General features: G+C 66.5%; 107 protein-coding genes, 4 tRNA genes, 2 pseudogenes and 1 riboswitch (1 of these 114 running past the window's edge). Of the genes and pseudogenes, 56 read left to right on the forward strand and 57 right to left on the reverse strand.

Annotated elements, in window-relative coordinates; translation table 11 throughout:
• The 12 genes from ACYVJ8_RS10690 to ACYVJ8_RS10745 form a co-directional block, all read right to left on the reverse strand.
• Nucleotides 1-303: GTP-binding protein (locus ACYVJ8_RS10690; protein ID WP_460712159.1), on the reverse strand; the 303-nt coding region annotated here is incomplete at its 3' end.
• 98 nt (nt 304-401) lie between these two features.
• A tRNA-Thr gene (locus ACYVJ8_RS10695) sits at nt 402-477 on the reverse strand.
• A 38-nt stretch (nt 478-515) separates the two neighbouring features.
• Nucleotides 516-589 (reverse strand) — tRNA-Gly (locus ACYVJ8_RS10700).
• A 118-nt stretch (nt 590-707) separates the two neighbouring features.
• Nucleotides 708-793 (reverse strand) — tRNA-Tyr (locus ACYVJ8_RS10705).
• 108 nt (nt 794-901) lie between these two features.
• Entirely contained in the window at nt 902-1,993 is a 1,092-nt protein-coding gene (ychF, locus tag ACYVJ8_RS10710; protein ID WP_460712178.1) for a redox-regulated ATPase YchF, read from the reverse strand.
• An 82-nt stretch (nt 1,994-2,075) separates the two neighbouring features.
• Nucleotides 2,076-2,657 (reverse strand): aminoacyl-tRNA hydrolase, encoded by a 582-nt coding sequence (gene pth, locus ACYVJ8_RS10715; protein WP_460712180.1) that lies wholly within the window; start codon nt 2,655-2,657, stop codon nt 2,076-2,078.
• A 60-nt stretch (nt 2,658-2,717) separates the two neighbouring features.
• On the reverse strand, nt 2,718-3,371 hold the full coding sequence (locus ACYVJ8_RS10720; protein WP_460712182.1) for a 50S ribosomal protein L25/general stress protein Ctc: 654 nt from the start codon (nt 3,369-3,371) through the stop codon (nt 2,718-2,720).
• 94 nt (nt 3,372-3,465) lie between these two features.
• The gene (locus ACYVJ8_RS10725) at nt 3,466-4,425 is read right to left on the reverse strand and encodes a ribose-phosphate diphosphokinase (protein WP_460712184.1); all 960 of its coding nucleotides are present in this window, start codon (nt 4,423-4,425) and stop codon (nt 3,466-3,468) included.
• A gap of 80 nt (nt 4,426-4,505) precedes the next feature.
• Nucleotides 4,506-4,581, reverse strand: a tRNA-Gln gene (locus ACYVJ8_RS10730).
• 17 nt (nt 4,582-4,598) lie between these two features.
• Complete coding sequence (ispE, locus tag ACYVJ8_RS10735) at nt 4,599-5,489, reverse strand: 4-(cytidine 5'-diphospho)-2-C-methyl-D-erythritol kinase (protein WP_460712186.1); 891 nt, start codon at nt 5,487-5,489, stop codon at nt 4,599-4,601.
• A complete protein-coding gene (gene lolB, locus ACYVJ8_RS10740) occupies nt 5,486-6,145 on the reverse strand; it encodes a lipoprotein insertase outer membrane protein LolB (protein ID WP_460712188.1) in 660 nt (219 codons plus the stop codon). Before lolB ends, ispE begins: the two co-directional genes overlap by 4 nt.
• Nucleotides 6,142-7,791, reverse strand: a complete 1,650-nt coding sequence (locus tag ACYVJ8_RS10745) for a tetratricopeptide repeat protein (RefSeq protein ID WP_460712190.1) — start codon at nt 7,789-7,791, stop codon at nt 6,142-6,144. The genes lolB and ACYVJ8_RS10745 overlap by 4 nt, the downstream gene beginning before the upstream one ends.
• 131 nt (nt 7,792-7,922) lie before the next feature.
• Between ACYVJ8_RS10745 and hemA the strand changes: the two genes are divergently transcribed.
• The 10 genes from hemA to ACYVJ8_RS10795 all read left to right on the forward strand — a co-directional run bounded on the left by hemA (nt 7,923) and on the right by ACYVJ8_RS10795 (nt 17,397).
• A complete protein-coding gene (gene hemA / locus ACYVJ8_RS10750) occupies nt 7,923-9,203 on the forward strand; it encodes a glutamyl-tRNA reductase (RefSeq protein WP_460712192.1) in 1,281 nt (426 codons plus the stop codon).
• Between the two features lie 51 nt (nt 9,204-9,254).
• Nucleotides 9,255-10,340, forward strand: coding sequence for a peptide chain release factor 1 (prfA, locus tag ACYVJ8_RS10755; RefSeq protein WP_460712194.1), 1,086 nt, complete (start codon nt 9,255-9,257; stop codon nt 10,338-10,340).
• A gap of 96 nt (nt 10,341-10,436) precedes the next feature.
• Entirely contained in the window at nt 10,437-10,904 is a 468-nt protein-coding gene (locus ACYVJ8_RS10760) for a GNAT family N-acetyltransferase (RefSeq protein ID WP_460712196.1), read from the forward strand.
• Entirely contained in the window at nt 10,859-12,586 is a 1,728-nt protein-coding gene (locus ACYVJ8_RS10765) for an O-linked N-acetylglucosamine transferase, SPINDLY family protein (RefSeq protein WP_460712198.1), read from the forward strand. Before ACYVJ8_RS10760 ends, ACYVJ8_RS10765 begins: the two co-directional genes overlap by 46 nt.
• Before the next feature lie 98 nt (nt 12,587-12,684).
• The gene (gene moaB, locus ACYVJ8_RS10770) at nt 12,685-13,203 is read left to right on the forward strand and encodes a molybdenum cofactor biosynthesis protein B (RefSeq protein WP_460712200.1); all 519 of its coding nucleotides are present in this window, start codon (nt 12,685-12,687) and stop codon (nt 13,201-13,203) included.
• 12 nt (nt 13,204-13,215) lie between these two features.
• Nucleotides 13,216-13,581: a helix-turn-helix domain-containing protein gene (locus tag ACYVJ8_RS10775; RefSeq protein ID WP_460712384.1), complete on the forward strand. Its 366-nt coding sequence runs from the start codon at nt 13,216-13,218 to the stop codon at nt 13,579-13,581.
• A gap of 89 nt (nt 13,582-13,670) precedes the next feature.
• Nucleotides 13,671-14,372, forward strand: coding sequence for a polyphosphate kinase 2 (ppk2, locus tag ACYVJ8_RS10780; RefSeq protein WP_460712386.1), 702 nt, complete (start codon nt 13,671-13,673; stop codon nt 14,370-14,372).
• Nucleotides 14,373-14,443: 71 nt separating this feature from the next.
• Nucleotides 14,444-15,184 (forward strand): endonuclease/exonuclease/phosphatase family protein, encoded by a 741-nt coding sequence (locus tag ACYVJ8_RS10785; RefSeq protein ID WP_460712202.1) that lies wholly within the window; start codon nt 14,444-14,446, stop codon nt 15,182-15,184.
• A 24-nt stretch (nt 15,185-15,208) separates the two neighbouring features.
• Nucleotides 15,209-16,447: a cardiolipin synthase ClsB gene (gene clsB / locus ACYVJ8_RS10790; protein WP_460712204.1), complete on the forward strand. Its 1,239-nt coding sequence runs from the start codon at nt 15,209-15,211 to the stop codon at nt 16,445-16,447.
• Entirely contained in the window at nt 16,444-17,397 is a 954-nt protein-coding gene (locus ACYVJ8_RS10795) for a lysylphosphatidylglycerol synthase transmembrane domain-containing protein (RefSeq protein ID WP_460712206.1), read from the forward strand. The genes clsB and ACYVJ8_RS10795 overlap by 4 nt, the downstream gene beginning before the upstream one ends.
• On the opposite strand, the gene ACYVJ8_RS10800 is transcribed toward ACYVJ8_RS10795, so the two are convergent.
• The 4 genes from ACYVJ8_RS10800 to ACYVJ8_RS10815 are packed head-to-tail and all read right to left on the reverse strand — an operon-like array spanning nt 17,394 to nt 19,967.
• Complete coding sequence (locus ACYVJ8_RS10800; RefSeq protein WP_460712208.1) at nt 17,394-17,780, reverse strand: DUF488 domain-containing protein; 387 nt, start codon at nt 17,778-17,780, stop codon at nt 17,394-17,396. The genes ACYVJ8_RS10795 and ACYVJ8_RS10800 overlap by 4 nt on opposite strands.
• 12 nt (nt 17,781-17,792) lie before the next feature.
• Entirely contained in the window at nt 17,793-18,071 is a 279-nt protein-coding gene (locus ACYVJ8_RS10805) for an acylphosphatase (RefSeq protein ID WP_460712210.1), read from the reverse strand.
• A 41-nt stretch (nt 18,072-18,112) separates the two neighbouring features.
• On the reverse strand, nt 18,113-18,694 hold the full coding sequence (locus tag ACYVJ8_RS10810; RefSeq protein WP_460712212.1) for a TlpA family protein disulfide reductase: 582 nt from the start codon (nt 18,692-18,694) through the stop codon (nt 18,113-18,115).
• A 4-nt stretch (nt 18,695-18,698) separates the two neighbouring features.
• Entirely contained in the window at nt 18,699-19,967 is a 1,269-nt protein-coding gene (locus ACYVJ8_RS10815; protein WP_460712214.1) for a YihY family inner membrane protein, read from the reverse strand.
• Between the two features lie 122 nt (nt 19,968-20,089).
• Between ACYVJ8_RS10815 and wrbA the strand changes: the two genes are divergently transcribed.
• The 3 genes from wrbA to ACYVJ8_RS10830 are packed head-to-tail and all read left to right on the forward strand — an operon-like array spanning nt 20,090 to nt 21,541.
• Complete coding sequence (wrbA, locus tag ACYVJ8_RS10820) at nt 20,090-20,680, forward strand: NAD(P)H:quinone oxidoreductase (RefSeq protein WP_460712216.1); 591 nt, start codon at nt 20,090-20,092, stop codon at nt 20,678-20,680.
• Nucleotides 20,677-21,030, forward strand: coding sequence for a DUF2069 domain-containing protein (locus ACYVJ8_RS10825; protein WP_460712218.1), 354 nt, complete (start codon nt 20,677-20,679; stop codon nt 21,028-21,030). The genes wrbA and ACYVJ8_RS10825 overlap by 4 nt, the downstream gene beginning before the upstream one ends.
• Nucleotides 21,031-21,055: 25 nt before the next feature.
• Complete coding sequence (locus tag ACYVJ8_RS10830) at nt 21,056-21,541, forward strand: asparaginase domain-containing protein (RefSeq protein WP_460712220.1); 486 nt, start codon at nt 21,056-21,058, stop codon at nt 21,539-21,541.
• Between the two features lie 610 nt (nt 21,542-22,151).
• Here ACYVJ8_RS10830 and ACYVJ8_RS10835 read toward each other — a convergent pair.
• From ACYVJ8_RS10835 to ACYVJ8_RS10850, 4 genes and pseudogenes are all read right to left on the reverse strand, one after another.
• On the reverse strand, nt 22,152-22,742 hold the full coding sequence (locus ACYVJ8_RS10835) for a proprotein convertase P-domain-containing protein (RefSeq protein ID WP_460712388.1): 591 nt from the start codon (nt 22,740-22,742) through the stop codon (nt 22,152-22,154).
• Between the two features lie 51 nt (nt 22,743-22,793).
• Nucleotides 22,794-24,437: pseudogene (locus ACYVJ8_RS10840) on the reverse strand (S8 family serine peptidase); the annotation flags it as partial.
• Between the two features lie 340 nt (nt 24,438-24,777).
• Nucleotides 24,778-25,068, reverse strand: coding sequence for a proprotein convertase P-domain-containing protein (locus ACYVJ8_RS10845; RefSeq protein WP_460712390.1), 291 nt, complete (start codon nt 25,066-25,068; stop codon nt 24,778-24,780).
• A 69-nt stretch (nt 25,069-25,137) separates the two neighbouring features.
• Nucleotides 25,138-26,865 (reverse strand): annotated as a pseudogene (locus ACYVJ8_RS10850) (S8 family peptidase); the annotation flags it as partial.
• Between the two features lie 924 nt (nt 26,866-27,789).
• Between ACYVJ8_RS10850 and ACYVJ8_RS10855 the strand changes: the two are divergent.
• Nucleotides 27,790-30,681, forward strand: a complete 2,892-nt coding sequence (locus ACYVJ8_RS10855; protein WP_460712222.1) for a winged helix-turn-helix domain-containing protein — start codon at nt 27,790-27,792, stop codon at nt 30,679-30,681.
• Between the two features lie 40 nt (nt 30,682-30,721).
• Here the strand turns inward: ACYVJ8_RS10855 and sufT are convergent, their stop codons facing one another.
• On the reverse strand, nt 30,722-31,279 hold the full coding sequence (sufT, locus tag ACYVJ8_RS10860; RefSeq protein WP_460712224.1) for a putative Fe-S cluster assembly protein SufT: 558 nt from the start codon (nt 31,277-31,279) through the stop codon (nt 30,722-30,724).
• 167 nt (nt 31,280-31,446) lie between these two features.
• Between sufT and ACYVJ8_RS10865 the strand changes: the two genes are divergently transcribed.
• The 5 genes from ACYVJ8_RS10865 (at nt 31,447) to ACYVJ8_RS10885 (ending at nt 34,570) form a co-directional block, all read left to right on the forward strand.
• On the forward strand, nt 31,447-31,887 hold the full coding sequence (locus ACYVJ8_RS10865) for a hypothetical protein (RefSeq protein ID WP_460712226.1): 441 nt from the start codon (nt 31,447-31,449) through the stop codon (nt 31,885-31,887).
• A gap of 129 nt (nt 31,888-32,016) precedes the next feature.
• Nucleotides 32,017-32,535 carry a hypothetical protein gene (locus tag ACYVJ8_RS10870; RefSeq protein WP_460712228.1) on the forward strand — a complete coding sequence of 173 codons (519 nt, stop codon included), beginning with the start codon at nt 32,017-32,019 and terminating at the stop codon, nt 32,533-32,535.
• On the forward strand, nt 32,532-33,017 hold the full coding sequence (locus tag ACYVJ8_RS10875) for a hypothetical protein (protein WP_460712230.1): 486 nt from the start codon (nt 32,532-32,534) through the stop codon (nt 33,015-33,017). The genes ACYVJ8_RS10870 and ACYVJ8_RS10875 overlap by 4 nt, the downstream gene beginning before the upstream one ends.
• Nucleotides 33,018-33,054: 37 nt before the next feature.
• Nucleotides 33,055-33,537, forward strand: coding sequence for a hypothetical protein (locus ACYVJ8_RS10880; RefSeq protein WP_460712232.1), 483 nt, complete (start codon nt 33,055-33,057; stop codon nt 33,535-33,537).
• A gap of 97 nt (nt 33,538-33,634) precedes the next feature.
• Nucleotides 33,635-34,570 carry a helix-turn-helix transcriptional regulator gene (locus tag ACYVJ8_RS10885; protein WP_460712234.1) on the forward strand — a complete coding sequence of 312 codons (936 nt, stop codon included), beginning with the start codon at nt 33,635-33,637 and terminating at the stop codon, nt 34,568-34,570.
• Here the strand turns inward: ACYVJ8_RS10885 and ACYVJ8_RS10890 are convergent.
• From ACYVJ8_RS10890 to ACYVJ8_RS10900, 3 genes are read right to left on the reverse strand one after another with little or no spacing between them, the layout of a single operon-like run.
• Nucleotides 34,497-34,892, reverse strand: a complete 396-nt coding sequence (locus ACYVJ8_RS10890) for a hypothetical protein (RefSeq protein WP_460712236.1) — start codon at nt 34,890-34,892, stop codon at nt 34,497-34,499. The genes ACYVJ8_RS10885 and ACYVJ8_RS10890 overlap by 74 nt on opposite strands.
• A 12-nt stretch (nt 34,893-34,904) precedes the next feature.
• The gene (locus ACYVJ8_RS10895; protein ID WP_460712238.1) at nt 34,905-36,305 is read right to left on the reverse strand and encodes an NAD(P)(+) transhydrogenase (Re/Si-specific) subunit beta; all 1,401 of its coding nucleotides are present in this window, start codon (nt 36,303-36,305) and stop codon (nt 34,905-34,907) included.
• Complete coding sequence (locus ACYVJ8_RS10900; RefSeq protein WP_460712240.1) at nt 36,302-36,610, reverse strand: NAD(P) transhydrogenase subunit alpha part 2; 309 nt, start codon at nt 36,608-36,610, stop codon at nt 36,302-36,304. The genes ACYVJ8_RS10895 and ACYVJ8_RS10900 overlap by 4 nt, the downstream gene beginning before the upstream one ends.
• A 140-nt stretch (nt 36,611-36,750) precedes the next feature.
• On the opposite strand from ACYVJ8_RS10900, the gene ACYVJ8_RS10905 reads away from it, so the two are divergent.
• The 4 genes from ACYVJ8_RS10905 to ACYVJ8_RS10920 are packed head-to-tail and all read left to right on the forward strand — an operon-like array spanning nt 36,751 to nt 38,540.
• Nucleotides 36,751-37,125, forward strand: a complete 375-nt coding sequence (locus ACYVJ8_RS10905; protein ID WP_460712242.1) for a hypothetical protein — start codon at nt 36,751-36,753, stop codon at nt 37,123-37,125.
• A gap of 21 nt (nt 37,126-37,146) precedes the next feature.
• Nucleotides 37,147-37,704, forward strand: coding sequence for an RNA polymerase sigma factor (locus ACYVJ8_RS10910; protein WP_460712244.1), 558 nt, complete (start codon nt 37,147-37,149; stop codon nt 37,702-37,704).
• A complete protein-coding gene (locus ACYVJ8_RS10915) occupies nt 37,701-38,090 on the forward strand; it encodes a hypothetical protein (RefSeq protein WP_460712246.1) in 390 nt (129 codons plus the stop codon). Before ACYVJ8_RS10910 ends, ACYVJ8_RS10915 begins: the two co-directional genes overlap by 4 nt.
• Nucleotides 38,091-38,096: 6 nt before the next feature.
• Nucleotides 38,097-38,540 (forward strand): DUF3106 domain-containing protein, encoded by a 444-nt coding sequence (locus tag ACYVJ8_RS10920; protein ID WP_460712248.1) that lies wholly within the window; start codon nt 38,097-38,099, stop codon nt 38,538-38,540.
• Between the two features lie 3 nt (nt 38,541-38,543).
• Here ACYVJ8_RS10920 and ACYVJ8_RS10925 read toward each other — a convergent pair whose 3' ends face one another.
• Together ACYVJ8_RS10925 and ACYVJ8_RS10930 are read right to left on the reverse strand one after the other, a co-directional pair.
• Nucleotides 38,544-39,659, reverse strand: a complete 1,116-nt coding sequence (locus ACYVJ8_RS10925) for an NAD(P) transhydrogenase subunit alpha (RefSeq protein WP_460712250.1) — start codon at nt 39,657-39,659, stop codon at nt 38,544-38,546.
• A gap of 224 nt (nt 39,660-39,883) precedes the next feature.
• Nucleotides 39,884-41,995, reverse strand: a complete 2,112-nt coding sequence (locus ACYVJ8_RS10930) for a DUF1631 family protein (RefSeq protein ID WP_460712252.1) — start codon at nt 41,993-41,995, stop codon at nt 39,884-39,886.
• A 217-nt stretch (nt 41,996-42,212) separates the two neighbouring features.
• Here ACYVJ8_RS10930 and ACYVJ8_RS10935 point away from each other — a divergent pair, with 217 nt between their 5' ends.
• The 4 genes from ACYVJ8_RS10935 to ACYVJ8_RS10950 all read left to right on the forward strand — a co-directional run bounded on the left by ACYVJ8_RS10935 (nt 42,213) and on the right by ACYVJ8_RS10950 (nt 45,296).
• A complete protein-coding gene (locus ACYVJ8_RS10935) occupies nt 42,213-42,782 on the forward strand; it encodes a nitroreductase family protein (protein WP_460712254.1) in 570 nt (189 codons plus the stop codon).
• A gap of 17 nt (nt 42,783-42,799) precedes the next feature.
• Complete coding sequence (locus tag ACYVJ8_RS10940; RefSeq protein ID WP_460712256.1) at nt 42,800-43,705, forward strand: 5'-3' exonuclease; 906 nt, start codon at nt 42,800-42,802, stop codon at nt 43,703-43,705.
• A gap of 61 nt (nt 43,706-43,766) precedes the next feature.
• Nucleotides 43,767-44,336 (forward strand): NUDIX hydrolase, encoded by a 570-nt coding sequence (locus tag ACYVJ8_RS10945; RefSeq protein ID WP_460712258.1) that lies wholly within the window; start codon nt 43,767-43,769, stop codon nt 44,334-44,336.
• Nucleotides 44,337-44,345: 9 nt separating this feature from the next.
• Nucleotides 44,346-45,296, forward strand: coding sequence for a methyltransferase domain-containing protein (locus ACYVJ8_RS10950; RefSeq protein WP_460712260.1), 951 nt, complete (start codon nt 44,346-44,348; stop codon nt 45,294-45,296).
• A 25-nt stretch (nt 45,297-45,321) separates the two neighbouring features.
• Here the strand turns inward: ACYVJ8_RS10950 and ACYVJ8_RS10955 are convergent, their stop codons facing one another.
• The 8 genes from ACYVJ8_RS10955 to prmC all read right to left on the reverse strand — a co-directional run bounded on the left by ACYVJ8_RS10955 (nt 45,322) and on the right by prmC (nt 55,654).
• A complete protein-coding gene (locus ACYVJ8_RS10955; RefSeq protein ID WP_460712262.1) occupies nt 45,322-46,320 on the reverse strand; it encodes a hypothetical protein in 999 nt (332 codons plus the stop codon).
• Entirely contained in the window at nt 46,317-47,114 is a 798-nt protein-coding gene (locus ACYVJ8_RS10960) for a glycosyltransferase family 2 protein (RefSeq protein WP_460712264.1), read from the reverse strand. The genes ACYVJ8_RS10955 and ACYVJ8_RS10960 overlap by 4 nt, the downstream gene beginning before the upstream one ends.
• Complete coding sequence (locus ACYVJ8_RS10965; RefSeq protein WP_460712266.1) at nt 47,104-49,227, reverse strand: glycoside hydrolase family 99-like domain-containing protein; 2,124 nt, start codon at nt 49,225-49,227, stop codon at nt 47,104-47,106. The genes ACYVJ8_RS10960 and ACYVJ8_RS10965 overlap by 11 nt, the downstream gene beginning before the upstream one ends.
• Before the next feature lie 102 nt (nt 49,228-49,329).
• Entirely contained in the window at nt 49,330-50,454 is a 1,125-nt protein-coding gene (locus ACYVJ8_RS10970; protein ID WP_460712268.1) for an ABC transporter ATP-binding protein, read from the reverse strand.
• Nucleotides 50,455-50,461: 7 nt separating this feature from the next.
• Nucleotides 50,462-51,250, reverse strand: coding sequence for an ABC transporter permease (locus ACYVJ8_RS10975; RefSeq protein ID WP_460712270.1), 789 nt, complete (start codon nt 51,248-51,250; stop codon nt 50,462-50,464).
• Nucleotides 51,251-51,270: 20 nt separating this feature from the next.
• The gene (locus ACYVJ8_RS10980; RefSeq protein WP_460712272.1) at nt 51,271-53,556 is read right to left on the reverse strand and encodes a glycosyltransferase family 2 protein; all 2,286 of its coding nucleotides are present in this window, start codon (nt 53,554-53,556) and stop codon (nt 51,271-51,273) included.
• Nucleotides 53,557-53,740: 184 nt separating this feature from the next.
• The gene (pip, locus tag ACYVJ8_RS10985) at nt 53,741-54,682 is read right to left on the reverse strand and encodes a prolyl aminopeptidase (RefSeq protein ID WP_460712274.1); all 942 of its coding nucleotides are present in this window, start codon (nt 54,680-54,682) and stop codon (nt 53,741-53,743) included.
• A gap of 126 nt (nt 54,683-54,808) precedes the next feature.
• Nucleotides 54,809-55,654: a peptide chain release factor N(5)-glutamine methyltransferase gene (gene prmC, locus ACYVJ8_RS10990; RefSeq protein ID WP_460712276.1), complete on the reverse strand. Its 846-nt coding sequence runs from the start codon at nt 55,652-55,654 to the stop codon at nt 54,809-54,811.
• A 158-nt stretch (nt 55,655-55,812) separates the two neighbouring features.
• Between prmC and ahpC the strand changes: the two genes are divergently transcribed.
• From ahpC to ACYVJ8_RS11010, 4 genes are all read left to right on the forward strand, one after another.
• Complete coding sequence (gene ahpC, locus ACYVJ8_RS10995; protein ID WP_460712278.1) at nt 55,813-56,376, forward strand: alkyl hydroperoxide reductase subunit C; 564 nt, start codon at nt 55,813-55,815, stop codon at nt 56,374-56,376.
• Nucleotides 56,377-56,607: 231 nt separating this feature from the next.
• Nucleotides 56,608-58,185 (forward strand): alkyl hydroperoxide reductase subunit F, encoded by a 1,578-nt coding sequence (ahpF, locus tag ACYVJ8_RS11000; protein WP_460712280.1) that lies wholly within the window; start codon nt 56,608-56,610, stop codon nt 58,183-58,185.
• Between the two features lie 132 nt (nt 58,186-58,317).
• A complete protein-coding gene (oxyR, locus tag ACYVJ8_RS11005) occupies nt 58,318-59,280 on the forward strand; it encodes a DNA-binding transcriptional regulator OxyR (RefSeq protein ID WP_460712282.1) in 963 nt (320 codons plus the stop codon).
• Nucleotides 59,277-59,960: a hypothetical protein gene (locus tag ACYVJ8_RS11010; protein ID WP_460712284.1), complete on the forward strand. Its 684-nt coding sequence runs from the start codon at nt 59,277-59,279 to the stop codon at nt 59,958-59,960. Before oxyR ends, ACYVJ8_RS11010 begins: the two co-directional genes overlap by 4 nt.
• Nucleotides 59,961-59,983: 23 nt before the next feature.
• Here the strand turns inward: ACYVJ8_RS11010 and ACYVJ8_RS11015 are convergent, their stop codons facing one another.
• Genes ACYVJ8_RS11015 through ACYVJ8_RS11030 form a run of 4 tightly spaced genes read right to left on the reverse strand, consistent with a single transcriptional unit; the run spans nt 59,984 to nt 62,473 of the window.
• Nucleotides 59,984-60,910, reverse strand: a complete 927-nt coding sequence (locus ACYVJ8_RS11015) for a DMT family transporter (protein ID WP_460712286.1) — start codon at nt 60,908-60,910, stop codon at nt 59,984-59,986.
• Nucleotides 60,910-61,593, reverse strand: coding sequence for a glutathione S-transferase family protein (locus tag ACYVJ8_RS11020; RefSeq protein ID WP_460712288.1), 684 nt, complete (start codon nt 61,591-61,593; stop codon nt 60,910-60,912). The genes ACYVJ8_RS11015 and ACYVJ8_RS11020 overlap by 1 nt, the downstream gene beginning before the upstream one ends.
• Nucleotides 61,594-61,650: 57 nt before the next feature.
• The gene (locus ACYVJ8_RS11025; protein ID WP_460712290.1) at nt 61,651-61,914 is read right to left on the reverse strand and encodes a putative signal transducing protein; all 264 of its coding nucleotides are present in this window, start codon (nt 61,912-61,914) and stop codon (nt 61,651-61,653) included.
• A gap of 37 nt (nt 61,915-61,951) precedes the next feature.
• Nucleotides 61,952-62,473, reverse strand: a complete 522-nt coding sequence (locus tag ACYVJ8_RS11030) for an adenine phosphoribosyltransferase (RefSeq protein ID WP_460712292.1) — start codon at nt 62,471-62,473, stop codon at nt 61,952-61,954.
• An 83-nt stretch (nt 62,474-62,556) separates the two neighbouring features.
• On the opposite strand from ACYVJ8_RS11030, the gene ACYVJ8_RS11035 reads away from it, so the two are divergent.
• The 5 genes from ACYVJ8_RS11035 to ACYVJ8_RS11055 all read left to right on the forward strand — a co-directional run bounded on the left by ACYVJ8_RS11035 (nt 62,557) and on the right by ACYVJ8_RS11055 (nt 67,261).
• Complete coding sequence (locus ACYVJ8_RS11035) at nt 62,557-64,323, forward strand: glutamine--tRNA ligase/YqeY domain fusion protein (protein ID WP_460712294.1); 1,767 nt, start codon at nt 62,557-62,559, stop codon at nt 64,321-64,323.
• Nucleotides 64,324-64,559: 236 nt separating this feature from the next.
• Complete coding sequence (locus ACYVJ8_RS11040; protein ID WP_460712392.1) at nt 64,560-64,841, forward strand: hypothetical protein; 282 nt, start codon at nt 64,560-64,562, stop codon at nt 64,839-64,841.
• Entirely contained in the window at nt 64,841-65,416 is a 576-nt protein-coding gene (locus ACYVJ8_RS11045; RefSeq protein ID WP_460712394.1) for a nucleoside deaminase, read from the forward strand. The genes ACYVJ8_RS11040 and ACYVJ8_RS11045 overlap by 1 nt, the downstream gene beginning before the upstream one ends.
• 19 nt (nt 65,417-65,435) lie before the next feature.
• On the forward strand, nt 65,436-66,506 hold the full coding sequence (rlmM, locus tag ACYVJ8_RS11050; protein ID WP_460712296.1) for a 23S rRNA (cytidine(2498)-2'-O)-methyltransferase RlmM: 1,071 nt from the start codon (nt 65,436-65,438) through the stop codon (nt 66,504-66,506).
• Nucleotides 66,507-66,640: 134 nt separating this feature from the next.
• Complete coding sequence (locus tag ACYVJ8_RS11055; RefSeq protein WP_460712298.1) at nt 66,641-67,261, forward strand: EF-hand domain-containing protein; 621 nt, start codon at nt 66,641-66,643, stop codon at nt 67,259-67,261.
• A 70-nt stretch (nt 67,262-67,331) separates the two neighbouring features.
• On the opposite strand, the gene ACYVJ8_RS11060 is transcribed toward ACYVJ8_RS11055, so the two are convergent.
• Both ACYVJ8_RS11060 and ubiH read right to left on the reverse strand, forming a co-directional pair.
• The gene (locus ACYVJ8_RS11060) at nt 67,332-68,534 is read right to left on the reverse strand and encodes an FAD-dependent oxidoreductase (protein WP_460712300.1); all 1,203 of its coding nucleotides are present in this window, start codon (nt 68,532-68,534) and stop codon (nt 67,332-67,334) included.
• Entirely contained in the window at nt 68,531-69,820 is a 1,290-nt protein-coding gene (ubiH, locus tag ACYVJ8_RS11065; protein ID WP_460712302.1) for a 2-octaprenyl-6-methoxyphenyl hydroxylase, read from the reverse strand. Before ubiH ends, ACYVJ8_RS11060 begins: the two co-directional genes overlap by 4 nt.
• Nucleotides 69,821-69,882: 62 nt before the next feature.
• Between ubiH and ACYVJ8_RS11070 the strand changes: the two genes are divergently transcribed.
• The 3 genes from ACYVJ8_RS11070 to ACYVJ8_RS11080 are packed head-to-tail and all read left to right on the forward strand — an operon-like array spanning nt 69,883 to nt 71,998.
• The gene (locus ACYVJ8_RS11070) at nt 69,883-70,452 is read left to right on the forward strand and encodes a DUF6580 family putative transport protein (protein WP_460712304.1); all 570 of its coding nucleotides are present in this window, start codon (nt 69,883-69,885) and stop codon (nt 70,450-70,452) included.
• Between the two features lie 40 nt (nt 70,453-70,492).
• Nucleotides 70,493-71,062, forward strand: a complete 570-nt coding sequence (locus tag ACYVJ8_RS11075) for a cob(I)yrinic acid a,c-diamide adenosyltransferase (protein WP_460712306.1) — start codon at nt 70,493-70,495, stop codon at nt 71,060-71,062.
• Between the two features lie 6 nt (nt 71,063-71,068).
• Nucleotides 71,069-71,998: a histone deacetylase family protein gene (locus ACYVJ8_RS11080; protein WP_460712308.1), complete on the forward strand. Its 930-nt coding sequence runs from the start codon at nt 71,069-71,071 to the stop codon at nt 71,996-71,998.
• Nucleotides 71,999-72,079: 81 nt separating this feature from the next.
• Here ACYVJ8_RS11080 and ACYVJ8_RS11085 read toward each other — a convergent pair whose 3' ends face one another.
• From ACYVJ8_RS11085 to ACYVJ8_RS11110, 6 genes are all read right to left on the reverse strand, one after another.
• Nucleotides 72,080-72,499, reverse strand: a complete 420-nt coding sequence (locus ACYVJ8_RS11085; protein WP_460712310.1) for a hypothetical protein — start codon at nt 72,497-72,499, stop codon at nt 72,080-72,082.
• A 421-nt stretch (nt 72,500-72,920) separates the two neighbouring features.
• Nucleotides 72,921-73,145, reverse strand: coding sequence for a hypothetical protein (locus ACYVJ8_RS11090; RefSeq protein ID WP_460712312.1), 225 nt, complete (start codon nt 73,143-73,145; stop codon nt 72,921-72,923).
• A 362-nt stretch (nt 73,146-73,507) separates the two neighbouring features.
• Entirely contained in the window at nt 73,508-73,903 is a 396-nt protein-coding gene (gcvH, locus tag ACYVJ8_RS11095; protein ID WP_460712314.1) for a glycine cleavage system protein GcvH, read from the reverse strand.
• A 161-nt stretch (nt 73,904-74,064) separates the two neighbouring features.
• Nucleotides 74,065-75,195: a glycine cleavage system aminomethyltransferase GcvT gene (gene gcvT, locus ACYVJ8_RS11100; RefSeq protein ID WP_460712316.1), complete on the reverse strand. Its 1,131-nt coding sequence runs from the start codon at nt 75,193-75,195 to the stop codon at nt 74,065-74,067.
• Nucleotides 75,196-75,788: 593 nt separating this feature from the next.
• A complete protein-coding gene (locus ACYVJ8_RS11105) occupies nt 75,789-76,226 on the reverse strand; it encodes an NfeD family protein (protein WP_460712318.1) in 438 nt (145 codons plus the stop codon).
• A 3-nt stretch (nt 76,227-76,229) separates the two neighbouring features.
• Nucleotides 76,230-77,174, reverse strand: a complete 945-nt coding sequence (locus ACYVJ8_RS11110; protein WP_460712320.1) for an SPFH domain-containing protein — start codon at nt 77,172-77,174, stop codon at nt 76,230-76,232.
• Between the two features lie 202 nt (nt 77,175-77,376).
• On the opposite strand from ACYVJ8_RS11110, the gene ACYVJ8_RS11115 reads away from it, so the two are divergent.
• Genes ACYVJ8_RS11115 through ACYVJ8_RS11125 form a run of 3 tightly spaced genes read left to right on the forward strand, consistent with a single transcriptional unit; the run spans nt 77,377 to nt 80,071 of the window.
• Nucleotides 77,377-78,027 carry an RNA polymerase sigma factor gene (locus ACYVJ8_RS11115; RefSeq protein WP_460712322.1) on the forward strand — a complete coding sequence of 217 codons (651 nt, stop codon included), beginning with the start codon at nt 77,377-77,379 and terminating at the stop codon, nt 78,025-78,027.
• Nucleotides 78,020-78,868 carry a hypothetical protein gene (locus ACYVJ8_RS11120; RefSeq protein ID WP_460712324.1) on the forward strand — a complete coding sequence of 283 codons (849 nt, stop codon included), beginning with the start codon at nt 78,020-78,022 and terminating at the stop codon, nt 78,866-78,868. Before ACYVJ8_RS11115 ends, ACYVJ8_RS11120 begins: the two co-directional genes overlap by 8 nt.
• A gap of 48 nt (nt 78,869-78,916) precedes the next feature.
• A complete protein-coding gene (locus ACYVJ8_RS11125) occupies nt 78,917-80,071 on the forward strand; it encodes a PDZ domain-containing protein (protein WP_460712326.1) in 1,155 nt (384 codons plus the stop codon).
• 135 nt (nt 80,072-80,206) lie between these two features.
• Here the strand turns inward: ACYVJ8_RS11125 and hemP are convergent, their stop codons facing one another.
• Together hemP and ACYVJ8_RS11135 are read right to left on the reverse strand one after the other, a co-directional pair.
• Nucleotides 80,207-80,398 carry a hemin uptake protein HemP gene (gene hemP / locus ACYVJ8_RS11130; protein ID WP_460712328.1) on the reverse strand — a complete coding sequence of 64 codons (192 nt, stop codon included), beginning with the start codon at nt 80,396-80,398 and terminating at the stop codon, nt 80,207-80,209.
• 86 nt (nt 80,399-80,484) lie between these two features.
• Entirely contained in the window at nt 80,485-81,456 is a 972-nt protein-coding gene (locus ACYVJ8_RS11135) for an aldo/keto reductase (protein WP_460712330.1), read from the reverse strand.
• Nucleotides 81,457-81,538: 82 nt separating this feature from the next.
• Here ACYVJ8_RS11135 and ACYVJ8_RS11140 point away from each other — a divergent pair, with 82 nt between their 5' ends.
• From ACYVJ8_RS11140 to ACYVJ8_RS11160, 5 genes are all read left to right on the forward strand, one after another.
• Complete coding sequence (locus tag ACYVJ8_RS11140) at nt 81,539-82,675, forward strand: GGDEF domain-containing protein (RefSeq protein WP_460712332.1); 1,137 nt, start codon at nt 81,539-81,541, stop codon at nt 82,673-82,675.
• A gap of 126 nt (nt 82,676-82,801) precedes the next feature.
• The gene (locus tag ACYVJ8_RS11145) at nt 82,802-84,100 is read left to right on the forward strand and encodes a NupC/NupG family nucleoside CNT transporter (RefSeq protein ID WP_460712334.1); all 1,299 of its coding nucleotides are present in this window, start codon (nt 82,802-82,804) and stop codon (nt 84,098-84,100) included.
• 311 nt (nt 84,101-84,411) lie between these two features.
• A complete protein-coding gene (locus tag ACYVJ8_RS11150) occupies nt 84,412-87,009 on the forward strand; it encodes an N-acetylmuramidase domain-containing protein (RefSeq protein ID WP_460712336.1) in 2,598 nt (865 codons plus the stop codon).
• Nucleotides 87,010-87,217: 208 nt separating this feature from the next.
• Nucleotides 87,218-88,216, forward strand: a complete 999-nt coding sequence (gene dusB, locus ACYVJ8_RS11155) for a tRNA dihydrouridine synthase DusB (RefSeq protein ID WP_460712338.1) — start codon at nt 87,218-87,220, stop codon at nt 88,214-88,216.
• 345 nt (nt 88,217-88,561) lie between these two features.
• Nucleotides 88,562-88,888 carry a hypothetical protein gene (locus ACYVJ8_RS11160; RefSeq protein ID WP_460712340.1) on the forward strand — a complete coding sequence of 109 codons (327 nt, stop codon included), beginning with the start codon at nt 88,562-88,564 and terminating at the stop codon, nt 88,886-88,888.
• A 6-nt stretch (nt 88,889-88,894) separates the two neighbouring features.
• On the opposite strand, the gene ACYVJ8_RS11165 is transcribed toward ACYVJ8_RS11160, so the two are convergent.
• Nucleotides 88,895-89,953 carry a metal-dependent hydrolase gene (locus tag ACYVJ8_RS11165; RefSeq protein ID WP_460712342.1) on the reverse strand — a complete coding sequence of 353 codons (1,059 nt, stop codon included), beginning with the start codon at nt 89,951-89,953 and terminating at the stop codon, nt 88,895-88,897.
• 198 nt (nt 89,954-90,151) lie between these two features.
• Between ACYVJ8_RS11165 and ACYVJ8_RS11170 the strand changes: the two genes are divergently transcribed.
• Together ACYVJ8_RS11170 and ACYVJ8_RS11175 are read left to right on the forward strand one after the other, a co-directional pair.
• Entirely contained in the window at nt 90,152-90,850 is a 699-nt protein-coding gene (locus ACYVJ8_RS11170) for an RNA polymerase sigma factor (RefSeq protein ID WP_460712344.1), read from the forward strand.
• Between the two features lie 75 nt (nt 90,851-90,925).
• Nucleotides 90,926-93,361, forward strand: coding sequence for a protein kinase domain-containing protein (locus ACYVJ8_RS11175; protein WP_460712346.1), 2,436 nt, complete (start codon nt 90,926-90,928; stop codon nt 93,359-93,361).
• 501 nt (nt 93,362-93,862) lie between these two features.
• On the opposite strand, the gene ACYVJ8_RS11180 is transcribed toward ACYVJ8_RS11175, so the two are convergent.
• Together ACYVJ8_RS11180 and olsF are read right to left on the reverse strand one after the other, a co-directional pair.
• Nucleotides 93,863-94,690, reverse strand: a complete 828-nt coding sequence (locus tag ACYVJ8_RS11180) for a UDP-2,3-diacylglucosamine diphosphatase (protein WP_460712348.1) — start codon at nt 94,688-94,690, stop codon at nt 93,863-93,865.
• Nucleotides 94,687-96,411: a bifunctional ornithine lipid synthase OlsF gene (gene olsF / locus ACYVJ8_RS11185; RefSeq protein ID WP_460712350.1), complete on the reverse strand. Its 1,725-nt coding sequence runs from the start codon at nt 96,409-96,411 to the stop codon at nt 94,687-94,689. The genes ACYVJ8_RS11180 and olsF overlap by 4 nt, the downstream gene beginning before the upstream one ends.
• Nucleotides 96,412-96,635: 224 nt before the next feature.
• Here olsF and metK point away from each other — a divergent pair, with 224 nt between their 5' ends.
• The gene (gene metK / locus ACYVJ8_RS11190; RefSeq protein WP_460712352.1) at nt 96,636-97,853 is read left to right on the forward strand and encodes a methionine adenosyltransferase; all 1,218 of its coding nucleotides are present in this window, start codon (nt 96,636-96,638) and stop codon (nt 97,851-97,853) included.
• A gap of 168 nt (nt 97,854-98,021) precedes the next feature.
• Nucleotides 98,022-98,106: riboswitch (S-adenosyl-L-homocysteine riboswitch) on the forward strand.
• 48 nt (nt 98,107-98,154) lie between these two features.
• Nucleotides 98,155-99,585, forward strand: a complete 1,431-nt coding sequence (gene ahcY / locus ACYVJ8_RS11195) for an adenosylhomocysteinase (protein ID WP_460712354.1) — start codon at nt 98,155-98,157, stop codon at nt 99,583-99,585.
• A gap of 600 nt (nt 99,586-100,185) precedes the next feature.
• Here ahcY and ACYVJ8_RS11200 read toward each other — a convergent pair.
• The 3 genes from ACYVJ8_RS11200 to ACYVJ8_RS11210 all read right to left on the reverse strand — a co-directional run bounded on the left by ACYVJ8_RS11200 (nt 100,186) and on the right by ACYVJ8_RS11210 (nt 102,994).
• Nucleotides 100,186-100,929, reverse strand: coding sequence for a LytR/AlgR family response regulator transcription factor (locus ACYVJ8_RS11200; RefSeq protein WP_460712356.1), 744 nt, complete (start codon nt 100,927-100,929; stop codon nt 100,186-100,188).
• Nucleotides 100,926-101,963, reverse strand: coding sequence for a sensor histidine kinase (locus ACYVJ8_RS11205; RefSeq protein ID WP_460712358.1), 1,038 nt, complete (start codon nt 101,961-101,963; stop codon nt 100,926-100,928). The genes ACYVJ8_RS11200 and ACYVJ8_RS11205 overlap by 4 nt, the downstream gene beginning before the upstream one ends.
• Before the next feature lie 92 nt (nt 101,964-102,055).
• On the reverse strand, nt 102,056-102,994 hold the full coding sequence (locus tag ACYVJ8_RS11210; protein WP_460712360.1) for an alpha/beta fold hydrolase: 939 nt from the start codon (nt 102,992-102,994) through the stop codon (nt 102,056-102,058).
• Nucleotides 102,995-103,207: 213 nt separating this feature from the next.
• Between ACYVJ8_RS11210 and metF the strand changes: the two genes are divergently transcribed.
• The 5 genes from metF to ACYVJ8_RS11235 all read left to right on the forward strand — a co-directional run bounded on the left by metF (nt 103,208) and on the right by ACYVJ8_RS11235 (nt 108,589).
• Nucleotides 103,208-104,038, forward strand: coding sequence for a methylenetetrahydrofolate reductase [NAD(P)H] (metF, locus tag ACYVJ8_RS11215; protein ID WP_460712362.1), 831 nt, complete (start codon nt 103,208-103,210; stop codon nt 104,036-104,038).
• Between the two features lie 179 nt (nt 104,039-104,217).
• Complete coding sequence (locus ACYVJ8_RS11220) at nt 104,218-104,886, forward strand: hypothetical protein (RefSeq protein ID WP_460712364.1); 669 nt, start codon at nt 104,218-104,220, stop codon at nt 104,884-104,886.
• Nucleotides 104,887-104,972: 86 nt separating this feature from the next.
• A complete protein-coding gene (locus ACYVJ8_RS11225) occupies nt 104,973-105,581 on the forward strand; it encodes a hypothetical protein (RefSeq protein WP_460712366.1) in 609 nt (202 codons plus the stop codon).
• A gap of 170 nt (nt 105,582-105,751) precedes the next feature.
• Nucleotides 105,752-107,023, forward strand: a complete 1,272-nt coding sequence (locus ACYVJ8_RS11230) for a M12 family metallo-peptidase (protein ID WP_460712368.1) — start codon at nt 105,752-105,754, stop codon at nt 107,021-107,023.
• 648 nt (nt 107,024-107,671) lie between these two features.
• A complete protein-coding gene (locus ACYVJ8_RS11235) occupies nt 107,672-108,589 on the forward strand; it encodes a branched-chain amino acid transaminase (RefSeq protein WP_460712370.1) in 918 nt (305 codons plus the stop codon).
• A gap of 52 nt (nt 108,590-108,641) precedes the next feature.
• Here the strand turns inward: ACYVJ8_RS11235 and ACYVJ8_RS11240 are convergent, their stop codons facing one another.
• The 3 genes from ACYVJ8_RS11240 to rimK all read right to left on the reverse strand — a co-directional run.
• Nucleotides 108,642-109,991 (reverse strand): sensor histidine kinase, encoded by a 1,350-nt coding sequence (locus ACYVJ8_RS11240; protein ID WP_460712372.1) that lies wholly within the window; start codon nt 109,989-109,991, stop codon nt 108,642-108,644.
• A 92-nt stretch (nt 109,992-110,083) separates the two neighbouring features.
• Nucleotides 110,084-110,764 carry a response regulator transcription factor gene (locus tag ACYVJ8_RS11245; protein ID WP_460712374.1) on the reverse strand — a complete coding sequence of 227 codons (681 nt, stop codon included), beginning with the start codon at nt 110,762-110,764 and terminating at the stop codon, nt 110,084-110,086.
• Nucleotides 110,765-111,170: 406 nt separating this feature from the next.
• Nucleotides 111,171-111,428, reverse strand: the end of a protein-coding gene (rimK, locus tag ACYVJ8_RS11250; protein ID WP_460712376.1) for a 30S ribosomal protein S6--L-glutamate ligase. The gene runs 687 nt beyond the window's last position; only the last 258 of its 945 coding nucleotides appear in the window; its start codon lies beyond the right edge, outside the window — the gene reads right to left on this strand; it ends in the stop codon at nt 111,171-111,173.

Raw genomic sequence — 111,428 nt, forward strand, 5'->3', positions numbered from 1 at the left:
GCCGTCCATCTGAGCGGCACCGGTGATCATGTTCTTCACGTAGTCGGCGTGGCCCGGGCAGTCCACGTGCGCGTAGTGACGGTTCGGGCTTTCGTATTCCACGTGCGCCGTCGAGATCGTGATGCCGCGCGCCTTTTCTTCCGGCGCCGCGTCGATCGCGTCATAGGCCTTGAACTCACCGCCGAAACGTTCCGCGCCCACCTTCGTCAGCGCTGCCGTCAGCGTGGTCTTGCCGTGGTCCACGTGGCCGATCGTGCCGACGTTTACGTGGGGCTTGGTGCGCTCGAACTTACCCTTTGCCATGGCTGTCGCTTCTCGTTGTACTGCGGGGAAATGGGGACGTGACAAAACCCCGCAGGGCGGGGTCCGGTACAGGCCCCGCCGAGGCGGAGCCAGAGAGATGGTGCTCACGAATGGAATCGAACCATCGACCTCCTCCTTACCAAGGAGGTGCTCTACCGACTGAGCTACGTGAGCAGGTTGTGCAGGCAGTACGTACTTGGAGCCGACTTCAATGGAGCGGGAGACGGGAATCGAACCCGCGCTAGTAGCTTGGAAGGCTACAGTTCTACCATTGAACTACTCCCGCGCCGGATCTAGCCATTTCAGCAAGCCGGGTTGGAACGTACTGCCTTTGAAGCGCCGGCTGCTGGTAAGGCATCCGGGTGTTGCATGTTACTTCCACCGCCTTCCGATGTGCTGGAAGTTGGTGGAGGGAGGTGGATTCGAACCACCGAAGGCGTAAGCCAGCAGATTTACAGTCTGCCCCCGTTGGCCGCTTGGGTATCCCTCCAAAGAGCCCGCTATTTTGGTGAGGCTCCTCTAGGAAGTCAACGCATTCACGCAACAAATTTTTCGCAAGCCCGCTGGCACGACGCAGGGGTCGCGCCCCGCGCCAGAACTAAACGTTGAAGCGGAAATGCAGCACGTCGCCTTCCTGGACGCGGTATTCCTTGCCTTCCAGACGCAGGCGGCCGGCGTCGCGGGCACCCGATTCGCCCTTGTACTTGATGAAGTCGTCGTAGCCGATCGTCTCGGCGCGGATGAAGCCCTTCTCGAAGTCGCTGTGGATGACGCCGGCGGCCTGCGGCGCGGTGGAACCTGCCTTGACCGTCCAGGCGCGCACTTCCTTCACGCCGGCGGTGAAATAGGTCTGCAGGCCGAGCAGCTTGTAGGCGGCGCGGATCACCCGGTTCAGGCCCGGCTCGTCCAGGCCCAGATCCTTGAGGAAGGCGTCGCGGTCGGCATCGTCGAGCTGGCTCAGCTCTTCTTCGATCGCGGCGGAGACCGGCACCACCTCGGCACCCTCGCCCACCGCGCGTGCGCGCACCGCGTCCAGATGCGCATTGCCCTCGAAACCGTCTTCCAGCACGTTCGCCACGTACATCACCGGCTTGAGCGTGAGCAGGAACAGATCGCGCACCATCGCCCGGTCGTCCTCGGACAGGCCCAGCGCGCGCGCCGGCTTGCCGGCATCGAGGCCGGCGCGGACGCGGCCAAGCACTTCCACGCGCGCCTTCGCGTCCTTGTCGCCGGTCTTGGCCGAACGCTCGGCGCGCTGCAGCGCCTTCTCGACCGATTCCAGATCGGCCAGCGCCAGCTCGGTATCGATGGTTTCGATGTCGGCGATCGGATCGACCTTGTTGGCGACGTGGATGACGTCTGAATGCTCGAAGCAACGCACGACGTGCGTGATCGCATCGACTTCGCGGATATGCGCGAGGAACTTGTTGCCCAGGCCTTCACCGCTCGCCGCACCGGCGACCAGGCCGGCGATGTCGACGAATTCCACCGCAGTGGGAATCACCTTCTGCGGCTTGACGATGTCGCTCAGCGCATTGAGGCGCAGGTCGGGCACCGGCACGACGCCGACGTTCGGCTCGATCGTGCAGAACGGAAAATTGGCCGCAGCGATGCCCGCCTTGGTGAGCGCGTTGAACAGGGTCGACTTGCCGACGTTGGGCAGGCCGACGATGCCGCATTTGATGCCCATGGGTTAAATCCGTGATTCGTGATTCGTGATTGCTGATTCGTCGAAGGCGCGCACCTGCCCATCGCGAATCAGCAATCACCAATCACGGCTTCTGGGTATTGAGCCGCTTCATTGCTTCGTTGAAATCGCCCGACACCGCGAGCGGCAACACATCCATGGCCTCGTCGATCGCGCGCAGGATCGCGGCTTCGTCGTCGCGGCCAGGCTTGCCCAGCACCCACGGCGTCACCCGGTCCTTGTGGCCGGGATGGCCGATGCCGATGCGCAGCCGCGCGAACTTGCCATGGCCCAGCAGACGCATGATGTCGCGAATGCCGTTCTGGCCGCCGGCGCCGCCGTCGAACTTGAGGCGCGGCGTGCCCGCGGGCAAATCGAGTTCGTCGTGCGCGACCAGCGCTTCTTCCGGCTCGATCTTCCAGTAGCGCAGGGCCGCGGTGACCGACTTGCCGGAGAGATTCATGAAGGTGGCCGGCTTGAGCAGCCACACGTTCTGGCCGGCGATCTCCACTTTCGCGGTTTCGCCGAACAGCTTGGATTCCAGGCCGAAACGCCCGCCGAATTTCTCTGCCAGGGCGTCAACAAACCAGAACCCGGCGTTGTGCCGGGTCCGGGAATGCTCGGGTCCGGGATTGCCCAGCCCGACGATGAGGCGCAAGCCTGCCATCGATGAAGCGAGTAATTCGCATCGCACCGGCGCGCCGCGAAGCGCGCCGGGCAGCCACGATTACTTCTCTTCCTTCTTCGCGACCTTGGCGGCCGGCACTTCGGCCGTTTCCGGAGCAGCCGCGTCGACCGCCTCTTCCTTGCCGTGCTTGGCGATCACGACGGCGACGTCGTGTTCCTTGCCCAGCTTGAGTTCCGGAATTTCCACGCCCTTGGGCAGCTTCAGTTCCGACAGGTGGACGATGCCACCGACGGCCAGGTTGCTCAGGTCGATTTCGACGAACTCCGGCAGATCCTTCGGCAGGCAGCTGACTTCGACTTCGTTGAGCTCGTGGGTGATCACGACGCCCGCGGTCTTGCCGGCCGGCGACTTTTCCTGGTTGAGGAAGTGCAGCGGCACCTTGGCGCGCAGGGCCTGGTTCTCGTCAACGCGCTGGAAGTCCAGGTGCATGATGATCTGCTTGTACGGATGGCGCTGGATGTCGCGCAGCAGAACCTTCTGCACCTTGCCGTCGAGATCGAGGCTCAGGATCGAGGAGTAGAACCACTCGTTCTGGCTGGCGAGCCAGGTCTTCTCGTGGTCGAGCTGGATGCTCTGCGGAGCGGCGTTGGCGCCGTACAGAACGGCCGGAATGCTGGCGGCGCGACGCAGGCGGCGGCTCGCACCCTTCCCTGCAGCTTCGCGGCCAGTGGCCGAGATCTTGTGTTCAGACATTGTCGTTACTCACTTTAGCTTGCAATGAAACCGCCTCGCGGCGGCGATGCCACTCACCCGCGACCAGGTGAGCGGTTTTGGGCCGAAGCCCGTGTCAGTCCACGTAGAGCGAACTGACGGATTCACCGAAGGCGATACGGCGGATCGTCTCCGCGAGCAGCTCGGCGACGCTGAGCTGGCGGATGCGGCCGCAGGCCTTGGCCGCAGCGCTGAGCGGGATGGTGTCGGTCACCACCAGCTCGTCGAGCTGCGACTTCGTAATGTTGTCGATCGCCGCGCCCGACAGCACCGGATGGGTGCAGTAGGCGACGACCTTGAGCGCACCTTGCGCCTTGAGGGCGGCAGCGGCGGCGCACAGGGTGCCGGCGGTATCGACGATGTCGTCGACCAGCACGCAGACCTTGCCCGACACGTCGCCGATGATGTTCATCACCGTGGCGACGTTGGCGCGCGGACGGCGCTTGTCGATGATCGCCAGGTCCGCATCGTCCAGTCGCTTGGCGATGGCGCGAGCACGCACCACGCCGCCGACGTCCGGCGAAACCACGATCAGGTTGTCCGTGCCGTGCGCGCGCCAGATGTCGGCGAGCAGCAGCGGCGAGGCGTACACGTTGTCGACCGGAAGATCGAAAAAGCCCTGGATCTGGTCGGCGTGCAGATCAACCGTCAGCACGCGGTCGGCACCGACCGAACTGAACATCTTCGCCACCACCTTCGCCGTGATCGGCACGCGCGCCGAACGCGGGCGGCGATCCTGGCGTGCATAACCGAAGTACGGCACCACCGCGGTCACGCTGGACACCGATGCGCGCTTGAGCGCGTCGATCAGGACCAGCAGCTCCACCAGGTTCTCGGCGCTGGGGGCGTTCGTCGGCTGGATGACGAACACTTCCTGCCGGCGCACGTTCTCCTCGATCTCGACCTGCACCTCGCCGTCGGAGAAACGGCTGACCAGGGCCTTGCCCATGCGGATGCCGAGTTCCTTGCACACCGATTCGGCGAGCGCGCGGTTGGCATTGCCGCTGAATACCAGCAAGTTGCGATCGTTCTGCACGTGAATCTCTCCGCTTCGCTCTGACCGTGGCGGTGGTGGGGGACTACGGGTGACTTACTTTCGATTTCAACCGCAGGAAATGGCAGGGGCGGAAGGATTCGAACCTACGAATGCCGGGATCAAAACCCGGTGCCTTAACCACTTGGCGACGCCCCTGCGCTGAAAACCTTCGGCTACGGTTCCCGTGAACCGGCAGCCATCGCGTCGAGCGCATCCAGCAGCGGCGACCTTGCCGCTCCCGCTGCCACCCAGGCCTTCACGCCCGGCGGCAACGCTGCCAGCGCCGCCTCGGCGGATTCGCGCGTGGCGAATTCGACGAAACAGCCGCTGCCCGACCCGGTCAATCGCGGCGTGCCGATCTGCGCCAGCACTGCGAACACCGCCTCCACGGCCGGTTCGCGCGCGCGCAGGACCGGCTCGAATGCGTTCCCGAGCCCAGTTCCCGAAACGAAGTCCGATATTCTCGCGGGCGCTGCATTCCGCGTCAAATCAGATGCTTGGAAAAGTGCCGCGGTCGGGGAATGAACCCCGGGATCGGCCAGCACATACCAGGCCGGCGGCAGATCGATCGGCTCCAGGCGCTCGCCCACGCCTTCGGCCCAGGCATTGTGGCCGCGGACGAACACCGGGACATCTGCGCCCAGTTTTAGACCCAGCTCGGCTAGACGCTCGGTGCCGAGCCGCAGGCCCCAGAGCGCGTCCAGCGCGATTAGGACCGTCGCCGCATCGGATGAGCCGCCGCCGAAGCCGCCACCGGCCGGGATGCGCTTTTCGATGAGGATATCTGCGCCTTTGGCGCAATTGGCGACAGATTGCAGCAATTTCGCCGCACGAACCGTGAGGTCATCGGCCTCGGCGACCCCGGCCACTGAGGTCCCATGGCGAACGACCAGACCGTCATCCCGAACCCGCAGCCGCAGCGTGTCGCCCCAATCCAGCAGCCGGAACACCGTCTGCAGCTCGTGGTATCCGTCGTGGCGCCGACCGGTGATGCGCAGGAACAGGTTGAGCTTGGCCGGCGCGGGCCAGAGGGTCCAGCCGGACGGTACTTCGAGCGCAGTCATCGCGCCGGAAGCTCCCACTCGTCGACGATCAGGCGAACGGTCGCCTGCCCGCTGCGCGCCAGGATGCGCCGGGGCAGTTCGGGTCGCGCGCCCTGTGCCGGCATCCACTCCTGGTACTCCACTTTCCAGCCAAGCTGCTCGATGCTGCGCAGGCGCCCATCCGCGCCATAGGCGGTCTGCGGCGGCGCGCCGGACAGCGGCATCGCGATGCCGCGCACCCAATCGGGCATCTGGTTCACCGGAATCCGCCAGCCCGTCGCCTCTTCCAACAGATCCTCGGCGAATTCGCCTTCGCGCGGCCCGCCTTCCAGTCCTTCCAGGCGCGCGGCTTCATGATGCGTGTCGCCGATCAGGCGCCAGCTCTGGCGCGTCACCGGTGCGCTGAGCGCGGCCTCGTAAGCGGCGCCGTCCTGATTCCAGTCGATGCGGCCGCTGCCGCCCTTGGACCCGACCGATACCGCGATCCGACCGCTGAACGACCACTGCGCGTATCCCGACAGCGTCTGCTCACGCGCACGTTGGCCCGCTTCGGCCTGCGTGCGCGCCGCGCCGGTGAGATCCGGCAAGGCCGGCGCCACTGGCCGCGTGGCGCAGCCCGCAAGCGCACACAGCGCAACGACCGACCACAGCGCGCGACGAAGCGTGTGCCCACTCATTCGCCGATCTTCTCCAGCGCCCGCTTCAGCGCCCGGTTTTCCGGATCCAGCTTGCGGGCCTCGTCGAAGTAGCGCCGCGCCTCGTCCTTGCGGCCGAGTACCCACAGCACTTCGCCCACGTGCGAGGCGATCTCGGGATCCTTCTGCAGCGAGAACGCACGCCGCAATTCGGTCAGCGCCTCGTCCTTGCGGCCCAGGCGATAAAGCACCCAGCCGTAGCTGTCGATGATCGCGGCGTTGTCCGGCTCGGCCGTGCGGGCGCGATCGATCAGTTCGAGCGCCTCCTGAAAGCGCGTGGTGCGGTCGGCGAGCGTGTAGCCCAATGCATTCAGCGCCGCGGTGCTGTCGGGATCGGCGACGAGGATCTTGCGGAAGTCGGCTTCGGCACGCGGGATGTCGTCGCGACGCTCCCAGCCCAGCGCACGCGCGTAGAGGATGTCGGGATCATCGGGAAACGCCGCCAGGCCGCGGGCAAAGGCATCGAGTTCGCCCTTGCCGTCCTTGTCCTTGTTGCGCAGGTCCGCTTCGAGAATGTACGCGTCGCGTCGCGCCTCCTCCGGCGCGGCCGCGTCCGCCTGCAGATCGTGCAGCGTCTGCTCGGCCTCCGGATTGCGCTTGAGTTCGTGCAGCACGTTGGCCGCGCGCAGCTTCGCCGGCCAACGCTGTTCGCCGCCGGGCACGCCGCGATACCAGTCGAGCGCTTCGGGGAAACGTTCGAGGAATTCGGCGATGCGGCCGAGCAGCAGCCGGCGCGAAGGGTCCGGCTTGGCCGCGTCGCGGCGCAATTCTTCATAGAGCGCGGTCAGCGCCGTCTTGTCTTCGGCGCGCGCGAGCAGCGAGGCGCGCAGGGCGTAGGTCTGGTCGTCCTGCGGGCCCTTGGCGAGCGTGGCGGATGCGGCATGGAAGTCGCCGAGTTCGTCGTATTCGGCCGCCACCGCCATGCGCAGCTCCGGCACCTGCAGCATCGCCGGGTCGAGCGCGGTCAGGACCTTGCGCGCCTCATCCGGCTTGCCGGCCTGGCGCAACTGGCTGGCGCGAAGCAGCGCCACGCGCGGTTCGCCCGGGAAGCGACACACGACCTCGTCGACGATGCGTGCGGCCAGCGCCGTCTGGTCGAGCTTCTGCGCCAGGCCGCCGAAGGCGAGCCAGGCCTGCAGCTTGTCGGGCATGTGCCCGTCCTCGAGCAATTGGCCGAGCAGGCGCGCCGACTGCTCCGGATCGCGCGCGCCGACGCTCAGCACGCCGACGACCTGCTGCCAGCCACCGTCCTGCGGCGAGGCCAGCAGCGCATTCAACTGGCGCCGCGCCGCGCGCTCGTCGCCGCGGCGCAGGGCCAGGGTCGCTTCGGCGGCGGTCTGCGACTGCTCGTCGCCGCCCAGCTTGCGCCACAGCGCCAGCGCGTCGGCGGCCCGCTGGTTGTCCTTCGCCAACAGCGCGATGCGGGTAGCGCGTTCGGCCAGAGTCGCGTCGTTGCCGGCGCGGGCGGCTTCCAGATAGGACTTGGCGGCCTCGTCCAGCTTGCCGGCCTGCAGCGCGAATTCCCCTGCCAGCGTCGGCTCCAGCGCGCGCACGGTATCGTCGGCGGCCGCCCGGTTGGGCTTTTTCGCCGCCCACGCGGGCGCCCCCGCCAGCAGCAGGGCGCACATGAGCACATGAATGGAACGCGATGAATTCGCCAAGGGAAAACCTGCGCAGGCTGCGGCCGGTAGAATGGCGGCCTTCTCGAGCCAGCTTAACGCAAGCCCCTGAACGGCCACGTGCCGCTTTAGCTCATGACATGAGCCTCCTCGTACTCGGCATCAACCATCAAACCGCGCCGGTCAGCCTGCGCGAGCGGGTGGCCTTCTCCGGCGACGCGATCCCCGCGGCGCTCGATGCGCTGCGCGCGTTGCCTTCGGTGCACGAAGTGGCGCTGCTGTCCACCTGCAACCGCACCGAGCTGTACGCGGTTGCCGAAGACAACGGCAACGCCCTGGCCGACTGGCTGGCCACGCACCCCGACGACGCCGGCGACCTGCACGCCTATCTGTACCGCCACGCGGATGCCGAAGCGGTGCGGCACCTATTCCGCGTCGCGACGGGGCTGGATTCGCTGGTGCTGGGCGAACCGCAGATCCTCGGCCAGGTGAAGGACGCCTGGGCCACCGCGCGTTCGGCGGGTGCGCTGGGCAATCAGCTCGACCGCCTGTTCCAACAGGCCTTCGCCACCGCCAAGCGTGCGCGCACCGACACCCGCATCGGGGCGAATCCGGTCTCGGTGGCTTCCACCGCCGTGCGCCTGGCGCAGGAATCGTTCGCGCGCCTGGACGATTCCACGGTGCTGCTGATCGGCGCCGGCGAAACCATTGAACTGGCCGCGCGTCATCTGGTCCAGGCCAAGACCAAGCGTCTGCTTATTGCCAATCGCACTCTCGCCCACGCACAAGACCTCGCCACGCGGCACGGCGGTTACGCCTTGGCGCTCACCGAGCTCGATCGCCACCTGGCCGAAGCGGACGTGGTGATTTCCGCGACCGCCGCACGCGATCCAATCCTGCACAAGGCGCAAGTGGCGACGGCCCTCGCCTCGCGCCGGCATCGGCCGATGCTGCTGCTCGACCTCGCGGTTCCGCGCGACATCGCCAGCGACGTGGCCGAGCTGAAAGACATCTTCCTCTACACCGTCGACGACCTCGAACGCGCCATCGAGGACAATCGCCGCAGCCGTCGCGAAGCCGCCAACGAAGCCGAAGCCATCGTCGAGCTGCAGGTCGCGCGTTACATCGAGACCCTCGGCGCCAGCACCCGCACCGAGCCGCTCAAGCGCCTGCGCGCACACGGCGAGGCGGCCAAGGCCGATGCGCTGGCCAGGGCGAAACAGCAACTCGCGTCCGGCGGCGATCCCGAAGCCGTGCTCGATTTCCTCGCGCACACGCTGACCAACAAGCTTCTGCACGCGCCCACCATCGCCTTGCGCGAAGCCGCGCTGAGCGGCAATGCGGATCTGGCACGTGCGGCGGACAAGCTGTTTCCCGTGATCGAAGAGCCAGTGAAGAGAAGTGAGGAACGAGAGGGTTAGCGCGCTTACGCGATCCTTTCGCCCTCCCTCCCTTCATTCGCCTCTTCTCAGATGACTCCCAGCCTGCGCCGCAAACTCGAAGCCCTGGCCGAACGCCGCGAGGAACTCGAACGCCTGCTCGCCGATCCCGGCGTAATAGGCGACACCCACCAGTTCCGCAAGCTCTCGCGTGAATTCGCCCAGCTCGAACCCGTGGCCAACGCCCTGCACGCCGAAGTCGAGGCCAAGCGCGACCTCGCCGCCGCCGAAGCGATGCGCGGCGACCCGGAATTGCGCGAACTCGCCGAAGAGGAAATCGCCAGCGCCCACCAGCGTCTGGAAGTGCTCGACGCCGAGCTGCTCGCGCATCTGATCCCGAAGGACCCGCGCGACGAGGGCGACATCTATCTGGAAGTGCGCGCCGGCACCGGCGGCGACGAGGCGGCGATCTTCGCCGGCGATCTGTTCCGCATGTATTCGCGCTACGCCGAACGCCAGGGCTGGAAGGTCGAAGTCGAATCCGCCAGTCCCGGCGAGCACGGCGGCTTCAAGGAAGTCATCGCCCGCGTCGAGGGACGCGGTGCGTATTCGCGTCTCAAGTTCGAGTCCGGCACGCACCGCGTGCAACGCGTGCCGGCGACCGAATCGCAAGGCCGCATCCACACCTCGGCGGCGACGGTGGCGATCATTCCGGTGGAAAGCGAAGGCGAGCCGATCGAAATCAATCCGGCCGACCTGAAGGTCGACACCTTCCGCTCCAGCGGCGCCGGCGGCCAGCACGTCAACAAGACCGAGTCGGCGATCCGCATCACCCACGTGCCCACCGGCATAGTCGTGGAGAGCCAGACCGAGCGCAGCCAGCACGCCAACCGCGACAAGGCGATGAAGCGCCTGTCCGCGATCATCGCCGAGGCGCAGGCCGCCAAGGCCGCCGCCGCGCAGGCGGAAACGCGCAAGCTGCAGGTCGGCAGCGGCGACCGCAGCCAGCGCATCCGCACCTACAACTTCCCGCAAGGCCGCATCACCGACCACCGCGTCGAAGGCCTGACGCTGTACGACCTCCCCAACGTGATCGAAGGCAATCTCGAAGCGCTGGTGGACCGCCTGCAGCAGGAAAATCAGGCCGACGAGCTGGCGCGGCTTACCCAAGGCGCGTGAGCGGCTGATCGCCTGAGCGAGCGGCCATGCGCAGCCAGCCGCGTCCCCGTTACGATGCAGGCTCTCGCGACCCAGCTTCCACGGACTGCAAGCACCATGGGCACAACTCTTCGCCGCGCCACGCTCGACGACCTGGATGCGATCGCTCCACTGTTCGATGCGTATCGCCGCTTCTACCAGCAACCCGGTGATCTGCAGCGGGCGCGCGACTTCCTGCATGAGCGTCTCTCGCGCGGCGAATCCACCGTCCTGATCGCCGAGCTGGAAGGCCGCGTCGCCGGCTTCACCCAGCTCTATCCGATGTTCTCTTCGGTGCGCACGGCGCGGCTGTGGGTTCTCAACGATCTCTACGTCGATGAAGGCGCGCGCCGGCACGGCGTCGCGCGAACACTGCTCGATGGCGCAGCGGCCTTCGTGCGGGCACAGGGCGCGGCCGGCCTGATGCTGGAAACCTCGCGCGACAACGCACCGGCACGCGCGCTGTACCGCGCCGCGGGTTGGCACGAAGAAGAAACGCAGTGGTACAGCCTGTCGTTCGCCAAGGCCGCGGCGACCACGCCTTGAACGACCCGGCGTACCAACGCGAGCACTTGCGCGCCCTGGTGCAGCGTGAGCCCGGCAACGCGATGGCGTGGATCGTTCTGAGCGAGGCCGAGCTGGACGCCGGTGACGCGCGAGCAGGCGAAGCCGCCGCGCGCCGCGCACTGGCCTTGCAACCCGGCCATCCCGAAGCGCTGGCCCGACTGGGCCGTGCCCAATGGATGCAGAACCTGCGCCGCGAAGCCGCCGACAGCCTGCGCGCCGCCGCCGCGAATGCGCCGCGGCATCCGGGCATCGCCGTGTGGCTCGGCCATGTACTCGAAGACACCGGCGAAGCGGAAGCCGCCGCCGAAGCCTACGCACGGGCGCATGCCCTCGCCCCCGACGAGCCGCAGATCGCCGCCTACCTGCTCGCCTGGCGCCGCAAGCTGTGCGATTGGCGCGATCTCGATGCGCTCGCGACGCAAGTGCGCAGCGCGGTCGCGCAAGGCCAGGCGATGGTCGAGCCGTTCGCGTTTCTCAGCGAGGATTCGAGCGCGGCCGAACAACTCCAATGTGCCCGACTGCGCGCATCGGCGATCGCATCATCGGTGCTTCCGCTGCCGCCGGCACCGCAGCGCGATCCGGCGGCGCGTCCGCGCGTGGGCTTTCTCTCCAACGGCTTCGGCGCGCACCCGACCGGGCTGCTGACGGTGGCGTTGTTCGAGGCGCTGCGCGCAAACGATGCGCTCGACATCCATCTGTTCGCGCTGAATTCCGACGACGGCAGCCTGGTACGCCAACGACTGCAGACTGCAGCGCAACTACACGATGTGGCGGGCCTGCCGCATCAGTCGGTGGCGCAGCGCATCCGCGCGACCGGGATCGACGTGCTCTTCGACCTGCGCGGCTGGGGCGGCGGTGGCGCGCCGGAAGTGCTGGCGATGCGGCCCGCACCGGTGCAGGTGAACTGGCTCGCCTACCCCGGCACCTCGGGCGCGCCTTGGATCGACTACGTGCTCGCGGACGGCTTTGTGCTCCCCGATGCGCTCGCGCCGCATTTCAGCGAACGCGTGGTGCGCCTGCCGCGTTGCTTCCAGCCCAGCGACACCGCGCGCGCGATCCCCGCTGCGCCATCGCGCGCGGATTGCGGGCTGCCCGACGACGGCGTGGTGTTCTGCTGCTTCAACAACAGCTACAAGCTCAATCCGCACAGCATGCGGCGGGCGCTGGCGGTGCTGCGCGAAGTGCCCGACAGCGTGCTGTGGCTGCTCTCGGGCCCGGGGCGCGCGGACGAGCGCCTGCGCGAATTCGCGCGTGCGCAAGACGTGGATCCGCAGCGGCTGGTGTTCATGGCGAAACAGCCGCACGCCGAATACATGGCGCGCCTGCAACATGCCGACCTGTTCCTCGACACCGCGCCGTACAACGCGCACACCACCGCCTCCGACGCGCTGTGGGCGGGCTGCCCGGTCCTGACGCGGCCGGGCGACACCTTCGCCGCGCGCGTGGCCGGCAGCCTCAACCATCACCTGGACCTGCCGGCGATGAATGTCGACAGCGACGAAGCCTTCCTCGCCAGTGCAGTCGCGCTGGGCCGTGACCCGCAGGCCTTGTCCTGGCTGCGTGCGGAGCTGGCACGACGGCGCGAGAACAGCAGTCTGTTCGACATGACGGGCTTCGCCAGCGATTTCACCGCGGCCGTCCGCACCATGGCCGGAGGCTGAGGGCAGCTGTTGCATTGAACGTCGGGGCTCCCGCGCGTTGCGACGCGTTGGAACGTTTCGCCCTCGAATGTTTCCGCGGCGCGCCCTACACTCCGCGCATGACCGCAGAACGCGACTTCATCCCGCTCCGCCTGTGTGTGCTCACCGTTTCGGACACCCGCACGCTGGCCGAAGACACCTCGGGCGATTACCTCGTTTCCGCCCTGACCGGCGCCGGCCACCAGCTCGCCGACCGTGCCCTGCTCCGCGACGATCGCTACCAGCTGCGCGCCAAAGTGTCGCAGTGGATCGCCGAAGCTAGCGTCGACGGCATCCTCGTGACCGGCGGCACCGGCTTCACCGGCCGCGACTCCACGCCCGAGGCGCTGCTGCCCTTGCTCGATAAAGAGATGCCGGGCTTCGGCGAACTGTTCCGTGCGCTGAGCTTCGACGAGATCGGGACCAGCACGCTGCAATCCCGCGCATTCGCCGGGCTGGCGAATGCGACTTTCCTGTTCGCGCTGCCGGGCTCCACCTCGGCCTGCCGCACGGCGTGGGAAAAGATCATCCAGGCGCAGCTCGATGCACGCACGCGTCCGTGTAACCTCGCTACGCTCAGACCACGCCTCAAGGAGTAGGGAGTGATCGACATGCCACTCGCGACCACGCTGCGCCTGCTCGCCAAAGCGCGCGGGCTGAGCGCCGCCGACATCGCCACCGCGATACCGCGCGCGGGCGTCGCCACCGTCAGCGCCTGGCTGCAGGGCGAGAAGCTGCCCGGCAAGGACCAGCTCGATGCGCTCGCGCGCACTTTCGGCGTCCCCGCGGGCGCCCTGCTCGCCGAGTTGGCCAGCACGCTCGATCCGTCGCGCACGAAGGGCGAGCACGATCTGCTCGCCGCGTATCGCTCGCTCAACACCAAGCAACAGGGCGCCCTGCTCGAGGTCGCGCGCAGCATGCAGCCGGCCGCGGCGAAGCCCTCAGTCCAGAAGCCCGCACGCCGCAGGAGCCGCTGATGGCCAAGCACAAGGACCAGGGCAAAAGCGACAAGAAGAACAGCGGCTACGACGAGCAGATCGAACGCCTGCAACTGGAACTGGTCGCGATGGCGCGCTGGCTGCAGGCGACCGGCAAGCGCGTGGTGGTGCTGTTCGAAGGCCGCGACACCGCCGGCAAGGGCGGCGTGATCAACGCCATCGCCGATCACATGAACCCGCGCCAGTGCCGCGTGGTCGCACTGCCCAAGCCGAACGAACGCGAAAGCTCGCAGTGGTACCTCCAGCGCTATGTCGAACACCTGCCCGCGGCTGGCGAAATGGTCCTGTTCGACCGCAGCTGGTACAACCGCGCCGGCGTGGAGAAGGTGATGGGCTTCGCCAGCGACGCGCAGGTGAAGGCCTTCCTGCGCCAGGCGCCTGCGTTCGAGAAGCTGCTGGTCGACGATGGCATCCTGCTGTTCAAGTACTGGCTGTGCTGCGACCAGGACAAGCAGGAGGAGCGCTTCGCCGAGCGACTGAAAGACCCGCTCAAGCGCTGGAAGCTGTCGCCCATCGATGTCGAGGCACGCAAGCACTACGAGGACTACACCCGCGCGCGCGAAGCCATGCTCAAGGCCACGCACACGCGCCACGCGCCGTGGACGCTGGTCGACTTCAACGACCAGAAGCGCGGCCGGCTGAGTCTGATCAAGGATCTGTTGAAGCGGCTGCCGGATACCAACGTGCCGCCGGCCAAGATCGCGTTCGGGCCATTGCCGGGAAGGCCCAAGAAAGAGCGTTATCGGGTTTTGAAGGCGATCGGCGGCTAAGCGCCCATACGGGCGCCGGAGCTACCTCCACCATTCACTCCCCCGTTCCGCTCCATCCGCACAATCCCCCCATGCCCGCGTTCAACGTCCTGACCCTGAACGCCCACATGGGTTTCAACCTGCTCCGTCGCCGCTTCGTCCTGCCGGAGCTGCGCGAGGCGATCCGCTCGGTGTCCGCGGACGTGGTTTTCCTGCAGGAAGTGCTGGGCGAACACGCGCACTACGCGCGCAAGCACTTCAACTGGCCGGAAGGTCCGCAGTACGAGTTCCTCGCCGACACGCTGTGGCCGCAGTTCGCCTACGGACAGAACGCGGTGTATCCGCACGGCCATCACGGCAATGCGTTGCTGTCGAAGTTCCCGATCGTGCGCCACGAGAATCGCGACATCTCGATCCACGGCAGCGAAGAGCGCGGCCTGCTGCATTGCGTCCTCGCCGTTCCCGACGCAGACGAAGTCCACACTATCTGCGTCCACCTGGGCCTGCTCGAATCGCATCGCCGGCAACAACTGAGCTTGTTGTGCGAAATCATCGAGCGCGAAGTGCCGCCGGACGCGCCGCTCATCGTCGCCGGCGACTTCAACGACTGGCGCCGCAAAGGCCATCCGCTGCTCGCCCGCTGCCACCTGCAGGAAGTTTTCCTCCAGCACGACGGCACGCTCCCCAAGACCTTTCCGGCCCGCTGGCCCCTCCTACCGGTGGACCGGATCTATGTGCGCAACGTTCGTGGCGTGCAGCCGCGCGTGTTGTCGTCGCGTCCCTGGTCGCACTTGTCCGACCACGCGCCGCTGTGCGTAAGGATCGAGTGGTGACGCCATGCTGACCGGGGCCAGACCATGAGGCACGCCAAGATCAGCGAGTTTCCCTGGCGTAGCGGCAACCGGGTGCGCCTGCTGGAGAACGGCGAGGAATTCTTCGCCGCCGCGTTCGCCGCGATCGATGCCGCGCAGCGCGAGATCCTCATCGAGACTTTCATCCTGTTCGAGGACAAGATCGGCCTGGAGCTGCACCGCCGCCTCGTCGCGGCCGCACGCCGCGGCGTACGCGTCGAACTCACCGTCGACGGCTTCGGCTCGCCGCATTTCTCCCCGGAATTCCTGGCCGAATTCGCGCAGGCGGGCGTGCGTATGCGCGTGTTCGACCCACATCCGCGTTGGCTGGGCATGCGCCTGCACGTGTTCCGCCGCATGCACCGCAAGCTGCTGGTCGCCGACGCGCGGGTCGCGATGGTAGGCGGCATTAACTTCTCGGCCGACCATGTGCTGGATTTCGGCCCGGAGGCGAAGCAGGACTACGCCGTGGAAATCGAAGGCCCCACGGTCGCCGACATCCACGGTTTCCTATGCGACGCCATCGCCTCCTCCTCCGGTACCGGCGAATCCTGGTGGCCTTCGCGCGATACGGCTACGGCCGAAGCGGCGGGCGCTGCCGACGCGATGTTCGTGCCGCGCGACAACCAGCGGCGCCGCGACAGTATCGAGCGCGAGTACCGGCGCGCGTTCCGCACGGCACGGCGCGAGATCCTTATCGCCAACGCTTACTTCTTTCCCGGCTATGGCTTCCTGCGCGATCTGCGCGACGCGGCCAAGCGTGGGGTCAAGGTGTCGCTGATCTTCCAGGGCGAGCCGGACATGCAGGTCGCGCTCGCCGCGGCGCGCACGCTGTACCGGCACCTGGTCGACGCCGGCGTGCGCGTCTACGAGTACTGCGAGCGCCCGTTCCACGGCAAGGTCGCGCTGGCGGACGATTGGGCGACCGTAGGTTCGAGCAACCTCGATCCGCTCAGCCTGTCGCTCAACCTGGAGGCGAACGTATTCGTTCGCGATCCGGCATTCGTCGCCGATCTGCGCGGGCGCCTGGAAGACCTGATGCGCAACCACTGCCAGGCGGTGGACGAGGCCTCGGTGCCCAAGGGCCATTTCTGGCAGGCGCTGACACGGCCGCTGCTGTTTCATTTTCTGCGCCGCTTCCCCGAGTGGGCCGGTTGGCTGCCGGCGCATGCGCCCCGGATGACGCTGGCGAAGCCGCCCGCCGATGCATCGAGCGGAACACCGCCATCGGGAGCGCCAGGATGAAGCCGCACCATCCCCTCGCGCGACGGCTGGGACGCATCGTCTGGTGGCTATTCCCGCTGGCGATACTGGCGTTGCTGGCACGTGCGGCGCGTGCGATCGACTGGCGCCACGTGTTCGGCGCGATGGCGGCCTACGACATCGCGATGCTGCTGATCGCGGCGGCGCTCACCGTCGCAAGCTATCTGGTCTACGCCGGTTACGAATTGGCCGCACGGTCCTATGCGCACCATGCGCTGTCGACGCGACGGGTGGTGCTGATCGCGGACGTCGCCTACGCGTTGGGCCTCAACATCGGCGCGTTGATCGGCGGCACCGGGTCGCGCTTCCGCCTGTATTCGCGCGCGGGCGTCGGCATTCCGGCCATCGCCCGCATCGTGTTCTTCACCGCGAGCGCCAACTGGCTGGGCTACTTGCTGCTCGCGGGAGTCGTCTTCGCCAGCGGCCGCATCGTGCTGCCGCTACGGTACGCCTCCACCGTGCATGTTCTGCCCTGGCTCGGCGTGGCGATGCTCGCCGCGGCGGCACTGTACGTCCTGGCCTGCCATTGGCTGCACGGACGCATGTTCCATCTGCGCGGTCATCACTTCCGCCTTCCCTCGGTGAAGATGGCGCTGGTGCAGTACGCGCTGGCGGTTACCAATTGGTCGCTGATGGCGGCGATCGTGTTCGTGCTGTTGCCCGCGCCCGCCGACTACCCGACCGTGCTCGGCGCGCTGCTGTTCTCCGCCGTGGCCTCGGCGCTGGTGCACGTGCCAGGCGGTGTGGGCGTGCTCGAAGCGATCTTCGTCGCCGCGTTCGCGGGGCGGATCCCGGCCGCATCGGTGCTCGCTGCACTGCTGGTGTACCGCGCCGTGTATTACCTGCTGCCGCTGGTCCTGGCTATCTGCGGCTATCTGTTGCTGGAGTCGCGCGGCCCGTCGCTCGCGCTTCCGACTGAACACTCTTCCTAGGCGATCTTCGCGCCCTGCGCCGCCAGCAACTCGCGCAGGATCGAACGGTGGCAGTGCGATTCGTCTTCGCAATAGCAGCCGACGGAAAAGTTGTTGTCCTGCGACAGCGCCGCCAGCAGCGCAATGCTGTGGCTGTTCTCCGGCGTCGCCATTTCGGCGCGGTATTTGCGCACGAAGGCGTTCCATTGCGTGGGCGTTTCCGCGGCCTGCGCCTGCTTCATGGTATCCAGGCTCGGCGCCAGATTGGGAAACCACACGTCGTACCAATTCTCTTCGGCGAACTTCGCCTTGGGTACGCCACGCGGCGGCCGCCGCACGGTGCCGATACGCAGGCCTTCGCCCTTCGCGCGCGCAGTGCCCAGACGAACGATGCGTACCGCCATGGCACTACTCCTTCAACGGATGTCGAAACCGTCCAGATCGTCCAGGCCGGGCTCTTCTCCGGCCTCGATGCGTTCGAGCTCGTCGACCTGCGCATGCGGCGGTCCGTAGTGCAGCCATTGCGCCAGCTCCTCGACGGCATCCTCGTCGCCGACCGCCAGCACCTCGACGCGCCCGTCCGCCAGATTGCGGACGAAGCCGCGCAATCGCAGCGCCACCGCGCGGTCGCGCGCGCTCGCTCGGAAAAACACACCCTGGACCTTGCCGCCTACGAGAAACCGCACCGCTTTCATGGCTGCCTCCTGACTTTGAAAGGCCCCGCCGTTGAAAAGTACTACCCGGCGCCGGGCTTGGGTCCGCCTGCCGCGGCGATGGCGCCTTCGATGTCGCCAGTCGTGATCGGGCCCATGAACTTCTTTACCAACTTCCCATCCGGTCCGATCAGATAGGACGTCGGCAATCCGCGCGGCGTCGCGAACGACTTGGGCGGATCGAAGGTATCGACGATCGCGATCGGGTAGACCACCGGATGGTCCTTGAGGAAGGCCTGGATGTCCTTGGGATCGGAGTCGTCGTACGCCAGTCCCAGCACTTCGATGTGTTCGCGCATCGCATCCAGCGCAGACAGGTCGGGCATCTCCTTGACGCAGGGCTTGCACCAGGTCGCCCAGAAATTGATCACGACCCACTTGCCGCGATGCGCGGACAGGTCGTACTGCGTTCCGTCGATGGTGGCCAGTTGCAGGGTCGGATACGCGGCATCGGCATTCGCCGGCTCCGCCGGCTTCTCCGGAGCTGCGGGCGGCGGCGGAGCGGGCGTCTCGGCGCGCTCCTGCGGTGCGGGCGCTTCGGTGCCGGGCTTGCACGCGGCAAGCAGCAAAGCGGCGATCAACAGTACGGGCAGACGCAAAGACATCGAATCAATACTCGTGGTCGGCGTGGATGGTGGAAACGCGGCGCTTGAGCAGATCGCGCAGCGGCAGGCGCAGCTCGTCGATCGCGGCGACCGCGGCGTGGCCGAGCGAATCCTCGCGGCACGGCAGGTGCGCTTCGGCGATGGGAATGCGCAACTGGCAGGCCTCGTAGAGTTCGGCCAGCGTCAGCTCGTCCAGATCGCGCGACAGCAGCCACTCGCCGTCCTCGGCGCGGCGCACGACGTTGATCTCGCACAGTTGCGCGAGCATCTGCTGCACCAGCGCGTCGGTCAGCATCGGCTCCATGCGCTGGATCTCGTCGCTGTGCAGGCCGCGGCCGCGCTTGCGCGCTTCGTTGAAACGGGCAAGCAGCCGGATCAGGCCATAGATCTCATAGCCCACGGGCAGACGCATGGCCGCGGGCTGGTAGCGGAAGGCCGAGATCGACGCGGCCAGCGAGGCGCCCAGCAGCACCGACACCCAGCTCATGTAGATCCACAACAGGAGAATGGGCGCGGCGGCCAGCGCGCCGTAGATCTTCGAGTAGGAGCCGAAGCTCGCCAGATAGATCCCCAACCCCCACTTCACTACCTCGAACGCCGCCGTCGCCAGCAGCGCGCCGGCGATGGCGTGCCGCCACTGGATCGTCCGGTGCGGCACGACCTTGTAGATCGCCGAGATCGCGACCAGCTCGATCGCCATCGGCGCCATGCGCAGCAGGAAGGCCTGCAGCATGCTGCCGGCCTCGGTCTGGAATACCGACATGGCGAAGAAGCGCGCCGAGATGGCGAGGCTGGCGGCGGCCATCAACGCGCCCAGGGTGAACACCGTCCAATACACCAGGAACCGCCCGACCTTGGGCCGCGGTGCCTTGACCCGCCAGATGCGGTTGAAGGCGCTTTCGATACCGTTGAGCGTGATCAGCAGGGACGCGATCAGGGCGATCACGCCGGTCGCGGTCAGCTCGCCCGCTTTCTCGGAGAATCCCTTGAGATAGCCTTCGACCGACTTGGCCGCGGACGGCACGAAGTTGGCGAAGATGTAATCGCTGAGCTGGTCGCTCCACACGCTGAAGACCGGAAACGCCGACAGCACGCCGAACACCACCATCGACAGCGGCACCAGGGCGAACACCGTGGTGTAGGACAGCGCGCCCGCCGTCTGGAACAGGCGATCGTCGAGGAAGCGCAGGGCCAGGAAGCGGAAGAAGGTCTTGGCCCGCGCGCGATCGCGCATGCGGTCCATCCAGCGATTGAGGGAATCGAGCGGCTCCATCGGCGGCAGGGTAACCGATGCGACGCCGAGGCCGCATGAGCCCCGTGGCCGCCATGGGCGAGCAATAGGCGAGCGCAGCGCGAGCGCGTACCCTTCCGCGTGTCTTCGCAGCGGAAGCCGCAATGCCCGAGATCCTGGTCCTCTATTACAGCCGCGGTGGTTCCGTGGCGCGATTGGCGCGGCTGGTCGCGCGCGGCGTCGAAGAAGTGGACGGCATGCGCGCGCGGCTGCGTTCGGTGCCGCCGGTGGCCGCGGTGACGCAACAGGCCGCGCCACCGGTACCGGAGGAAGGCGCGCCCTACGTCGACAGGCAGGACCTCGCCGAATGCGTCGGCCTGGCCATGGGCAGCCCCACCCGCTTCGGCAACATGGCCGCGCCGATGAAGCACTTCATCGATGGACTGGGCAGCGAATGGGCCAGCGGCACCCTGGTGGGCAAGGCGGCGGCGGTGTTCACCTCGACCTCGACCATGCACGGCGGCAATGAAGCGACGCTGCTGTCGATGCAGATTCCGTTGCTGCATCACGGCTGCGTTCTGGTCGGCATTCCCTACACCGAACCCGCCCTCAACACGACGCGCGGCGGCGGCACGCCCTATGGCGCCAGCCATGTCGCCGGCCTGCAGGACGATCCGCAGCCGAGCGAGGAAGAGGCCACGCTGGCGCGCGCGCTCGGCCGGCGCCTGGCAACGATCGCGGGGAGGTTGGCATGAGCGTTTTTCGAGGCCCCTGGTCGCGGCGTGTACTGATCGTCGCGCTGATCGTCCTGACCGGACTGTATCTGCTGTGGTTCGGCGCCCTGCCTTCGCCTTGGGCGGCGTTGATCGTCTTCGCGCTGCCGCCGGCCGCACTGGCTATGGCCGCACTGCGTGGCTGGCGCCAGGCTGGGTTCTGGGCCGCGGTTCTCTCGCTGGGCTGGTTCAGCCACGGGATCATGGTGGCGTGGACGCGCGCGCCGGAGCGGGTATTCGCGACGGCCGAAATCGTGCTGGCGTTGGTGGTGGTGTTGGCCGCGAGCATTCCGGGGATCCGGGCGCGGTTCGCTCGCCGCCCTCTACAATAAGCATCCCCATCGCACCACTAAGCCCATGGACCAGCTCTGCGTCGTCACCACCGGCGGCACGATCGACAAGATCTACTTCGACGACAAGTCCGACTACCAGATCGGCGAGCCGCAGATCGGCAGCATTCTGCGCGAGCTCGGGGTGGCGTTCGAATTCAGCGTGATCCCGATCATCCGCAAGGACTCGCTGCACATTACCGCCGAGGATCGCGAGCTGATCCGTGCGGCGATCGCGGCGCAGCCGGCGAAGCATGTGCTGGTGACCCACGGCACCGACACGATGGTGGAGACGGCCAAGGTGCTGGCATCGCTGAAGGACAAGACCATCGTGCTCACGGGCGCGCTGAGCCCGGCGCGGTTCCGTGGCTCGGATGCGGAGTTCAACGTCGGTTGCGCGGTCGGCGCGGTGCAGTCGCTGCCGCCGGGCGTGTACATCGCCATGAACGGTCGCGTGTGGGATCCGGCCAAGGTGCGCAAGAACGTGGCGGCGAATCGGTTCGAGGCTATTTGATCCAGCCGTCCTCCCTCGCCCCGCTTGCGGGGAGAGGGACAGCATCGCGCAGCGATGCAGGGTGAGGGGGCGTGGCTGTCGGCGGTTGCGCGATCCCGGCACGGGCAGTCGGCGCCGGTGGGCAGTCGCGACACGCCGTGAATCCATCCATGGAGGCTTGTCAGCGGCATCCATGCCGCTGACAGTTGCGCCTGCCCACCGGCACCGCCTGCCCTCCCATACATCTTGGGTGCGTTGGCAAAAAGCGAAAGCAACTCGCTGCGCTCGCTCCCCCTCATCTGCCCTTCGGGCATCTTCTCCCCGCACGCGGGGAGAAGAAGTGCGTGTGACCGAAGCGGCGAACTTCACGCTCGCGGTAAGCGCTGCCCGATGGGATGGGGGTGCGGAGAGCGGACCAGGATGGTCCGCGGCCCCGACTAAAGGCAGGGATGCCGTCCGGAGGGGCGGAGCACCCCCGTCCCGTCGGGTAGCGCGTCCCAACGAAGCCGACGCTTTACGCACCCCATCGGGTAGCGCGTCCTGCCGAAGCCAGCCTGACCAGCCGCTGGGATGACAAAAAAAAGACCCCGGCCGAAGCCGGGGCTTTTTGCTCACCGCTTCGACAACACCATCAGAACGTGATGCTCCAGCTATTGATATAGCCAGTATCCGCCGCCGCATTGTCGTTGACGCGCAACTTCCAGGTGCCGTTCAAGGCTTCGGTCGACAGGTTCACGTTGTAGGTCTGGTTGATGTTGTCGGCGCTGCCGCCGGTGTGGTTGTGCAGCGTGTACACCGAACCGTCCGGCGCCACCAGATCGACCTTCAGGTCGCCGATGTAGGTGTGGACGATGTTCACCGCCACCGGCGTGCTCGCCGGCGCGTTGCCCGTGCGTCCGGACACCGTGATCGGGCTTTCGACCGTCGCGTTGTCGCTGATCGTGTAGTCCGTGGTGTTGGTGTAGGTCTGCCCACCTCCGCCGGTGGTGTAGCTGCCGGTCAGCGTCACGCCCGAATACGCGGTGTAGCCGCGCAGCATCACGTGATACGTGCCGGCCTGTGCCGTGGCGATGTTGCAGGTCTCGTTGTTGCCGCTCAGATACGGACGGCAGTCGTACGTGGTCGTCGTCGGTGCGGAGCCGAAGCGCACGTACATGTCGGCATCGCCGGTGCCGCCGGCGATGGTGAACTTCAAGCCGCTCGCGCCGGCCGGAACGCTCATCGTCCAGAACTGCTGGCTACCCGAAGCGCCACTGATGCCCGATACCGGCACGCCGTTCTGCAACACGGTGCCGCCAGAGCTCACCGTGACCGACTGCGTGCGCGTATTCATCGCGCCGCCGTTGTCGGTGACGGTCAACGTCACGGTATAGGTGCCGGCCGCCGCATAGGTGTGGCTGGGGTTGGCCGCGGTCGAAGTGCCTCCGTCGCCGAAGTTCCAACTGCGCGAGGCGATGCTGCCGTCGCTGTCGGTGGAGGTGTCGGTGAAGTTGGCGGTCAGCCCGCTGGTGGTGAAGCTGAAGTTGGCCGTCGGCGGTACGTTACCGCCACCGCCGCCGGCCGCGTCGACGACGGCCTTGGCGTCGAGGATGCCGGGGCCGATCGGCTGACTGGGCGAAACCGGGAACGGACGGAAGTTCGCCTTGATCAGGCTCTCCACCTGCGCCGGCGTCTTCGGCGTCGCCGACACCGATTGCAGTAGCGCGATCACGCCCGCCACGTGCGGCGTCGCCATCGAGGTGCCGCTGTAGGTCGCGTAGCTTTCCGCGCCTGGCGTGGTGGTGCCGGCGTTCAAGGTCGACACGATCGAGGAGCCCGGTGCGGCGATGTCGATCAGCGAACCGTAGTTGGAGAACGACGAGCGCGCACCGGTACTCGTCACCGAAGCCACCGCGATCACATTGGCGCAGTTGGCCGGCGTGAAGCCGGACGTGTCGGCATTGCTGTTGCCGGCGGCGATCGCCAGCGTGGTGCCGCGACCGACTGCGCCGTTGATCGCCGACTGCATGGTCGCGCTGCACGAGCCGCTGCCGCCGAGACTGAGATTGATCACTTCGGCCGGCGTCGTATTGTTGGGAATGCCGGTAACCGTGCCGCCGGAGGCCCAGATGATCGCGTCGGCGATGTCGGAGATGCTGCCGCCGCACTTGCCGAGCACGCGCACCGGCTGCACCTTGGCGTTGAACGCGACACCGGCCACGCCGACGCCGTTGTTGGTCAATGCCGCAACGGTGCCCGCGACGTGAGTGCCGTGCCAACTGGAGTTGGCGCCGGTGAGCTGGCCGCATTCGCCCGCGGCGTACCAGTCGCCCTGGTCGGCGGGATTGGAATCGCGCCCGTTGCCGTCGCGCGCGGCGGTGGCGTCGCTGACGAAGTCGTAACCGGCGATGACGTTCGCATTGAGTTCGCTGTGGCTGGTGATGCCGGTATCGAGCACCGCGACGACCACGCCGGTACCCGTGGCCGAATCCCAGGCTTCGTTGGCGCGGATGCCGGCATCGGCGTCCTGGTAACCCCACTGCTGCGGATATTGCGGATCGTTGGGCGTCAGCACCGCCTGCAGCAGGCGGTCGACTTCGACGTATTCGACGTTTGGATCGGCAGCCAGTTGCCGCATCAGGTTCTCCGCTTCGACGCGATCCAGCTTCTTGCCGGCGCGCACCACATCGGCGCCGACGGCGAGTCGGCGCAAGTGCGACAGTCCGAGGCCCATGCTGCCGCCCAGGGCACGCGCGGTGTTGTCGAGCGAGCGCTGGACATTGGCGGCGTTCGTGCGCGGGCCGCTGCCATCTTTGTACTTCACGATGAATTGATCGAAGCGTTCGGCGGTCTGCAGACCACTGGCGTCGACGCGTCCTGCAGCGAATGCCGACGTGCTGGCGAGCGCCAACACGGTGGCGACAGCAAGCGCATGCATGCGTACTGAGTGCTTGTTCACGATTTACCCCCGAGCAGTGAGTGGTGGCCGCGTCGCGGCCGCAGGTCCATTGCATGTCCGACGGACGCGAGCGCCGCCGTCGCTGCGGCGGGATCGTGTGCGTGCGGGATCGCGGCGGGCCCAGCGTCGCGATGGCGCGAAACTAAGACGTGCGACCGTTGTGACGTGTGAAAGTCCGCTCGCTGGTCGCTGCGGCCACCGTGGGGCGGCGATACGGTCATCCGGCGGCGCCAACTGCTGCTGCGATGCAGCAGCGCACAAAAAGAAACCCCGGCCGAAGCCGGGGTTTCCAGGTAGCGCGTTCGGAAAGCTCAGGCGATCAGAACGTGATGCTCCAGCTGTTGATGTAGCCGGTGTCGCCCGCGGCGTTGTCGTTCACGCGCAGCTTCCACGTGCCGTTCAGCGCTTCGGTCGTCAGGTTGACCGTGTAGGTCTGGTTGATGTTGTCGGTGCTGGTGCCGGTGTGGTTGTGCAGCGTGTAGATCGAACCATCCGGAGCCACCAGGTCGACCTTCAGGTCGCCGATGTAGGTGTGCACGATGTTCACCGCGACCTGGGTGCTGCTCAGGCCGTTGCCGGTGCGACCGGACACCGTGATCGGGCTGTCCACGGTCGTGTTGTCGCTGATCGTGTAGTCGCTCGTGTTGGTGTAGGTCTGGGTACCGCCGCCGCCCGTGGTGTAGTCGCCGACCAGGCTGACGCCCGAGAAGGTCGAGTACGCCTTCAGGTTGACGTAGTAGGTACCGGCCGACGGCGCGGCGAAGGTGCAGGTCTCGGCATTGCCGGTCAGATACGGACGGCAGTCGTACACGGTGTCGGTCGGCTCGCTGCCGAACTTCACGTACATGTCCGCATCACCCGTGCCGCCGGAAGTGGTGAAGGTCAGGTTGGTCGCGCCGGCCGGCACCACCATCGTGTACTTCACATAGGCGCCGGCCGCAGCCGACAGGCCGGTCGCGGCGACGCCCTTGGTCAGCGTCCCGGCGCCACCACCGCCGCCACCGTTGGTCGCGTCGACGACGGCCTTGGCGTTGAGGATGCCAGCGCCGATCGGCTGCGACGGGGTCGACGGGAACGCGGTGACGTTGGCCTTGATCAGCGCTTCGACTTGAGCCGGGGTCTTCGGCGTGGTCGCCACGGCCTGGATCAGGGCGATGACGCCGGCGACGTGCGGGGTCGCCATCGAGGTGCCGCTGTAGTTGACGTAGGTCTCAGCGCCCGGCGTGGTCGTACCGGCGTTCATCGTCGACATGATGGTCGAGCCCGGTGCCGCGATGTCCACGCCGGCGCCGTAGTTGGAGAAGCTCGAACGCGCACCGGTGCTGGTGATCGAACCCACCGCGATCACATTGGCGCAGTTGGCCGGCGAGGCATTGGACACGTTGGTGTTGTCGTTGCCGGCGGCGATGGCCAGCGTGGTGCCACGCGACACCGCGCTGTTGATCGCGGCCTGCGTGGTGGAGCTGCACGCGCCGGTGCCGCCGAGGCTCAGGTTGATCACTTCGGCCGGGTTGGCATTGGCCGGAACGCCGGTGACGGTGCCGCCGGAGGCCCAGATCATCGCGTCGGCGATGTCGGAGTCGTAGCCGCCGCAGGTACCCAGCACGCGCGCCGGGACGATCTTGGCGCCGTAGGCGACGCCGGCAACGCCCTTGGCGTTGTTGGTCACCGCGGCGATCGTGCCGGCGACGTGGGTGCCGTGCCAGCTGGAGTTGGATGCCTGCGAACCGGTGCCGCACTGGCCGGCCGTGGTCCAGTCGCCCGGATCGCTCGGATCGCTGTCGCGGCCGTTGCCGTCGTTCGACACGGTGGTGTCGACGATGAAGTCATAGCCCGGGAGGATGTTGGCGTTGAGGTCGCTGTGGTTGGTGATGCCGGTGTCGAGCACCGCCACGACGCTGCCGGCGCCGTTGGTCACGTCCCAGGCCTGGTTGGCCTTGATGCCGTAGGTACCCGAATAGCCCCACTGCTGGCTGTAGTTGGTGTCGTTCGGGGTCAGGTAGGGCTTGTTGAGCTTGTCGAGTTCGACGTATTCGACGTTCGGGTCGGCGGCGATCTCGCGCATCAGGCTCTCGGCCTCGGCGCGATCGAGCTTGCGGTCGGCCTTGACCACGTCGGCACCGAGCGACATGCGGCGCAGATGGCCGAGAGCGAGACCCTTGCCGGCGACGCCAGCCTTGGTGGCGCGCACCAGCGCGGCCTTGGCCTGGGCGGTGTCGGCGCGTTCGGCGGTGCCTTCGCGGTATTTGACGATGAAGCGGTCGTACTGGGCGCCGGATTCGAGACCGGACAGGTTCAGGCGCTCGGCGGCGAAGGCCGGAGCGGCCAGGGCGGACATACCGGAAATGGCGACTGCCGTGGCGGCAGCCAGCGCATGCAGGCGCATGCGGCGGTGGGATACGGACATCAGGTAATTCCCTCTCTCTGTTGTGGATGCCCCCGCGAGCCGTGGCGGATCGCGACAGGGCACTGATGAAGCACGTGGTGCTGCGAACGGCACGACCGTCGCTCCGTGCGTGGTCGTGTGCTGCGAAGCTCACCCCGCCTTCCGTGGCAGGGAACCAACCACTACTGCACTCATTCACCCGTCTCGGCGTCCGCGGCTCCTCTGTGGCGGTTCGCGATCCCCATCGCTTACCCGCACCGCAGTAGCGCTGAAACGGTTCAGCTCACGGCCCGCACCAGGTGCGCGGAGCCGTCCCCCTTCGAAGCCCCTGGCTCGCGCCAGTGGCATGGCCTCGTCCTGAGGCGCGCGTCCCTGCCGGACATCCCGTCCTCGATCCGCCGAGCGGATTCCTCAATCGATAGATTTGCCGGCCCGCGCGGCGCAACACCATGAGGACGATTCCCTATGGCGCGCGCGATTGGCGCTCTTGGCGGACCAGCTGATTCGGTTACGACGCATCAACGAAGTACGGCAACGACCTCCTTCTGGATGGACTGCGGCCGCGGAGGCCCCTATCCATCCGCCGGTCTTCGGTCGCGGCGCGTGGGCGCCAGGGAGGCCAGGACTACCCCCCGGCCCCCGGACGGATGTCCGGGGGCGGGGGTTGCCGATCGGTGGGCCTCCGTTCGACCCCCCGATAAGAGGGGGTGGGCCCGCATTGAGACCTTGTAGTTCGGCTCAAAAAAATCTCAAATCGACCCTTTCCACCCTGCCGACGCGCACTTTTAACGATTTGGTAACAGTAGACGCTCTTGAACGTGGTCCGGCGGCCAAGCCGGCCACGAACTATTTGCCGTTGTTGGCGGCAATTGTGCTGCGACGCAACAAGCACGCGCGCACCACGACGGTAGGATTCGCCCTCCGGCGGGTTCGAGAATCGACGTCTTGACTGATCCCACACAGCATCCTTGGCCCGTAGGGACGCGGCGCCTCAAGGTGCATGACGTCCTGATCGACCTGCGCTACCGCCGGGTGATCCGTCCCGACCAGGAGGCCGAACTGCCGCAGCGCATGTTCGACCTGCTGCTCGTGTTCCTGGCCGAACCGCAGGTCCTGCACACGCGCGCGGAGCTGTTCTCGCGCGTCTGGCCGGGTGTGATCGTCGAAGACGCGAACCTGTCCCAGAGCGTATGGATGCTGCGCAAGGCGCTGGGTGAAGCGCGCAAGCACTGGATCCGTACCGTCGCCAAGAGCGGCTATGTCTTCGAACCGCCGGGGCCGGTGGAACCGGTGGACGATGCCCCGGCAGCCGCGGCGCCTGCCGCCCCGACTACGCCGACCGCGGTACCCGACGGCGACGCTATTAATAAGGAATCGCCTGCCGAGGCTGGGGCGAGCCCCCCTGCAGCCGCCCCAGCGGCCGAAGCGAAGGCGACGACCCGGCCGCGTTCGCGTCGCTGGCGCTGGATCGCCGCAGCGGCGCTCGCCTTCGTCCTGCTCGGCGCCGCGACCTGGTGGCTGCGCAGGCCCTCGAAGGGCGACGCACCGCCCGAAGCGCTCGCCATCGCCCTCATCGATGTCGAAGACAAGGCCGCTCCGGAAGATTCGCGCTGGCCGGTGACCCTGCTGCACGCCTGGCTCGGCTGGAAGCTCGACAACCTGCCTGAGGTGACCCTGCTGACCGAGGCGCATCTGGCCGCGGATTCGGAAGGCCGTTCACCGCGAATCGTGTTCCTGAGTTCCGGCACCGATCCGGTCGATCCCGGCCAAGTCTTCCTGCGTGCGCGCTACGACGCTGGCGGCCGCGAGCAGCGGCTGGAGAAGAAGGGCCCGCGCGCGCGACTTCCGGCGATGGCCGACGAGCTTTCGCGCGAATTGCTTGCGCAGCTGGTGCCGGAACGTGCGAGCGAGCGCTGGCCGGCACTGGCGATCGACACCGCCACCGCAAAACGCTACGCGGAAGGCGTGGATGCCCTGGAGCGGCGCGACTGGGCCGGCAGTAACCGCATCCTGCAGGAGGTCGTCGAGCGCGCACCTCGCTTCGGACTCGCCCGTTTTCAGTACGGCTATGTGCTGACTCGCCTGTCGCGCGCCGCGCCTGCCATCCAGGAAACGGAAGCGGCCATCACCCTGCTCAAGCCGGTGCCCGACGATGTCGCCGCGGTGCTCCATGCCGAGCTGCTTTCGCGCGATCCGCAGAAGGCAGCGGACGCCGCCAAGGCCTATGGCGAGCTGGCCGCACGCCATCCGGAAAAGAGCGTCTACGTGCTCGACCAGGCCAACATGCTGGTCAACGCCGCGCAACCCGAGCAGGCCGTGCCGTTGTTGAACCAGCCGCACTGGAGCCGCACCTCCGTCGGCACCCAGCTGCGCCAGCGCCTCAACCTGGCTTCGGCCTATCTGTCGCTCGGCGATGCGGTGCAGGCGCGCAAGCAGGCCCAGGTCGCACAGCACATCGCGCGCGAGGCCGGCAAAGGCTGGGAACAGGAAAGCGGCGAAGCCTTGCTGCTGATCGCCCAGGCCGACAACTACCAGTACGAGGAAAAGGCGGACCTGACGCCTTACGTCGAAGCCGCGAAGCAGTTCGAGATCGCCGGCGACGACATGGCCGCGCTGTATGCGCGCTTCCTCGCCGAGAGCAACAAGCCGGAGCACGCCAACGAAGCCGACCTGGACGCGCTGCTCGTGCAGGCGCGTGAGCGCGGCTACCGCAGGCTCGAAGTCGACATGCTGCGGCTGGATGCGTTCCGCCACTACAGCCTGGGCGATCTCACCACCTATCGCGCACGGCTGGAACAGGCACTGGCAACCGCGCTCACGGCCGGCGACACCTTCGAGCAACAGATCCTCGAGTTGTATCTGTTGAACGAAGACTTCATGCGCGGGCGCTACGAAGTCGCGGAACGTCGCCTCGCCAGCCTGCGCAAGGGCAGCCTGCAGGGCGACGGCGCGATCGTGGTCGCGCAGTTCGACGCGATCCTCACCGCCAATCGCGGCGATTACGCCGGGGCCGAAGCGATCCTCGGCGCTGCCGAAGCGCGCGACCGCAAGGTCAACCCGGCGCAGGAGCAGTCCACGGCTTCCTCGCGCCTGGCCTGCATGCGCGCCGATCTGGGCCTGGCGCGCGGCGACATGGATCGCGCCCGCGCACTGTGGAAAGCCTGCGACGCCCTGCAGCAGCCGTCGACGCGGCTGCAGGCGCTGATCGGCAATGCCGCCATCGACATCCTCGCCGGCGATCGCAGCAGCGGGACGAAGAGCCTGCAGGACGCGCGCAAGGAAGTGGAGAGCCAGGAGGACGGCCCCGATCGCTGGCTCAACGAACTATGGATCGCCGCGCAGCTGACGCGTGCGGGCGATCTCGACGACGCCGAACGCATGAATCAGCGCGTGCTGCCGATGTCGGTGCGCACCGGCTACGAATGGATCCGCGCGATGGCCGAAGCCGGGCTGGCGGAAAACGCCGCCATGCGCGGCGACTGGACGGCCGTCGACCAGCATCTGCGCATCGCGCGGCAGCTGCGCGGTTCGGCCCTGTGGACGGTGCGCTACCGGCTCGACGTGGTGAGCGCGGTCAGTGCGATGAAACAGGGCGACGGCAAGCGTGCACTCGAAATCGTGGCTGCGACGCATGCCGAGGCGCAGCGCCATGGCGACGTGGTCGCGCAGATGGAATTGCAGAGCCTGTTACCCGCGGGCGTGACCGTGGGCGAATGCGATGCGCGTTGCCGCGCCGGCATGGTCGCGCGTACCGGCCTGCGCGGCGCGACGCTGGATTGGCTGACGGTGCCGGCGAAGATCGATACGCAGGTGCTGGCGCAGCACGAGATCCGCTAGCTACCTCTTCTCCCCGCCTGCGGGGAGAAGATGTAAGGCCTTACAGCATCCCCGTTTCCAGCCGCGCCACTTCCGACATCATGTTGCGCGTCCACGGCGGGTCGAACACCAGTTCGACATCGGCCTCGGCGACGGTCGGAATCATTTCCAGCTTGTCTTGCACGTCCGCGACCAGGATGTCGCCCATGCCGCAGGCAGGCGCGGTCAGGGTCATGCGGATTTCGACCAGGCGCTCGCCGGGCTTTTCCGGGTGCGGCTTGACGCTCGCTTCGTAGACCAGGCCGAGGTCGACCACGTTGATCGGGATTTCCGGATCGAAGCAGGTGCGCAGCTGGCGCCACACCAGCTGCTCGACCGCTTCGTCGTCGGCATCCGCGGGCAGCTCCAGCGGTTCCGGCGGTTCCTTGCCGATCGCATCGGCGTCCACCCCGGCGATGCGGAAGAGATTGCCTTCGACGAACACGGTCCAACTGCCGCCCAACGCCTGGGTGATGTAGCCGACGCTGCCGGCGGGCAGCGTCACTTTCTCGCCCTGGGGGACGAGGACGGCGGCGCAATCGCGCTCGAAGCGGACGGGTTCGCTGCTGCGGGAATACATGGTCGAAAGATCGGGGCGCGCGGCCTGCGGTACAAGGCAGTCAATTTTACGGGCTGCGCGGGTCCAGCGCCTGTCTTCGCATGCGTGCCGCATGGATGCTGCGTTGCGCACAGCCAACGATCGGCCTACGCAGCCCACACCGCGCAGCGGCTATCCTTGCCGCCTTCATGCCTCCCGCCAGCCCCGACACCTCCCCTGCCGGCTCCGCCCATTGGCTGACGTGGTCCTACCGGCTATTGCTGCTGCTGGGTGCCTGCGTCGGCTTCGCCGTGATCTGGGTCGTGCTGGCCTGGTCGAACGATAGCCAATGCGGATGGATGGCCGTGCTCGGCGCCCTCGACATGGCCTGGATCCTCCGCCTCTCGGGCTGGCGTCCAGGGATAGCGCGTTCGCTCGTGGGCGTGGCCGGGACCGCACTGATCGTGGTTCTCGCCAACTGGGGCATCATCGCGGTGCACCTGGGCGAAGCGATGGGCTTCGATCCGCTCGACTCGGCCCTGCGCCTGGGCCCGCATCACGCCTGGCAGCTTGCGCAGCTGGCCAACGGCAGCACCGACCTGGCCATGATCGCGGCGGGACTGGTCCTCGCGGCCATCGCCTCGCGCTGACGCGTTCATCGCCGCAATTGGCTTCTTCGAGCAGCATGCCAATTGGTGTGCTCGCCAGCGCGGCCGTAACGCAGGATGCTTGAGCAAGCGACGGTGCGGCCGGCATGTGCCCGGCCAGGGAGAGACCTCATGCATGCAAGCGCATCGCTGTTCCGGACCGCCGGCGGCACGCACGCCGGTGCCATCGCGTGGTCCACGGTGCTGTACGGCGGCGTCGCCATCGCGGCGACGGATTTCCTCTACTGCCTGCTGTACTGGGTGCCGCAGGGCGTGTCGCCCCTGCGCCTGTGGCAGGGCATCGCCGCCGGAGCGCTGGGCCGCGCGGCGTTCCATGACGGCGTGGCCTCGGCCCTGCTCGGCGCCGGCTTTCAATGGCTGATCGGTTCCGCTTTCGTGTTCGCGTACGCGCTGGCCGCGCTGTGGCGGCCGCGACTGCAGCTATCCATCAACGCCCACGGCGTCGGCTACGGCCTGTTCCTTTATGCGGTGATGAACGGTGTCGTCGTGCCACTTTCGGCCGCGCCGCACCCGGCGCATCCGCAGGTCGCGTGGATGCTCATCAGCGTGCCGATGTTCGCCGTCTTCGGCGTGATCGCGGCGCGCTTCGCCGTACATGCACTGCAACCGGGGACGCGCAACGTCGAATGAGCACCGTCATCGCCCTGCCGCAGCGGCGGCCGATCTGGTTCTACGTAGTCGCCGGCGGCATCGCGCTGGCGACGCTGGATCTGATTTTCGCCTTCACCTTCTGGGGAGCGCTGCGCGGCGTATCACCTTTGCGCATCCTGCAATCGATCGCATCCGGGCTGCAGGGCAAGGCGGCGTTCGAAGGCGGCGGTGCGAGTGCGCTGCTGGGACTGGCCTGCCACTACTTCATTGCCCTGATGATGGTGCTGGCCTACACCCTGGTCAGCGCGCACGTCCGCATGCTGCGGCGGCGCCCGGTCGTCAATGGCCTGCTCTACGGCCTGTTGCTCTACGGGCTGATGAGCTACGTCGTGGTGCCGCTCTCCAACGCGCCGCAGCCAACAAACGCCTATCCTCCTTGGGTAGCCGCCAGCATCATCATGCACGCCGTTTTTGGCGTGATCTGCGCCTGGTCCGCGCACTTGGCGTACCGGGGCCGCTGAGACGTCGCGCGGCATTTCCTTCCACCCGGAGTGCCCGATGTCCACCTTCGAATCGCCGCGCGCGCGCTCGGCCGCAGTGCAAGTCCTGGCCGGCGGGATCACGCTCGCCACGCTCGACCTGATCTATGCCTGCTCGATCTGGGCCTGGCTGCGCCATGTATCGCCGATGCGCTTGCTGCAGTTCATCGCCTCCGGTGCGCTCGGCAAGGCGGCGTTCGAAGGCGGTATCGCCACCGCGCTGGCCGGTGCCGGCTTCCACTATGGAATCGCCATCGTCATGGTGCTGACCTACTACCTGGTCAGCACGCGCCTTCGCTTCCTGGTCGAACACCCGGTCCGCTACGGCCTGCCCTACGGCCTGCTGCTGTGGGGCGTGATGACCTACGTCGTCGTGCCGCTGTCGCGTGCGGAGCCCTCGGCGCACCCGTTGATGCTCGCCTTCGTCACCAACTTCCTGATGCACCTGCTGTTCGGCGTGATCTGCGCCTGGTTCGCGCGGCGCGCGCACGGTGTGCGCTGATTGGCAATTGGTCCGCTTCGAATCGAGGGCAACTGGTGCGCACCGGCCGCGATGCCGGTACTAGCCTGAACGCGTCGACCAAACACCGGAGGCGGCGTTGAGACTGGAGCCAATCCCGCTACGGCCGGGCGCGCACTTCGATGCGGCGATCGCGCGCGAATTTCCGCACGACGCCCTGCATCTGTTCCGCCTCGACAGCCGCGGCACCAGCGTCTGCCTGCCCGCGGGCTGGTGGTCGCTGTGGATCGTGCTGCATGGCGAGTTGCAGTTGGAATCGGCGTCGGGCGCGTGGCGGTTGCGCGCTGGACTGCTGATCGCGAACGAGGGGCGCCTGCGCGCCACCTGTGTCGCACCGACGCTCACGCTCGCATTGGCCGGACCGCCGGCGCTCTGGCGGGAGCTGCTGGCGCGACAGGGCGCGGCCAGCGAACTGCTGGTCCGGCAGGGCGCTTGCCCCAAGCCGCTGCGTCGAATGCTGGTACGCCTTGCCCGCGCCCTGCGCGACGGCGCGGAGATCGACGGCAATGACGGTCTTGTCGCCGCGCTCGGCCGCTGTCTGATCGAACAACAGCGCGACCTGCTGGAACTGGCTACGCGCTGCAGCGGCCGCACGCCGCAACGGCGCCTACAAACTTTGCAGCGATTGCTGCGCGTGCACCAACTGATCGAACGCGGCAACGATCCGCGCCTGGACCTGGCCCGCCTCGCGCGCGAGGCCAGCTACTCGCCCTGGCATCTGATCAGGATGTACCACGACGTCTTCGCCGAAACCCCCAGCGAACACGTTGCACGCCTGCGTTTGGCGCGCGCCTGGTCGCTGGTGCGCGAGAGCACGCTGCCGGTGTGCGAGATCACGCACACGCTCGGCTTCGAAAGCCAGAGCGCGTTCTGTCGTGCCTTCAAGAGTGCGTACGGACTCACCACGACGCAGGTACGGCATCTACCCGCCGGCGGTCAGCTCACCCCGCGTCCGGCGCATGCGCGGCCGCGGCAGCGCCGCGCGCCAAAGCGGCAGAGCGTTCTGCCGCGGTAGCGTTGCGCACCAGCCCGAACATCGCCAGCAGCCACAGCGGCAATACGAACCAGGGGCTATGGGTGAACGCCGCCAACGCCGCGTCCGAGCCCTTCCAGTAGAGCAGTGCGACCAGGGCGAGAAAGCCCGCCATCGCGAACAGCAGGAACCGCCCCGCGCGGGACCCTGCCCACGGCAGCCCCGGCGCCACCAGCAACGCGCAAATCAGCGGCAGCAGCGTTTCGCCCAGCCCGGGCGTCCTGGCCAGGTGCGAATACCCCCACACCGACACGAGCGTGGTCGCGACCACCAGCCTCAGGTTGCGCAGCACATCGGCTTTCATGCATCGGCTCGCTCAGTGCCCGCCGTCGAGAGCCTTCAGCTCGCTGATCAGCGCGGCGACCATGCCCGCGCCGTCGCCGAACAGCATGCGCGTATTGTCGGCGTAGAACAGCGCGTTCTCGATGCCCGCGAAGCCGGTGCCCTTGCCGCGCTTGATGACGATGGTGTTCTTCGAATTGACCACGTCGAGAATCGGCATGCCGTAGATCGGCGACGACGGATCGGTCTTCGCGACCGGATTGACCACGTCGTTGGCACCGATCACCAGCGATACGTCGGTGTTGGCGAATTCGGGGTTGATGTCGTCCATGTCGGCGATCAGGTCGTAAGGCACGCCGGCTTCGGCGAGCAGCACGTTCATGTGGCCGGGCATGCGTCCGGCGACCGGGTGGATCGCGAACTTCACCTTCACCCCGCGATCGATCAGCTTCTGCGTGAGCTCCCACACCTTGTGCTGCGCCTGTGCGACCGCCAGGCCATAGCCGGGCACGATCACCACGCGTTCGGCGAACGCCATCATCGCGGCGACGTCGCCGGCTTCGATCGGCTTCTGCGTGCCGGCGATTTCCTGGGCCGTGCCACCGCCGCCGAAGTTGGAGAACAGCACGTTGCGGATCGGGCGATTCATCGCCTTCGCCATCAACTGCGTCAGCAGCGTACCGGCGGCGCCGACCATGGTGCCGGCGATGATCAGCGCCTCGTTGCCGAGCACGTAGCCTTCGAATGCGACCGCCAGACCGGTCAGCGCGTTGTACAGCGAGATCACCACCGGCATGTCGGCGCCACCGATCGGCAGCGTCATCAGCACGCCCAGTGCGAGCGCGGCGACGAAGAAGGCGACGATCGCCGGCACGCCCAGCGAGTGGATCACGACACCGCCGAGCACCACCGCGCCGATCGCCACGGCCGCATTGAACATCTGCTGGCCGGGAAAGGTGTAGCGCTTGTCCATGCGGCCATCGAGCTTGGCCCAGGCGATGATCGAACCGGCCAGCGAAACCGCACCGATCAGCGCGCCGACCACGCCGAGCACCAGCGTCAGCATCGACGGCGGCCGTCCTTCGGAAGAGAAACGCAGCAATTCCACGGCGCCGATCGCCGCCGCCGAACCGCCGCCCATGCCGTTGTACAGCGCGACCATCTGCGGCATGTCGGTGATCGCCACCTTCTTGCCCGAGATCCACGCCGCCGCGGTGCCGATCACCAGCGCGACGAGGATCAGCGCGATGTTGTGCAGGTCGGGCAGCAGGAAGGTCGCGACCGTCGCGATCACCATGCCCAGGCCCGCCCAGTGGATGCCGCTGCGCGCGGTCACCGGCGAAGCCATGCGCTGCAGGCCGAGCAGGAACAGCGTCGCCGCGACGAAGTAACTGATCGCGGCGATCCACGACGCCGCGTTGGCGAAGGCGCTCATGCCTTGCCTCCGTCGGCAGTCTTCTTCTGCGACGGCTTGAACATCTCCAGCATGCGCTCGGTGACGACATAACCGCCGGCCGCGTTGCCCGCGCCCAGCAGCACGGCGAGGAAGCCGATCACCTTCTCCAGCGTGGTGTCCGCATGCCCCAGCACGACCATGGCGCCGATCAGCACGATGCCGTGGATGAAGTTGGATCCCGACATCAGCGGTGTGTGCAGGATCACCGGCACGCGCGAGATGATCACGTGGCCGGCGATGGCCGCCAGCATGAAGATGTACAGCGCTACGAGCCCATCGGTCATTGCGGCATGTCCCCTGTCGGTTCGAACCACCCTTCGGTCGGACCCATCATAACGATCCCTGAACGCAACGGCTGCCGTGTCAACCGGCGACCGCGTCACACGTTTCCCCTCGTGCAGGCCGTCACCCACCGGCGCATTCCGTGCCCCGCCTGCCCGAGGACATCCACATGAAGGCATTGCTTGCAATGGCGCTGGGCCTGGGCCTGCTCGCCACCAGCGCCGCCGCCGGCGCCCGCGACTTCGGCGACCGCGTCGACCATCGCCTGGACCGCAAGGGTGAGCGCATCGAACAGCGCCTGGACCGCAAGGGCGACCGCATCGAACACCGCTACGACCGCCGCGCGGAGCATGCCGCCGCCAACGGCCATTACCGCAAGGCCGAACGGCTGGACCGCAAGGGCGATCGCATCGACCGCCGTCTGGACCGCCGCGGTGAGCTCGCGGAGGCGCGTTGGGATCGCCGGGGTGACCGCTTCGATCGTCGCTGGGACCGCCATTCGGACCACGGACACTGAGGCAGGTGCATGCTGGAGCGCATGAACGCCAGCCTGGACATGACGCTCGCCGCTTCTCCCGCGATCCCGGGAGAGGCGGGGTCGCTGGACGACTTCCTGTCGGGCATCGCCACGCGAGCGTTCCGCTTCGCCGAGGGCGGGCTGCGCCATCGTGAAGACGCGCGCGACGCCGTGCAGGAAGCGATGACCCGCATGCTCGCCTATCGCGAGCGTCCGGCGCCGGAATGGACGCCGCTGTTCTGGAGCATCCTGCGCAGCCGCATCGTCGACATCCAGCGCCGCGGTCTGTTGCGGCTGCGCTGGCTGTCGCCGCAGCCGGACGACGACGCGACGGTCGACTGGGCCGATCCGGCCGGCGATCCGTCCCGCCGGCACGAAGACCGCGAGGCCTGGGGCCGCATCGTCGCAGGCCTGCGCAAGCTGCCGCGGCGCCAGCGCGAGGCCTTCAGCCTGCGCATCTTCGAAGAACTGGACGTCGCCACTACCGCGCGCGTCATGGGTTGCAGCGAGGGCGCGGTGAAGACGCATCTGTCGCGGGCGCGCGAAGCGCTGCAGAAGCATTTGGAGGACTTTCGATGAACACCGGGCCGAACGACACAGGCAACGCCGCGCACGACTTCGACGAACGTCTGCGCCAGGTGCATGCGCACGCTGTCGACAACGTATCGCCTCGCACGTACGTACAGCTGCGGCCTCAGCGTGCTTCGACACGGCTGGCGACTTCGCCGCGGCGGCATGCCTGGCCACTGGCCGCCACCTGCGCGATCGCGCTGGTTGCAGGCGGGATGTTCCTGCGCCATCCGGAGCGGATCGCTCCCATGCCTGCACAGGGCACGCCTGGACAGAACACGTCGGCCACCGCCGGCGACGACGCGGGAACCGACATCTACACCGCCCTCGACGAGTCGCCCGAGCTGTACCTGTGGCTGGCTTCGAACGACACCCAAAACCTGGTTACGGAGTAAACGAACATGAAGCTGTTGCGCATTTCCCTCGCCCTCGCCCTGCTATGCAGTGCGCCGGCCTTCGCCCAGACCGCGCCGGCCGCGAAGCCCGCACCGGCGGCGGCTACCCGCGCCTATCCCGCCTGGGAGCAATTGAGCGTGGCCGAGCGCGACATGCTGCTCGCGCCCGTGCGCGAGCGCTGGAACAGCAACCCCGACGAACGCGCGCGCATGATGGAACACGCGCAGCGCTGGCAGACGATGACGCCCGAGCAACGCCAGCGCATGCACCGCGGCATGGACCGCTGGGGCCACATGTCGCCGGAGCAGCGCGCGCAGGCGCGCGCTTTGTTCGGCCAGATGCGCAAGATGAGTCCGGAAGAGCGGCAGAAGCTGCGCGCGGAGTGGAAGTCGATGACGCCCGCCGAACGTGAGGCGTGGCTCAAGGCGCAGCCGGCGCAGCCGAGGTAAGCGTTAGGAGGGATCGCGGCGCCAAACCGTCTTCGCCAGCAACTCATCGTTCCAGTCGAACGCAAGCGCACCGTCCTTCACGAACAGGCTGACGAAGTTCAGCAGATTGCGCGCATACATCTCGCTCGCGTGCACGGCGCCCATGCTGGCCAGATTGAGCGGGCCGGAGACGACGACGCCGTTGTCGCTGGCGATGGTTTCGCCCGGCTGCGTGAGTTCGCAGTTGCCGCCGGTTTCCGCGGCGAGATCCACGATCACGCTGCCCGGCTTCATGCCGGCGACCATCGCCGCGGTCACGATCTTCGGCGCCGGACGGCCCGGAACGGCGGCGGTGCAGACGACCACGTCGATGGTCTTGAGGTGCTCGGCGAGGCGCTGCTGCTGCAGGGCGCGCTCCTCGTCGGTGAGCTGGCGCGCATAGCCGCCTTCACCCGCCGCGCTGACGCCAAGGTCGAGGAACTTGCCGCCGAGCGATTCGATCTGCTCGCGCGTTTCCGGCCTTACGTCGAAGCCTTCCACCTGCGCGCCCAGGCGCTTGGCGGTGGCGACCGCCTGCAGGCCGGCGACACCTGCGCCCACGATCAACACCTTCGACGGCCGGATCGTGCCGGCCGCGGTGGTCAGCATCGGGAAGAAGCGCGGCGCCAGCTGCGCGGCGATCAGCGTCGCCTTGTAGCCGGCCATGCCAGCCTGCGAGCTCAGGATGTCCATCGCCTGCGCACGCGTGGTGCGCGGCAGGCGCTCCAGCGGAAAGGCGACTAGCTGGCGCGCCGTGATCGCGTCGCCGCGCGCGGCGTCGGCATCGGGCGCCAGCATGCCGACCAGCACGGCGCCGGTCTTCAGCTGCCCCAGCCAGGCGGCCGACGGCGGTTGCACGCACAGCAGCACATCGGCATCGGCGAACATGGGCGCCGCCTCGTCGACGATCTGCGCCCCTACGCCGGCGTAGGCGTCGTCGGTGAAACCCGCGGTGAGTCCTGCGCCGCGCTGCACGCGCACGTTCGCGCCCAGCGCCGCGAGCTTCTTGCACGTTTCGGGCGTGGCCGCGACGCGGCGCTCGCCCGGTGCGGCTTCGCGCGCCACTGCAACGCAAATCCCCTGCCCCGCCACTGCCGCCATGCCCGCACTCCGCGTCGGATAGTCAGCGGCATCCTAACCAAAGGGCCGCAACGACGCGACGCCCACCGCCGCGGGTGCGCGCGCTGCGAAGAGCGAACCCTCCGGGCGCCGAAAAAAAAGGAGCGGACAAGCCGCTCCATAGTCGAGACCACCGGTTGGAGAGAATCACTGCTGCCGGATGTCGTCTGGACACGTCATCCGGCATGAATGTCACCCGGCCCACCTCACGCGGCGTGCCCCAGTCGATCGCGCAGGGTACGCATGGCTTCGTCCGTCGGCGCGCGCTCGGCGCCCACGTGCAGGCGGCCGGCCTGGGCCAGCGACGCCAGCTCCGCGGGCGATGCCACGAGCACGCGCAGGCCACGGCGGTTCACCAGCAGGAAGCGGCCGGTCATCGGGCTGATCCAGGCGACCTTGACCGCCACGGCCTGCCCGGCCGGATCCAGCAGACGCAGCCACTCACCCGGCAGCAGGCGACGCATGCGTGCGGCAATTTCCGGGTCGTGCGCGACGGTGTCGGTGCCACCGGCCAACCCCAGCCACAGCGACGCATCCTCGGTGGACACATCTTCGTCGACTACCGGCGTCGGCATCGGCGGCACTTCGCGCGGCATATCCGGCAGCGCCAGCGCGCGGATGAGGCTCGCGAGCTGCTGCATGGCCGCATCTTCGTCGAGCCCGGAACTGGCCAGGCACTGGGTGATCGCTTCCTGCAGGGCCAGCAGGCGATCGGCCAGGCGTCGGCCTTCGGCGCCGGTGCGCGCGATGCGATCGGCTTCGAGCAGCGAGTCGCCCAGCGCGAGCGTCTCGTTATGGCGCGGCGAACCGGCGCCGTCGCGCAGCAGCGTCTGCACCAGATGATGGCGCCACGGCTGGGCGAGGAAGTCGCCGACCGGCCCGGTCATGCGCTCGTTGAGCATGCCGTGCAGTACCTGGTCGGCCTGGGTGCGGGCTTCGTTGAGGCGCTCGCGGCCGAAGGTCGCCTTGGCGGCACGCGCTTCCTGCAGTTCGACGCGGCGGCGGTGTTGTTCGAGCAGCGCTTCCAGTTCGGAATGCGCTAGGTCGAACACCGCCAGGTCTTCGTTGTAATCGGCGACGATGCGCTGCGAGATCGCCGCGCAACGCTCGATGAGTTCGCGATCCTGCGGCGTCGCGGCGGCGTTGCCTTCGCAAGCTTCGGTGATGGCGTCGAGCAGGCGGCGCGCCGGATGTTCGCGCTGCACGAACAGGCCGCTGTCGTTCATCGCCACTTTCACGTACGGCATCACCAGCCGCCCGTACAGGCGACGCGCATGGTCGAGCAGCGCGTAGCTCTGGAACAGCGACTCAAACAGCATGCCGACCAGATCGATGGCATCGTCGTGATCGACGCTCACGCGGGTGTATTCGGGGCTGTGGCCGACGCGGCGCGCGCCTTCCACCAGATGCTCGCGGATGGTTTGCGCGAGCTGCCCCGGGTCGCCGTTGAGCGCACGCACGAAAACGTCCGGCGACTCGGTCTGCAGCATGGACACCACGCCGGTCACTTCTTCGGTCCGCAGTTCGCGGCGCGGCAGCGCATCCAGCGCGGCCTGCCGTGCCGAACGCGGCATCTGCTGGCGCCACGCATGCAGTTCCGCGCGCAACTGGGCGAACTGGGCGGCAATGGCCGGATCGGCGGCGCGCACGCGGCGCACTTCCTGCACCAGTTCGTGCTCCTGGTCGCGACGGGCGACCTGGATGTCCTTCGCCGGCAACGGACGCGGGCCCGGCGCAGGCGCGCCGTAGCCGGACGTGGCGAGCAACTGATTGACGCGGCTGTAGAGATCGCCGAGCACGCGGCCGAGTTCCTGCTCGTAGGCGCGGAACATCAGCGGCTGCAATTCGGGCGGCATCGCCGCATCGCGGAAGGTTTCGATGAAGGCGCCGGCGAGGCGTCCTGCACCGATCGGGTTGGAACCCGGCTGCATCTGCAGCGCTTCGGCCAGCTTGTCCAGGCGCGCGCCCATGGTTTCCAGCGCGGCGGCAAAACGGGTTTCGATCGCCTGGGCCAACTGCTGCCCGGCCAGATGGAAGGCGAGCTGGTTTTCCGCGACCAGCGACAATGGCAAGTCGCCACGGCTGCGGATGCGCAGCGAACGGAAGTCGTCGAAGCCCTGCGCAACCTGCTGGCGGAAGCGCATCACCAGCGCCGACGACTGCTGGCGCAACTTCATCACCGCCTGCAGCTCCGACGGACGCGCGATGCCGCGCACCGTAGAGTCATGCAGGGCGAACTCGACCGGCCCGAACAGTCCGTTCGGTACCGACCCCAGCAGCTCGACCGAGATCCGCTTGATCTCTTCGATCAGACGCATCGGATCGGCGCGCCCGGACGCAGCCGCGCCTTGTGCAGGCTTGGCGATGCCAGGAGGATAAGCACCAGGATGATCCGACACGTTCCACCTTCCCCTAAGTACACACCGCCGGGGCACGACACCGGCGACACTTTGCGACGTTCTACCGCAGGATAGTGTCGGAATTTGTCAGTTTCAGACCCCAACCTTCGTTTTGTGACCGATGTCCCATAACCTTTTGAATGACCGACTGGCGGCGCTCGACGACCGCCGCTCGACCCCCGCGAAGCAACTGGGCGAGCCCGCCCCCGACCAGGCCACGCTGTTGCGCCTGCTGGAATCCGCCGTGCGCGTACCGGACCATGGCAAGCGCACCCCCTGGCGGTTCATCGCCATCCGTGGGGAGGCGCGCGACGCATTGGGCGAACGCCTGGCCGCGCGCGGCCGCGAGCGCGACCCCACGGCCGGCGAAGCGGCGGTGGAGAAGGACCGCATGCGCTTCTCGCACGCGCCACTGATCATTACGGTCGTCGCGCAACTCGGCCCGGACGAGAAGATTCCCGAACAGGAACGCCTGCTCAGTGCCGGCTGCGTCTGCTTCGCCTTGCTGCAGGCGGCACAGGCCGCAGGCTTCGGCGCGCAATGGCTGACCGGATGGCCGGCGTACGATGCGGAAGTCGCGCGCTGGCTGGGCCTGCAGGAGCGCGAGCACGTGGTCGGCTTCATCCACGTCGGCACCCCGAAACTGGAAGCGCCCGAACGCGACCGACCCGACCCGCGCGCCTTGCTGAGCGAATTCGCGCCGTAACGCGCCTTGCCATGACGATGACCACACCGAACCCTCTCTACCTCGTCGACGCCAGCATGTACGTGTTCCGCGCCTGGCATTCGATGCCGGCGGACTTCACCGATACCGATGGCTGGCCCGCCAACGCGGTGCACGGCTTCGCGCGCTTCCTGCTGGAACTGCTCGACCGGACGCGTCCGCAACACATCGCCATCGCCTTCGACGAGGCGCTGGACTCGTGCTTCCGCAACACCCTGTATCCCGCGTACAAGGCCAATCGCGACGCCGCACCGGAAGAGCTCAAGCGCCAGTTCGCGCACTGCAAGGCGCTGTGTCTCGCCCTGGGCTTCGCCGTGCTCGCGCACAACGACTACGAAGCCGACGATCTGATTGGCTCGGCACTCGTGCGGCAGCGCGCGCAGGGGTTCCGCGGCGTGATCGTTTCGGCCGACAAGGACCTGTCGCAATTGCTGGGCGAACACGACGAACAATGGGATTACGCGCGCGACCAGCGCTGGCGCGCGGATGGCGTGAAGGCACGCCACGGCGTGCACGCGCACCAGATCGCGGACTACCTCGCCCTCACCGGCGACGCCGTCGACAATATTCCCGGCGTGCCCGGCGTTGGGCCGAAGACGGCGGCGGTGCTGCTCGCCCACTTCGGTTCGCTGGATGTGCTGCTCACGCGCATCGACGAAGTTCCGTTCCTGCGCCTGCGTGGCGCCGCCGGCGTGGCGACGCGTCTACGCGAACACCGCGAGCAGGCCCTGCTGTGGCGGCGCCTGGCCACGATCGCGCTGGACGCGCCGCTCGAGGCAGGCGACTTCGTCCGCGGCAACGCCGATGCGCAGATGCTGGGCCTGCTGTGCGAAGCCCTCCGCTTCGGCCCGATGACGCGGCGCAGGCTGCACGCGGCCGCGGGCCTAGAATTCGCCACCACCTGAGCCGAAGCGCCAGGCGCCATCGCGACGCGTGCACGACATCTGCGCGCGGTAGCATCGGCGCATGAGCCAGGAACTGCACGAAGCCCACGACCATCCGGTCGAAACCCTCTACGACGGCCAATGGCTGCGGCTGCGCCGCCGCGGACATTGGGAGTACGCCGAACGCACGCACGGCAACGGCATGGCCGTGATCATCATCGCGGCCACCCCGCAGGACGAGGTGCTGTTCGTCGAACAATTCCGCGTACCGCTGGGCAAGCGCACCATCGAAATGCCCGCCGGCCTGGTCGGCGACGACCACGCGCACGACACCCTGGAATCCGCCGCGCGGCGCGAACTGATCGAGGAAACCGGCTGGGAGCCGGCCAAGGTCGAAGTCCTGCTGATCGGCCCCACCTCCGCCGGCATGAGCAACGAGCGCATCGCCTTCGTCCGCGCCAGCCGGCTCACCCGCGTGGGCGCCGGCGGCGGCGTCGACGGCGAAGGCATCACCGTGCACGCCGTCCCGCGCACCCAGGCCCCCGCCTGGCTGATGCAGAAACAGGCCGAAGGCTACGAACTCGACCTCAAGCTGTGGGCGGGGCTATGGATGCTGGAGCGGGATCCGGACGGGACGGCGGTGATTCCCTAGAATTGATGCATGAAGACATTCACGTTGGTGGCGCCCGCTACTGCAGACACGTTTGAAGAAGAAGGCTATGTGGCCGCCAATCCCGACGTGGCCGCAGCCATCGCATCCGGGCAGCTGGAAAGCGGTCGGCAGCACTTCGAACTCTTCGGCCATGCTGAAACCCGCCTACAGCGCGTGGCCCTGCCAATCGACTGGAAGCATCGCAAGCTGGGACGAATCCGCCCGCTGCTACAGCCCGACGTCAACAACCGCGAGACCTTGTCGCACATCGACTGCCTGACCGATGCGCTGCGCGAGCAGTTCCACATCGTTTCCACCGACAACGTCAGCCAGCACGACTACGACCACGAAGCCCTACGCATCATCGCGGCGAATGCCGAGGGCCTGGTACTTGACTGCGGCGCAGGACAGCGCAGCGTCTACTACGACAACGTGGTGAACTACGAGATCGTCCCCTACGACAGCACCGACGTGCTCGGCGTGGCCGAGCGGCTGCCCTTCCGTGATGCCAGCTTCGACGCGGTGATCTGTCTCAACGTGCTGGAGCACGTGAAGGACCCATTCCAGGTCGCCCGGGAACTGATGCGCGTGCTGAAGCCCGGCGGCGAGCTTATGTGCGTGGCGCCCTTCCTGCAGCCGCTGCACGGCTACCCGCATCACTACTTCAACATGACCGGCGAAGGGCTTCTGACGCTGTTTGAGCCAATGGCCAGCAAACGCTTGGCGATCTATGGGGCAATGCAGCCGGTGTGGGCGTTGAATTGGTTTTTGCAAAGCTACGCAGCTGGGTTGCCGGACGCCGATCGCGAGGCGTTCCGATCTATGACAGTGGCGGACCTGACGGCGCCGCCCGAGACTTTTGAGAGTCACCCGATTGTCCTGCGCCTGTCCGACGAGGCTCGCACCAGCCTAGCCTCCGCACATGGGCTGTTCGCCCGACTGCCTGAAACCGCCCCGTGACATGGAGGCGATCAATGCCGGATCTCTATTGAGGGCCCAGGCAACGCGCCATAGCCAGCAGCGCCAGCACTAAGTCATCCGCTGGATACTTGTCGCGCCAGTGGTCTCCATTCTTGGACTCCAACAGGACCTCAGAGTACGTCGAATCGGCTGCGAATCTGCGGCGCAGATCTTCGTAATTCGACTCCAACGCCTCGCACAGATCCTCCGGCAAGCACCGATACCGACTTGCATCATCACGCGAAGCAAAGAAGCGGGAAATGTTCGCAACATACCGCGCGATCTCTCCGGAATCGCATCCTTTTAGCCTCATGAACCTGACGCACTCAATCGCAAAGGCCGGCACGCTTTCGTTTTGTCGCTGCAGCCCCTCAGATGGAACTATCGTGACGTCTGTATCTATCGCAGAAAAGAACGAGCCCAGGAGATTGTCCCTTACGGCCTCGCTGTCGTAATTGAAGACTGAGGCCTTTCCGTTCGCCGCGATGAGAGACCAATCCCTCACGAGCTCGAGGAAATCCAACCGGGTGCGTTGCTCGGCAGCATAGGCACGAATGCCTCCAGTAAAGTCCGAATAAAGCACTGCCGTTCTGTATCCGGACTCGACCAGATCCAGATGAGAGCGCAGAAAAATGATGGGGACAACATCCCAATCAGCGAAGACCTCTCCAAAACGCAGGATCTCTTCCCTGTTGAATATGTCGAACTCCTCACTGGAGACGACGGCGGCCCGAACACCTTCCGCTGCTATTTCGGACTTCACCTCTCGCCAGATTTCATTCCGCCGAGACTCGGTGAATGTCGCCACCGCTCCATTGAACGACGGAATCATTTCCGGCCGGGAAACGAACGACCATGCCAATTCATGGTGCGCCACTTCGCGCACGGAAAGCCGGCCCGACTCCGGATAGCAGACGCCCAGCTCTCTGAGCTGAGGACGCGATTTGGTAAGCGCCCACTGAATGCTTGTCGTGCCCGTTTTGTGCAGGCCGACATGAACATATAGAGGCCGCTTTTTTGTCACGAGATACGCCTACGCAGTCGACCCGAGGCAGCCGAGAAACGAGCCTGGACGATATGTGTTTCAAGCTCAGCGACGTGAGCCAATGCTGAAAACGAATTACTACCGTGGATGCGGTACAGATACAGATCCTCGGGAACGTACACGGGTTCCGACAATAGCGAAGCACGACGGATGAAGTCCCAGTCATGGACGTATGCCAGATCAGCAAAGGGCCCTACTTCCGCGTAGATGTCCCGACTAAAAATCAAATTGCCAGTGGAAATCGCCAGATTCTGCCCTGCAAGTGCATCGACAAGGCTTGGGGAATTAGCCTGCGCGTGGTCAGCCGCATAGAAGGCTCCCAGCAACTGCTTGGGCAACGCAGCGGGAGACACGAGTTTCCCCGCATCGTCTATGGGTACTACTCGGGAGAAGCCCAGGCCCGCACGCGAACTCTCAAGACGCTCCACCATGCGCTCGATACGCTGCGGATGAAATAGGTCGTCCGAGTTTAGGATAGCGATGTACTCACCCGAGCTGGCGCTACACCCCCGATTAATGCTGCCGTGGGCACCGAGGTTCGCCCCGTTTCGCTCAAGCCTGAAGCGATGGAAACGCTCCTCGGCGTCCACAGACGACGCCCAATTCCCCGCCGCTGCGAAAGTGCCATCCGGAGACGCATCATCGATCACCAGAAGCTCGATGTTCGAATAGGTTTGGTCGTACACCGACTGTAAGGCCGCAGCAACAAAGTTCTCGTGCCGATAACAAGGCACGACGACGCTGACCAAAGGCGCATGGGACTCAAGCGACACGGACAGCGCCCTCCACAAAGTTCAGAGATGTCGTCGAAGGCGACGTTTGCAGCAAACCCATTCGATACTCGCCTGGCGCCACCGACGACAAATCGACAAAAGCTCGCACACCACTGAACAGCGTCATTTCCTCCGATTGCGTCCGGAATGCCTGCGCTACGTCGGGCCGCTGACGTCGTCCGAACACAGGCGCGTAGTACCGCTGTTTGCTGGCGGTGCACTCAAGCACAAGGTGGGAGATGGTTTTGCTGTCGGTGGGCGCTTCCGGATGCATCGCCCACCCCTCCACGAAGAGGTACTGATCCTTGCGCAGCGCCGCATGCGATATCCCGGGCGGCAGGCCGTTGATGCGCTCGACGAAGAACTGGCCAAGCGGCGCCATGGGCAGGGCGTTTAGCACATAAGGCTGGGCAGGCGACATCATCGTCCCCGACTCACCAAGTGCGTGGTCGCGTGCCAGCAGCCTCTCGGCATGGCGCTGCCGCGCGGCTGCGCTCTCGATCGAGGCCTGCATATCCGCAATCCAGGACGCGAGCTGATCACCTTCAAGGCGACCAATCTTGCGCGCGTAGTCCAGCAGTACTGAGGGGCTGCTCTGGCCTGCGTGAGCGCGAAGCGTGGCTTCGAGATAGGCGCGTCCATGGCGCACGTCTGGCTCAAGGTGCGCCCCTTCAGCCCATTCATTCCAGGCATTGATGAATACAAGGCGCTCACCTGAAGGATGAGAGTCGCGGGCCCGCTCAACGGCATTGCGCAACCACACCTCATACAATTCCGGCGTGGACTTGGCGAACATATGGGACTTGTTCTTGCGGCGGGCAGTGTTATCCCAAGACACCATCACCCCATTGAACCGCTTGTGCTTTGCCGCTGGCGCAGACAGCTCGGACTCGACCACTTCCTCGAAGTCATAGATTTTGCCGGTGAATTCTTCCGGGACGCCATCCATTTCTTCACGAATGTCGCCCGCAACAATGCCATGCGGCGGGAACTGCACGGAAGAATCGAACCCTATCGAATAGGGTTCATTGAAACCAAACGACTCGACGATCGTAAGGTGAATATTGGGGATGCCATTCTCAGCGCAGATGCGGCGCCAAACATCGGCGGTGCTGCGAAGATCCGGGAATAGAGACGCCCGATACACCATCAGGACCGGTGCGCCATTGATGCGGATATATCGCGGGTCCTTAAGGATGGGAATGACGTCGTGAATGAATGCGATGTCACTCTCGGGCGTGTGCTCCTGCTTAAGCAGCACTTCATGCTCGGACCCGTCCCAACGGCGAGACCAAGTTTCATTCGCCCAGCAGATGCAGAACGGGAAATCCGGCTTTCCGGAATCGAGCATTTCCTGAAGCGGACGTTCGAGAATCCGGCGCCCGTTGAACCAGTAGTAGTAGTAGCAAAAACCATGGATCCCATACTGCCGCGCGAGATCGGCCTGCGCCTCACGCACCTCCGGCAATCTCAGATCATAGAAGCCAAGTTCCCCCGGGACATGCGGCTGATAATGGCCTGGGTATTGTGGTTGCGCCTGAGAGACGTTGGTCCATTCCGTGAAGCCCGGCCCCCACCATGCATCGTTCTCCGGCACCGGGTGAAATTGCGGCAGGTAGAACGCAATCAACTTTACGCCTGCTTCTTCGCTGTCCTTGGAAACGACTTCCTCGACAAATGGCTTCGAGGCAACCGCGATTTCTCCGAGCGACAGTGAACGTGCGCTCGGCGCCCCCACCACCTCGATGAGTTCTTCGACGGAAATCGGCCGCTCAAACAACGTCGGCACCTGGTGGCCCAGGGCCTTGATCCGGAACTCGATCTCGACTTGAGCCGCCGACGCCTTCCGCTTCAGCGCCGCGGGCAGCTTGATCGAGGATGCCGGAAGCACGAACCCTGCATTGTTCGAGCGCCCCGTAATGGCTGTGATGTCAAGTCGGGGATGCACGCAGTATGCCGTCGCAACCCGCTCACCATCGATAATCAGCTCGACCGCAAGCGCCTCAGCTTCGTGACCCGCTCGCACGACCCAGCCTCGAATTTCACTGCCCCATGATTCGATGCAACCAAAGTAGCCATCGGCCTCGGGCGTAATGTCGGCGTTGATGGCCATGTTGGGCGATCTGGAAAGTTGACTGGGATCCATAAAATTCATTTGCTTAATTCTCTGTACGTGTGCACGAAACTAATTGGTTGGAAGTGTTGGAAGCGCGGATCAGGCAGATTCCACGATGCTGCCAACCGCCAAACGCAGCGGCGGCCCCAAGCGATCAGCCGCTGGCCCGGCCGAGACCCTGATGCCGTTCGCCGTGCGCTGGGCACGCATTGGGGCCACGATTCGCACGCGGAACCCATAGCTTCCCCTGCGCTTTCCGAGATGCAGCCTGACGTCTTCGCGCTCGACTCGCTCGAATTCCTCAAAGACGTAATGCCTGCCATCGACCTCCACGCAGATCACGTCCACTTCGCCGCCGCGCTCATCCACTACCCATCCTTCCAAAGTGATGGACTTTGAATCGTGCTTCACGCGTTCGATTAACCCCACGGCTTCGCCGAAGAGCAGCGGATCGCTGTCGGCGGCCAAGCGGCGCTGTGCCGCTCCCGCCCTTGAAACGACATCGCGGTAGTCGGCAATCGCGTCCTCAACCGGGCCGAAGAAGCGCATGCGCCCATCGTTCAGCACGATCGCCTTGTTGCACAGCTCTCGCAGAAGCTCGGTGCTGTGACTGGCCAGCACTACGATGCGGCTGCCGTGAATGCGGTTAAGCATCCGCTCTTTGGCGCGCATGATGAAGTTCTCGTCGCCCGCCCCGATCCATTCGTCCATCAACAGGATGTCCGGCTGGACGGCAGTAGAGATGGCAAAGCCCAACCGCATGCGTTGGCCGGCCGAAAGCGTATGCAACCGATGGTTGGCGCGATCGGTAAGACCGGCGAACTCCAGGATGTTCTCCACGGCGGCATCCACCTGGCGGTAGCGCAGGCCCATTGCCGTGCCGCGAAGGATGATGTTCTCCACTAGCGTGGCGTATTCGTTGAAACCCAGCGTGGTACTCAACAACGACTGCAGGCTACCGTTCCGTTCAACGCTTCCCTGCGTAGGCTGCAGGGCACCATTGAGCACCCGCAGCAAAGTGGTCTTGCCTGCGCCATTGAGGCCCATGATGCCGATGCGATCGCCCTCCGAAGCATCGAAGTCGATGCCTTTAAGCACGGTGGTGAAGCGTCGCTTTGCGGACGCGAACGTCGCCAGCCAGCCGTGGGCCGCAGTGCCCGCGCCACCTTGCATCTCGTAGGGAAGTTCCAGCGACAGTCCGCGGACTTTGATAGATACCGTCATGACTGCCTCAGATCCAAACCGGGACGCGCCGGGCGAAGGCGCGATAGGAAACGACCGCCAGCACCAGGCCGACGAGAGTCACCACGCATACGTACGAATAGGTGACGGGCTCGATCGTCTCTTGCGTCAGCGGCGCGCGCACGATGGCCAACAAGTGGTGTATCGGATTTGCGCGCATGAGTTCGCCGTGCAGGGTGCCTGCGGGCGCGGCCGAGGGGTACCACACGATCGGGGTCACCAGGAACAGGAACAGGATGGCGCTGTTGACGACTTCACCGAAGTCGGGGAAGCGCGCGCCCAACAGCGCAAGCGGCACCGAATACAGCAATAGATTCAGAAGAACGATCGCCAGCCCGATGAACGAGCCCGCGATCCCTGCCAGGTCCGGCTGGCTGGCGGACAGGATCGCCACGGCCAGCACCGGCATGGCCAGGGCAAAGTAGATGGCCGCGCGCGCGATTACACCCAGCAGATAGTCCGTGAGTCGGACGTTTCCGTCTTGGATGTAGGGCTGGTACTGGGAAAAAATCCCTGTGGAATCGGTAATCACGCTGATGATCATGCGAAACGTGATGAAGCCGACACCCACGTGCGCCATGAACGGCCGCACCGAGACCGGGTTGAGCATGCCGACGAACCAGCCAATGCCCCAGATGTAGACGATTGGCGGTACAAACACCCAGAGCAGACCCAGCGCCGTCTTCCGGTACTTGGTGATCACACCCAACCAGGCGGCATACAGCCAATGATCCGGACGCCGGAAGCTTCCGGCGAGGTCACCAATAAACGAACTCATAACTGCACTCTCTTCGTGAATTACCGCGCGCCGACGCGCGCGAATTGCTTGTCTTCTGACGTTCTGGGCGGGAATGCCAGCCCAAAATCGGAGTCATCCAGCGTCAGGTTTGGGTTGTAGGCAGGATCCTGAAGCAGCAGCTGATCCCAGCGCTTCTTCATCGCACTCACCTCCCGTTCGAAGCGCTCGCGCTTCTCGGGCGTGTCTTCAAGACCGCGGCTCGCCGACTCGTGGTGATACAACTCCGCAAACGGGGTCCACACGTTGAAGTAGCCGGCGCCTGCGACACGGATGCAGAAGTCGATGTCGTTGAAAGCAACCGGCAGGTTTTCGTCCAGCCCGGAAACCTGCTCGAATACCTCGCGCCGCACAGCCATGCACGCGCCGGTGACGGCCGTGTAGTTCTGCGCGACGCCCGCGCGGCCGATATAGCCGCCGGTGCCCCTCGGCAGTCTCAGGTGCACATGCCCCGCGACCCCGCCGATACCCAGCACGACACCGGCATGCTGCACGGTGTCGTCGGGGTAATACAGCATGCATCCCACCACACCGACTTCCTTGCGGTTGGTGTGCCCGACCAATTCGTCCAGCCATTCCGGCGTGATGACTTCGATGTCGTTGTTGAGGATGCAGAAGACATCGCCATCGGCATGGCGTGCCGCATGGTTGATCAGGGCCGAGAAATTGAATGGCGCCGGATGACGAAGGACGCGGACCTGGGCGAGTGCATCGATCTCGGCCAGATAGGCCACCGCGTCGTCCTCGACCGAACCGTTGTCCACCACCAGCACTTGGTAGTTGGCGTACTTCGTCCGCTCCAGGATGGTGCTGACGCAGGTCTCCAGCAACGTCTTCTTATCACGTGAGGGAATGATGATCGTCACCCTGGGCGTCTTATTGCCCAAGGCATATTTCACCCGGTAATAGCCAGCCTCCGTGACCTCCACGGATCCCGCGATATGGGTTCGTGCCAGATGCGACTCGACGGCCCTGCGGCCGGCTTCCAGCGCATAGTTCTTTTGCGAGACGCCGGCGGCCGTCGAGCCGGGAAGCATGCGCCAGTGATAGAGCACTTTGGGGATGTGGACGATTTCCGGCGGCGTCAGGTCTTCCGTACAACGCAAAAGCAGGTCGTGATCCTGCGCGCCTTCGAAACCCGGCCGCAGCCCGCCGTGACGATCCACGAGCGCGGCACTGATGACGGTCAGATGGCAGATGTAGTTCTGCGACCTGAGCAGCTCCGGGTTCCAGGCCGGCTTGAAGTTCGGCTCGGACCGCTTGCCCGCTTCGTCGATCTTGTCCTCGTCCGAGTAGAACAACTTGGCCTGCGGATTGAGGTCCATGGCGATCGCCACTTCCAGCAGGGCATCCGGCGTCAATTCGTCGTCGTGGTCGAGGAAGGCCAGGAACTCGCCCTTCGCCAGCGCTATGGCGTCGTTGCTCGTCTCGCTGATGTGCCCATGGTTCTGGCGCAGGTGCACAACGATGCGCTGGTCGCGCTGGGCGTATTCGGCCAGAACCTTCCTGACGGCGGCGGAAGAGGCATCGTCGGCGATGCACAACTGCCAGTTCGGATAGGTCTGGGCGAGCACACTGTCGATGCACTTGCGCAGCAAATGCACCGGGGTGTTGCAGGTCGGCACGATCACCGAAATCAGTGGTCGCCTGGTCAACTGGGGAGCGCGGCCAGACCGTGTCGCACCGAACAGGGCCACCCATCGTGCATAACCGCGTGCGTCCGGGCGACGCGCCTGCGCGTAGTTGCGCACCAGCAGGTTGGCGCCTTGCGTCATCCGGCCGGCCAGAGCCAGGCGCAAAAAGCCGCAGAGCGTGGCGAAGGTGGTCTCGAAGAAGAGCTCCTTCTTCGCGCGCTGGATGCCAGCGAGCATCTTCAGAAATGCGCGCGGACGCGAAATGCGCCGAACCTCGACGTGCGGCACGCAGAAGCGTGCGGGCTGGATCGTGGGATCGAAGCGCAGGGCGTGTACCGGCCGCGGCAGGGCGACAATGGTTTCAGTCCAGCCGTTGTCGTCTGGCTCGGGGAGCGTGATCTTGTGCGCTTCGCTGAGGCCTTCGCCGTAGTCGGGATACAGACACGGGGAGGTGATGCTGCCTTCCGTACCGATGATCCGGAATCGGATCAGGTACCAACCCGACGGCATCCGCAGTGGGGCACCGCCCGGTCGCAGGTCGAATTGCGGGTCCAGTCCTTCGGACGCGTAAGAGACGCGTCCATCGGCCGTATGGGTTGCGATCTGATGGAGTGGGATCAGATCGACCCGGCCCGTTGTCACCTGCTGCTTCAAAACAAAACCCCAGACACGCCCCGGCCCGGCGTTCTCCAACGCCAGACCTATCGAGACGGATTCCCCTACAAAATGTGAAGACTCACTTCACATGGCCCGGGCTATTATCGCACGCCGTTTTTTGTTCATGTTTATGAACAGAAGGTGTGCATCATTAGGTTTTTCGGGGGGTTAGCGGGGGGTCTCAAGCGAAGCGTTCGGTGGCCGCGATGAGCGCATCGACGTTCTCGGCCTCGAATGCGGAGTGCCCCGACGCGGGGGTAATCACCAACTCGCCCTTCGGCCATCCCTTGTGCAACTCCCACGCGTTCTGCACCGGGCAGACCACGTCGTAGCGGCCGTGCACGATCACGCCGGGAATGTCGCGGATGCGATGCACGTCGCGCAGCAGCTGATCTTCGACTTCGAAGAAGCCGCCGTTGACGAAGTAGTGGTTCTCGATCCGCGCGAAGGCCAACGCGAACGCCGCATCCTCGTGCCCGGCGACGAAATCCTGGTCGACGTGCAGGAAGCTGGTGGCGCCTTCCCACACGCTCCACGCGCGCGCAGCGGCCAGGCGCGTGGCTTCGTCGTCCGCGGTGAGGCGACGGTGGAAGGCGGAGATCAGATCGTGGCGCTCCACCGGCGGAATAGCCTCGATGTAGTGCTCCCACGCGTCCGGGAACAGCCGCGACGCGCCCTCCTGATAAAACCATTCCAGCTCCCAGCGGCGCAGCATGAAGATGCCGCGCAGCACGAGCTGGGCAACGCGCTGCGGGTGCGTTTCGGCGTAGGCGAGCGCGAGCGTGGAGCCCCACGAGCCGCCGAAGACCTGCCAGCGATCGATGCCGAGCTTCGCGCGCAGTTTTTCGATGTCGGCGACGAGGTCCCAGGTGGTGTTGTCGACGAGGTCCGCATGCGGCTTGGAACGGCCGCTGCCGCGCTGGTCGAAGAGCACGATGCGGTATTTCGCCGGGTCGTGGAAACGCCGCATCTTGTCGCTGCAGCCCGCGCCGGGACCGCCGTGCAGCATCACCACCGGCTTGCCGTCCGGATTGCCGCACTGCTCGTAGTACAGCGTGTGGCGGTCGTCGACCTGCAGGGTGCCGGTCTCGTACGGCTGGATCTCGGGAAAAAGCGTGCGCATTGCGACGGTCCTGGACTGGAAATTCGCGAAAGGAAAATTCTACCTGCGGGGACGGTCGTGCTTAGCCGGCGTCCTTACCCATCGTCCTACGGAAGCCGTCCTGACTAGGTTGACGGCAAAAGGCGGCTATACCGGCGTGCGGCCGAGCGTGACCCGATCGCGCCCTTCCAGATCGCGCTCGGTGGTCACGTCCAGGAAACCCGCGTGGCTAAGCAAGTCGCGCACCGCGGCGCCCTGCTCCCATCCGTGCTCCAGCAGCAGCCAGCCGTCGGCTTCGAGGTGCATCGGGGCATCGGTGGCGATCCGGCGGATGGCATCAAGCCCATCGGCGCCCGAACTCAGTGCCGCCGCCGGTTCGAAACGCAGGTCACCCGCGACCAGGTGCGGATCGCCTAGCGCGATATAAGGCGGATTGCTGGCGATGAGATGAAAGCGCTCGCCCGCGAGCGGGACGAACCAATCGCCGGCGCGGAAGGCGACGTTCGCCAGGCCCAGTGCCTGCGCGTTCGCCTGCGCCACGGCCAATGCCTGCGTGCTGGCGTCGCAAGCGAGCACCTGCGCGCGCGGCCGCTCATAGGCCAGCGCCAGCGCGATCGCGCCGCTGCCGGTGCCCAGGTCGGCCACGCGCAGTTCGCGGCCGGCCGGCAGCCGCGCCAGCGCCAATTCCACCAGCAGCTCGGTCTCCGGACGGGGGATCAGCGTGTCCGGCGTGACGGCGAGATCGAACCGCCAGAAACCACGGTGCCCGGTGAGATAGGCGACCGGTTCGCCACGGGCGCGCCGCTGCACCAGTGCTTCGAACCCAGCAGCGACTTCCTCCGAAGTCTCGTCTTCGCGGTGTGCGAACAGCCAACTGCGCGGTTTGCGCAGCACATGCACCAGCAGGAACTCGGCATCGACCGGATCGATCCGCCCACGCGCGGCCCGCAGCAATGCATCGAGGCGGCGAACGGCGGGAGCATGTGCGGTCATGCGCACATGGTATCGATCTGCCGGCTCGACCCTGCGGTTACGGATCAATAGGCAGAACCTATTGTATTGATTGCATCTATCGAATTGCTCTATTCGATTGGTGTACCTAGCATGGCGGCTCCTTTTCCACCCACCCTTCAACTCAACAGGAATAACGCATGTCGTTGATCAACACCCAGGTCAAGCCGTTCAAGGCCACCGCCTTCCAGAGTGGCGAATTCATCGAAGTCAGCGACGCCAGCCTCAAGGGCAAGTGGTCGGTCCTGATCTTCATGCCGGCCGCCTTCACCTTCAATTGCCCGACCGAAGTCGAAGACGCCGCCAATCATTACGCTGAATTCCAGAAGCTCGGCGCCGAGGTCTACATCGTCACCACCGACACGCACTTCTCGCATAAGGTGTGGCACGAAACCTCGCCGGCCGTGGGCAAGGCGCAGTTCCCGCTGGTCGGCGACCCGACCCACCAGCTGACCCGCGCGTTCGACGTGCATATCGAAGAAGAAGGCCTGGCCCTGCGCGGCACCTTCATCATCAATCCGGAAGGCGTGATCAAGACTCTGGAAATCCACGACAACGCCATCGCCCGCGACGTCTCCGAGACGCTGCGCAAGCTGAAGGCCGCCCAGTTCGTCGCCGCCCACCCGGGCGAGGTCTGCCCGGCCAAGTGGAACGACGGCGCGAAGACCATCAAGCCGTCGCTGGATCTGGTCGGCAAGATCTGATCCGCAATACCCGATGAAACCCGTCCGCCTCGTGCGGACCGGCATCCGCGGGCCGAAAGGCCCGCGGGATGCTTACAGCAGCGGCTGCGCCGCGACGCATGCGCAATGCGGTTCGTTCGAACGCCGCAACGCGTCAGGGAAATGACGTCCCCTCTCCCCGGCATTTCCCTCGCGACCTGGCCGCTGCTGCAAGCGTCCACCTCATTTTTCTTCGACCTACGCGGAGTCCTTATGCTCGACGCCGAACTCAAGACCCAGTTGCAGGCCTACCTGACCCGTCTCCAGCAGCCGATCGAACTGGTTGCGTCGCTGGACAATGGTGAGACATCGCGAGAACTCGAAGCCTTGCTGCAGGACATCGCCACGATGTCCGACAAGATCGGCTACCGCCGCGCCGACGACGATGCGCGCAAGCCTTCGTTCGCGATCTCGCGCCTGGGCTCGGATGTCGAAGTGCGCTTCGCCGGCATTCCGTTGGGGCACGAATTCACCTCGCTGGTGCTGGCGTTGCTGCAGGTCGGCGGTCACCCGCCGAAGATCGAGGAAGCGCTGGCTCATCAAGTGCGCGAGCTTGAAGGTACGTTCCGCTTCGAGACCTTCATGTCGCTCTCCTGCCAGAGCTGCCCGGACACGGTGCAGGCGCTGAACCTGATGAGCGTGCTGAACCCGAACATCAGCCACGTCGCCATCGACGGCGCGCTGTTCCAGGACGAAGTGCAGGCGCGCGAGATCATGTCGGTGCCGACCATCTTCCTCAACGGCGAGCTGTTCGACGCCGGCCGCATGTCGGTCGAGCAGATCATCGCCAAGCTCGACACGGGTGCGGCTGCGCGTGCCACCGAGCAGATCGCGATGAAGGATGCCTTCGACGTGCTGGTCGTCGGCGGCGGTCCCGCGGGCGCCGCGGCCGCGATCTACACGGCGCGCAAGGGTATCCGCACCGGCGTCGCCGCCGAGCGCTTCGGCGGCCAGGTACTGGATACGTTGGCGATCGAGAACTTCGTCTCGGTCTCGTACACCGAAGGCCCGAAGCTCGCCGTCGCGCTGGAACAGCATGTGCGCGATTACGAGGTCGACGTGATGAACCTGCAGCGCGCGAGCCAGCTGATTCCGGCGAAGACACCGGGCGGCCTGATCGAAGTGCAGTTGGAGAGCGGCGCCTCGCTCAAGGCGAAGTCGGTGATTCTCTCCACCGGCGCGCGCTGGCGGCAGATGAACGTGCCCGGCGAGGACCAGTACCGCAACAAGGGCGTGGCCTACTGCCCGCATTGCGACGGTCCGCTGTTCAAGGGCAAGCGCGTCGCGGTGATCGGTGGCGGCAACTCGGGCGTGGAAGCCGCGATCGACCTGGCCGGCATCGTCGCGCACGTGACCCTGATCGAATTCGACCCGAAGCTGCGTGCCGACGAAGTCCTGCAACGCAAGCTGCGCAGCCTGCCCAACGTCGACGTGATCGTCGGCGGCCAGACCACGGAAGTACTGGGCGACGGCAACAAGGTCACCGGCCTGGTCTATACCGACCGCAGCAGTGGCCAGTCGCGCAGGGTCGCGCTGGAAGGCATCTTCGTGCAGATCGGCCTGCTGCCGAACACGGAATGGCTCAAAGACGCTGTGCAACTCACGCCGCGCGGCGAGATCGTGATCGACGATCGCGGCGCGACCTCGGTGCCGGGCGTATTCGCCGCGGGCGATGCCACCACGGTGCCGTACAAGCAGATCGTGATCGCAATGGGGGCGGGCTCCACCGCCGCATTGAGCGCGTTCGATCACTTGATCCGCACTTCGGCGCCGTTGGAAGAGGCGGCCTGACGGCAGAGGCAACGGCAACAGCAGCTCGCTGCGCTCGCCTCCCCTCACCCGCCCTGCGGGCACCCTCTCCCCGCGAGCGGGGAGAGGGATGTGGGAGAGGGAAGTTGGCTTCAATGCCGCTAACATCAGCCCATGAACCTGCGCGACCTCAAGTACCTCGTCGCCCTCGCCGACCACAAGCACTTCGGCCGTGCGGCCGCGGCCAGCTTCGTCAGCCAGCCGACGTTGTCGACGCAGATCCGCAAGCTCGAGGACGAGCTCGGCGTCGCCCTGGTCGAACGCGCGCCGCGCAAAGTCATGCTCACGCCGGTGGGCCGCGAGATCGCCGAACGCGCGCGCAAGGTCATCGCCGACGTCGACCAGATGACGCAGATCGCGCGGCGCAGCCAGGACCCGGAGGCGGGCACGGTGCGGCTCGGACTGTTCCCCACACTCGGCCCCTACCTGCTGCCGCACGTCGTGCCCGGCTTGCGCAGACGCTTCCCGCGCCTGGAACTGTTGCTGGTCGAAGAGAAGACCGACCAGATCCTCGCCCGCCTGCGCGATGGCCGTCTCGACGCCGGTCTGCTCGCGCTGCCCATCCACGACGATCAGTTGCACGTCGAACCCTTGTTCGACGAGCCCTTCCTGCTGGCCGTGCCGCAGCAGCATGCGTTCGCCAAGCAGGCCTCGCTCGACGTGGGCGATCTCGACAACCAGCATCTGCTCCTGCTCGAGGAAGGCCACTGCCTGCGCGACCAGGCGCTCGACGTGTGCCGCATGGCCGGTGCCGATGAACGCGACGGCTTCCGCGCGACCTCGCTGGAAACCCTGCGGCAGATGGTCGCCGCGGGCGTAGGCATCACCTTGTTGCCGGTACTCGCGGTGCAACCTCCCGTGCCGGCATCGCCTGACGTGCACCTGTTGCCGTTCCGCGGGCAGGCGCCGCATCGCGAAATCGCGATGGTGTGGCGCCGCAGTTCGGCCATGGGCGATTTCCTCGGACAATTGGCCGACGAGCTGCGCAATCTGCCCAAGTCCCTGCTCAAGCCGCCGGCGCCGAAAGCTCCGGTCCCGGCGGCCGGGCGCAGCAAGCGCGGCGAAACCAAACCGTGAGCGGCCGCGGCTGGATCGTGCTGCTGCTGATCGTCGCGGCGATCGGCTGGTGGTATTCGCCGGTCTCGCCGCGTCCGTCGCCGCGCGGCTACGAACGCATCGACGCACCCGCGGCAACCGCGTCCGCGGCGTCGGCGCTGCACACGAGCGTGACTTGTCCACTACCGCCGCGTGTATCGCCCTTCGGCGCGCCGCTGCAGAGCCGGGTGCCGGGCTCGGTAGCCGCCTTCCAGCTGCGTGCGGCGACGTTGACGCCACTGGCCGGCTTCAGCATCGACGCGCGCGTACTGTCGCGGCGCGACTACCGCTCCGACCGCGAAGCGGAACTCTCGCCCGTGGATCTGGCGCTGGGCTGGGGCCGTATGCGCAACGATGACGTACTGGCGCGCCTCGACATCTCGCAATCCGCGCGCTGGTACCACTATCACTACAGCGGCGAGCCGCCGATTCCGCAGAACGAAATCGATCGCTCCGCGGCGAACATGCACATGATCCCGGCCAGCGACGACATCGCCTCCACACTGCGCGAGGTCGAAGCGGGCGAGCGCGTGCGCATCGACGGCTGGCTGGTGGAGGCGCAGGCGCCCGACGGCTGGCGCTGGCGGAGCTCGACCTCGCGCGACGATACCGGCGGCGGTGCGTGCGAAGTCATCTACGTCTGCGCCGTCACCCGGCTGTAGAACTAGCGCCTCAAAGCCGGCGCTTACGCGGGCGCATCCGCCGTGGCTACCGGCTTGCGTGCGCCGCGCACCAGCCCCAGGAAGATGCCCGCGAGCGACAAGGCCAGGCCCAACATCTCCACTGCACCGAGCCGCGTGGAGAACAGCAGCGCATCCCACACGTACGAAAGCAGCGGCTGCAGCAACAGGCACAGGCCGAGCACCCCGGCCGGCAGCTTCGGCATCACCTTGCCGATGACCAGCCAGCCGAACACCTGCGCGATCAGCGCATAGGCCAGCAGCGCGCTCCAGTCGCGCAGGCCATGCGGCTGCAGCGTTTCGCCGCCGAGCAGGGTCATTGGCAGCAGCAGCGCCGCCGTGATCGCGCACAGCCACCACAGCATCGCTTCGCTGGCGACGTGTGCGCGCTGCGCCTGCGCGGCGCGGAAGGCGATCAGGAAGCCGGCGTAGGCGACCGCCGTCCCCAGCCCGAAGCCGACGCCGATGCGAAAGTGCGCATCGAAACTTTCCCATCCCGGTGCCAGCAGCAGCGCCAGTCCGATCAGCGCCATCAACAGACCGACCCACAGGCGCCAGCCGCCGCGTTCGCCCAGCACGAAACTGCCGTAGGCGGCGAGCGCGAACACCTGGAAGTTGCCCAGCAAGGTCGCCAGTCCGACGCCCACGTAGAGGATGCTCCGGTGCCACATCCACAGGTCGGCGGCGAAGAACAGCGCGCCGACGACCAGCAGGCCGAGCATGCGCGCATCCGGCTTCCAGCCTTCGCGCACCTCGCGCCGTGCCAGCCACGCCAGCAACAGCACCGCGGCAAGCGCCATGCGCCAGAACGCCGACGCGGTCGGCCCGATGCCCACCCACTTCACGAACACCGCCGAAGTGCTGATCAGCGCCGCGCCCAGCGCCATCGCGGCGAGGGCACCGCGTGAATAGTGGCTCGCGGCCGGCGACATCAGGCCTGCGCCAGCCGATCGGTCTCGACGATGCGCTCGGCTTCCGCCTCGGCCGCCGCGCGCCATTCGCGCATCGCCGGCAGCGCCAGCAGGGTGTCGACGTAGCGCGCCGCGTTGTCGTCCAGCTTCGCGCCATAGCCGATGAAGCGCATCACCACCGGCGCGAACATCGCATCGACGATGCCGAAGTCGCCGCAGAGGAACTCGCCCGCACCGGCGAACTGCGTACGCAATTCGCGCCACAGCGCCTGGACGCGATCGATGTCGGCCTGCGCATTCGCATCCCAGCGGTAGGCGTCGGGCTGGCGGCGACAGTTCATCGGCAACTGCGTGCGCAGCGCGCGGAAGCCCGAATGCATCTCCGCCGCCGCGGCGCGGGCCTGCGCACGCACACGCACGTCGGCGGGCCAGCCGTGGCCGTCAAGCCAGCGCTCGTTGACGTATTCGCAGATCGCCAGCGAATCGGCCACCACCAGGCCCTCGTCGTGCAGTACCGGCACGGTGCGGGTGGGCGACCAGCGGCCGATCTCGGCGAAGAATTCCGGCGTGTCCAGGTTCAAGCGCAATTCGTCGAAGGCGACGCCGAAATGCCGCAGCAGCAGCCAGGGACGCAGCGACCAGGAGGAGTAGTTCTTGTTGCCGATCACGAGCAGGGGCATGGCGATGTCCTTGGCGGAATGCATCGCGCATTGTCGCGTGCGGCGGGTGCCTTGGCGACGTCGGGATGGAACAGAGCGGCGTTACGCAGGCAACCAACCCAGATCGTCGTCGGATTCGTCGACTGCGCGAACCTCTTCACCCAACGCCAACGACTGCACGATCTCCCGCGCCTGCGGCCACACCACCTCGGGCACGCACACCGCGATCACGCCGAACAGCGGCAATTCGCCCATGCCGCCCAACAGCTGCTCGCCGCGCAGGTATACCGGAATCTCCACGGCCTCCAGCGCATGCCGGACCAGGTGGGCGTCGATCAGATTGGCGGCTTCGTAGACGACTTTCATTGCGGAACTCCGCGGCTGCGCGGAGTCAGCATACGCCTCAGCAGTGCAAGAGCGCGCGTAATGGGACGGCGGCATCCGGCCAGCGCATGCGTCCGTTCAGCGCATCGATCTCGATCACCACGCCGGCCCCGACCACCTGGGCTCCGATGGCTTCCAGCAGGCGCCGCGCGGCGTCGAGAGTGCCGCCCGTGGCCAGTACGTCGTCCACCACCAGCACGCGCGCGCCCGGCGGTAGCCCTTGCGCGCCGATCTCAAGCCGCGCGCTGCCGTACTCCAGGTCGTAGTCCACACCCACGGTCGGCGGCGGCAGCTTGCCGACTTTGCGCAGCGGCACGAAGCCGGTCTTCAGTTCCAGCGCCATCGCCGCGCCGAAGATGAAACCGCGCGATTCGATCCCGCAGACCGCGTCCACCGGCAGGTTCCGCCACGGGGCGGCCAGGGCGGTGATGCAGGCCGCGAAGCCGGTCGGATCGGCCAGCAACGGGCCGATGTCCTTGAAGACCACGCCCGGCTTGGGGAAGTCGGGGACGTCGCGGATGAGGAGGTTGAGGTTGGTCATGGGGGGAGCTTAGCGGGCATTGGGGGTGGGGGCGGCGCGCGGCGCGCTAAACTTCGCGTTCTCCCTCGCTTCCGCCGTCCCGCATGTCCGTCACGCCGAACACTACTGCCCCCGCCGCCTCGACTTCGGAGCACGCCGCCCCGGAAAAGCAGGACTTCATCCGGCAGATCGTTCGCGAGGACCTCGCCAGCGGCAAGCATCAGGCGATCAAGACCCGCTTCCCGCCCGAGCCCAACGGCTATCTTCACATCGGCCACGCCAAGGCGATCTGCCTGGACTTCGGCGTCGCCCGCGAGTTCGGCGGCGAGTGCAACCTGCGCCTGGACGACACCAATCCGGCCAAGGAAGACCCCGAGTACGTCCGCGCCATCCAGGACGACGTGCACTGGCTGGGCTTCGAATGGCACGACCTGCGCCATGCCTCCGACTATTTCGATGTGCTGTACCGCGCCGGCGAGAAGCTCATCCGTCAGGGCGACGCCTTCGTCTGCGACCTCAGCGCCGAACAGGTGCGCGAATACCGCGGCACCCTGACCGAGCCCGGCCGCAACTCGCCGTACCGCGACCGCAGCGTCGAGGAGAATCTCGATCTCTACCGCCGCATGCGCGCCGGCGAATTCCCCGACGGCGCGCGCACCCTGCGCGCCAAGATCGACATGGCCAGCGGCAACATCAACCTGCGCGATCCGGCGCTGTACCGGATCAAGCACGTCGAGCACCAGAACACCGGCAACGCGTGGCCGATCTATCCGATGTACGACTTCGCCCATTCGCTCAGCGATGCGGTCGAGGGCATCACCCATTCGCTGTGCACGCTGGAATTCGAAGACCACCGCCCGCTTTACGACTGGTGCGTGGACAAGGTCGACCTGGCGCATTCGCCGGAGCTGGTGCAGCCGCTCACCGAGAAAGGCCTGCCGTTCGAAGCCAGCAAGCCGCGCCAGATCGAGTTCTCGCGCCTGAACTTCAATTACCTGGTCATGAGCAAGCGCAAGCTGATGGCGCTGGTGACCGAAGGCCTGGTCGACGGCTGGGACGATCCGCGCATGCCGACGCTGCAGGGCATCCGCCGTCGCGGCTACACGCCGTCCGCGCTGCGCCTGATGGTCGATCGCGTCGGCATCAGCAAGCAGAACTCGCTGCTGGACATCTCGATCCTGGAAGGCGCGCTGCGCGACGACCTCGATGCGCACGCGCCGCGCCGCATGGCGGTGATCGATCCGCTCAAGCTGACGCTCAGCAATCTGCCGGAAGGCCACACGGAAGCGCTGACCTTCTCCAACCATCCCAAGGATGCGGCGCAGGGCGAGCGTCAGGTGCCGTTCTCGCGCGAGTTGTGGATCGAGCGGGAAGACTTCGAGGAAGTGCCGCCGCCGGGCTTCAAGCGCCTCACCGTGGGCGGCGACGTGCGCCTGCGTGGCGCTGGCATCATCCGTTGCGACGAGGTGGTGAAGGACGCGGACGGCAAGGTGATCGAATTGCGCTGCACGCTCGATCCGGCATCGCGCCCGGGCATGGAAGGCGCCAACCGCAAGGTCAAGGGCACGATCCACTGGGTCAGCGCGCAGCACGCCGTCGAAGCGGAAGTGCGCCTGTACGACCGCCTGTTCGTCGTACCCGATCCGGACAACGAAGAAGGCGGCAAGACCTACAAGGATTACATGAATCCGGACGCGCGCCGCGTCGTCACCGGCTATGTCGAGCCGGCCGCCGCGCAGGCCGCGCCGGAGCAGTCCTACCAGTTCGAACGCATCGGCTACTTCGTCGCCGACCGCTACGACCACACCCCCGCCCGGCCGGTGTTCAATCGCAGCGTCACGCTGCGCGACACCTGGTCGGGCAAGGCCTGAGGCGCGTCGCCATGAGGATGCCGAGCGGACTTCGTCGAACCCTGCGCGCTACGGCGTGGGCGCTGATGCTGTCCGCACTCGCCGCCTGTGCGGCACCGGCAACCAATGGCGAGACGCAGACCGACGCGAAGGCGGCCGCTGCGCAGGCACCGGCGGCGCAACCTGCACCGGTTGCGCACGCGGCCGATCCCGCGCAGAAGCAGGCGACGCCGCCGACGCCGAAAAAGCCTCCACGCATGAGTGGGCCGTTGCCGGCCGAGCCAGTCGAGCCGGGCAACAAGCCCGGCATCGTCGACATGAGCTGCAAAGTCGACGCCGACTGCAGCGTGAAGAACGTCGGCAACTGCTGCGGCTACTACCCCGCGTGCGTGAACCGCAACAGCCCCACCGACCCGAAGGGTGTCCAGGCCGAATGCGCGAAGAAAGGCATGGCGTCGGTGTGCGGGTTCCAGGAAATCTCGTCCTGCAGCTGCAAGCAGGGCCGTTGCGAATCCGTCTCCAGTCAGGTCGTGCAGTGATGCTCTACGCGCAGATCCATCTCACCCTCCCCGCCTGGGTCCACGACAGCGTCGACACCGACCGCGCCTACGCCAGCGACGAAGACAAAGTCGCGCTGGCGATCGAGCTGTCGCGCATCAACGTAGAAGAGAACAGCGGTGGCCCGTTCGGCGCCGCGGTCTTCGGCCCCGACGATCGCATCATCGCCATCGGCGTGAATCGCGTGGTGCCGCACGCGTGCTCGGTCGCGCACGCCGAAATGATGGCGTACATGCTCGCGCAACAGCGCACCCAGCGAGCACGCCTGAATCGCGATGCGGACGACCAGCCGATCGGCCCGATCACCCTGGCCACGTCCTCGCAGCCCTGCTGCCAGTGCTATGGCGCCACCGTGTGGGCCGGCGTGGACCGTTTGCTGATCGGTGCGCGCAGCGAGGACGTCGAGGAGCTCACCGAGTTCGACGAAGGCCCGCTGCCCGCCGACTGGATCGGCGAACTGGAGCACCGCGGCATCGCCGTCACCCGCGACCTGTGCCGCGACGAAGCGCGCGAGGTGTTGCGTCATTACGGCGCCGCCGGCGGCGAGCTTTACTGAGTCGGGCGCTGTCGAGGACATGACCGTCGATGCCCTGTTCTGCTGGTGCCGTGCCGGCTTCGAACCCGAACTGGCGGGTGAGCTGACCGAGCGCGCCGCACTGGCGAACGTACCCGGCTATGCCCGCACGCAGCGCAACAGCGGCTTCGTCGAATTCATCAGCGACGATGCGCAGGCGCTGTCGCGCGCCCTGCCCTTCGCCTCGCTGATCTTCGCCCGGCAGAAACTGCTGCGGCTGGCGGATTTGCGCGGCATCGACCCCAAGGACCGCATCGCACCGATCCTGGCCGCGCTGGAAGCAGCGGCGACGGCGGGCCAGCCGTTCGGCGATCTGTGGGTCGAGCATCCCGACTCCGACGAAGGCAAGCCGCTGGCCGGCCTGGCGCGCAGCTTCGGCAATGCGCTGCGCCCGGCGCTGCGCAAGGCCGGCTGGCTGACGCGCGAGGACGATGCCAAACGGCCGCGGCTACACGTGGCCTTCCTCGCCGGCGATCACATCGTGCTCGCCCGCAGCGAGCCGCGCGACAGCGCGCCCTGGCCGCTGGGAATTCCACGGCTGCGCATGCATCCGGATGCGCCGAGCCGCTCCGCGCTCAAGCTCGAAGAAGCCCTGATCACGCTGCTCGACGAAGACGAGCGCGCGCGCCTGCTGCGCGACGGCATGCGTGGCGCCGACCTGGGCGCCGCACCGGGCGGATGGACCTGGGTGCTGGTGCGCAACGGCCTGCACGTCACCTCGGTCGACAACGGCCCGCTGCGCCAGCACCTGCTCGACAGCGGTCGCGTCGACCATCTGCGTGCGGACGGCTTCCACTGGCAACCGAAGGCACCGCTGGACTGGATGGTGTGCGACATGGTCGAGCAGCCGCGTCGCGTCGCCGAGCGCATGGCCACCTGGCTGCGCGAAGGCTGGTGCCGGCACGCGATCTTCAATCTCAAATTGCCGATGAAGAAGCGCTGGGAGGAAACGCGGCTGTGCCTGGACCTGTTCCAACAGCAGGCGCAGAAGCCCATGATGATACGCGCGCGGCAGCTCTACCACGATCGCGAAGAAATTACCGTTTTTGCAACGGTGGCTTCACCGCGATAAAGCGAAGGCTTCACGCCGCGTGCACAAGTATTTACGCGGACGCGCGTTTGCCCGCATTTTCGCCCGCGGATTTACGTGAGATTGATAGGAAAGGGTCTAGGGTCGATGAGTCTTCCCCGCATCGGAGGTCACTCATGGACAAGACCCTGTTGAACAAAGCGCTGCTCGCCGCCATTGCGGTGGGTCTGACCGGTGTCGCATTCGCACAGGACGCGCCGCCCGCGACCGCAGCCACGCAGTCGGCACAGACGCAGGCGCAAACCCAGGCTGAAACCTACAAGCAGACCACGCCACCGACCACGGACACGTCGACGACGACCAGCAACGACGCCAGCACGACGACGGAACCGAAAAAGGAGCAGACGGACACCACCGGCGCCACGACCACCTCGAACGATGCGGCGGCCGCGGCGACGACCAGCAATGACGCGGACGCCATGACGTCCAACGACGCCTCGGCCGCGATGCAATCGACCGCCGGCACCGCCGCTGCGGCCAGCGCGACCACCGCCGTGGGCGCAAACGCGACCAGCGTGATGCTGCCGACGGCGAATGTCACCGTCACCTCGCATCCGGGCGATCCGATCGCGGCCGGCTACCGGCCGGAATTCCGCGCGCTGGATACCGATCAGGACGGCGCACTCTCGCGTCGCGAAGCGGCCAAGAACGCGGACGTGCAGAAGCAGTTCGGCAAACTCGACACCGACCATAACGGCCGCCTGTCGCGTACCGAAACGGACAATGTGATCAATTGATCGCGCGCTACCGCGAAAAGAAACGCCCCGCTCGATGCGGGGCGTTTTTTATTCCAGCGGCCAACACAGCCTAGAGGCCGGCGGCGTGGCGCCAGAACGCATGCCGCAACGGCGGCAGCTTGCCCACCAGGCCGAGCAGCGGGCCGCGTGCCAGCGTGGTCAGCAGATGATCGTTGGAGAACAACCGGTTGAGGCCGTCGAAGGAATAGGCGGCGATGGCATTTTCGCTGCGGCGTTCGCGTGCCCAGCGCGCCAGCGCCGCGGCGGCGGCCGGATCGCGGCCCGCCGCGTGCTGCCGTTGCAGCGTCGTCCGCAGCGCGGCCACGTCGCGCAGGCCGAGGTTGACGCCCTGCCCCGCCAGCGGATGCACGACGTGCGCGGCATCGCCGATCACCACGACGCGCCCGGCGACGTGCGCCTGCGCCAGTTGACGCCGCAAGGGGAAGGCCACGCGCTTGGAGACGGCGGTGAGGGCGCCCAGCGTGCCGGCGAAGGCGCGCTCCAGTTCCTGCAGGAAGGCGGCCTCGTCGACCTGCAGCAAGCGCAGGGCTTCGCTTTCGGGCAGCGTCCACACGATCGAGCTGCGGTGGCCATCCGCATCGGTGCCCTCTGCGCCAACAAATGGCAGAAATGCGAGCGGTCCCGTTGGCAGGAAGCGCTGCCAGCACGTAGCCTCGTGCGGCCGCTCGTGATCGACGAAGGCGACCAGTCCGTTCTGGCCGTAATCGTGGGTATAGGTCTCGATGCCGGCGAGCGAGCGCAGCCGCGAATCGCCGCCGTCGGCCGCGACGACGAGACGTGCGCGCAGGCGCGAGCCGTCCTCCAACTCGAGCGTGGCCGAATCGGCGTCCTGTTCCAACGCCGCTACCTGCGCGGGACACAGCACACGCACGCCGGCACCCGGCAGCGCGTTCCACAGCCGATCGACCAGCAGGTTGTTCTCGACGATCCAGCCCAGCTCGCGGCGCCCGAAGGCATCGGCATCGAAGCGCAATTCATCGCCGCCAGCCGCGTCCCACACGCGCATGCCGCGATAGGGCTGCACGCGCGCCGCGGCAATGGCGTTCCACACCCCCAGATCCGCCAGCAGCGCCGCGTTGTCGGGGGCGAAGGCGTACACGCGCAGGTCCGGCGATTCCGCACGCCAGCGCGGCGGCTCGCGCGCCTCGACCAGGGCGACGCGCCAGCCGTCGCGTGCGAGGGCCAGCGCCGTGGCGGCGCCGACCACACCCGCGCCGACGATGGCGATGTCGATGGCGTCGCGCCGGCTCATGCCGCACCCGCCTGGGCTTCGGCCCGGCACAACGCGGGTACGTCGCCGCGATAACCCATCGCCGCCCCGACGAGGAAGGCTTGTGCCGATGGCAGGCGGTCCGCGGCGAACAAACCGAGGCTGCGCAACGGCCGCAAGAAGCCCGCGTCGTTGGACGTGAGCCGCGCCAGACCATCCGAGAACGCCACGGTGCGCGCGCGATCTTCGCGGCGCCTTTCTGCATAGCGCTGCAGCAGCGCGGCATCGCCGCAGTCCAAGGCGGTACCGGAGCGCGCCGCCGCGTGTTGCGCGGCTTCGATCAGTTCCGCGAGCGTGAGGGCATCGCGCAGTCCCAGGTTGAAACCCTGCGCGCCGATGGGATGGATCGTCTGCGCGGCATTGCCCACCAGCACCGCGCGTGGCGCCGTCAATGCTTGGGCCATCACGCGCACGATCGGATAGGCGCTGCGAGGACCGCAGCCGAGGAAGCGGCCGGCGCGCCAGCCGAACACCTGCTGCGCGTGGGCCAGGAAAGCCGCTTCATCGAGCGCGGCGACGGCGTCGGCTTCTTCGCTCGGAACGGCATGCACCAGGCCGTAGCAGCGATCCCCGCGCGGCAGCAGCGCCGTGGGTCCGGCCGCATCGAAACGCTCATAGGCCGTGCCGTCCGGCGCGCGTTCGCTGCGCAGGCGGGTGACGAACAAGGTCTGCTCGTAGTCGTGTTCTTCCGTGCCGATCGCGAGGGCCTCGCGCACAACGCTGCGGGTGCCGTCGGCGGCGACCAACAGGCGTGCTTGCAATACTTGCTCGCCGGCTTCGCTGGCGACGCGCACGGCGCGTACCGGGCCATCGGTGTCGGCCAGGCCGAGGAATCGCGCCGGGCGATAGCGGCGCAGGCGCGTCAGTTCGCCCAGGCGTGCTTCGAGCGCCTCGCCGAAGTCGCGCGCGACCACCACCCGGCCGAACTCGCGCCGCCCGTACTTCGCGGCATCGAGCAGCGTGCGGCCGAAGTCGCCGCGGCGACTGACGTGAATGCGTTCGATCGCGCCGGTCGGCGCGCGCAGTTTCTGCATCACGCCCAGCGCGGTGAGGGCGTTGACCGTGGCTTCGGCGAAGCTGAGATTGCGCTCGTCGAAGACCGCCGGCAGCGCGCCCGGCGCCGCGGCCTCGACCAGGCCCACGTCCAGCCCGAGCCGGTCCAGGGCGATCGCGAGGCTGGCGCCGACGAGCCCGCCGCCAATGATCAGTACGTCATGCGTGGCGCGTTCGCCGGGGGCGGACAGCGGAGACAAGTCGGTCTGGGGCATTGCGTTATGCTAACGGACCTCAGGCCCACTGGCCTGCGTCCGGCCCCTACAAGTCTGCTGCCATGAATCGTCCGATTACTTCCTTTGCTCCCGGTCCGCTGGTCCTCGGCGCCATGATCCTCGTCGCCGCGCTCACGCGCGTGGCCCCGCATCCGTGGAACTTCTCGCCGGTGGAAGCCATCGCGCTGTTCGGCGGCGCGTACTTCGCCTCGCGCTGGCTGGCCGTGCTGGTCCCGCTCGCTGGCCTGCTGGTGTCGGACCTGGTACTCGCGCAGATCCATGGCGGCACCTACGCCACCTATTTCGGCAGCACCAGCTTCTGGCTGGTCTATGGCTGCATCGCCCTGTCGAGCGTGCTGGGCTTCGGCCTGCGCGGCAAGGTGAACGCGCTGCGCGTGCTTGGCTTCTCGTTGGCCGGCTCGGTGCTGTTCTTCCTGGTGACCAACTTCGCCGCGTGGATCGGCTCGTCGATGTATCCGCAGAATGCGGCCGGGCTGATGACGGCCTACATCGCCGGCATCCCGTTCTTCCAGGGCACCTTGCTGGGCACGCTGTTCTTCTCGGCGCTGCTGTTCGGCGGCTTCAGCCTGCTGCGTCAGCGTATGCCGGTGCTGCAGGCGCAGACGGTGTGATGCGGGAGCGGGAGCAAGCGCTCCCGCTTTTTCCTGACCCATGGGCAACCGCCTCTCCAAGATCTACACGCGTACCGGCGACGACGGCACCACCGGCCTGGGCGACGGCAGCCGCGTCGCCAAGGATTCGGCGCGCGTCGCTGCTTACGGCACGGTGGACGAAGCGAACTCCTGCATCGGCTTGATCCTGGCGACCGCGGCCGCGGACAGCACCTTCCCGGACGACGTGCGCAACCTGCTGGTATCGGTGCAGCACCAGTTGTTCGATCTGGGCGGTGAGCTGTGCATTCCCGGCCATGCAGCGATCTTCGCCGAGGACATCGAGCGCCTTGAGCAGCAGCTGGACGCGTTCAACGAGCCGTTGCCGCCACTGAAGGACTTCATCCTCCCCGGCGGTGGCGAAGCCGCGGCGCGCTGCCACATCGCCCGCACCGTGGTCCGCCGCGCCGAGCGCGAAACGGTCACGCTGTCGCGCCACGACGCCGTGCGCCCGGAAGCGGTGCGCTACCTCAACCGTCTCTCCGACCTGCTGTTCGTGCTGGCCCGCGTGCTGGCGCGCGCCAGCGGCCACGGCGAAGTGCTCTGGAACCACGAGCGGCGCAAGGGCTGATCGCCCGTGCACTTCTACTCGCATCCCGCCTGTCTGCTGCACGACACCGGCCCCGGCCATGCCGAGCGCCGCGCGCGCCTGGAAAGCGTGGTCGCGGCCTTGCGCGACGCATTTCCCGACATCGCCTGGCTAGAGGCGCCGCGCGCCACGCGTGGACAGCTATTGCGCGTGCACGACGACGGCTTGCTGCGGCTGGTGCTGGATACGCCGGTAGGCGCCAGTGCGATCGCGCTGGACCCCGATACGGTGCTATCGAAGGACTCCGCCGAAGCCGCCTTGCGCGCCGCCGGCGCGGGCGTGGCCGCCGTCGATGCGGTGATCGCCGCGCGAGCGGACGATCCCGCCTCGCGGCGTGTGTTCTGCGCGGTGCGCCCGCCGGGCCACCATGCGACCCCGTCGGTAGCGATGGGCTTCTGCCTGTTCAACAGCATCGCCGTCGCCGCTGCCCACGCCTTGGACACGCATGGGCTATTGCGCGTCGCCATAGTCGATTTCGACGTGCACCACGGCAACGGCACCCAGGCGATCTTCGCGGGCGATCCGCGCGTGCTCTACCTGAGCTCGCACCAGATGCCGCTGTATCCGGACACCGGCTATGCGAACGAGCGCGGCGTCGGCAACGTGGTCAATGCGCCCTTGCGGCCTGGCGCGGGCGGTGAAGCGTTCCGCGCGACCTGGGCGGAAACCCTGCTTCCGGTGATCGACGCATTCCGGCCGCAGCTGCTGCTGATCTCCGCCGGCTTCGATGCGCATCGCCTGGACCCGCTGGCTCAGCTGCAGCTGGAAGCCGACGACTACGCCTGGATCACGTCGAAACTGGCCGCCCTCGCCGAGAAGCACTCGGGCGGACGGGTGGTGTCGATGCTGGAAGGCGGCTACGACCTGACGGCGCTGCGCGAGTGCAGCGTGGCCCATGTCCGGGCTTTGATGAGCTGAAAAAAAAACTCTCCCCCCGCCTGGGCTGCGGGGAGAGAGCGGGTGTTACGGCAATCGGGACTTTCTGTTCTAGACGATGACTTAGATCATCGGCGCCGGGGTGGCCGGCATGGCAGCAGCAGCCGACTTCTTCGAAGCGCGCTTCTTGCCGGCCTTCTTCGCCGGACGCTTGGCAGCCTTCTTGGCAGCCTTCTTCGCGGTCTTCTTGGCAGCCTTCTTCGCCGGACGCTTGGCGGTCTTCTTGGCAGCCTTCTTCGCGGTCTTCTTGGCAGCCTTCTTCGCCGGACGCTTGGCGGTCTTCTTGGCAGCCTTCTTCGCGGTCTTCTTGGCGGTCTTCTTGGCGGCCTTCTTCGCCGGACGCTTGGCGACCTTCTTGGCAGCCTTCTTGGCGGCCTTCTTCACGGTCTTCTTGGCGGCCTTCTTGGCGCCAGCCTTCTTAGCGACCTTCTTCGCAGCCTTCTTGGCGGCGGGCTTCTTCTTAGCAGCTTTCTTCATGGCCATGGTATGGCTCCTCGTCAGTTGTAAAACATGCCCCTCGCGGGGCGTCGGTCTTTCAGGGTCAACAACAGCCCAGTACAAAACCTGCCGCGGGCGAACCCGCGACCAAACGCCGGTGCGCCAGGCGCACCAAAGCGAATGCGTTTCCCATCAGGACAGGCCGGCCCGACCGTGCCTGAAGGGGCGACCCGGGAATCTCTCCCCGAGCCTGGGTAACCGCGTCCCAAATAAAAACCCGATCCGCTTTGGGCGAACCGGGCTGGAGGCGGTCACTCATTTGCGTGCAGGTGAGCTTCGTTTTCGCAAAGGACAGGACGCCAACGTCCACCGTTTTGTTGTTGCTGGCGGAGGTCCGTTTCTTACTTTGCGTTGTCGCGATCGCTCGACTCACTCTGTTCCGCAGGTATCGTCTGCTGGGCGAAACCTAATCACGGTTTTTTGCGATGTCAACAATCCGACCTAATTTTTTTTCCGGCGCGGTTCCGGGCATTCGCTTGCCGGCCGCAGCGAGCGCCGACGCGGATGCGCGCCACGCGCGTACCGGCAACAACATCGCGATCCCGATCGATTTTCCAAACCACATAAAAAAAGGCATTTCGCAATCGACGAAGATGCAAGCGCGGCTCGCGTCGAGCAGACGACGCAGCATCGGCGATCGGCGCGCGCGGGCGCTCGACGACCATTTTGGCAGTCGTCATGTGCCGACGGCCGGTAGGCCGGTTTGGGCGTCGCACAAGCCCGTTTGCGCGAAAACTGCGCAAACTTTTTTGCCCCTGGAGGCGCGCGCGGGAGTCTGTGCGCGCATGTCGATGCGGACACGCGACACGCTTTCGGTCGTCTCGCGATGCGCTCCATCGGCGGACTCGCGACCGCATACGCGACGCGCCGCCGCTTCGCGTGCGACCTGCGGATGAAATCCGTGCTGCTTTGACGGCGTCCGGAAACGACGATGCCGGCACGAGGCCGGCATCGGAGGAACGCTGAAGGCGCGCACCGCGCGCCCGGAAGCGATCAGTGGTCTTCGTCTTCGAGCAGCTCGGCGTAGTCGTCGGGGGCGAGCAGTTCGTTGAGCTGTTCGGCGTCCTCGATCTCCAGGGTGAACAGCCAGCCCTCGCCGTAGGCGTCTTCGTTGATCGTCTCGGGCTTGTCCGTCAGCGCGCTGTTGACGGCGGTGACCTTGCCGCTCACCGGCGCATACACGTCGGAAGCCGCCTTCACCGATTCGACCACGGCACAGGCGTTGCCGGCTTCGACGCGGTCGCCGACGTTGGGCAGTTCGACGTAAACCAGGTCGCCCAGCAGACCTTGCGCGTGGTCGGAGATGCCGACGGTGACCTTGCCGTCGCCTTCGACGCGCGCCCACTCGTGGGACTTGAGGAACTTGAGGTCGCCGGGGATCTCGCTCATGGGGTGCTCCGTTGCTGTGCGTCGAACGTATGGGTTGTGAGGGCCGCGCCGCCGCTGCGGACGCGTTGGGGGCGTAGTGTAACTAAGGGTGGGCGTGTCGGATCAAGGCGCGCCGGTGTAGCCAAGTATGGCCGCACCGGGATCGGGTGCGGCCGGAGGCATCAGATACCTTCCTGTGCCTTGCCGTCGCGCACGAACGGAAACTTCACGACGCGCACCGGCACTTCCTTGCCGCGAATATCGACGCGGACGTTGCCCGCGGCGCCCAGCGGGATGTCGCCGGCCGGCACGCGCGCGAATGCGATCGCCTTGCCCAGCGTCGGCGAGAAGGTGCCCGACAGGATCTCGCCGTCGCCGTGTGCGGTCAGCACTTTCTGACCGTGGCGCAGCACGCCCTTCTCGTCCATGACCAGGCCGATCATCTGCCTCGGCACGCCATTTGCTTTCTGTGCCTCGAGCACGGTGCGGCCGATGAAGTCACGCGGCTTTCCATCAGCTTGGGCGTCGAGCGCGACCGTCCAGGCCAGCGCGGCCTCGTAAGGCGACACGGTTTCGTCCATGTCCTGGCCGTAGAGGTTCATGCCGGCTTCCAGGCGCAGCGTATCGCGCGCGCCCAGGCCGGCCGGCTTCACGCCTGCGGTGAGCAGCGCGTTCCAGAAGGCGACGGTCTGCGCTTCGGGCACGATGATCTCGAAGCCGTCCTCGCCGGTGTAGCCGGTGCGGGCGACGAACACATCGACGCCGTCGACGGTCTTCGCCTCTGCGGCGGCGAACTTGCCGAGCTTGGCGACCACAGTGCGATCCGCTTCGCGCAGGAGGCCCAGGACTTTCTCGCGGGCCGTCGGGCCCTGCACGGCGACCATGCCGAAGTCCGGACGCTCGGTGGCGCTCACGTCGAAGGCCTTCGCCTGCTCGGTGATCCAGGTCAGGTCCTTGTCGCGCGTCGCGGCGTTCACCACGAGGCGGAAGAAGGTTTCGTCGCGGTAGTAGACGATCAGGTCGTCGATCACCCCGCCCTGTGCGTTGAGCATGCAGGTATAGAGCGCCTTGCCCGGCACCTTGAGCTTGTCGACCGAGTTGGCGACGAGGTGGCGCAGGAAGTCGCGCACCTTCGCGCCGCGCAGATCGACCACGGTCATGTGCGAGACGTCGAACATGCCGGCGTCCTGGCGGACCAGGTGATGCTCGTCGATCTGCGAGCCGTAATGGATCGGCATGTCCCAGCCGCCGAAGTCGACCATCTTGGCGCCCAGGGCGCGGTGGGTGTCGTTGAGAATGGTCTTCTGCGTCATGGCGTGCGGAGCGTGGGGAAGGAAGTCGGCAATTATCCCGCGCCGCGACGAAATCTGCTTGCCTCATCCATACGGCGATGCACTGAAGATTGCTCGTCATCCCCGCGAAGGCGGGGATCCAGGGACTTTGCTTTTTTAAAGCGGTCGGTCGGCTTCGGAAGGACGCGCTACCCGCCGGGATGGGGGTGGCTGCGACCCTCCGGACGGCAGTCCTGCCTTTAGTCGGGCCGCGGACCATCCATGGTCCGCTCTCCGCCACCCCCATCCCGGCGGGCAGCGCTAATCGCAAGCGTGAAGTTCGCCGCTTCGACCATGCGCTCTTCTTCTCCCCGCGTGCGGGGAGAAGATGCCCGAAGGGCAGATGAGGGGGCGAGCGAAGCGAGTTGCTTTTGCTTTTTGCCAACACGCCCGAGATGTGTGGGAGGGCAGGCGGTGCCGGTGCGGTCTGCGTGACTGTCGGCGGCATGGATGCCGCCGACAAGCCTCCATGGACGGATTCACGGCGTGTCACGCAGACCGCACCGGCGCCGCCTGCCCCGCCTGCGCATGTCCCAGATGCAGGCTTTCGCGCTTCTCGGAACTTGAAGGACCGCTTACCCCACCGCTTCCACCTTCAGACTCATACCTTCCACCGCCACCACGCGCACCGGCGTGCCCGCAGCGAGGTCCGGCCCGCTGACCTCCCAGAACGCATCGGCGATCTGCACGCGTCCGCGGCCGGCGACGATCGCGCGCTCCAGCGGCACGACGCGACCGACCAGGGTCTGCGCCCGGCGGTTGAGCGTGGGCTGATCGCTGCCGCGCGCGCGGTTGCGGAACCAGCGCCGGTACACCTGGATCGAGATGAAGCTGAGCACCACGAACAGCGCCACCTGCGCCAGCACCGGAATGTCGAACAGCAACACGATTACGAATACGGCCGCCGCAGCGAACCCAAGCCACAGCATGAACGCGCCCGGCGCCATCGTCTCCAGGGCGAATAGCAGCAATGCCGACGCCGCCCAGATCACTACCTGCCAGTCCCAACGCATGGCTCAGCTCCCTCGACCTGGAACCGGCGGCGGCGTCTTGCTCATCGCATCCTTCGCCAGCTCGGCGATGCCCGCGAGCGAGCCGATCACGCCTGCCGATTCCATCGGCATCATCACGAACTTCTGGTTCGGCGCCTCGGCCAGCGCCTTGAACGCCTCGATGTATTTCTGTGCGACGAAGTAGTTGATCGCCTGCACGTTGCCACCGGCGATCGCGTCGGAAACCAGCTGCGTCGCCTTCGCTTCCGCCTCCGCCAGGCGCTCGCGCGCTTCGGCCGCGCGGAACGCGGCTTCCTTGTTGCCCTCGGCTTCCAGGATCACCGACTGCTTCTCGCCTTCGGCCTTGAGAATCGCCGCCTGGCGGAAGCCCTCGGCTTCGAGCACGTTGGCGCGCTTCTCGCGTTCGGCCTTCATCTGTCGCGCCATCGAGTCGACCAGGTCGCGCGGCGGCTGTATGTCCTTCAACTCGATGCGGTTGACCTTGATGCCCCACGGATGCGTCGCCTGGTCCACCGCCACCAGCACCTTGGCATTGATCTCGTCGCGCTTGGACAGGGACTCGTCCAGGTCGAGCGAACCGATCGCGGTACGGATGTTGGTCATCACCAGGTTGAGGATGGCGATCTCCAGCGTCGCAACCTCGTAAGCCGCCTTGGCCGCGTCCAGCACCGAGAAGAACACGATGCCGTCGACCTTCACCACCGCGTTGTCCTTGGTGATCACGTCCTGGCTGGGGACTTCCAGCACCTGCTCCATCATGTTGATCTTGCGGCCGACGCCCTGATAGATCGGCATCAGGAAGTGCAGGCCCGGCGTCAGCGTGTGGGTGTACTTGCCGAACGCCTCCACCGTCCACTCGAAGCCCTGCGGCACCATGCGGACGGCCTTGAACAACACGATCACGCCGGCGAACAGCAGCACGGCGGCCAACAGCGAACCCAAAGACATGGCGATCCCTCCCTGAAGTTGCGGCCAGTATAGGCGCCGTGAAGGTACGTCCTTTGATATTGGCTGGATGGCAGGTTCCGCCGGAATCAAAGCCGGTGGTTTGCCGTTATCACCCGCCGGCGCGGCCCGGTTCGTAAGGGATTTGAAAAATTGTCGCGGGCCCATGCGACGGTTTGCCCTCCGGGCGCATCCTTCACCCTGGATGCCGACCACTTCCTCCTTCGCCATCGACGTACCCGACAGCCTGCTCGCCCGTGCGCGCGCCGGTGAGCGGCCGGCGTTCGAGCAGCTCTATCGCTGGTTCGAGCGACCGGTATTCACCCTGGCCCTGCGCATGTGCGGCGACCGCGAGGATGCCGCGGAAGTCCTGCAGGACACGATGTTGAAAGTACTCAACCGCGTCGGCGAGTTCCGCGGGTGCGCGGCGAGCGGCGAAGGCGGCAGCCCGTTCTGGGCCTGGTTGCGTCAGATCGCCGTGAACGAAGCACTGATGCGCCTGCGCAGCCGGCGCACCCACACCGAGGTGGGGATCGAGGACGAGTCCGCGCTGGAAGACCTCGCCCCACCGCCACCGGCCGCCGCGGATGCCGCGCAGCTGCAGCGCGCGCTGGCCCAGCTGCCCGCGCTGACCCGCAGTGTGCTGTGGCTGTACCACGCCGAGGGCTATACCCACGAAGAGATCGCGACGCTGATGCAACGCACCGCGAGCTTCTCCAAATCGCAGCTTGCGCGCGGCAGCCGCCGCCTGCGCCTGCTGCTCGACACGCCTGCCACGACGAGCGAGGCCGCACGCAGCGAAACGCGCAATGCCGGCCCCGTCGCGTCTTCTATGTTCGAGGTGCGCCATGCCTGATGAATTCGCTCCCGCCGCCGCCATGGACGGCGCACCACGCACCTGGGGCGAAGCCTTCGCTTCGCTGCCGCTGGAAGTGCCCGCCGGCGACACCTGGAACCGCATTGCCCATCGAGTCGATGCGCCCGCAATGCGGCAGCGCACGACCCATCGCGAGCGCCGAATGAGCTGGCTGATCGGCGTGGCCAGTGCAGCCGTGCTGGTCCTCGCGGCCTGGTCGCCGTTGTCGCAATGGCTGAGCGGCGGCGATGCGCCACCTTCGTCGGCCGTGGCTACCGTTTCGACGGCACCCGGCGTGCTTGTGCCCGCCGCACCGGCCCGCACCGAACCGCGCAACCCGGATGTGGTCACGCCTGTCGCGACCGCCTCCACGGGAACGGCGAATGCCGACCCGACGCCTTCGCCCGCGCGATTGGCCTCCGCGCATCGCAAGGCGGTGCACAAGCCTCATCCGCAGGCGCAGCTCGCGCAGACGGCCGTGGCGCAGTCGCCCGCAGCGACGAGCGCGGTTTCGCTGCCTTCCAGCGATGCGACCGCTACCTCCGCCGATCCGCTCGGACCGCTGAAGCTCCAATCCGCCCAACTCGAAGCGCTGATCGCACTGGCCCGCGACGAACGCGTCGCCAATGCCAGCAACGAATGGCTCAGCAGCGAGATCGACGCCGGGATCGCGGTGGTCGACGCCGCGCTTTCGCAATCCGATGTGGCGCCGTCGCGCCAGCAGGAACTGTGGCAGCAGCGCGTCGACCTGTTGCAGCAACTCGCCGGCGTCGAAGCCACCTCGCGTTGGCTGGCGGCGCAAGGCGCGTCGAACGAAACCCTGTTGGTCAGCGTCGACTGACCATTCCTTCTCTACCTGTCACGGCATTCAGTTCCTCACGGAGTTCCCATGAAACTAGCGCTCCCCCTCACTACCGCCCTGGCCAGCGCCATTGCGCTGACCTTGGCCTTCGGCGCATTCGCGCAAGCGGCGCCCGATGCGGCCAAGCAGAAGGAACTGGCCGCTGCGCGCGAAGAGTTGCATCGCGCCGCGCAACGCGTCGCCGAACTTTCGCGCGACCTGGGCGGCACGCCCGACATGGTCATCGAGCGACGCCTGCTGCCGCGGCCTGTGCTCGGCGTGATCCTGGAGGGCGATGCCGGTGCCGGCGTGCGCGTCGCTGCCGTCACCCCGGAAAGCGGAGCGGCCAAAGCCGGATTGCGCAGCGGCGACCGCATCACGTCGATCGAAGGAAAGGTGCTTGTAGGCGCCGAAGGAGAATCCCGCCTGGCCGATGCGCGCGCGCGCCTTCGCAAGCTCGACGACAAAACGCCGGTCGCGCTGACCTACGTACGCGAGGGACGCACCGCCAGCGCGAAGGTCACGCCCACGCGCGGCGATCAGTTGCTCATGTTGCACGAGGCCAACGGCGACGTGATGACGATGGAGGGTGCCCCAACGATGCATGTTCGTCCCGACGGCGCCGTGGAATTCGAATCGCGCATGGTGCATGTCGCGCCCGGCGGCGTCGCGCCGCAGATTCGTCGCGAAATCATCGAACGCGCTCCCTGCGACGACGATGACTGCCGCATGCCGCTGCTGGCGGAAGCCTTCCGCTGGAACGGCCTCAATCTCGCTTCGGTAGACAAGGATCTCGGCCGCTACTTCGGCACCGACAGCGGTGTACTGGTCCTCAGTATTCCCGAAGGCATGGGCGGTGGCTTGCGTGCTGGCGACGTGCTCAAGAAGGTCGATGGCAAGGCCGTGAAGACGCCGCGCGAAGCGATGGCCGCCGCGCATTCGCACGAGCCTGGATCGGCCGTGGCCGTCGAATACCTGCGCGATCGCAAACTGCTCGCCACGCGCATGACCCTGCCGGAGCGGGCGATGCTGCGCCTGCCCGTGCCGCCGGCGCCGCCTGCGCCGCCTGTCCCTCCGGCTCCGCCGCGTGCCGGCGCACCGGCGTCCATGGCAGTGCCGGCCATGCCCGCGCCTCCGGCGCCACCGCCGCCCGCCGCGCCGGAACCGCCGCCGCCGCCGCCGTCACCGCTGACCTTGCTGTAGTCGCGGTCGACTCGCAACGAAGCTTCCGACCAGTCCGAAATCAAAAAAAGAGCCCCGCTGCATACGCACGGGGCTCAAGTTTTTCTGGGGGAGAGAGCCGCTTTCGCAGCGGAAGCGCTGACTACTCGGTCAGAATTATTTGGTCAGAATCAGTTTGTCGTTGCGGGTGTGGCGCAGCCGATAGACCTCGTTGCCGTGACGGATCAGCAGCTCGCGGGTACCGCGCAGCAGGGCATTGCTTTCAACGGAAGCATGCGCGGCTGGAGGCGACAGGACTTCGTTGCGGAGCGGTCGGTTCACCAGATGCAGGACAGGGCGCAGGGGCATGGCATAGGGCCTCGGCTGGGGTGCGAACAAATGATAATGATTCTCATTTGTTTTGCAAGCCATCCGAACCCACGCACTCTCAGCCCTCAGGCAGCGGCCGCTTCGAGCCGTGCCCAGGCATCCTCCGGCAGCGTTTCGTACAACTCCAGCGCCTGCAGGTTCTGCAGCAGCTGCTCCACGCGGCTCGCGCCGAGGATGACGCTGGAGACATGCGGATTGCGCAGGCACCAGGCGATGCCCAAGGTCGCCGGCGAATGGCCGATCTCCTTCGCCGCGGCGGCGAAACGCGACGACCGCTCGATCCGATGCGCCTCGTCGTCGCCAATCACTATCCGCTTCAGCCAGGCCATGCCCTCGCGGTCGAGGCGCGCATCGTCGCCCTTGCCAGCGGCGTACTTGCCGGTCAGCAGGCCCGAAGCCAGCGGCGAGAACGTCGTAGTCCCCAGGCCAAGCTCGGCGTACAACGGCGCGTATTCGAGTTCGACGCGTTCCCGGTGCAGCAAGTTGTACTGCGGCTGCTCCATGCTCGGCGCGTGCAGGTTCGCCGCGCGGGCGACGCGATGAGCCTCGCGGATCATCGCGGCGGGCCACTCCGACGTGCCCCAGTACAGCACCTTGCCCTGGCGGATCAGCGCGTCCATCGCCCAGACGGTTTCTTCGACCGGCGTGTCCGGATCGGGACGGTGGCAGTAATACAGATCGAGATAGTCCACGCGCAGACGCTTGAGCGCGGCGTGGCAGGCGTCGGTGACGTGCTTGCGCGACAGCCCGCGCTGCGTCGGCCGCGGATCGACGGCGGAACCGAACAGCACCTTGCTCGACACGCAGTAGCCATCGCGCGGCAGGCGCAGGTCGGCGATGACATCGCCCATCACGGCTTCCGCCATGCCGTTGGCGTAGCCCTCGGCGTTGTCGAAGAAATTGACCCCGTGGTCCCAGGCGGCGGCGACCAGATCGCGCGACGCCCCACGGCCGATCTGCGCGCCGAAGGTGAGCCAGGCACCGAAGGACAGGGCCGACAACTGCAGGCCGGAGGAGCCTAGACGACGGTATTGCATGGGAACTCCGTGAAATCGTCCGCAAGGGCGTGCATGCTACCGCCGCCATCATCGGATTGTTCCGATCCGTCTGGGGAGACTCGTGCAGGCCTTGCTACGCCAGATCCGCGACACGCTGCGGCTGTTGTTCGCACAACCCGACGAAGTGATGCTCGAAGTCGGCTCCGGCGGCGAGTTGATCGCCGCGCGCCTGCGCGCCGTCATCGCCCTGCTGTTGCTGCTGCTGCCGCTGATCAACGCGGCGGGCGGCGGCAGCATCCGCGAGACCATGATCGGCCTGGGCGGCGCGGTCTTCGTGAATGTGTTCGCGCAGGTCTGGCTGGCGCTGGCGCACCGGCAGCGCCAGCACCGCTGGCTGCCCTTCGCCAGCTCCGCCTTCGACGTCACCGCGGCGACGCTGGTGCTGGTGGTTCTGGCGATGAACCACCTGCCATCCGGGCTCAACAGCATGGTGGTGTGGTGTTGCTACCTGCTCGCATTGGTGTTGACCGCCCTGCGCGGCGATGCACGGGTGACGATCTTCGCCGGTGCGCTCGCGCTGGTCGAATACGCGGTGCTGGCGACGGTGGCGATCGCATCGGCTTCCTCCCCGGAGGAACTGATTTCCGCCGACTACGGCGCCGTGACCGTCGGCACCCAGCTGCAGCGGATCGTGCTGCTGGCGATCACCACGCTGATCACGGTGATGGTGACCTTCCGCATGCAGCGCGTGGTGGAAATGTCGGGCACCGATGGCCTGACCGGCCTGCCCAACCGCGTCTGGCTGCTGCACCGCGTGCCGCGGGTGATGGATGCGGTGCAGCGCGACGGCAGCACCCTCTCGCTCGCGCTGATCGACCTGGACCACTTCAAGCGCGTCAACGACGAAGCCGGCCATCGTGCCGGCGACCGCGCACTCAAGCACGTGGTGTCGATCCTGCGCGAGGGCGCCGAGCCCGGCGAAAACCTGGTGCGCATCGGCGGCCAGGAATTCGTGCTGCTGATGCGCAAGCCGATCGGCAGCGCCTGGGAGCGCGTGGACCAATTGCGCAGGCAGCTGCTGCAGCGCCCGTTCGAGCCGGAGCGCGGCGGCGAGCCGTTCCGCCTCAGCCTGAGCGCCGGCATCGCCACGTATCCGCAGGAGGGCGCCGACCTGTCGCGCCTGCTGCGGCGCGCCGACCAGCGCCTGCAGGAGGCCAAGCGCGAGGGCCGCAACCGCGTCATCGCGCGCGACAGCTGAACGCCGCGGCAGGCCAAAGCTCCGCCCCAGCCATCTGACGGCGCCTCTGGCGGACCTTGGTTGCCCGGCTTGGCGGCCACCCGCTACCCTGCGCCCTTCACGCCGTCACTGGCACAGGGGAATTCAGTGGAAGCATTTGCACGCGCCGCCTTCGGCCTGTTCGGCCTGGCCGTCCTCATCGGGCTGGCCTGGCTGTTCTCGAACAACAAGAAATCCGTCGACTGGAAATTGGTCATCACCGGCGTGACCCTGCAGATCGCCTTCGCGGCACTTGTGCTGCTGGTGCCCGGCGGCAAGGACGTGTTCGACGCGCTCGGCCGCGGCTTCGTCAAGCTGCTCGAGTTCACCGGGGTCGGCACCCAGCTGATCTTCGGCGACCTGTCCAAGCCGGCGAAGTTCGGCTTCATCTTCGCCTTCCAGGTGCTGCCGACGATCATCTTCTTCGCCGCGCTGATGGGCATGCTCTACCACCTGGGCGTGATGCAGTGGATCGTGCGCGGCATGGCCTGGGCGATCACCAAGGTGATGCGCGTGTCCGGCGCGGAAACCACCAGCGTGTGCGCCAGCGTCTTCATCGGCCAGACCGAGGCGCCGCTGACGATCCGTCCGTACCTGAGCCGCATGACACAGTCGGAACTGCTGACGATCATGGTCGGCGGCATGGCCCACATCGCCGGCGGCGTGCTCGCGGCCTACGTCGGCATGCTCGGCGGCAGCGATCCGGTGCAGCAGGCGTTCTACGCCAAGCACCTGCTGACGGCCTCGATCATGGCCGCACCGGCCACACTCGTGATTTCCAAGATTCTGAGCCCCGAAGTCGGCGAACCGCTGACCCGCGGCAAGGTGAAGATGGAAGTCGAGAAGAGCACGGCGAACGTCATCGACGCCGCCGCCGCGGGTGCCGGCGACGGCCTGCGCCTGGCGCTGAACGTCGGCGCGATGCTGCTGGCCTTCACCGCGCTGATCGCGCTGCTGAACGCGCCGCTGACCTGGGCGGGCGAAGTCACCGGCATCGCCCACACGCTCGGCAAGCCTACCGACCTGGGCACGCTGCTCGGCTACGTGCTGGCGCCGATCGCCTGGGTGATCGGCGTGCCGTGGCAGGACGCGACCACCGTCGGCGGCCTGATCGGCCAGAAGATCGTGCTCAACGAATTCATCGCCTATCTGCAGTTGTCCGACATCATCAACGGCAAGGTGCCCGGCACGACGCTGACCCCGCAAGGCAAGCTGATCGCCACGTACGCACTGTGCGGCTTCGCCAATTTCAGCTCGATCGCGATCCAGATCGGCGGCATCGGCGGCCTCGCTCCGGAGCGTCGCCACGACCTGGCCCGCCTGGGCCTGAAGGCAGTGCTCGGCGGCTCGATCGCCACCTTCATGACCGCGACGATCGCGGGCGTGCTGACCACTTTCGGCGGCTGACCCAACCCCGACCCCGAAAGGGGCAAGCAGCACTCGAAAGGGCCGCGAATGCGGCCCTTTTTCTTTGCCCAAGGGGCGCGAAATGCGGCCCCGCCAAGGGGCGCGAAATGCAGCCCTGCCAAGGGGCGCGAACGCGACCTTGAGCTTGCTCCGGTCGCAGGCTCGGCGACGACGAAACGGCATCCTGGCATGCAAATTCACGCCCACACATCGCCGTAGTCGCGGCATGCTTCACTGCGCAGGAAGCGGATGCCATCGACGGCACGGCGCCCGCGTGAAGGATGTCGACGGATCGGAGCAGGGAGACGCACATGAGCATCGCACCCCGCAACAACGCGGCCGACAAGCGCCGCATCGCGGACCAGTCCTGGCTGGATTTCGCCCTGGCACTGGAATTGGACCCGGCCACGTTGCGCGCGCTGGCGCAGGTCGAGTCGGAAGGCGACGGCTTCCTGCCGGCGCCTTCGGACAAACCCAAGGTCCTGTTCGAAGGTCACGCCTTCCATCGCCTCACCGGTGGCCGTTACAGCCGCGAACATCCCGACCTCAGCTATCCGAAATGGAGCGCGCGCAAATACGCCGGCTCGCTCGCCGGCGAGTGGCGCCGGCTGGAGGCAGCATGCCGCCTCGATCGCATCGCCGCGCTGCAGTCGGCGAGCTGGGGGATGTTCCAAATCATGGGATTCAACTATCCCTACTGCGGTTGCGCCGACGTCGAGGCCTTCGTCGCCCAGCAATACGAAAGCGCGACCCGACAATTGGCACTGCTGGTCAAGTTCGTGTCGCGGCCGCCGTTTTTGCCGGCGCTGCGCAGCCGCAACTGGAAGGCCTTCGCACGCGGCTACAACGGACCGGGCTTCGCGGCGAACGGCTACGACAAGCGCCTTGCCGACGCCTACGAGCAATGGCAGGACATCCTGGCCGATGAGCGCGGGCGCAAGCGCAGTCTCCGCAAGCGCGCGACGTTGCCGCCGGGACGCCAGGGTTTTACCCCCATCGTCGAAATTCGCCGCGAGAACCTGCGCCGCCGCAACGTGCGCCCCGACGCCGTCGATCTGCGCGACTGGGAATACCGCCCCAACATCGCCATCGCGCCACGCGACGCGATGATGCCCAACGATCCCAAGCCGGTGAAGCAACAGGGACAGACCAACGCCTGCACCGGTTTCGCCTTGGCCACGGTGATCGAATACCTGCTCGATCGCGCGCAGCGCCCGGTCGAGATGATGTCCGGCTTCATGCTCTACAGCATGGCGCGCCGCTACGACGAGTGGGCCGACGAAGGCGACGAAACCGACAGCGGCTCGTCGCTGCGCGGCGCGCTCAAGGGCTGGTCGCATCATGGCGCCAGCGCCGAACGCCTGTGGCGCAACCTGCAGATGCCGAGGGCCAGCAACGATCAGTCCGACTGGTGGCTCGACGCGGTGAAGCGGCCGATGGGCGCGTACTACCGCATCGACCCGAAGAACATCCGCGACATGCACGTCGCCCTGACCGAAGTCGGCGCGATCTACGCCAGCACCTACACGCATACCGGCTGGGACGCATTGCTGCGCAGCGCGCGCTCACCGGCACCGACGGCCATCGGCGAAATCCCGGTCATGCAATCCGGCACCGGCGCGCGCGACCAGGGCCACGCCTTCGCGATCGTCGGCTATACCTGCGACGGCTTCGTCGTGCAGAACTCATGGGGACCGGCCTGGGGCCGCGGTGGTTTCGCGGTGTTGCCCTACGGCGACTGGCTGGCGAACGCGATGGACTGCTGGGTGGTGCAACTGGGCGCCCTCACGACCGAGCACGAGCACGTCGCCCGCGCCCCGTCGCTACGCACCGACGCCGCCGGCAACGTGCAGATCTCGCGCAACGCCACCCTCGCCTATCACGAGATCGCACCGTTCGTGATCGACATGGAGAACGAAGGCCGGCTCAGCGACCGCGGCCGCTTCCGCACCACCCCCGACGATCTGCGCCTGCTGGTCGAACATCACCTGCCGCACGCGGCCACGCTCTGGAACGCCCACCGCGACGGCCACATCGACATCGCGCTGTACGCACATGGCGGCCTGACCAGCGAAGACACCGCGGCCGAAACGGCGCGCGCGTGGATCCCATATCTGTACTCGAACCGCATCTTCCCGATCTTCCTGATGTGGGAAACCGGCGCGTTCCAGACCCTGGGCAATCTGTTCGAGGACGTGGTGCGCGGCGAAGCCGAAAAAACCGGCGGCGAGCGCTGGACCCGCTTCAAGGACGAACTGCGCGAGTGGTGGAACGAACGCCTGGAAGGACTGGCGCGCCAGCCCGGGCGCCTGCTGTGGAACGAGATGAAGGACAACGCACGCGACATCTCCGAAGCCCGCGACGCCGGCGTGGCGCAACTGCTGTCGCTGCTACGCCGCCCGACCACACGCGCCAGCCTGCCGCCGCTGCGCCTGCATTTGATCGGTCATTCCGCCGGTTCGATCGTCCAGTCGCACCTCGGCGCCGCGGCGCTCAAAGCCGGTTTCGACGTCGCCTCGGTGAGCCTGCTGGCGGCCGCGGTCCGCCTGGACGAATTCGACCGCAACCTCGGCGCAGCGATCGCTACTCGCCGCATACCCGTCTTGCTCGCCAATCTCACCGATGCCGCCGAGCGCGCCGACGACACCTGCAAGCCTTACGGCCATTCATTGCTGTACCTGGTGTCGCGCTCGTTCGAAGGACACAAGGAAACGCCGATCCTCGGCATGGAAAAACACCTGATCCCCGCCCTACCCACACACGCCTGGGGCGGCCAGATCCAACAGTTGCGCTGCCCCGGCTTCAGCTGGCGCGCCGGTGAAGCCGCCACCCGCGCAACTACACACGGCGGCCTCGACAACGACGAAGCTGTACGGGCCGCGGTCGCTTCCTTCATCAACGGCCGCTGACGCACTGCTCTTTTTTTTGAAGCACCCGCGATATGTCAGGAGAGGACGGCGTTGGTGGGCAGGCGTGACTGTCAGCGGCATGGATGCCGCTGACAAGCCTCCATGGACGGATTCACGGCGTGTCACGACTGCCCACCGGCGCCGGCCTCTCTCCCGGGCAGCTCGAGCTTTCGTGGCTCAGCGGCCGCGGCAGCCTACAATTCGCCCCATGCGGATAGGCCCCTTCGACATCGCCCCCCGCGTGCTCCTAGCGCCCATGGCGGGAGTCACCGACAAACCCTTCCGGGTGCTATGCAAGCGCCTGGGCGCCGGCCTGTGCGCGTCGGAAATGACCACGTCGGATCCACGCTTCTGGAACACCGCGAAATCCCGCCACCGCATGGATCACGACGGCGAACCCGCCCCGATCAGCGTCCAGATCGCCGGCACCATCCCCGAAGTCATGGCCGAGGCCGCCCGCTACAACGTCGACCACGGCGCCCAGATCATCGACATCAACATGGGCTGCCCCGCGAAGAAGGTCTGCAACGCCTGGGCCGGCTCCGCACTGATGCGCGACGAACCCCTCGTCGCACGCATTCTCGAAGCGGTCGTCAGCGCCGTCGATGTGCCGGTTACGCTCAAGATCCGCACCGGCTGGGCCGCCGAACAGCGCAACGCCCTCACCATCGCCCATATCGCCGAAACATCCGGCATCGCCGCACTGGCGGTGCACGGCCGCACCCGCGACCAGCAATACACCGGCATCGCCGAGTACGACACGATCGCCGCCATCAAGGCCGCCTTGTCGATCCCGGTGATCGCCAACGGCGACATCGATTCGCCACAGAAGGCCGCCCAGGTACTCGCACACACCGGCGCCGACGCGGTGATGATCGGCCGCGCCGCACAAGGCCGCCCATGGATCTTCCGCGAAATCGCGCACCACCTCGCTACCGGCGAACTGCTGCCCCCGCCGTCGCTAAGCGAAGTGCGCGACATCCTGCTGTCACATCTCGAACAACTGCATGCCTTCTACGGCGAACAAGCCGGCGTACGCATCGCCCGCAAGCATCTGGGCTGGTATGCGAAGGATCGCCCCGAAAACGCGACCTTCCGCGCCGTCGTCAATCAGGCTGAATCGGCGGATGCGCAGCTGCGGCTCACGCGCGAATACTTCGACGCATTGGCGGCGGGCATCGCACCGCAACTTCCTGCGGCCGCTTGAATCAATTTGGCGACATGATTCGTGCCGCACGAAGGCACATGACCAAAGTCATGCGTGAAGGTCGCAACTGAAACGAAAATCTTTCGACGCGATGCGCAAATGCCCGCATCGCGGCGCGCGCGTTGATCGTTGTTGCTGTATCGATGTGCGCGCATTGTCGCGACGACCACGAACCTTGTTCCTGCCGCCGAAAGTAATAACGTCCTATGGGCGATGTAATCGCATCGCGCGTTTGCAGAATTAGGCAGTACGGGACCGCCCCCCACAGCGACGTTAGCCGCAGCCGTCCCGGGCGTTTCTCGTCGAGTCAGCACATCGACGATGCACTCAACAGGAGGCAACCCCATGAACACTAGGCTCACAATCCTAGCGGCCGCATTGATGGCCATCTCGGCTCCGGCGCTGGCCGGCGGCAACCCCTGCAAGCAGCTCGCCCAGGAAACCGGGCTCAGCGAGCGCAAGGTCAACATGCTCCTCGGCGTCCGCACCTCGTTCGCCGAGTATCCCTACACTTACGACCGCAGCCTGGCGAAGCTGCGCAAGGCGATCGGCGAAGGCCGCTACGATCAGCTGATGAATCGTGGCGAATTGATCGCGGCCTCGCCCGATACCAAGGCGCGCGCAATGCTGGCAGTGCTCGAAGAGAATCGCCGCAGCGCCAACACCCCGTAACCCCACTCACGGCTCGACAGCCCGGCCAGCCTCCGAACGAGCTGCCGGACGTGACTGCGATGTCGGCGGCGCTTGCCAAATGCGCCGCCACATCGCATCGAGCCGGCGTCGGGCTTCCCACGGCCAGGCCAGCTGTTGCGGTGGAATTTCCCGCCAGCCCGCGCCGTCGCGCTGAGCCACCGCGAAGCGGAACGAATAATCGGGCTCCGAGCCCATCCGCAAGTCCGACAAGACCAGCAGGCCGTGCCGCTGCTGCGCCTTCATGAATCCGTGGTTGAACCACAGCAGGCGCTCCACCGCGCGATAGTTCTTCACGGACTTCAGCGCCGCGGTGTCGCTGCGGTACTCGTGGAATTCCATGAGTCCGCGATCGGCGACCAACGAGCGCTCGCCCTCGACGAATCCATTGGGCGTGAGCGCCACCACACGCCAGAGCAGGACGTTGAACGGCATCGGCGTCGAAAAGTGCGGCGTATCGCCCAGGCCGCGCGCCGCGAGCGCCTGCTCGGCGTCGCGCTCGACCTGCCGCTTCGCCACTTGGGAAAGTCCCAGATACGCCACTGCCAGAAAGAGGCCGGCAACGAGCGTGCGCTGGGCCACGAGACGCTCGCGCGCGAACCAGGCCACTACGCACGGGACGATCAGGCACAGACTGAATACCGGATCGATGATGAAAAGGCTCGACCACATCGCCGGCGCCACCGGCAGCGGCCACAGCAACTGGGTGCCATAGACGGTGAAGGCGTCCAGCAGCGGATGCGACAGCAAGCCGAACTGGAATATCCAGAACCATCGTCCTGGCGCCTGCGCCACGCGCCCACCGCGGCCGCGAAACCACGCCCACAACATCCAGCCGACGAACGGCAACAGCAGCAGCGAATGGGTCACGCCGCGATGCCAGACCATGCGCGAGACCGGATCGTCGCTGAGCAGCAGCGGCAATACGTCGAGATCGGGGATCGTGTTGAGGGCGGCGCCCGCCAGCAGCGCTGCGCGACGCTGCGAGGCTGGGGCCAGGGCCGCCGCAATGGCGCCGCCGACGAAGAGGTGAGTAAGTGAGTCCATGCATCGATGCTACCGGCGCCCGTGACCTCTAGCCAGCAAAGCGCAGCCCCGCGCCAGGCCCGACGGCACGAGCGTTAGGAATTCCGAAAGCCACGTCACCCGATCCGGTACTGGCATGGAAGCGCCGCACGGACTCTGCTTGACGCCTGTTCCCGCTTGGGGCACCGCGTGCGCAGGCACGAAAGGTGCAGGAGTGAAATGACGCGGTTCGCAACGACACGCTGGAGCCTCATCTTCGATGCACGCGATCCAGGCACGTCCCGGCGCGCGCTCGAGGAAATCTGCCGGGCCTATCGGGCACCCGTGCTCGCCTACGTTCGCCGCCACGGGTACTCGCACGCCGATGCGGAAGACCTAACCCAGGAATTCTTCGCCCGCTTCCTCGAAGGCCGCTGGGATGCCGATGCCGATCGCGACCGCGGGCATTTTCGTGCCTTCCTGCTGATCGCGATCCGCCGCTTCCTGATCAGCGCCCACGACGCCGCGCACGCACTCAAGCGTGGCGGCACGATGCGCGCCGATGGCGGCCATGCGCTGGAACTGCTGGAGGCGCCCGACGGTGAGAACCCGGACCAGGTCTTCCAGCGAGCATGGGCGATGACCGTCCTGGAACGCAGCTACGTGCGCCTGCGCGAGGAAGCGGCGCGCGCCGGCAAGAGTGCGCTGTTCGAACAGCTCAGTCCCTTCCTCGGCGAGCGCCCGGCGGCTGAGGATTACCAGCGCATCAGCGATGCCACGGGCTTGCGCGCCAATACGGTCGCGGTGGCCGTGCATCGGCTACGCGCGCGGCTGCGCGAATGCGTGCGCGAAGAACTGGCGGATACCTGCGGAGGACCGGAAGCCGTCGAGTCGGAACTGCACGATCTGCGCGATGCGTTGAAGCACCTCGACAGCTGAGATGAACTGCGATCCGCGCGCACGCTCTGACCCCCACAGGCACAGGAAGCCATCCGCGACGCATGCGTCGTCGCCATGACGCCGCGCGACACGCAGACACCCCGCGCGCCGGATCCGGGCCTGGTGCGCATGGCGTTCGGGCTGTCGACGCACGAGTCTCCCGGGATTCTGCTTGAGCGCGGCTCGCGCACGGATTCGCCGACGCTGGAACTGGACCTGGGGGATTCGACACAGCGCCATTTTGGTGACTTCGAGCTGCTGGAGCGGCTGGGGGAAGGCGGCATGGGCGCGGTCTATCGCGCACGCCAGGCATCGCTGGATCGCGAGGTCGCGATCAAACTGCTCTCCGCCGGGCCCTGGGCGTCGCAGGACTTCATCGCGATGTTCAAGTCCGAAGCGCAGAGCGCCGCGGGGCTGCACCACCCCAACATCGTCGCGGTGTACGCGATCGGCGAGCAGGATGGATTGATCTACTACGCGATGGAGCTGGTCCGCGGCGAGACGCTGGATCACTGCCTCGATCGCGTGCATGCGATGCCTCCCCGCGATGCGTGCACGCTGGTGCGGACCATCGCCGAAGCGGCCGACTACGCGCATCGCCTCGGCGTGCTGCATCTCGATCTGAAGCCTTCGAACATCCTGCTCGACCACACCGGGCAACCCAAGATCGCCGACTTCGGCCTGGCCCGACGTCTCGGCCACAGCCTGAGCATCGAGAACGAACAGGTGCTCGGCACGCCCAGCTACATGGCGCCAGAGCAGGCCGACCCGCAACGCGGAGTGCTGACGCCCGCTACCGACGTGTGGGGGCTGGGCACGATCCTCTACGAATGCATCACCGGCACGCCGCCGTTCCTCGCGCCCACGGCAGAGGAGACCTTGCGCCTGGTACGCGAAGGACGCGTACGCCGGCTCAGCCGCAGCGCCGACGTGCATCGCGACCTGGAGTCGATCTGCCGCAAATGCCTGGCGCGTTCGCCGCTGCAGCGATACCTCACCGCGCGCGCGCTGGCGGACGACCTCGGCCGTTATCTGGAAGGCCGACCGGTCCGCGCGCGCCCGCTCAATGTCTGGCAGCGCTTCGGCCATTGGACGCAACGCGAACCCGCACTGGCCTTCGCCGTTGCCGGGGCGGGCCTCGCACTGGTGTCCGGCATCGTGGCGACGTCGTTGCAATGGCAACGCGCCGAGCGCAACGCCGCAGCCACGCGCGAGGTCAACCGCTTCATCAACGATGACCTGCTCGCCATCGCCGATCCCTATCGCATGGACGAGGACATCGGCGACGTGTTGACACGCGCCGAGGAGCGGCTGGACGAACGGTTCCCGGATCAGCCCGCGGCGCGTGCGCAGATCGGCCTGTCCATCGGTCGCGCCTGGCTTGGACAAGGGCACTGGCGACAGGCACGCCTGCGGTTGGAGCGCACTTACGCGGACGCCCGTCGTTCGTTGGGCCCGGCCGACCCGCAGACCCTCGACGCCGCCGAATTCCTGGCCCTGGCGCTGACCTACGACGCGCAGTACGCACGCGCCGATACGCTGTATCGCAACCTGCTGCCGATGCTGTCGCACCAATACGGCCCGGACAGCACTCGTACGCTGCGCGCGCGTCGCGAACACGCGATGATGTTGTACGAAACCGACCACTTCGAATCCGCCGTGCGCGAACTGCGCGGCTTGCGCAATGCCTCGCTGAAGTCACCGGCCGCCCTGGCGGAGATCGATGCGACGCTCGCCGATCTGTACACCGAAACCAACCGCTGGGACGAGGCACTCGCCGCGCTGCAGGATGCATTGGCGCGCTCGAAGCGCCAGCTCGGCGCGGACCACCCCGAATATCTGTGGCGACAGGTTTCGCTCGGCGACATGCTGATGATGCGCGGCGAGTATGACCAAGCCGATGCGCTCTTCAGCCACATCCACGAAGGCCTGGTCGAGACCATCGGCGACAACCATCCGCGCACGCTGACGGCTGTGCACTACCTCGGCTTGATCCGGCTGGAGCGGGGCCAGCCGGCGAAGGCACTGCCGCTGCTGCAACGCGCGTTGGCTGGGCGCATGCGCGTGCAGGGCGCGGATCACAACTGGACGCACTACTCGATGAATCGCGTCGCCGAGGCGCTGGTCGAACTGGGCAAGCCCGATGAGGCGATTCCGCTGCTGCAGCAGGCGTTGAATTCGGTCGACCGCAACGGTCGACGCCGGCAGGCCTATGTGATCCTGCTCCTGGATACGATGGGCCGCGCGTACCTGAAGAAGAATGAGCCTGCGCGCGCCGAACCCTATCTTCGCGAAGGGCTGGAGTTGGCGCGCGACACCCTGCCCGCCAACAACGTCCGCCGCGGCATCATCGAACGCAGCATGGGCCAGCTGCGCGCGAGCCAGCATCGTTACGGTGAAGCGCGCGAGCATTACGCCGTCGCCTTGAAGATCTTCACCGACGGCTGGGGAAGAAATCACCCGTGGGCTCAAGACCTGCGTACCCGCGTGGCCGCGCTGCCGCGTTCGTAGCGCGGCTTTTCATGAGCTTCGTCAGGGCACTCTTGCTCACCGAAATGCGGTAGCCATGCGCTCCCGCTGCGGGCAGGCGGTGCCGGTGGGCAGTCGTGACACGCCGTGAATCCGTCCATGGAGGCTTGATCGGCGGCATCCATGCCGCCGACAGTCATGCCTGCCCACCGGCACCGCCTGCCCGCCCCACACATCTCGGATGCTTTGGCAAAAAAAGCAAAGCACTCGCTGCGCTCGCCCCTCACACCCCAAGGGTGCTTCCGTCGGGGCGTCTGCCCTTCGGGCATCTTCTCCCCGCACGCGGAGAGAAGAAGAGCCAAGGGCTTGCGTTGCGTGTGCTTTCGGCGAACAACGGAGATGTTTGGGGGGAGGGCGGTGTCGGTGGGTCTGCGTGACTGTCAGCGGCATGGATGCCGCTGACAAGCCTCCATAGACGGATTCACGGCGTGTCACGCAGACCCACCGGCACCGCCCTCCCACTGGGAAGCCCAAAGCGCAACGTCAAGCAGCCTGCGGCAATCCCCGCTCGTCTACGCTCAAAACTAGCCGCGGCGGCAACAATGCCAAGGTTTCGCCGGTATGCGCGAGCAAGCGCAGCGTGCCATCCGGATCCTCGGCCAATGCCGTCAGGCTCTCCACCCAGTCGCCGTCGTTGGCGTAGACACAGCCATCGCGCTCGAAGAGCCCCGCACGATGGATATGCCCGCAGACGATCCCGTCCACGCCACGACGCTGCGCATCGTCCAAGCCCGCCTGCACGAAACGGGCGATATAGCGCTCAGCCGCACCGCTCTGGCGCTTGAGGAACTCCGCTAGCGACCAGTAGCGCAGCCCCACGCGCTGACGGCAGAAGTTCAGCAGACGGTTCCCGGTAAGAATCCGGTAGTACAGCCAGTCGCCGAACTCTTCCTGCAAACCACCGAAGTGCGTGACCGAGTCATAGTCGTCGCCATGCACGACGAGCAAACGGCGGCCGTCGGCGGTAACGTGGATGGTGCGACGCCGGATCGCCATGCGCGGCAGCACCAGCCCGCAGAAACGCCGCACTGGACGATCATGATTGCCCGGGACATAGATGATCTCGGTCCCCGCACGGCGCAGCGCATGCAGCGCCTCGACCACGCGGTTGTGCGCGTCCTTCCAGATCGCGCGGCGCGACGCCAGCCACCACAGATCGACGATGTCTCCGACCAGGTACAGACGATCGCAGCGCAATGCCGCAAGGAAATCGGCGAATTCCGCCGCGTGGCAATGCTTGGAGCCCAGATGGACGTCGGAGACGAATACCGCGCGCCGACGAGGAGCCAGCGGCGCGATAGCGGACGTCATTCGGTCACCTCGGTCGCGCGCGGCTCCGCAGGAGTGAGGTAGCGCTCGCGCTTCTTCGGACGCAGGCAGCTCATGTCGACCTCGATCAACCCGTCGACGGAATCGCTGAAGGCCGGGTCCACGCCGAACGCGAGGAAGCGCGCCCCACCCGGCTCGCACAAGTCCGTGTACTGCTTGTAGAGCATCGGCAGGCTGGCGCCGAGCGCATCGAGATTGTTCTTCAACACGCGGAACGCCATCGCCGCGTCGAGGTCTTCGCCAAACTGCGGTGGCGCCGCGCGGTACACGAAGGGCTGGCGCGATTCCGCGCAGCGCTCGCCCGCGCCGTAATAGCGCGCGTAGTAGGCGACGATCTGTTCGCGCGCCTCGATCGGCAGCGCGGCACTGATCGATACCGGTCCGAACAGATAGCGAACCTGCGGATGCCGCACGAGGTACGCGCCGATGCCCTGCCACAGATAATCGATGCTGCGGCTGCCCCAGTACTCGGGCGCGACGAAACTGCGCCCCAGCTCCATGCCCTGGCGCAGGCGCGGCAGCGCGTCCTGCGCGTAGTCGAACAGCGAGGCGGTGTAGAAGCCGGCCAACCCGCGTTCGGCCAGCACCGCGGCGCCGCGGGCGAGACGATAGGCGCCGGCGATCTTCGATGCCGCGTCGTCCCACAGCACGATGTGCTCGTACCAGCTGTCGTATAGATCCACGTCCAGGCGATAGCCCGTGCCCTCGCCGACCGCGCGGAACGTCGCTTCACGTAGACGCCCGATCTCGCGCAGCAACGGCGAGCCGGCGGACAGGCGCCCGACGCGGATGTGCTTGCCATCGAAGGTGCGGCCCAGCGATTCCATCGCCTCCACCCCGGCGCGCACCAGCGCGGGATCGACCGCGTCGATCAGCGGCTCCGGCCCGATCGGCGCCGGGCGTTCGTGGCGGGTACCGATCGCATGCAGTTCGCGCCGCACCTGGCGCAGCAACTCGGTCGCCTTGCCGTCCTGCGGCAAGCGCAGCGGATGGCCGATGCGCAACGCGATCCGCCGCGCACCGCGGGCGAACATTTCGCGCGCCAGCAAAGCGGTCCCCGCCGGCTTGAACAGCGCCGAAGCGCCGTAGAACAGCGCGGAATTGCGCGTTTCGATGCGCACCGGCAGCACCGGCGTCGCGGTCGTGCGGGCGAAGCGGAGGAAACCGCGGCGCCAGCGGCCGTCGGTCACGCCACGCAGCCCCAGCCGCGCGACTTCGCCGGCCGGGAAGATGATCACGCAGCGCTCCTCGCGCAGCGCCTGCTCGATCCCCTGCAGGCTCTCGGCGCTGGGCTTGCCGCCAAGGATGCGGATGGGCAGCAGCAGGCCCGAGAGCGGGTCCAGCGCCGACAGCAGATCGTTGGCGATGATCTTGACGTCGCGCCGCACCTGCCCGACCGCGTCCAGCAGCGCGAGCGCGTCCAGCGCCCCGGACGGATGGTTGGCGACGATCAGCAGGCGGCCGCTGGCGGGAATGCGGCGCAGCTCGGCCGCTTCGACGACGTAGCGCGCCTTGAGGAAATCCAGCGCGGAGCGGACGAATTCGAAGTCGCGCAGATGGCCGCTGGTGGCCAGGAACCCGGCAATGGCGTCGAACTTCGACCAGCGGCCGATGGCGCGCAGCAGCGGCCGCGCCAGCGTCGCCCGGCGCCCCCGGAACCAGTGCGGAAACCGTTGTTGCAGCTGTTGCTCGAGCTTTTGCATTGCCGACTGCCCCCTTCCGGGCGGCAGCCTGACGATGCGATGCGACAGCCAGGCTGCGGATCTATGACAGCCAGATGATCGTTAGGCAGCAGGTAATGGCTTTTGATATTCCCGGCGGCGCCTCGAAGCGCACAATGAGCCCTTCATGCACCGGCCAGCTTGACGCTGTATCATGCGCGGCCATCTTTTCATCCCCATGAAGGGATTAATCAAGGAAAGCCTCGATGTCCACCAGCTACCTCTTCACCTCCGAATCCGTTTCCGAAGGCCATCCCGACAAGATCGCGGACCAGATCTCCGACGCCGTCCTCGACGCGATCCTCGCGCAGGACAAGCGCGCCCGCGTGGCCTGCGAAACGATGGTGAAGACCGGCGCCGCCATCGTCGCCGGCGAAGTCACCACGTCGGCATGGGTCGACATCGAAGCGCTCGCGCGCAAGGTCATCAACGACATCGGCTACAACAATTCCGAAGTCGGCTTCGACGGCCACACCTGCGCGATCATCAACATGCTCGGCAAGCAGTCGCCCGACATCAACCAGGGCGTCGACCGCAAGAAGCCGGAAGAACAAGGCGCGGGCGACCAGGGCCTGATGTTCGGCTACGCCTGCAACGAAGCCCCGGAATTCATGCCGGCGCCGCTGTACTACTCGCACCGCCTGGTCGAGCAGCAGGCCAAGGTCCGCAAGAGCGGCAAGCTCAAGTGGCTGCGCCCGGACGCCAAGTCACAGGTCACCCTGCGCTATGAAGGCAACAAGGTCCTCGGCCTCGACGCCGTCGTGCTCTCGACCCAGCACGATCCGGACATCAAGCAGAAGGATCTGATCGAAGCCGTGCGCGCGGAAATCCTGGTGCCGGTGCTGCCGAAGAAGTGGCTGGAAGCGCTGTCGAAGAACAAGGTGCACATCAACCCGACCGGCAAGTTCGTCATCGGTGGTCCGGTGGGCGATTGCGGCCTGACCGGTCGCAAGATCATCGTCGACAGCTACGGCGGCATGGCCCGTCACGGCGGCGGCGCGTTCTCGGGCAAGGATCCGTCGAAGGTCGACCGTTCGGCCGCTTACGCTGCGCGCTATGTCGCGAAGAACATCGTCGCCGCCGGCCTGGCCGACAAGTGCGAAGTGCAGGTGTCGTACGCGATCGGCGTGGCCGATCCGACCTCCATCTCGGTCACCACCTTCGGCACCGGCCACATCAGCGACGACAAGATCGAGAAGCTGATCCGCAAGCACTTCGACCTGCGCCCGTACGGCATCACCAAGATGCTGGACCTGGAGCACCCGATCTACCAGGCGACCGCCAGCTACGGCCACTTCGGCCGCAAGCCGAAGGAAGTCAGCTACACCGACGGCGCCGGCAAGAAGCAGAAGGCCACCGCCTTCTCCTGGGAAAAGACCGACCGCGCCGAAGCGCTGCGCAAGGACGCCGGTCTCAAGAAGTAACCCCGCCTTTCCTTCTCCCCGCCTGCGGGGAGAAGGTGCGCGAAGCGCGGATGAGGGGGAACGGGCCGCAACGCGGCCCGTTCGCTTTTTCAGCGCCGAAACGCACCTCCCCAAGCGCCTGTTCATGAAGACCCGCCACCTCCCAACGCGGTAGAATTCCGCCCCTGCCCCGCCGAGGGGCGCTGCGACCGCGGTGAGTTTCCCGCGGCCAGGCTCGGCGAGGTTCCAAACGCAACAACGGCGCCCGTTAATGCAAGTCACGCCATTCCGGCGAACGACTTCCAAACAACGGAGCTACACCATGAACGCCGTACCGAAGACCTTCTCGACCGAAGGCGACTACAAGGTTGCCGACATCTCGCTGGCCGATTGGGGCCGCAAGGAAATCGACATCGCCGAGCACGAGATGCCGGGCCTGATGTCGATCCGCCACGAGTACGCACCGGCCAAGCCGCTCAAGGGCGTGCGCGTGACCGGCTCGCTGCACATGACCATCCAGACCGCCGTGCTGATCGAGACACTGCGTGATCTTGGCGCCGACGTGCGCTGGGCCTCGTGCAACATCTTCTCGACGCAGGATCACGCCGCCGCTGCGATCGCGAAGTCCGGCACGCCGGTGTTCGCGTGGAAGGGCGAATCGCTGGAGGAATACTGGGACTGCACGCTCGACGCGCTGACCTTCCCGGGCAACAAGGGTCCGGAGCTGGTCGTCGACGACGGCGGCGACGTCACCCTGCTGATCCACAAGGGTTATGAACTCGAAAATGGTTCCGACTGGGTCAACACGCCCTCGTCGAACCACGAAGAACAGGTGATCAAGAACCTGCTCAAGCGCGTCCACGCCGAACGCCCTGGCTACTTCGCCGGCGTCGTCAAGGCATGGAAGGGCGTGTCGGAAGAGACCACCACCGGCGTGCATCGCCTCTACCAGCTCGCCGAACAGGGCAAGCTGCTGGTGCCGGCGATCAACGTCAACGACTCGGTCACCAAGTCGAAGTTCGACAACCTCTACGGCTGCCGCGAATCGCTGGCCGACGGCCTCAAGCGCGCGATGGACGTGATGCTGGCCGGCAAGGTCGCCGTCGTCTGCGGTTACGGCGACGTGGGCAAGGGTTCGGCGCACTCGCTGCGTGCCTACGGTGCGCGCGTGGTGGTGACCGAGATCGATCCGATCAACGCGCTGCAGGCCGCGATGGAAGGTTTCGAGGTCAACACTGTCGAATCGACGCTGGGCCGTGGCGACATCTACGTCACCACCACCGGCAACAAGGACGTGCTGACGCTCGAGCACATGTCGCAGATGAAGGACCAGGCGATCGTCTGCAACATTGGCCACTTCGATAACGAGATTCAGGTCGACAAGCTCAACACCTCGGGCGCGACCAAGCTCAACATCAAGCCGCAGGTCGACAAGTACACCTTCGCCAATGGCAACAGCATCTTCCTGCTGGCCGAAGGCCGCCTGGTGAATCTGGGCTGCGCGACGGGCCACCCGAGCTTCGTGATGTCGAACTCGTTCTCCAACCAGACGCTGGCGCAGTTGGACCTGTGGGCGAACAAGGACAGCTACGAAGCCAAGGTCTACATCCTGCCGAAGAAGCTCGACGAGGAAGTCGCGCGCCTGCATCTGGAAAAGATCGGCGTGAAGCTGACCAAGCTGACCGACGACCAGGCCGCTTATCTGGGCGTGGCGGTGGAAGGTCCGTACAAGCCGGATCATTACCGCTACTGATCGACGGTTGTGACGCGATAAGAAAACGGGCGCTTCGGCGCCCGTTTTTTTTGCCATTGAAAGTTTTCTTGCGGGCTCTTTCACTTTCAAACTTTCATTCTGGCTTTTTGCTGGGACCAGCGTGGGGTCTCGGACGGGCAGGCGGCACCGGTGGGGGCTGCGTGACACGCCGTGAATCCGTCCATGGAGGCTTGTCAGCGGCATCCATGCCGCCGACAGTCACGCCGCCCCCACCGGCACCGCCTGCCCTCCCACACATCTCAGGCGCTTCTACGAATAAGCAAAGGCAGCTCGCTGCGCTCGCCTCCCCTCATCTGCCCTTCGGGCATCTTCTCCCCGCACGCGGGGAGAAGAAGAGCGCAGGGCCGAAGCGGCGAACGTCACGTTCGCGATTAGCGCTGCCCGCCGGGATGGGGGTGGCGGAGAGCGGACCAGGGATGGTCCGCGGCCCGACTAAAGGCAGGACTGCCGTCCGGAGGGTCGGAGCCACCCCCATCCCGGCGGGTAGTGCGTCCCACCGAAGCCGGCAGCTTCTAAAGCAGAGACAAGCAAAGTCCCTGGATCCCCGCCTTCGCGGGGATGACGAGCAGCCAAAAGACGCTACAGCGCCAATCTGTCCCGCAACTCCCGCGCCTGCCGACGCGATACCTCGATCACGCTGCCGTCCTTCAACGTCAGGTCGTAGCCGTCGCCCACCGCCAGGTCGATGTTCTTGACCATGCGCAGATTCACCAAAGTGTTGCGGTTGGCGCGGAAGAACAGCGCCGGATCCAACCGTGCTTCCAATGCACTCAGACTGCGCGCGAGCAAGGCGTTCTCCTCGCGGAACCACACCCGCGCGTAATTGCCGTCCACCACTATCCGGCTGATCTCGTGCAGCGCCACGAACCAGCACTGCTCGCCATCGCGCAGGAACACCTGATCGCTGGCGCCCAGCATCGCGCGCGGCTCAGCGTCGACCGGTTCCGCCGCGGCGCGCCTTGATCGTGCCCGGGCGATGGCGGCCGCCAGGCGCTCTGGCACCACCGGCTTGACCAGATAGTCGAGCGCATTGGCATCGAAGGCGCGCACGGCGTAGTGATCGTAGGCGGTGGTGAACACCACCAGCGGCGCATGATCGATGCCTTCCAGCACGTCGAAGCCGGTGCCCGACGGCATCTGGATGTCGAGTAGAACCAGGTCGGGCTGCAGCTTGTCGATCGCGGCCTGCGCGGCGGGTACGTCGTCGGCCTCGCCGATGCATTCCACGTCCGCGACTTCGGTCAGCAGCGTGCGCAGCTCCTGCCGCGCCAGGCGCGTGTCGTCGACGATCAGCACCCTTAGCGGCCGTGACGAGGCACTCACTGGACCACCTCCAACCGCGCCAACACGCGTGGGCCATTCTGCAGCAGGTCGAAATGACTACCCGGATCGCGCGCGAGCCGCGCACGCAGATACGCCAGGCCCACACCGTGGCCGCCGCCCGACTGCTCCACACGTCCGGGATTGCTGACCTCGATCGCCAGCCTGCCCTCGTGCCGCCACGCCGACACGCCCAGTTCACCGCCGCCCGGCGTGCGTGCGATGCCGTGCTTGATCGCGTTCTCCACCAGCAGCTGCAGCAGCATCGGCGGCAGCTGCGCGTCGAGCGCGTCGCGGGCGATGTCGCGGTGCACGCGCAGGCGCTCCTCATAGTGCACGCTTTCGACGGCGAGGTAGTCGTCCACCACGGCCAGCTCCTCGCTCAGCGTGGCCGACTCGCGCTGGCTGTGTTCCAGCGCATGGCGCAGGATGTTCGACAAGCGCGTGACCACTTCGCGCGCCCGCGCCGGTTCCTCGTTGATCAGCGCGCGCACGTTATTCAGAGCATTGAAGACGAAGTGGGGGTTCAAACGCGCGCGCAAGGCATCGAGTTCCAACGCGTTGCGCTGCGATTCCGCGCGCAGCCGCGCCAGCTCGCTCTGGCGGCGATGCCGCAGCAGATGCCAGCCGGCCCAGGCGGCGACCCACAGCCACAGGATCAGGCCGACCTGGATCGCGTACACGATGGCTTCGCGCAGTCCGTAGGTGTCGTTGGGTGCAAGGTGGTACAGCCCCAGTCGATCCGCGCTTTCGATCACCACGCGCACCAGGAACTGCACCGCAAACGCACCGATCGCCACGCCCACCGTGAGCCGCAGCAACAACGGCCCCGGCCCCAGGGCGAACCAGTCCCGCCGCACGGCCACCGTCCGCAACAGACCCGTGAACAGCCACAGGCCGGTGCCCAGACTCAGCGCCAGCCACCAGGCCGCGGTCATGGAGCCGCTCATCATGCTGAAGCTGATCACGATGAAGCCGGCGTAGAGCGACGCCGGAATCAGGTTCAACAGGGCGAAGCGGACATCGGTGCGCGTCATCGAAACGGATTCCTTCCTGGATTGAGCTCAGTCACTGAGAAAGACGGCCAGCGCACGCTGGCCGTCCTTGGATCCATGCTGCGAACGGTGCATCACTTGCCGGCGATGAAGCCGCGCACTTGCTGCTGCAGCCACTGCGGATCGTCCCACATCAGGAAATGGTAGCCGCCTTCGCTCATCTCCACGCGCACGCCTTTCAATTTCGCGTACTGCGCCTGGTATAGCGCGGCGGTCGATTCCTTGGTGACGCCGTACGGCGCGTACGCGGCCCACGCGCCCAGCACCAGCGTGGGTACCTGGATGCGTCCCAACTCGCCGCGCAGATCGGTGGTCATCATTTCGTACATGGCTTGCGCGGTGATCGTGCGGTCGCTGGCATTGCCCCAGGTGGCAAGCGTGGCCACGCGCTTGGGGTCGTGCACCATGCCCTGCAGATTGGCGGCGACACCCGCGCGGTAGCCCGCCTCGTCCTGCGCGAGCATCTGCTTGCGCATGGCCTCCGCCATCGGCCGGACTTCATCGGCCGTCGCCGCCGGATTGCGCACTGCGCCCAGGAAGGCCAGCGCATCGACGATGACCACGCGATCGAAGCGCTCGGGTTGCTTGATCGCCATCTGCAGGGCGAGGAAGCCGCCCAGGCTGTGACCCATCACGATCGGGTGCTTGAGCTTGCGCGCATCCACATAGGCGAGCAGGCGGTCGCGCATGTCGTCGAGCCACGCCTGCTTGTTGGCATCCGTGGCCGACGGCTGGCCGGCGAAGCCGGGCAGCGTGACGATGTGGCACTGCACGTGGTCCTCCTGCAGCGCGGCGCAGGTTTCGCTCCAGGTTTCGCCGGCGCTGTTGAGGCCGGGGACCATCAGCACGGGACGGCCTTCGCCCACCACTTCGACCTTGAGGTCGCGGAACGTCTGCGGCGTGGCGGCGTGCGCCGAATGCCAGCCGAAGAACGCCAGCGCAAAGCCGGCAGCGAAGATGCGGAAGGCGCAGCGGAACGCGGATTGGAAGGCCGCCTGGGCAAGCACTTGCATGAGGAGCTCCTTGTGGCACGTGGCACGGTGTGGACGTGGCACCAGCCTCACCCGGCGCGTTCCTTCTGGCCGGGATCGGATGACGGCCGGCCGCCGTCCGTGGCGGACGGCCGCAGATCGGGACAAGCGGCGGCCTCTCCTGCCGCCATTCCTTATTTCCTCTCATCGCGATGAAGCGATAGACTTGCTGCGAATCCGCACCATGGCCCGCCGATGCCCCTCCCCCCGATCAGCTTCGAGTTCTATCCGCCGAAGACCGACGAGCAACGCGCACAACTCGACAAGACGGCTGCCAGGCTCAAGTCGCTGAACCCCGATTACGTTTCTTGCACCTTCGGCGCGGGCGGTTCGACGCTGTCGTACACCCCGGAGACGGTGGAACGCCTGCACGCGCATCACGGCCTCGACGCGGCCCCGCATCTGTCCTGCGTCGGCGGCACGCGCGCGGAACTGGGCGAGCTGCTGCTGCACTACAAGGCCATGGGCTGCCGCCGCATCGTCGCGTTGCGCGGCGACCTGCCCTCGGGCATGGGCCATACCGGCGACTTCCGCTACGCCTCGGACCTGGTGCAGTTCATCCGCTCCGAATACGACGGCTTCTTCCACATCGAAGTCGCGGCCTATCCGGAGTGCCATCCCCAGGCCGACGACGCGCTGGCCGACCTGCGCCACTTCAAGCGCAAAGTCGACGCCGGTGCGAACGGCGCGATCACGCAGTACTTCTACAACGCCGACGCATATTTCCGCTTCGTCGACGACGCGCGCAAGCTCGGCGTCGTGGTGCCGATCGTCCCGGGCATCATGCCGATCTCCAACTTCACCCAGCTGCGCCGCTTCTCCGAAGCCTGCGGCGCGGAGATCCCGCGCTGGATTGGCAAGCGCATGCAGGCGTTCGGCGACGACGTCGACAGCGTGCGCGAGTTCGCGTCCGATTTCGTCGCGGCGCTGTGCCAGCGGCTGATCGACGGCGGCGCACCGGGGCTGCACTTCTACACGCTCAATCTTTCCAAGCCGACGGTGAGCGTGCTTTCGCGGTTGGCGTAACGCATTCGGCGGCGCGCGCCGTTCCCGCACTGCATCACCGCGCGCTTATCGCATTCATTGCGGTGAGCGCGTTTCGACGTCGCTGAATCTGTGCTTGCGAACAGCATAGGTTCAGGCTGAATCGTCGATTGCATACGCCTCGTTGACCGTGCACGCCAGAACATCGCGGCGTGTTTCCAATGAGCGGTCGCGCCGTGAAGTCCTCCGTATTCGCCTCCTTCGTCGTCGTCGCCCTCGGTGCGCTCGGCGCTGCGGGATCGCACGACGTACGCGCTTCCGGCGAGGCCGCCATCCAACGCTGCGAGGCGGCCGACGGCAACTCTGTTTACACCGACAAGTCCTGCGCGCTGTTCCAGGCACGCCCTACGCGCATCTCCGACGATCTTTCCTTGCGCCTGGCGCTCGACAAAGCGAGCCGCTCGACCGATGACGACCTGTCCATGGACTTCTACCGCGACGCGTCCGAAGCCTTGCCGGAAGCGAACCCGGGCCGGCGCTCGGCTGCCGCGGGCTGCGCGCGATCGCCGCAACAGCTGTCGCGCGATCTGGTCGGCGCCTTCGCCCTGCACGACGTCAATCGCGTCGCCGAAAGCTATCACTGGGTCGGCATGAGCCAGCGCCAGGCCTTGCCGGTGATGAAGCAGCTCGAGCGTCTGTCCGCGAAACCGCTCGCCGATGCCCGCTTCCTCAACGCCTGGATCGGATCGGGTGACACTGGCTCGGTTGAAGCGGCGGCGACAGCCATGCCGCGCGACAACGGACTGATGCAGCTGGTGTTCGCCGGCGACGGCCGCATCGTCGATTTCGAAGTACGCCGCTATGCCGGCTGCTATTTCATCGCCGCCTGAACCGCAGCCACTGTCGTTTTCGCAGGATCGCGAACTGGGCAACGCCGCACTTTTCGCTCGCTATCCACGGCGCTAGGCTGCCGGCCATGTCGTTACGGCCGCTATTGCTCCTGCTCCTGCTCTTGCTTTGCGCACTCGCGCTGGCGTGGCCGCATGACGCGGCTGCGCAGGTGCGCCATTGCGTGACGGCCGACGGCCAGAGCATCTTCACCGACCGCCAGTGCGAAGCGGTCAGCGCAGTCGAGCGCGCGCCCCCCAGCGAGGCGCCCACCGGTGCGCAGGTGCGCCGCGCCGGCGGCTGCGCACGTACGCTGGACGATCTCGTCTTCGAAATGAACAATGCGATCCAGGCGCACGATGCGAACCGGCTCGCCGCGTTCTATCACTGGCCGGGCACGTCGGCGGAAACGGGGTATCGCATCTGGACGCAGTTGGACGCCGTAGCGAACCGGCCGCTGGTCGACATCGTGCCGGTGATGCCAACCAGCACTCCGCCTGCGAGCGCCGCGCCCGGCAGCGATGAGATCAGCAACGACGCGACTGCGCCGGTCGACGGCAATCTCTACCCGCAGACCAGCGTGCGACGTAATCCGGTGGCCCTGCGCGTAGAGCAGGTGCTGAGCAACAGCGCGACGCCATCGAGTACGGTGTTCGGCCTGACCCATTACTTCGGGTGCTGGTGGGTGCGGTTTTAAGCATCTGCGCTGACACACGACGCGTTCACGACACGTGACGGTCATGCACATACCTATCCGTGCTGTTGCGCCGCAACGTGCGGCGGCTGCGCTTCTTGGCGAAGCTCGCCTTGAACGCTCTCGCGTTCCTGCGATCGGGCCATCGCAGCCACTTCACAAGGAATCGTCGAATGAACCGATCGCTCCCCGTCCTGGCCGGCGCTGCCGGCCTGCTGCTCGCCGCGTCCGCTTCCGCCGCCGGCAAGCCGCTATTCGTGGCCGGACATGGTCAAGCCGATGCACGCAACGATCGCGCCCTCGAGCGCCTGTTGAGCAATCCCAGCACGCGCGACGTCAAGCTCGTCGACGTCGATGCCAGCGCCAGCGATGCGGCGCAGATCGAACTCGTAGTCGGCGGCCGCACCATCACCGCCGACCGCTCCCGCGCCGAGCGCACGGCTACCGGTAGCGACGTGTGGTACGGCCACGTGCAGCATGCGCCCAAGACCGGCTATGCACCGCGCGAAACCGCGGCTGATCCGCTCAACGACGTCGTGCTCGTGCGCCACGGCAATCAGATCACCGGCAACGTCCGCGTGGACGGACAGCTGTATCGCATCCGCCCGCTGCCCGATGGCGCGACGGCGGTGGTCGAGGTCGATGAGAACCGTATGCCGGCCGACCATCCCGAAGCGGCTTACCGCGCGATCTTCGAGGCGGCGGCGCGCGACAAGCAGGTGTCCGCACTAGGCAAGCCCTGCCGCACCAATTGCGGTGGCGGCACGCCGGTCGATCCGGGCCCGACCCAGACCATCCGCGTGATGGTGGTCGCGACCAACGACGCCATCACCGCCTACGGCGGCGACATGCAGGCCTTGGTCGAACTGGCCGTGGCCGAGTCCAACCAGGGCTATCTGAACTCGAACATCGGCATCAACATGGTGCTGGCCAACTATTCGACCACCACCTACGCCACCGCCGGCATGAGCACCGATCTGTCGCGCTTCCGCGGCACCAGCGACGGCTATATGGACAACGTCCATGCGGTACGCGACGCCAACACGGCGGACGTGATGATGCTGGTGGCCAACGATGCTTCCGCGTGCGGCCTTGCCTCGGGTATCGGCTCGACGGCGGCGACCGCGTTCGCCACGGCCTATTGGGACTGCATCACCGGCTACTACAGCTTCGCCCACGAGATCGGCCACCTGCAGTCGGCGCGCCACGATCCCGCCACGGATGCGACCAACACGCCTTATGCCTACGGCCATGGCTACCGCGCGCCGGATAACAGCTGGCGCACGATCATGGCTTACAACTGCACGGGCGCAGGCTGCCCGCGTCTGAACTTCTGGTCGAACCCTTCGGTGACTTACGGCGGTGTACCGATGGGCACCTACGACAAGAGCCACAACCAGCGCGTGCTGGTGCAGACCAAGGCTACGGTCGCCGGCTTCCGCTGATCGAAGTTGCTGTACGCGAAAGCCGCGCGGGTCACCGCGCGGCTTTTTTGTGGCTGGATGACGACGCTCAGGTTTCATAGCTTCGGTGGGACGCGCTACCCGATGAGGTGCGTAAAGCGTCGGCTTCGGTGGGACGCGCTACCCGACGGGACGGGGGTGCTCCGCCCCTCCGGACGGCATCCCTGCCTTTAGTCGGGGCCGCGGACCATCCTGGTCCGCTCTCCGCACCCCCATCCCATCGGGCAGCGCTCACCGCGAGCGTTGTGATCGCCGCTTCGGCATCAATGCTCTTCTTCTCCCCGCGAGCGGGGAGAAGATGCCCGAAGGGCAGATGAGGGGCGAGCGCAGCGCGTTGCTTTTGCTTTTTCGAGGACGCGCCCGAGATGTGTGGAGGGCAGGCGGTGCCGGTGGGCAGGCGCGACTGTCAGCGGCATGGATGCCGCTGACCAAGCCTCCATGGACGGATTCACGGCGTGTCGCGACTGCCCACCGGCGCCGCCTGCCCGCGCCGGGATCGCAACGCCACGTCCCCTCACCCTGCGTCGCTGACGCGACGCTTTCCCTCTCCCCGCAAGCGGGGCGAGGGAGGTTCGTAGCGTCCAAGCCAGGGCGGTAAACTAGGCGCCTTTTCCCCCGCGAGAATCCGGCATGGCCATGCAATACCCCGAATGGATCTGGCACAACGGCGCGATCAAGCGCTGGGCCGAAGCGACCACGCATGTGATGTCGCACGTGGTGCATTACGGCTCGTCGGTCTTCGAGGGCATCCGCAGCTACCAGACGCCGGACGGCCCGGTGATCTTCCGCCTCACCGACCACAACAAGCGCCTGTTCGCGTCGGCCAAGATCTACGACATGGCCATCCCGTATTCGCTGGACGAGATCAACGCCGCCTGCCGCGAAGTGATCAAGGCCAACGACAACACCACCGACTACCTGCGGCCGGTCGCCTATCGCGGCCTGGGCGGCTTCGGCCTCTCCGCCGATACGCCGACCGACGTCGCCGTCGCGACCTGGAAGATGGGCCAGTACCTCGGCGCCAGCGTCGTCGAGCAGGGCATCGACGCCTGCGTATCGAGCTGGCAGCGCTTCGCCCCGAATACCTTGCCGGCAGGCGCCAAGGCGGGCGGCAACTACCTCTCCGGCCAGTTAGTCGCACGCGAGGCACGCCGCCTCGGCTTCGGCGAAGGCATCGCGCTGGCCTCGACCGGCCTGCTGAGCGAAGGCGCGGGCGAAAACCTGTTCCTGGTGTTCGATGGCGCGCTGCACACCTCGCCCGTCAGCGCCGCGCTGCTCAATGGCCTGACCCGCAACACCATCATCACCCTCGCACGCGACAACGGTATCGAGGTGATCGAGCGCGATCTGCCGCGCGAATACCTGTACCTGTGCGACGAGCTCTTCATGTGCGGCACCGCGGCGGAGATCACGCCGATCCGCTCGGTCGACGGCCGCCAGGTCGGCACCGGCAAGCCGGGCTCGGTCACGCGCCGTATCCAGGAACTGTTCTTCGGCTTGTTCGACGGTAAGACGCCGGACAAGTACGGGTGGCTGGAGCCGCTGTAACTACGCAGCAACAGGAATAAAAAAGAGCCGGGACATCCGGCTCTTTTTTTCGCTATACGCGCGACGTGGGCTCGCGACCGAAGGTGAGGATAGCCACGACGCCCTGCCTGCCGCCGGGCAACACGCGCACATCCCACTCATACAGATCGCACAGACGGCGAACGATCGACAGGCCGATGCCGCCGCCTTGCGAATGGCCAGCGTGCGTGCCGCGGTAGCCGCGCTCGAACAGCTTGGCGGCATCCTCCGCGCTGAGGCCGGGGCCGGAGTCGATCACTTCCACGGCCTTTGGGTGCACGCGCACGATGACTTCGCCCTGGGTCGTGTACTTCACCGCGTTGCCGATCAGGTTGCCCAATGCCACGGACACCGCGGCTTCGGGCGCATCGACGATCAGTCCGGCCTGCCCTTCCAGCACCAGTTGCAGCGGCTTGCCGCCCAGTTGGGCGCGGTGCGCGTCCAGCAGCTGCTCGGCGACCTTGGCGACGTCGGTCGCGCCGTGGCCACGCTCGTTGCGCGACAGCAGGAGCAACGCGCTGATCAGGTCGGTGCACTGCTGCTCGGCGCGCTGGATGCGCTGCAGGCGTGCGCGTGTGCGGTCGTCCAGTTCCGGCTTCGATAGCAGCAGTTCGACCGCGCCTCTGATCACCGCCAACGGCGTCCGTAGCTCATGGCTGACGTCGGCGTTGAACTCGCGGTCGCGCTGAACGACGTGGGTCAGGCGATCCGCATAGTCGTCCAGCGCTTCTGCTAGCTGTCCGACTTCGTCGTCGGGAAAATGCGCGGCCAGGGCTTCGGATTCGGGGTTGCTGCCGGATTTTTGCAGGCGATTGGCGAGCTCGATGACCGGACTCATTACGCGCGAGGCCGCCCAAAGCCCCACCACCAGAGACAGCAGGGTAAATACGATGACCGAGATGTAGATCGCGCGATTGAACTGCTCTTCGCCGCGCGACGCCTGGGTCATGTCGTAAGCCAGGAAGAACCACTCATTTGGCGTCTTGCGGACCGCCAACTTGTAGGAGAAGGGCGTGCCGTCCGGATTCGTACCGCTGATGTTGTGATTGCCATTGGGCAACTCCGCCCACTCCGGCCGCTCACTGCGGACGCGATCGAAGCGATCCGCGCTGAACACATACGCCCGTATCTGCTGTATGGGGGCGTCCGGTGAGGTCGCAGGGTCCACGTAATACCGACGCGCAAACTCGTCGATATTGCGGTTCATCATGTCCTCGACCAGCTGGTCTTCCACGCGCGTGCGCGTCCAATTGGTCGCCCACGCGAACAACGCCGTCAGCCCGAACCCCAGCAGGACGAACGCCAGGATGATGCGGCTGCGCAGCTGACGCCGATAGCGCGTCTTGGCCTTGCGCGGAGCGATGGAACCGGGTTCGCTGGACATGTCAGGCAGCGCTGGGTCGCGCGCGGCGGCGCGCGACCGGTCGAAGTACTGGAATCACGTTCCGCCGCTCCCCATGCGACTGCAACGGCGCGTCAGCCGTTCTCCGGTGGCGCGATGCGGTAGCCGATGCCATGGCGGGTCTGGATCAGCGGAATGTCGAAGGGCTTGTCGACCACCGCGCGCAGGCCGTGGATATGCACGCGCAGCGAATCCGAATCAGGCAGCTCCTCGCCCCACACGCGCGTTTCCAGCTCCTGCCGCGTCACCACTGCCGGCGAGGCCTCCATCAGCGCCTGCAGGATCTTCAGCGCGGTCGGGTTGAGCTGGAGCAGCTTGCCCTGGCGGCGCACTTCCAGCGTGTCGAGGTTGTATTCGAGGTCGGCGACGTTGAGCACGCGCGTCTGCACGCCGCGTCCGCGCCGCGCCAGCGCATTCAGGCGCACTTCGACTTCCTGCAGCGCGAACGGCTTGATCAGGTAGTCGTCGGCGCCGGAATCGAAGCCGGCCAGCTTGTTGTCCAACGAATCGCGCGCCGTGAGCACCAACACCGGCGTCTGCTTGCGCGCTTCGTTGCGCAGCTTGCGGCAGACCTCCAGGCCGTCGAGGCCCGGCAGGTTGAGGTCGAGCACGATCGCGTCGAACTCATGGACGACCGCCAGATGCAATCCGGTGATGCCGTCCGCGGCGAAGTCCACGGTATGCCCGCGGTCCTCTAGGAAATCGCCAAGGTTGGCGGCGATGTCCTGGTTGTCTTCGATGACGAGGATGCGCATGTGTCCTTCCGTCTCAGGTAGGGCTTCGACCACGCGGTCGCCGCCGGGTTCCGGAAGCGCATGCGACCGGAGCGTCTGGGCGTGAAATTAACAAATCTATTGGAAACGATCTCGTGACTGCCGGTTTGGCGGCCTCGCGAGCGCCTGTAACGCCGTGCCGGTCTCGATCCGCACCCCGAAAAAAGAAGACCCGGATGCGGGGCCGCCGCATCCGGGTCAAAAAGGGTGTTGCCCCGATTACCGTCATCCAGCGACCGACTACTGACGAGGAAGCAGCGGGATTCCGGTCTGCTCAGGCTACGCCTGCGGGAACTAAAAGTCCGTTAAAAGGGGCATGTAAAATTTCGTTATTTGGGGCCAGCCGCCCCCTGCAAAAACCAGCAATTAACAATTATCTTTTTGATTTTTAAAGATAATTTTCGTTGGCAATTTTTTCGTTAAGACTGCGAGCGGCGCTGGCCAGCCTGGAGCTCCGGCGCCCGGACCGGCCCCCGACGAAGTCGATCACCGCCCCGGCCACGTCGACGCCGGACGCGGCCTCGATGCCCTCCAGCCCTGGCGATGCATTCACTTCGAGCACGAGCGGACCGCGCTTGGAACGGATGAGATCGACACCGGCGACACCGAGTCCCAACGCGCGCGCGGCGCGGATCGCGACGTCTTG

It is taken from the genome of Lysobacter terrae (genome assembly GCF_054782215.1).

What these genes read in the sequence shown, in the direction of transcription:
- ychF (WP_460712178.1), bottom strand. Translation starts at nt 1,993, where the DNA reads ATGGGCATCAAATGCGGCATCGTCGGCCTGCCCAACGTCGGCAAGTCG.
- pth (WP_460712180.1), bottom strand. Translation starts at nt 2,657, where the DNA reads ATGGCAGGCTTGCGCCTCATCGTCGGGCTGGGCAATCCCGGACCCGAG.
- ACYVJ8_RS10720 (WP_460712182.1), bottom strand. Translation starts at nt 3,371, where the DNA reads ATGTCTGAACACAAGATCTCGGCCACTGGCCGCGAAGCTGCAGGGAAG.
- ispE (WP_460712186.1), bottom strand. Translation starts at nt 5,489, where the DNA reads ATGACTGCGCTCGAAGTACCGTCCGGCTGGACCCTCTGGCCCGCGCCG.
- lolB (WP_460712188.1), bottom strand. Translation starts at nt 6,145, where the DNA reads ATGAGTGGGCACACGCTTCGTCGCGCGCTGTGGTCGGTCGTTGCGCTG.
- ACYVJ8_RS10745 (WP_460712190.1), bottom strand. Translation starts at nt 7,791, where the DNA reads ATGTGCGCCCTGCTGCTGGCGGGGGCGCCCGCGTGGGCGGCGAAAAAG.
- hemA (WP_460712192.1), top strand. Translation starts at nt 7,923, where the DNA reads ATGAGCCTCCTCGTACTCGGCATCAACCATCAAACCGCGCCGGTCAGC.
- prfA (WP_460712194.1), top strand. Translation starts at nt 9,255, where the DNA reads ATGACTCCCAGCCTGCGCCGCAAACTCGAAGCCCTGGCCGAACGCCGC.
- ACYVJ8_RS10760 (WP_460712196.1), top strand. Translation starts at nt 10,437, where the DNA reads ATGGGCACAACTCTTCGCCGCGCCACGCTCGACGACCTGGATGCGATC.
- moaB (WP_460712200.1), top strand. Translation starts at nt 12,685, where the DNA reads ATGACCGCAGAACGCGACTTCATCCCGCTCCGCCTGTGTGTGCTCACC.
- ACYVJ8_RS10775 (WP_460712384.1), top strand. Translation starts at nt 13,216, where the DNA reads ATGCCACTCGCGACCACGCTGCGCCTGCTCGCCAAAGCGCGCGGGCTG.
- ppk2 (WP_460712386.1), top strand. Translation starts at nt 13,671, where the DNA reads ATGGCGCGCTGGCTGCAGGCGACCGGCAAGCGCGTGGTGGTGCTGTTC.
- ACYVJ8_RS10785 (WP_460712202.1), top strand. Translation starts at nt 14,444, where the DNA reads ATGCCCGCGTTCAACGTCCTGACCCTGAACGCCCACATGGGTTTCAAC.
- clsB (WP_460712204.1), top strand. Translation starts at nt 15,209, where the DNA reads ATGAGGCACGCCAAGATCAGCGAGTTTCCCTGGCGTAGCGGCAACCGG.
- ACYVJ8_RS10795 (WP_460712206.1), top strand. Translation starts at nt 16,444, where the DNA reads ATGAAGCCGCACCATCCCCTCGCGCGACGGCTGGGACGCATCGTCTGG.
- ACYVJ8_RS10800 (WP_460712208.1), bottom strand. Translation starts at nt 17,780, where the DNA reads ATGGCGGTACGCATCGTTCGTCTGGGCACTGCGCGCGCGAAGGGCGAA.
- ACYVJ8_RS10805 (WP_460712210.1), bottom strand. Translation starts at nt 18,071, where the DNA reads ATGAAAGCGGTGCGGTTTCTCGTAGGCGGCAAGGTCCAGGGTGTGTTT.
- ACYVJ8_RS10810 (WP_460712212.1), bottom strand. Translation starts at nt 18,694, where the DNA reads ATGTCTTTGCGTCTGCCCGTACTGTTGATCGCCGCTTTGCTGCTTGCC.
- ACYVJ8_RS10815 (WP_460712214.1), bottom strand. Translation starts at nt 19,967, where the DNA reads ATGGAGCCGCTCGATTCCCTCAATCGCTGGATGGACCGCATGCGCGAT.
- wrbA (WP_460712216.1), top strand. Translation starts at nt 20,090, where the DNA reads ATGCCCGAGATCCTGGTCCTCTATTACAGCCGCGGTGGTTCCGTGGCG.
- ACYVJ8_RS10825 (WP_460712218.1), top strand. Translation starts at nt 20,677, where the DNA reads ATGAGCGTTTTTCGAGGCCCCTGGTCGCGGCGTGTACTGATCGTCGCG.
- ACYVJ8_RS10830 (WP_460712220.1), top strand. Translation starts at nt 21,056, where the DNA reads ATGGACCAGCTCTGCGTCGTCACCACCGGCGGCACGATCGACAAGATC.
- ACYVJ8_RS10835 (WP_460712388.1), bottom strand. Translation starts at nt 22,742, where the DNA reads ATGAGCGTTCCGGCCGGCGCGAGCGGCTTGAAGTTCACCATCGCCGGC.
- sufT (WP_460712224.1), bottom strand. Translation starts at nt 31,279, where the DNA reads ATGTATTCCCGCAGCAGCGAACCCGTCCGCTTCGAGCGCGATTGCGCC.
- ACYVJ8_RS10865 (WP_460712226.1), top strand. Translation starts at nt 31,447, where the DNA reads ATGCCTCCCGCCAGCCCCGACACCTCCCCTGCCGGCTCCGCCCATTGG.
- ACYVJ8_RS10870 (WP_460712228.1), top strand. Translation starts at nt 32,017, where the DNA reads ATGCATGCAAGCGCATCGCTGTTCCGGACCGCCGGCGGCACGCACGCC.
- ACYVJ8_RS10875 (WP_460712230.1), top strand. Translation starts at nt 32,532, where the DNA reads ATGAGCACCGTCATCGCCCTGCCGCAGCGGCGGCCGATCTGGTTCTAC.
- ACYVJ8_RS10880 (WP_460712232.1), top strand. Translation starts at nt 33,055, where the DNA reads ATGTCCACCTTCGAATCGCCGCGCGCGCGCTCGGCCGCAGTGCAAGTC.
- ACYVJ8_RS10890 (WP_460712236.1), bottom strand. Translation starts at nt 34,892, where the DNA reads ATGAAAGCCGATGTGCTGCGCAACCTGAGGCTGGTGGTCGCGACCACG.
- ACYVJ8_RS10895 (WP_460712238.1), bottom strand. Translation starts at nt 36,305, where the DNA reads ATGAGCGCCTTCGCCAACGCGGCGTCGTGGATCGCCGCGATCAGTTAC.
- ACYVJ8_RS10900 (WP_460712240.1), bottom strand. Translation starts at nt 36,610, where the DNA reads ATGACCGATGGGCTCGTAGCGCTGTACATCTTCATGCTGGCGGCCATC.
- ACYVJ8_RS10910 (WP_460712244.1), top strand. Translation starts at nt 37,147, where the DNA reads ATGAACGCCAGCCTGGACATGACGCTCGCCGCTTCTCCCGCGATCCCG.
- ACYVJ8_RS10915 (WP_460712246.1), top strand. Translation starts at nt 37,701, where the DNA reads ATGAACACCGGGCCGAACGACACAGGCAACGCCGCGCACGACTTCGAC.
- ACYVJ8_RS10920 (WP_460712248.1), top strand. Translation starts at nt 38,097, where the DNA reads ATGAAGCTGTTGCGCATTTCCCTCGCCCTCGCCCTGCTATGCAGTGCG.
- ACYVJ8_RS10925 (WP_460712250.1), bottom strand. Translation starts at nt 39,659, where the DNA reads ATGGCGGCAGTGGCGGGGCAGGGGATTTGCGTTGCAGTGGCGCGCGAA.
- ACYVJ8_RS10930 (WP_460712252.1), bottom strand. Translation starts at nt 41,995, where the DNA reads ATGCGTCTGATCGAAGAGATCAAGCGGATCTCGGTCGAGCTGCTGGGG.
- ACYVJ8_RS10940 (WP_460712256.1), top strand. Translation starts at nt 42,800, where the DNA reads ATGACCACACCGAACCCTCTCTACCTCGTCGACGCCAGCATGTACGTG.
- ACYVJ8_RS10945 (WP_460712258.1), top strand. Translation starts at nt 43,767, where the DNA reads ATGAGCCAGGAACTGCACGAAGCCCACGACCATCCGGTCGAAACCCTC.
- ACYVJ8_RS10950 (WP_460712260.1), top strand. Translation starts at nt 44,346, where the DNA reads ATGAAGACATTCACGTTGGTGGCGCCCGCTACTGCAGACACGTTTGAA.
- ACYVJ8_RS10965 (WP_460712266.1), bottom strand. Translation starts at nt 49,227, where the DNA reads ATGGCCATCAACGCCGACATTACGCCCGAGGCCGATGGCTACTTTGGT.
- ACYVJ8_RS10970 (WP_460712268.1), bottom strand. Translation starts at nt 50,454, where the DNA reads ATGACGGTATCTATCAAAGTCCGCGGACTGTCGCTGGAACTTCCCTAC.
- ACYVJ8_RS10975 (WP_460712270.1), bottom strand. Translation starts at nt 51,250, where the DNA reads ATGAGTTCGTTTATTGGTGACCTCGCCGGAAGCTTCCGGCGTCCGGAT.
- pip (WP_460712274.1), bottom strand. Translation starts at nt 54,682, where the DNA reads ATGCGCACGCTTTTTCCCGAGATCCAGCCGTACGAGACCGGCACCCTG.
- prmC (WP_460712276.1), bottom strand. Translation starts at nt 55,654, where the DNA reads ATGACCGCACATGCTCCCGCCGTTCGCCGCCTCGATGCATTGCTGCGG.
- ahpC (WP_460712278.1), top strand. Translation starts at nt 55,813, where the DNA reads ATGTCGTTGATCAACACCCAGGTCAAGCCGTTCAAGGCCACCGCCTTC.
- ahpF (WP_460712280.1), top strand. Translation starts at nt 56,608, where the DNA reads ATGCTCGACGCCGAACTCAAGACCCAGTTGCAGGCCTACCTGACCCGT.
- oxyR (WP_460712282.1), top strand. Translation starts at nt 58,318, where the DNA reads ATGAACCTGCGCGACCTCAAGTACCTCGTCGCCCTCGCCGACCACAAG.
- ACYVJ8_RS11015 (WP_460712286.1), bottom strand. Translation starts at nt 60,910, where the DNA reads ATGTCGCCGGCCGCGAGCCACTATTCACGCGGTGCCCTCGCCGCGATG.
- ACYVJ8_RS11020 (WP_460712288.1), bottom strand. Translation starts at nt 61,593, where the DNA reads ATGCATTCCGCCAAGGACATCGCCATGCCCCTGCTCGTGATCGGCAAC.
- ACYVJ8_RS11025 (WP_460712290.1), bottom strand. Translation starts at nt 61,914, where the DNA reads ATGAAAGTCGTCTACGAAGCCGCCAATCTGATCGACGCCCACCTGGTC.
- ACYVJ8_RS11030 (WP_460712292.1), bottom strand. Translation starts at nt 62,473, where the DNA reads ATGACCAACCTCAACCTCCTCATCCGCGACGTCCCCGACTTCCCCAAG.
- ACYVJ8_RS11035 (WP_460712294.1), top strand. Translation starts at nt 62,557, where the DNA reads ATGTCCGTCACGCCGAACACTACTGCCCCCGCCGCCTCGACTTCGGAG.
- ACYVJ8_RS11040 (WP_460712392.1), top strand. Translation starts at nt 64,560, where the DNA reads ATGAGTGGGCCGTTGCCGGCCGAGCCAGTCGAGCCGGGCAACAAGCCC.
- ACYVJ8_RS11045 (WP_460712394.1), top strand. Translation starts at nt 64,841, where the DNA reads ATGCTCTACGCGCAGATCCATCTCACCCTCCCCGCCTGGGTCCACGAC.
- rlmM (WP_460712296.1), top strand. Translation starts at nt 65,436, where the DNA reads ATGACCGTCGATGCCCTGTTCTGCTGGTGCCGTGCCGGCTTCGAACCC.
- ACYVJ8_RS11055 (WP_460712298.1), top strand. Translation starts at nt 66,641, where the DNA reads ATGGACAAGACCCTGTTGAACAAAGCGCTGCTCGCCGCCATTGCGGTG.
- ACYVJ8_RS11060 (WP_460712300.1), bottom strand. Translation starts at nt 68,534, where the DNA reads ATGAGCCGGCGCGACGCCATCGACATCGCCATCGTCGGCGCGGGTGTG.
- ubiH (WP_460712302.1), bottom strand. Translation starts at nt 69,820, where the DNA reads ATGCCCCAGACCGACTTGTCTCCGCTGTCCGCCCCCGGCGAACGCGCC.
- ACYVJ8_RS11070 (WP_460712304.1), top strand. Translation starts at nt 69,883, where the DNA reads ATGAATCGTCCGATTACTTCCTTTGCTCCCGGTCCGCTGGTCCTCGGC.
- ACYVJ8_RS11075 (WP_460712306.1), top strand. Translation starts at nt 70,493, where the DNA reads ATGGGCAACCGCCTCTCCAAGATCTACACGCGTACCGGCGACGACGGC.
- ACYVJ8_RS11085 (WP_460712310.1), bottom strand. Translation starts at nt 72,499, where the DNA reads ATGGCCATGAAGAAAGCTGCTAAGAAGAAGCCCGCCGCCAAGAAGGCT.
- ACYVJ8_RS11090 (WP_460712312.1), bottom strand. Translation starts at nt 73,145, where the DNA reads ATGCTGCGTCGTCTGCTCGACGCGAGCCGCGCTTGCATCTTCGTCGAT.
- gcvH (WP_460712314.1), bottom strand. Translation starts at nt 73,903, where the DNA reads ATGAGCGAGATCCCCGGCGACCTCAAGTTCCTCAAGTCCCACGAGTGG.
- gcvT (WP_460712316.1), bottom strand. Translation starts at nt 75,195, where the DNA reads ATGACGCAGAAGACCATTCTCAACGACACCCACCGCGCCCTGGGCGCC.
- ACYVJ8_RS11105 (WP_460712318.1), bottom strand. Translation starts at nt 76,226, where the DNA reads ATGCGTTGGGACTGGCAGGTAGTGATCTGGGCGGCGTCGGCATTGCTG.
- ACYVJ8_RS11110 (WP_460712320.1), bottom strand. Translation starts at nt 77,174, where the DNA reads ATGTCTTTGGGTTCGCTGTTGGCCGCCGTGCTGCTGTTCGCCGGCGTG.
- ACYVJ8_RS11115 (WP_460712322.1), top strand. Translation starts at nt 77,377, where the DNA reads ATGCCGACCACTTCCTCCTTCGCCATCGACGTACCCGACAGCCTGCTC.
- ACYVJ8_RS11120 (WP_460712324.1), top strand. Translation starts at nt 78,020, where the DNA reads ATGCCTGATGAATTCGCTCCCGCCGCCGCCATGGACGGCGCACCACGC.
- ACYVJ8_RS11125 (WP_460712326.1), top strand. Translation starts at nt 78,917, where the DNA reads ATGAAACTAGCGCTCCCCCTCACTACCGCCCTGGCCAGCGCCATTGCG.
- hemP (WP_460712328.1), bottom strand. Translation starts at nt 80,398, where the DNA reads ATGCCCCTGCGCCCTGTCCTGCATCTGGTGAACCGACCGCTCCGCAAC.
- ACYVJ8_RS11135 (WP_460712330.1), bottom strand. Translation starts at nt 81,456, where the DNA reads ATGCAATACCGTCGTCTAGGCTCCTCCGGCCTGCAGTTGTCGGCCCTG.
- ACYVJ8_RS11150 (WP_460712336.1), top strand. Translation starts at nt 84,412, where the DNA reads ATGAGCATCGCACCCCGCAACAACGCGGCCGACAAGCGCCGCATCGCG.
- dusB (WP_460712338.1), top strand. Translation starts at nt 87,218, where the DNA reads ATGCGGATAGGCCCCTTCGACATCGCCCCCCGCGTGCTCCTAGCGCCC.
- ACYVJ8_RS11160 (WP_460712340.1), top strand. Translation starts at nt 88,562, where the DNA reads ATGAACACTAGGCTCACAATCCTAGCGGCCGCATTGATGGCCATCTCG.
- ACYVJ8_RS11165 (WP_460712342.1), bottom strand. Translation starts at nt 89,953, where the DNA reads ATGGACTCACTTACTCACCTCTTCGTCGGCGGCGCCATTGCGGCGGCC.
- ACYVJ8_RS11170 (WP_460712344.1), top strand. Translation starts at nt 90,152, where the DNA reads ATGACGCGGTTCGCAACGACACGCTGGAGCCTCATCTTCGATGCACGC.
- ACYVJ8_RS11175 (WP_460712346.1), top strand. Translation starts at nt 90,926, where the DNA reads ATGACGCCGCGCGACACGCAGACACCCCGCGCGCCGGATCCGGGCCTG.
- ACYVJ8_RS11180 (WP_460712348.1), bottom strand. Translation starts at nt 94,690, where the DNA reads ATGACGTCCGCTATCGCGCCGCTGGCTCCTCGTCGGCGCGCGGTATTC.
- olsF (WP_460712350.1), bottom strand. Translation starts at nt 96,411, where the DNA reads ATGCAAAAGCTCGAGCAACAGCTGCAACAACGGTTTCCGCACTGGTTC.
- metK (WP_460712352.1), top strand. Translation starts at nt 96,636, where the DNA reads ATGTCCACCAGCTACCTCTTCACCTCCGAATCCGTTTCCGAAGGCCAT.
- ahcY (WP_460712354.1), top strand. Translation starts at nt 98,155, where the DNA reads ATGAACGCCGTACCGAAGACCTTCTCGACCGAAGGCGACTACAAGGTT.
- ACYVJ8_RS11205 (WP_460712358.1), bottom strand. Translation starts at nt 101,963, where the DNA reads ATGACGCGCACCGATGTCCGCTTCGCCCTGTTGAACCTGATTCCGGCG.
- ACYVJ8_RS11210 (WP_460712360.1), bottom strand. Translation starts at nt 102,994, where the DNA reads ATGCAAGTGCTTGCCCAGGCGGCCTTCCAATCCGCGTTCCGCTGCGCC.
- metF (WP_460712362.1), top strand. Translation starts at nt 103,208, where the DNA reads ATGCCCCTCCCCCCGATCAGCTTCGAGTTCTATCCGCCGAAGACCGAC.
- ACYVJ8_RS11220 (WP_460712364.1), top strand. Translation starts at nt 104,218, where the DNA reads ATGAGCGGTCGCGCCGTGAAGTCCTCCGTATTCGCCTCCTTCGTCGTC.
- ACYVJ8_RS11225 (WP_460712366.1), top strand. Translation starts at nt 104,973, where the DNA reads ATGTCGTTACGGCCGCTATTGCTCCTGCTCCTGCTCTTGCTTTGCGCA.
- ACYVJ8_RS11230 (WP_460712368.1), top strand. Translation starts at nt 105,752, where the DNA reads ATGAACCGATCGCTCCCCGTCCTGGCCGGCGCTGCCGGCCTGCTGCTC.
- ACYVJ8_RS11235 (WP_460712370.1), top strand. Translation starts at nt 107,672, where the DNA reads ATGGCCATGCAATACCCCGAATGGATCTGGCACAACGGCGCGATCAAG.
- ACYVJ8_RS11240 (WP_460712372.1), bottom strand. Translation starts at nt 109,991, where the DNA reads ATGTCCAGCGAACCCGGTTCCATCGCTCCGCGCAAGGCCAAGACGCGC.
- ACYVJ8_RS11245 (WP_460712374.1), bottom strand. Translation starts at nt 110,764, where the DNA reads ATGCGCATCCTCGTCATCGAAGACAACCAGGACATCGCCGCCAACCTT.